The following is a 99807-nucleotide window of genomic DNA, read 5'->3' on the forward strand; positions in this document are numbered from 1 at the left end:
CGTGACCCTGGCACTTCCGGAAACCACGACCCAATGTTCCGAACGGTGGTGATGCATTTGCACGGAAAGCTTGGCGCCGGGCTTCACGGTAATGTGCTTTACCTGGTAGCGCGCACCATGATCTATCGAATCATAAACCCCCCAGGGACGATGAACCTCTCTATGGCTCTTGAACTCACTACGATCCTCAATCTTTAACTGCTCGACGATTTTCTTGACATCCTGAACGTGATCCTTGTGAGCGACGAGTACGGCGTCCTTGGTTTCGACGATGATCAGATCATCGACACCCACCGCGGCCACCAGGCGATGGTCGGCATGGACGAGAAGGTTTTTTGCATCGTGGTAGAGTGCATCGCCATGAGTGACATTACCCTGGCTATCCTGATTACCCACTTGCCACAGTGAAGACCAGGAGCCGACATCACTCCACCCCGCATCCAATGGAACCATACTGGCGTGCTGGGTACGTTCCATGACGGCATAATCGATGGAGTTCGCCGGGCAGCGCTTGAAGGCCTCCTGGTCCAGACGGATGAAGTCGAGATCCCGATGTGCACCTCTGATTGCCGCGCGGCAGGTGTGGGCAATCTCGGGCTCGAGCGTCTCCAGCTCATCGAGATAGCGTTGCGCCTGAAACATGAACATGCCGCTATTCCAGTAATAATCCCCCGTAGCCAGATAATCTTCGGCGGTTTCCCTGTCGGGCTTCTCCACGAACCGCTTGACGCCATATCCATATTCACCATTCGCGGCGCCCCGCTGTATATAGCCATAGCCGGTCTCGGCGTGTCCGGCGACGACGCCGAAGGTCACCAGGTCGCCTTCAGCGGCCAGCAGCCGTGCGCGCTCGATGCTCTTGTGGAACTCAGCAACATCCTCGATGACATGATCGGCAGCCAGCACCAGCAGGACAGAATCGGCGTTGTCTTCCAGAACGCGAAGGGCCGCCAGGGCAATCGCGGGTGCGGTGTTACGCCCCTCTTGTTCCAGAATGATGCAGGCGTTGTCGATGCCCAGTTGACGCAGCTGATCCGCGACCAGGAAGCGGTGTTCTTCGTTGCAGATGACGACAGGCGGGCGGCACCGCAAGGGAGCCAGACGTTTCAAGGACTCCTGCAGCATGCTCGCTTCGCCGAAAAGCGAGAGAAACTGCTTGGGGTGCCGTTGTCTGGACAGCGGCCATAGTCTCGAGCCGCTACCTCCAGCCAGAATAACAGGCGTGATCATGGTTTCACCTTGGTCGGAAAATCCTGCGTGAATGTCATCGTCATCGCTACTGGCTGACGTTACGTCCTATAACTACCTTGATTCTCGAGAAACCAGCGGTAAGTCATGTGCAGGCCATCCTCCAGCGTAACATTCGCCCGCCAGCCCATGGATTGTAAACGAGATACGTCCAGCAGTTTTCTGGGAGCGCCATCGGGTTTGTCATCATCGAAGATCAACTCACCTTCAAAACCCACCACTCGAGCAACGGTATAAGCCAGCTCCCTGATCGAGCAATCGACCCCACTTCCAATGTTGATATGCGACATCAAGGGCTGGGTATGCGCCTTGTAGATGGAGTGTTCCAGTTCCATGACATGCACACAGGCAGCGGCCATGTCCTCGACATACATAAACTCACGTCGTTGTTGACCACTCCCCCAAATAACAATTTCAGGATCGCCTTGTTGTTTGGCTTCATGGAAACGACGCAAAAGAGCGGGGATAACGTGTGAATTTTCGGGATGAAAATTATCGTTCGGCCCGTAGAGGCTGGTCGGCATGACACTTCGATAGTCCCTTCCATATTGCCGGGTATAGCTCTCGCATAATTTTATTCCGGCTATTTTCGCAACCGCATAGGGTTCATTCGTAGGTTCCAGGGAGCCGGTCAAGAGCGCTTCCTCAGCCATGGGCTGTTCTGCCATTTTGGGATAAATGCATGAAGATCCCAAAAACAGCAATCGTGAGACGTTAGCTGTGTGTGCGGCAGAAATAACATTCATTTCTATCATTAAATTATCATACAAGAACTCTACTGGATAGATACTATTGGCATGTATACCTCCTACCTTGGCCGCCGCCAAATATATTTGGTCTACTTGATGATCGCTCATGAACTCTTCGACCTGACTCTGCCGCGTCAAGTCAAGCTGCGAGCGATCGGCGGTTATTATATTTGCGTACCCACATTTCGCTAAGCAGTTTATAATCGCTCTCCCCACCATTCCTTGGTGGCCGGCAACAAACACCTTCTGTTCGAACATGTTCACCCCTCCATCGCCACAGGCATTTCAAAACCATATTTCTTGAGTAGAGCGAATTTTTGGGCCGTCTTGAGATCTTCAGCCACCATTTCGGCACACATGCTCTGTACCGTTATTTTCGGCTCCCAGTTCAATTTCAACTTGGCTTTTTCAGGATCGCCAAGTAGCGTTTCAACTTCTGTGGGCCTAAAATAGCGAGGGTCCACACGCACTATTATATCTCCCGGAGAAAGTGACGGAGCCTTGTCACCAACAACACAATCCACAACAGCCCTTTCATCGACACCCACCCCCTCAAAGCGTAAAACAATACCCAGCTCGACTGCACTCATATGAATAAAATCGCGAACCGAAATTTGCTTTCCGGTAGCAATTATAAAGTCATCGGGGGCCTCCTGCTGTAGCATCAACCACTGCATTTGAACATAATCCTTGGCATGCCCCCAGTCCCGCAAGGCATCCATATTACCCATATACAAGCAGAACTCGAGCCCTTGAGCTATATTGGCTAGACCACGAGTAATCTTGCGTGTAACGAATGTCTCCCCACGACGTGGCGATTCATGATTGAACAGAATCCCATTACAAGCATAGATACCATAGGACTCACGATAGTTGATCGTCATCCAGTAGGCATAAAGCTTGGCCACCGCGTAGGGCGAGCGCGGATAGAATGGTGTCGTTTCCCGCTGGGGTATCTCTTGAACCTGACCAAACAACTCTGATGTCGACGCCTGGTAGAAACGCGTTTTTTTCTCCAAGCCTAATAAACGTATCGCTTCCAGCAGTCGCAAAGTGCCCAAGGCATCGACATCAGCTGTATATTCAGGCGATTCAAAGCTGACCGCCACATGTGACTGGGCGCCAAGGTTATATATCTCATCGGGTTGTATTTTTTGGATAAGTCCTATCAGGTTTGACGAATCAGTGAGATCCCCATAGTGTAAGACGAATCTCTTGTGGCTGGCATGAGGGTCCTGGTATATATGATCGACACGTTGAGTGTTAAAAAGTGAGGCTCGGCGTTTTATACCGTGAACCTCGTAACCTTTTTCCAGCAGGAATTCTGCCAGATACGAGCCGTCCTGCCCCGTAACACCAGTAATCAACGCTTTCTTCGGTATCTTGTCCATTAAATCATATACCCGTCATTGGCAAATAGAAGATACGATTTCTTGGTAACGCATTCTGACCGCGTCTGGCGAGAACTTGGTGCTAACGTGATGACGACCGTTTAACCCCATTTCTTCCCGAGCAACACGCGGCATTAAAATCATTTCCTGCATACGTATAGCCAGCGAATCAGTGCTAAAGGGTTCTGCCAGAAGCCCGTTTTCTTTATTTATTACAATATCCTGCAATCCCGAACAGCGGAACGCTACTACCGGTGTCTGACATGAAAGAGCCTCGGCTGCCACCTGGCCAAAGGATTCGACGAACGAAGGTACAACGACAAAATCTGCTATCGCATAAATACGCCTGAGCTTTGATGCATCATTTATTTTCCCCAAATAGCGAATTCTAAAGCCACCAAACTCACCTTCCCCCACATGGTCACCGCCGAAGGAAATTATCTTCACACAAGATTTGATGGATGCTTTTTCCGAAAGCTTTTCCAAAGCCTTTTCCAACAAACCAAATCCCTTTATACGATTCCTATTGCCACCCACCGCCCCAATCGCAATAACCACTTCGCCCTCGTCAACGCCAAACTCTTGCCTGTTACCGAGCACATCTCCACTTGCGAGCGGTGAAAACACGCTTGTTTCAATTGGGTTGGGGAGCAATTCGATTCTAAGATTGCGTAGCATAAGACTCCTTTTGGCCCGTTCATACATCCATACAGAGGGCACTGTAATCACCAGATCATTGCGGAGTCTCAGCTTTCTATATTTTATTTTCCAGACCAGCCAGTTCCAGTTTATCCCTCTCACCCCCTTAGCCCAGTATGAATAGCCTGTACTGAACATTTCTGCGCTATCATTTAGTGGGTAGTAATGCTCCGCACCGCAATAAAGCCATTCATCATGAAGGGTGATTATCGTTCTAGGCGGTAATTCATCAAGCTTGAAAACACTAATACAGTCATTATTAACCCAGTGTAGATTGCAAACTGCATTTTCCTTAGACGCCTTGCGCATCTGCTTGACAAACAAGGAAGAAGAAAAAATATTCAGCGAATGCTTTGCCACATTGTCGTCTTTAAACAATTTAAGCGCCAGATATGAAACGATACGCTTTATGAAATGTACCTTGTTGGACAGCTTGCCTCCCACAATCTGCCAGCTGAATCCACCATCATCCATTTTTGCTACTGACGTGGGAGTCACACACGTAACCGTGGAAAACTCTTTGGCCAGATTGGCAAATTTTTTGGCGGCTATTGCGGCACCACCGCTTTCGAATGAAAAGGAGAAAATGTAGATACATTTCATGATGCCGCATTGCTCCTGAATATTTTAAACCTTTAAAATAACCATCCATGCATTAAACCAGCCACAGTCATCGTTTTTTATATACCAGTCACCCAAGATTAATATACTCCACATTATTCAGATCCATATATCTTTCAACACTACTATCATGATGATAAATAACAATGTGCATGTATAGCTTGGCAAGTTCCATTATCAACATCTCTGCCGGTATCGAAGCAGGTACTAGCCTTGTAAAACCTTGGGCAAAACTTGCATCAAATTCTCTTATGTGTGGATGCAGCTTGACATAGCAATCTTCCAGTTTTTCTTGCAATGATGCGATAGCTCTTCTATCGACTTCCCAACTGGAAAGATAAACAATACAATTTTCGCTACTTATATTCTCGGCGACATTCAGATTTTCTGCCAGGAATATTTTATTCAATACATCCGTGTTCTCTTTGATAAAACAGAGCAGTGACTGATCTATTTCTTCAATCAAGACTTTGGAACGCGGAAAAACACTCAAGTATTCATACTTTTCATATATCCACAGTTCATCCGTTAGTCGGCAACCTCCCAATCTTTCACCGATCCCCAACAATCTCAGCAAAGCTGCTTTGAGTGCCGGATAGTAATTATCCTGGTAGGTCCCGCAGCCCTCTTCATAAACTGACAGCGTCACATCAGGCTGGCTCCTCTTTATTTCATTCAAGCTTATATAGTTTCTAACGCCAACATCAGAATCTAAGAATATCTTGCTATAGCCTTTACCTGTACTTCCTGCTATTGCAGCTTGACGCGTTGGGAAATCAGTTACGCTTTTCCAGCCATCATCATGGCTTTTTATACGCTTAGAAATATCGTCGGCATTTAAAAAATCAAGCACAACATGGAGATGGCATTCAACTGGAGTTTTAAATCCATCTCTGATCACCATGGCCATCATTATTTGCAATGGCTTTGTCGCTATAAACAAAACTGATACTTTTTTTTCCATACACTGCCCATCTCGTACAATAGCGACTTCCTCCCTAGAGCGAGGGTGCAGCTTGAAGAGAGAATATTTCATCACGGCCTGAAAAATCTTCTTTCCGCGGTTTTCGTCAACAATGACAGTCATATATCACAACAGCCCCATCGAAATTTAACAGCATCTTTTCGGCACACTGCTTCAATATAGAAACAAGCTTGTCAGACGGACTCTACTGGAATACCGTTATGTACGAGTTACCGCACTGCCATAGGTATAGTTGTAGTATCCATATCCATAAGCGGTGGCGGCTTTTCGCTCCATCGCGTTGAGAACGGCCCCTTTAACGGTAACTCCGCCGGTTTCCAGGCGACGTACGGCGAGCTTTATCTCCTTGGGCGGATTTAGCTGGAAGCGAGCCACCATGAGTGAAGTTCCTACGTTTTTTCCAATGATAGTCGCGTCAGTAACCGCGAGCACAGGAGGAGAATCCACAATCACCAGGTCGTATCGCTCACTGGCTTCTTCAAGTAGTGCCTTGAATGTAGAAGTCACCAGCAGTTCAGAAGGATTAGGCGGGGCGACACCGCGTGACAGGTAATACAGGTTTTCTACATTCCCGACAGGGCGGACCGAGTCTTCCAGTAAAAGTCGGCCTGCCAATATTTCACTCAGCCCACCTTCAGACGTCTCTCCGAATAAAGTGTGTATATGCCCTTTGCGCATGTCACCGTCGATGATTAGTACACGCTGTCCGGCTTGAGCGCACACTGACGCCAGATTGACGCAAATGAAACTTTTCCCTATGGCGGGGCTTGGTCCGGTAATCATCAGGCGATTATCACTGCCTTCCAGCATGGCAAAATGCAGGCTCGTGCGTAGGCTACGTAGAGCCTCGACCGCTGTATCGGCCGGGTTACGCTCGGCTAGAAGCCCAATCGCAACGGAATGCGCATGCCCGTTGGTACGCTTGACGCGGCGATTGAGTTTTGCCTGCTCTTCGGAAAGCGGCACCGTGGCATATACTGGCAAACCCAGCTGCTCTAGTTGGTCCGGTGTTTCTACACCACGATTGAGCGCCGCACGCAGCAATACCAAGCCAACCGCCAGCATTCCACCAAGCAGAGCTGCCAAAATGACTATCAGCCCCTTGTCCGGTTTTACCGGATTGGGAAGTACTTTTGCTTCGTCCAGAATACGAACGTTACCAACTGTACTCGCTTCAGCAATCTGCATTTCCTGTACCTTGTTCCGCAGCTGCACGTAAATTTCCTGGTTGACAGCGACATCCCTCTGCAGGCGCAGCACCTCTTGCTGGGTCGCTGGCAAGCCATCTATTTTACTTTCCAGGTTTTCACGTTCGCTCTGCAGCTGCCTCTTCTTCTCAAGAAGCGCAGCATAGGTCGGATGACTCGGGGTAAAGCGCCGGGATATTTCGGCTTCGGAAAACTGCAGCTCGTTGAGTTGGGATTCGAGGTTGACCAGGCGTTCCAGTATCGACTGCGTTTCCAGGGACAGATCAACACTGTCTCTTTCCGTGCGATATGTATTCAGGCTATCTTCCGCGAGACGCAACTCATCCCGTACCGCAGGCACCTGACTATCCAGGAAATTCAAGCTGTTACGCGCTTCCTGTGACTGGCGTTGAATATTCTGCGAGACGTAAATATCAGCGATGGTGGCCAGTGTCTTTTCCGCCAGCATCGGATCCGGGCTGGTCAATCCCCAGTTGAGTATCCCTGTCTTCTGTCCTTGTTCATTGATACTTAAATTTCTTCTCAGATCATTAATCGCCATCAGGCGAGGTACGTGAGTAAGTTCGTAGGCAGCTCCAGGCGGTGCGCTTATCGACCCGATCAGAATGCTTATATCCCCACCAAGGAAATCGCTGGAAGTGCCAACCTGCCCCTCGCCCAGAACCTTATCGTCGTAACTGAGAGTGTAGCTATTTTCGTCGCGCACCGTGACGGTAAACGTTTCATTGAGATAAGCGTCCGTTACAGGCATCGACTTGACGTCGATCGTTTCCCCTGCCCAGGTATATTTCCATCCCTTCTGGCCTGGAGTGGACTGCTGCAGACCAATGCCATCCAGGAAACTGACGAACATCGAGTCTGGTCTTTCGATCCCTATGCGCGTCAGAAAATCGCCGATAACCGGAAAGCGTACGGGTTCAACCAGCAGATCGAGATTCAGTATATCCACCGCCCGCCCTAGCACCATACGCGAGCGAATGATCTCGATCTCTGATTCGGAGGGGGGTTCCTCGCCCAGCAGGCTGGTTACATCGGCCAACGGGTTCTTGGATGCCGCCTTTTCGACCTGGACCAGGGCATCCGCCTGATAGATGGGATCCGTCAGTAGTGCATAGCTCGCTCCCGCAATGGCAAACATGACTGTAATGCTGGCGATTGTCCCTTTATGGTCGATCAGCACTCCGTACAGACGCCCCAGGTCGATTTCGTCGTTGTCTTGTATTGCATGGGAATGAAGGTTCTGAGACATCGCTAGTTACCTGCTGCAGTGGCAAGCTTACCGTTAATTTTCAGCCTAGTTTCTTCTGCCAGGCATCGGCGGCACGTACCAGTTGGCCATGTACGTACTCGAAGACTTCGTGACTTTTACGATACGGGTCGGGGATCTCTTGTCCCTTGCCGTCTGTTGCCAACCAACGCCCCAGCAACAGGGTCTTGCCAATCGATGCGGGGTCCAGCTTGGCTATTGCAAGCCGCTGGTTCTCGCTCATGACCAGCACCAGGTCGGCTCGCTGGATCATCTCCTGAGTCACCTGTCGGGCTCGGTGCAAGTCGACGTCGAGCCCCTCCCTTTCGGCCAGCCCCCGAGCCGTCGGCTCGACACCGTGCCCCACGAGCGCCCCCAATCCTGCGGATTCGATGGCCAGGCTCGGTAGCCGAGCCCGGAGCAGCGCGGCTGCCACCGGGCTCCGGCAGGTATTGCCCGTACAGATCACGAGAAGCCGGGAAAATTGAATCATTCGAAGTTTTCTTGGATTTCCGTGGCTTGATAAAGCGTGGTGAGCGACGGAAGTATCTGGTTGAGGACGCGGTTCCAGAGCGAAACCGGCGCGGCCGTGACATAGACGACATCTGCAGGCTGGAGCATGAATTGTGCCCCGAGCACCAGCGCGGCCGCATTCTTGGCATTCAACTGATAGACGGTTGCGAAGGTGTCGCTAGGCTCCGGGTTGCCACGAATCACGAATATTCCCGAAGCATCCGCACTCTCTTCCCGGATACCCCCCGCCCTCGCGATGGCGTTGGTGAGCGAGAACTGGCCGTTGGCCATGGGGAAGGCGGCCGGTTCGTTGACCTCGCCCATGACATATATCTGCTGGTTGCCGATATCCGGCACATGGAGGACATCGCCATCTCTGAGCTGAACATTCTGGTCTATATCGCCATTCGACAGCATGTCGAACACTGAAATATGAGTGTCACTGCCATCCCGGCTCAGTATCACGTCATGCCAATTGGCCTCTGCGGTCAGGCCACCGGCTTCGCTGAGTACGTCGAGTACCCGCACAGGCACATTGGTCACGGGGAATACCCCCGGCTCGGTGACCTGGCCGGTTACATAGACTTTCTGGGCGTTGAACGCGGCCACCTTCACATCGACCTGCGGCTCGGCGATATAGCCAGACAACCGACGCTGTATCTCGGAACGCACCTCCTTTACGGTGCGGCCCGCAACCTTGATCTGACCGATATAGGGGTAAAAGATGGTCCCATCGGAATGGACGACGTTGCCCGACTCTTCGGCGCTACGCTCGCTGCCGGCGGGGATGGTCAGCTCCGGGTGATCGTAGACGATCACGTTCAGTACATCGCCGCGGCCGATACGGTAATCGTACTCGATGGGAACGCCAGGCATATCCTCGCCGGATGCCGTCAATGAAACGACACCGGGTCTGGCTGTCGGACGCATCGCCTTGACCAGATCGATGGTGATGGGTTCCACCTTGACGGCATCGTCGAGGGGATCCGCTTCCGTCTCGTAAGGGATCTGTCCACCGGGAGCCATGGCGCATGCCGAAAGCCACATTACGGCCGCTATGCCTAACAGCGGCAATCCCCACTGCCTTGGCAGGCGCTTTTTTGTCGAAACCATTTGTTTTTACTCCTGCTGTTTACCTGCAAGTCGAGACCTATCAGTCTGCGTTGGCTCATTGAAAGCTGTGGCCTGGCTTTCCAGTCCGGACATACGGCAACGTGGCACAACTGGACCCACGGGCCATGCTTCAAGAATCATCTCGAGGGCGTGGCACGGGCTTGATTCTTGGCCACGCTACCGCCCTGGCGGGTCGCACCACCCCCTCGCCATAAATTTTTTCGTTATCAACCAGTTACGAACAACATCTTGTGTTATTCAAGATTTCTGTCGTGTAACGAAACGTATATTCACGTTTTCAATGTAGGACATGCTAGTTTTTTTTAAAGGAAATTACAGGGTTATTTTTCTTATACGGAGCTTTTGCGAGCAACTTAATGCATGCCTTTTAAAATCCCTCAAGAGCGACATTGTTAAATAGTTATTAACCCCAGGGGATCATGATCAAGCAATTAATCCATCGCTTGAGATAGACATTAAACAAGTAACCCCGCCAAGGCGTACGCGATCTAATACTTCGCGGGAGGTCGCCAGATATTGGAATGGGGAGAGGATGTTACCGGGAATAGGACGAGACTTCGGGGAGGGACAAAAAAAGGGCGCCCGCCGGGCGCCCCTCTCATTGCGGGAAGACTTGCCTTACCAGCCAGTGGCTTCCTTGAGTGCGTCGCCGATCTCGGCCAACGAACGCACGGTCTTGACGCCGGCTGCCTCGAGCGCGGCGAATTTCTCGTCCGCCGTGCCCTTGCCGCCAGCAATGATCGCGCCGGCATGACCCATGCGCTTGCCCGGAGGCGCTGTTACACCGGCAATGTAGGCGACCACCGGCTTACTGACGTTGGCCTTGATATAGGCCGCCGCTTCTTCTTCCGCGGTGCCGCCGATTTCGCCGATCATGACGATCGCCTCGGTCTGCGGATCCTTCTCGAACAGCTCGAGGATGTCGATGAAGTTGGAGCCCGGAATCGGGTCGCCGCCGATCCCTACACAGCTGGACTGACCGAAACCATGATCTGTCGTCTGCTTGACCGCTTCGTAGGTCAGGGTGCCGGAACGCGACACGATACCCACCCGGCCCGGCTGGTGGATGTGGCCCGGCATGATGCCGATCTTGGTCTCGCCCGGCGTGATGACGCCCGGGCAGTTCGGCCCGATCAGACGCACGCCCAGTTCATCGCACTTGACCTTGACGTCGAGCATGTCGAGCGTGGGAATGCCCTCGGTGATGCACACGATCAGCTTGATGCCGGCATTGGCGGCTTCGAGAACCGAGTCCTTGCAGAAAGGTGCCGGGACGTAGATGACCGAGGCCTCGGCGCCGGTCTTGTCGACGGCTTCCTTGACGGTGTTGAACACCGGCAGGCCCAGATGCTCCTGGCCGCCCTTGCCCGGCGTCACGCCGCCGACCATCTGCGTGCCGTAGGCGATCGCCTGTTCGGAGTGGAAGGTCCCCTGGCCACCGGTAAAGCCCTGGCAGATGACCTTGGTGTTCTTGTCGATCAGAATACTCATTACTTGCCCTCCGCTGCTTTGACGACTTGCTGGGCCGCGTCGGTCAGGCTTTTAGCAGCGATGATGTTCAATCCACTGGAGGCCAGTTTCTCGGCACCCAGCTCGGCGTTGTTACCTTCGAGACGCACCACGACAGGCACGTTGACCCCGACCTGCTCGACGGCACCGATGATGCCCTCGGCAATCATGTCGCAGCGCACGATGCCACCGAAGATGTTGACCAGAACGGCCTTCACGGAGGTATCGGAGAGGATGATCTTGAACGCCTCGGCGACACGTTCCTTGGTCGCACCGCCACCCACATCGAGGAAGTTGGCCGGCTGACCGCCGTTCAACTTGATGATGTCCATGGTGCCCATGGCAAGCCCGGCGCCATTGACCATGCAGCCGATGTTGCCTTCCAGCGCCACGTAGTTGAGTTCCCACTTCTGGGCGTTAGCTTCGCGTTCGTCTTCCTGGGAAGGATCGCGCATCGCCTGCAGGTCGGGGTGACGATACAGGGCGTTGCTGTCCAGGTTGATCTTGGCGTCGAGGCAATGCAGGTTGCCTTCCTCGGTGATCACCAGCGGGTTGATCTCGAGCAGTGCCAGGTCCTTGTCGTGGAACAGCCTGGACAGGCCCAGGAAGATCTTGGTGAACTGCTTGATCTGGTCGCCCTTGAGGCCCAGCGCAAAGGCCAGTTCACGCGCCTGGTACGGCTGAGCGCCGACCAGCGGATCGATCTCGGCCTTGAGGATCTTCTCGGGGGTTTCCTCGGCGACCTTCTCGATCTCGACACCACCCTCGGTGGAAGCCATGAACACCACGCGCTGGGTGCCACGGTCGACCACGGCGCCCAGGTACAGCTCGGTGGCGATGTCGGTCAGGTTCTCGACCAGGATCTTGGCGACCGGCTGACCTTTCTCGTCGGTCTGGTAGGTCACCAGGTTCTTGCCCAACCACTGCTCGGCGAAGGCCTTTGCTTCTTCCGGGCTCTTGATCAGCTTGACGCCACCGGCCTTGCCGCGGCCGCCGGCATGGACCTGGGCCTTGACGACCCATTTGTCGCCGCCGATCTTCTTGCACGCTTCGGCAGCTTCCTTGGGGGTGTCCACGGCGAAGCCCTTGGACACCGGCAAACCGTAATCGGCAAACAGCTGTTTGCCCTGATATTCATGAAGGTTCATCGTGTCATGCCATTGGTTGCATGTGACTCGAACGGTGGCCCGGTCGTTCTCAGATAATCACCGGGCCACCCCTTTTCGCCCGGCAATGCCGGAGCGACGCGCCCGGGGATATTCGCCAGGCGCCTGCTGCAGTACGCGATCCGCTTACTTGCGCTTCTTGCGGTTGGCCATATGGATCGCATGGCCATCCACCGCCAGGGCGGCTTCGTGTATCGCTTCCGATGTCGTCGGGTGCGCATAGCAGGTCAACGCCAGATCTTCGGCGCTGGAGCCGAATTCCATGGCGATCACACCCTGAGCGATCAGCTCGCCGGCGTGCTGGCTGACGATGTGCACGCCGAGGATGCGGTCGGTTTCGGCATCCGCGATGACCTTGGCCATGCCTTCGGTGGCATTGTTGGCGAGCGCCCGACCATTGGCCGAGAACGGGAAGGAACCGGTCTTGACCTCGATCCCTTCGGCCTTGGCCTGCTGTTCGTTCATGCCGACCCAGGCCACCTCGGGCGCGGTGTAGATCACGCACGGGATCGCATCGTAGTTCATCTCCGCCTTGTGGCCGGCGATGACGTCGGCCACCATCACGCCCTCTTCGGAGGCCTTGTGAGCGAGCATCTGCCCACGCACGCAATCGCCGATGGCATAGACGCCCGGCACGCTGGTGCGGCACTGATCGTCGACGAAGATGAAGCCCCGCTCGTCGAGCTTGACTCCGGCATCGTCGTCGAGGATGCCCTGGGTGTAGGGGCGACGGCCGACACAGACGATCACCTTGTCGAAGGTCTGCTCCTGCTCGCCTTCGCTGTCGGTATACTTGACGACGACTTCGTCGTCCTTGACCTCGGAGCCGGTGACACGAGCCCCCAGCTTGATGTCCAGGCCCTGCTTGCCGAGCAGCTTCTGGGTCTCCTTGGCGATCGCCTGATCGACCATCGGCAGGAAGGAATCCATCGCCTCGAGCATGGTGACTTCACTTCCCATGCGACTCCACACGCTGCCCAGCTCGAGACCGATGACGCCGGCGCCGATCACGCCCAGACGCTTGGGCGCCTCGGTGAACTCCAGCGCGCCGGCGGAATCGACGATCAGCCCCTCGGTCAGCGGAGTCGGCGGGATCTCAACCGGCACCGAACCGGAAGCGATGACGATGTTCTCGGCCTCGTAGGTCGACTTCTCGCCATCGTGGCCGGTCACCTCGACCTTGCTGTTGGAAAGCACCTTGCCGGCACCTTCCAGCGCGGTCACGCCATTGGCCTTGAACAGCGCACTGATGCCGCCGACGTTCTTGGCGATGACGCTCTCCTTGAATTCGAGCATCTTGGCGATGTTGGCGGAAATGTCGCCCACTTCGATGCCGATCTCGGCGTAATGGTCGCGGGCCTCGACGAACTTGTGCGAAGTCTCGAGCAGCGCCTTGGAGGGAATGCAGCCCACGTTCAGGCAGGTACCGCCATGCACGGTCTTGCCTTCCTTGTTGACCCACTTCTCGACACAGGCGGTCTTGAGGCCCAACTGGGCGGCGCGGATGGCGGCCACATAGCCCCCGGGGCCCGCACCGATGACGATCACATCAAATTTATCGGCCATGTACTCTTCCTGTTCGGTCTACGGTTTTCTCTGAAATCTGGCTGAACAGCGCCCACCATCTCGTCAGATAAACCTGTTTGGCTTGGCGGCGAATCACACGTCCAGAAGCAGGCGTGCCGGATCCTCGAGCAGTTCCTTGATGGTCACCAGAAACTGCACCGCATCCTTGCCGTCGATCATACGGTGGTCGTAGGACACGGCCAGGTACATCATCGGACGTATCTCGACCTTGCCATTGACCGCCATGGGGCGCTCCTGAATCTTGTGCATACCCAGGATCGCAGTCTGCGGCGGATTGATGATCGGCGTCGACATCAATGAGCCGAAGATACCGCCGTTGGTGATGGTGAACGTACCACCCTGCATTTCGTCGATGCCGAGCTTGCCGGCCCGTGCACGCTTGCCGAAGTCGACGATGGTCTTCTCGACATCGGCGATCTTCATGCTGTCGGTATCACGCAGCACCGGCACCACCAGACCGCGGTCGGTGGATACCGCCACGCCAATGTCCTGATAACCGTGGTAGACGATGTCGGTACCGTCGATCGAGGCGTTGACGTCCGGGAAGCGCTTGAGCGCCTCGGAGGCCGCCTTGACGAAGAAGCCCATGAAGCCGAGCTTGGTGTCGTGGGCCTTGAGGAAGGTGTCCTTGTACTGAGCACGCAGCGCCATTACCGCGCTCATGTCCACCTCGTTGTAGGTGGTCAGCATGGCCGCCGTCTGCTGAGCCTGGACCAGACGCTTGGCGATGGTCTGCCGCAGACGACTCATCGGCACGCGCTTCTCGGGGCGCTCGCCTTCCACGGCCGGCGCCGCCGCGGTCGCGGCTGCCTTGGTGGTATCACTGCCGGCCGGCTTGTCGGCGGCTTTCTTGGCGCTGCCCTCCTTGACGGCCCGCTGGACGTCTTCCTTGAGGACGCGCCCCCCCTTGCCGGTGCCTTCGATCTTGTTGACGTCGAGATCGTGCTCGGCGACCAGCTTGCGCGCCGCCGGGGCGAGAATCTTGTCGCCGACCTTCTCGTCGCCGCCAGCGTCGTCCTTCGACTCGCTCGCCTCGGCCTCGCCATCGGCGCTGTCGCCCTCACCGCCGGCACCTTCGGCAAACACAGCCAGGACCTGCTCGGACTCGACCTGGCTGCCCTCCTCGACCTTGATTTCGGAGAGCGCACCATCGGCCGGAGCGACCACTTCGAGCACCACCTTGTCGGTCTCGATATCGGCCAGCACCTCGTCACGCTTGACCGCTTCACCGACCTTCTTGTGCCAGGTCGCCACGGTGCCTTCCTGCACGGATTCGGGGAAGGAGGGCGCCTTGACGTCGTGACTCTTGCCCGAGGCGGCAGGCTTTTCGGCCTTCTTCTCGGACTTGCCGGACTTGGCCTCGTCAGGCTGCTTCTCTGCCTTGGCGTCCGTCTGCTTGTCCTCGCTCTTGGCCTCTGCCTCGTCGTCGGCGGTTTTTTCCTGAGCCTCGCCGAGCATGCCCAGGACCTGCTCGGAATCGCAGGTCTCGCCCTCTTCGACCTTGATCTCCGACAGCGTGCCGGCTTCCGGCGCCACCACCTCGAGGACGACCTTGTCGGTCTCGATTTCGACGATCAGTTCGTCACGCTCGACACTGTCACCGGGCTTCTTGTGCCAGGTGCCAACCGTGCCTTCGGCAACGGATTCCGGAAAACTGGGCGCTTTGATCTCGGTAGCCATTTGGTTTCCTTAGTATGTTCTCTCTCGTCCCGGTGATGAGGCCTCAGGCATTGAAGGCGTCGTTCACCAGCTGGCGCTGTTGTTCAACGTGCACGGACATGTAGCCGGCTGCCGGTGCGGCGGATGCCGGACGCCCGGCAAACTTGAGCTCGCGCCCCAGGCCCTCGCTGACCATGTCGGCAACCACACGCATGTGGTGCTGGCTCTGATACCAGGCCCCCTGGTTGAGCGGCTCTTCCTGACACCAGACAACCTGCTCGAGATTGCCGTAGCCCTTGAGCGCCTCGTAGAGCTCCTCCTTGGGGAAGGGATAGAGCTGCTCGATTCGCACCACCGCGGTATCTTCGCGCTCGTTCTCGCTACGATAGGCGGCCAGGTCGTAGTAGACCTTGCCGGCACACAGCACCACCCGCTTGACCTTGTCGGCCTCGAGCTTGCCCTGATCGGCCAGCACCATGTTGAAGCGACCGCTGGCCAGTTCCTCCAGCGTAGAAGTCGCTTCCTTGTGGCGCAGCAAACTCTTCGGCGACATCACGATCAACGGCTTGCGCAGCGGACGAATCACCTGGCGACGCAGCAGATGATAGATCTGCGCCGGCGTGGTCGGCACGCAGACCTGCATGTTGTGTTCGGCACACAGCTGCAGGAAGCGTTCGAGACGCGCCGACGAGTGCTCGGGCCCCTGGCCTTCGTAGCCGTGGGGCAACAACATGGTCAACCCGCACAGACGGCCCCACTTGGATTCGCCCGACGAGATGAACTGATCGACCACGACCTGGGCGCCATTGAAGAAGTCACCGAACTGGGCTTCCCAGATCACCAGCGCATTGGGCATGGTGGTGGAATAGCCGTATTCGAAGGCCACCACCGCCTCTTCCGAGAGATAGGAATCACGGATGGTGAAACGTGGCTGCCCGTCACGAATATGCTCGAGCGGCACATAGGTGGAACCATCCTTCTGGTTATGCACCACCGCATGACGATGCGAGAACGTTCCCCGGCCGCTGTCCTGGCCGGTCAGGCGCACCGGATGGCCCTGGTCGAGCAGCGTGGCGTAGGCCAGCGTCTCGGCAAAGCCCCAGTTGAGCGCCATGCCGCCGGCCAGCATCTTGCGACGATCCTCGTAGATCTTGGCCACCTGGCGCTGCATCTGGATGCCATCGGGCACCTCGCACATGCGCGCCGCGAGTTGCTGCATGCGCTTCATGTCCATCGAGGTGTCGGCATCGCCCGTCCACTCGTGGCCCAGGTAGGGCGTCCAGTCGACGAACAGTTCCGTGTTGGGCTGCTTGACCAGCGCATTGGCCACATGATTGCCGGCCGCCAGATCCTCGCGATACTTCTCGGAGAGCGCCTTGGCCTGATCCTCGTCGAGCAGTCCCTCCTCGATCAGACGCTGCGCGTAGAGCGCCCGCGACGTCTTATGCGACTTGATCTTGTGGTACATCATCGGCTGGGTACCGGACGGTTCGTCGGCCTCGTTATGGCCGCGACGACGATAGCAGACCAGATCGATGACGACGTCCTTGTGGAACTGCTGACGGTAGTCCAGCGCCACCTGGGTGGCGTGAATGACCGCGTCGGCGTCATCGCCGTTGACGTGGAAGATCGGCGCCTGAACCATCTTGGCGATGTCGGTGCAGTATTCCGTCGAACGCGTGTCCTGAGGATGCGAGGTGGTAAAGCCCACCTGGTTGTTGATCACGATGTGCAGCGTGCCACCGGTCCTGTAGGCCCGGGTCTGCGACATCTGGAAGGTTTCCATGACCACGCCCTGCCCGGCCAGTGCCGCATCGCCGTGGACGTTGATCGGCAGAACCTTGTCGCCCTCGACATCGTCGCGGCGGTCCTGGCGGGCGCGTACCGAGCCTTCGACCACCGGTGCGACGATCTCCAGGTGCGACGGGTTGAAGGCCAGCGCCAGATGCACCTCGCCGCCCGGGGTCATCACGTTGGAACTGAAGCCCTGGTGATACTTGACGTCGCCGGAGCCCTTCTCGATCACCTTCTTGCCATCGAACTCGTCGATCAGCTCCGAGGGGCTCTTGCCGAGGATGTTGACCAGCAGGTTGAGGCGCCCACGGTGGGCCATGCCGATGACCATCTCCTTGGTGCCGTAACCACCGCCACGCTGGATGATCTCGTCCATCATCGGGATGAACGTCTCGCCGCCCTCCAGACCGAAGCGCTTGGTGCCCGGATACTTGGACGCCAGGTAGTTTTCCAGTCCTTCCGCGGCGGTCAACCGTTCGAGCATGTGCATGCGAACGTCGTCGCTGAATTTCGGCTTGGAGCGCACCGACTCGAAACGCTGCTGTAGCCAGCGCTTCTCTTCGGTGTCGACGATGTGCATGAATTCACAGCCGATACTGCGGCAGTAGGTCTTCTCCAGCGCCTCGACGATCTCCTTGAGCGGCGCCGTGTCCTTGCCCAGGAACAGCGAGCCGGTCTGGAACTCGGTGTCCATGTCGGCTTGCGACAGCTGGTGGAAGGACAGCTCGAGGTCCGGCACCGGCGTCGGGTTCCTCAGCCCGAGCGGATCGATATCGGCTTTCTGGTGACCCCGAAAGCGATAGGCGTTGATCAGTTGCAGGACCTTGACCTGCTTCTTGTTCTCGCCGCTGTCGACGGCGGCGACAGGCGCCGTGCCGCGGCGGCTTTGCGCCAACTGGTAGAACTGATCGCGGATGGGACTGAGGGGAACATCGTGAGAGGGGCTGCCTTCCGGGCGCGGTAACTTGTCGAAGTAGTTACGCCATTCATCCGGTACCGCATTGGGATCGACGAGGTACTGTTCGTAGAGCGCTTCGACATAGTGAGCGTTGCCGCCGCTCACATGGGAAGTGCGCCACATCAACTCCATTATGCCTTCTTGCATCTCTAGGTCACCCTGCGCTGATGGGGTGTTGTCGGCGCCGCATGCGATAACGCTCCGGCGTCACTCATGTCTACGGGTAGCCGGGGCGGCGCCCACGCAATTCGGTGGCCGTGACCGTCAAGAGCCGGTGCCCAGGGCACCGGCTCTTGACGCTTGGGCCGGCTCTGCCTGCGGCACGCGGCCGCAGGCAGGAGCGGGGACCAATGATAACAAGTCGCCCGCCCCGATTTAAGTGGCATTCGCCAACAGCAGTTCGCGAATCTTGCCGATCGCGCGGGTCGGGTTGAGCCCCTTGGGACACACGGCGACACAGTTCATGATGCCACGGCAGCGGAACACGCTGAACGGATCCTCGAGCTCGGAAAGCCGCTCGCGGGTCGCGGTGTCACGCGAATCGGCGAGGAACCGGTAAGCCTGCAACAGACCTGCCGGACCGACGAACTTGTCCGGATTCCACCAGAACGACGGGCACGCGGTCGAGCAGCAGGCGCACAGGATGCACTCGTAGAGACCGTCGAGCTTGTCGCGCTCCTCCGGCGACTGCAGGCGCTCGATGGCCGGCGCGGTCGTGTCGTTTTGCAGGTACGGCTGAATGCGCTCGTACTGCTTGTAGAAGATTCCCATGTCGACGACCAGATCGCGAACCACCGGCAGCCCGGGCAGCGGACGCAACACCAGCTTGCCGTTCTTGGTGACGTCGGAGATGGCCGTGACGCAGGCCAGGCCGTTGGTGCCGTTCATGTTCATCCCGTCGGAGCCGCACACGCCCTCGCGGCAGCTGCGACGATAGGCCATCGAGCTATCCTGCTGCTTGATGATCTCCAGGACGTTGAGGACCATCAGGTCTCGGCCCTGGGTGTCCACCTGGAATTCCTGCATGTACGGCGCAGAGTCGGTTTCCGGGTTGTAGCGGTAGACGGATACCTGAAGCATGGACATCGTGGTCCCCCTCAATAAGTACGGACTTTCGGTTCGAAGGTATCGAGCGTCTTCGGCTGGAAATTCACATCACGCTTGCCCAGTTTCTTGTCGAGCGGGTGGTAGATGGAATGCTTCAGCCAGTTGACGTCGTCCCGATCCGGATAGTCGTAACGGGAATGGGCGCCGCGGCTTTCCTTGCGCTCCAGCGCGGAAATGGCGGTGGCTTCGGCCACTTCCAGCAGGTTGTCGAGCTCCAGAGCTTCGACCCGCGCGGTGTTGAAGGCGTTGGACTTGTCGCCCAGGTGGGCGTTGGCGATCCGCTCGCGCAGGTCGGCCAGTTTCTTGACCCCTTCCTGCATGTGGTCTTCCTGGCGGAACACGCCGAACGACGTCTGCATCGTCTCCTGCAGCTCGGCGCGCAGGGCCGGTATCGCCTCGCCACCGCTGGATTCGTTCCAGCGATTCATGCGGGCCATTGCACTGTCGATGTCCGACTGCGCCGCGTCCAGGTAGTCGACACCCTCGTTGAGGGCGCTCTCGATGAAGATGCCAGCCGCGCGGCCGAACACCACCAGATCGAGCAGCGAGTTGCCGCCCAGGCGGTTGGCGCCGTGCACCGAGACGCAAGCCGCCTCGCCGCACGCGAACAGACCGTTGATGATCCGATCGTTGCCGTCGGCGTCCTGCATGAGCGCCTGGCCGTGCACGTTGGTGGGCAAGCCGCCCATCATGTAGTGGCAGGTCGGCACGACGGGGATCGGCTCCTTGGCCGGGTCCACCGCGGAGAATGTCTTGGCCAGCTCGACGATGCCCGGCAGGCGCTTGTGCAGCACTTCCTCGCCCAGATGGTCGAGCTTGAGCATCACATGGTCGCCGTTCTCGCCACAGCCGCGCCCTTCGAGGATCTCCATGACCATCGAGCGGGCGACGACGTCGCGACCCGCCAGGTCCTTGGCGTTGGGGGCGTAACGTTCCATGAAACGCTCGCCATCCTTGTTGATCAGGTAGCCGCCCTCGCCACGACAGCCTTCGGTCACCAGTACCCCGGCGCCGTAGATGCCGGTCGGGTGGAACTGCCACATCTCGATGTCCTGGACCGGGAAGCCGGCACGCAGCGCCATGCCGATGCCGTCGCCGGTATTGATCAGGGCGTTGGTGGTCGACGAGAAGATGCGCCCGGCCCCGCCGGTCGCCAGCACGGTGGCCTTGGACTTGATATGCACCACTTCCCCGGTCTCGATGCACAGCGCGATGCAGCCGACAACGTCGCCGCTGGCGTTCTTGACCAGATCCACCGCGTACCACTCGTTGAGGAACACCGTGTCGTTCTTCAGGTTGTTCTGGTACAGCGTATGCAGCAGGGCGTGACCGGTACGGTCTGCCGCCGCGCAGGTGCGCGCCGCCTGGCCACCCTTGCCGAAATCCTTGGACTGGCCGCCGAACGGACGCTGATAGATGCGCCCATTGTCGAAACGCGAAAACGGCAGGCCCATGTGCTCGAGCTCGAAGACCGCCTTGGGCCCCTCGGAACACATGTATTCGATCGCCTCCTGATCGCCGATATAGTCCGACCCCTTGACTGTGTCGTACATGTGCCAGCGCCAGTCGTCATTGGGGTCGGCGGAAGCGATGGCGCAGGTAATGCCACCCTGCGCGGACACGGTATGCGAGCGGGTCGGAAAGACCTTCGAGAGTACCGCGGTCTTCTTGCCGGACTTGGCCAGCTCGAGTGCGGCACGCAGGCCGGAGCCGCCACCGCCGATGATGATTGCGTCGAACGTCAGGCTACGCATAGTGGACATGGATCAGGCTCCCCAGAGAACTTGTACGCCCCACACCAGAAAGATGAAGATGGCGAGAATGATGGCGATTTGGACGACAAAGCGGATGCCGGTCGGCTTGATGTAATCGGTAATCACGATCCACAGGCCGATCCAGGCATGAGCCGCCAGCGACACGAAAGCCAGCAGGGAGAAGATCCGCATCCAGGTCTGCGCGAACAGACCGTTCCAGGTCGCGTAGTCGAGCCCCGGATGGAGCAGCAGGTAGCCGACCATGAACAGGGCGTACAGGGCGAGAACGACCGCCGACACGCGCTGCACGAGCCAGTCCGACAGGCCACTGCGACCGAAATTGGTGATGTTGGTTACCATACCCATACTCCCGCCAGGACCACGAGCACCGCGCTAGCCACGACGGTGATTTGCGCCTTCCGATTGGCCTTTTCCAGCTCCAGGCCGTAGCCCAGATCCATGAACAGGTGGTTGACGCCGGCGACGAAGTGAACGGCGAGCGCCGACAGCAGGCCCCAGGCCACCAGCTTGGCCAGGAAGTTGTGCTCGAGGACATCACGCACGGCTTCGAACCCCTCGGGGGACGACAACGAGGCATCGAGCGCCCAGAAGCCGAAGATCAGGCCAATGAACAGAATGACGCCGGTAATGCGATGGGTGATCGAGGTTAATGCAGGAAGTGGAAAGGATATGGTCGATAGATCTAGGTTTACGGGTCTTTTGCTATTCACGGCTCGCTACACACTCTCTTGGCCCGCTCATGCTCCGGTCAGGCTCGGCGGAACGGGCGGTGGTTTGAGGATCAGGCAAATGGCGGCCGGCAAGACCACGCTCGTCGCCTGCTCCCGCCAATCGCGCGGGTTAAGATTATAGGGATTGGCCACAGGCATGACAAATCGTTACCGCCGAACTGCGACCTTGGTGTTACCCTTGGTAACAGGTGACACTAGGTCGCGAATACCTCCCAGGCAGGCGCAGCGCGGCCTGCGGCGCTCTTGAGCCGCTCCAGACCCGCCGCATGGCCACCATCGGCGAATTGACATCGGCTTGGACATTTCTATAGTGGGCAAACCTTTTTTGCCCGCCCGCCAAGCAGGACAATGAGTTACGTCACGTACCGAGAAACTTGAAGAGGAGGCCGTCATGGCTGACAGGAAAGCGCAGTTGACAGTGGATGGGCTGGACAAGCCCCTCGAACTCCCGGTCTATTCAGGCACTGCCGGACCCGATGTCGTCGACGTCCGCAGCCTCACCGCCGAAGGCCTCTTCACCTACGACCCGGGCTTCGTCGCAACCGCCGCCACCGAATCCGGCATCACCTACATCGACGGCGCCGAGGGCGTGCTGCTGCACCGCGGCTACCCGATCGGCGAACTGGCCAAGCATTCGAATCACGTCGAGATGTGCTACTTGCTGCTGTTCGGCGAGCTGCCCAGCGACGAGGAATACGAGAACTTCTCGAAGACCATCCGCAACCACACGATGGTTCACGAGCAGCTGGCCAACTTCTACAAGGGCTTTCGGCGTGACGCCCACCCGATGGCCATCCTCTGCGGCGTGGTCGGCGGCCTCGCGGCCTTCTATCACGACAACCTGGACATCACCAAGGAAGAGGAGCGCCGCGTCAGTGCCGTGCGCCTGATCGCCAAGATGCCGACGCTGGCGGCGATGTGCTACAAGTACAACATCGGCCAGCCGTTCAATTATCCGCGCAACGATCTCGACTACGCCGAGAACTTCCTCTACATGATGTTCGGCAATCCCTGCGAGACCTACGAAACCAACCCGGTATTCGCCAAGGCCATGGATCGCATCTTCATGCTGCATGCCGACCATGAGCAGAACGCCTCGACGTCCACGGTGCGCCTGGCCGGCTCGACCGGCGCCAATCCGTTCGCCTGCATCAGCGCCGGTATCGCCGCACTCTGGGGCCCGGCTCACGGCGGCGCCAACGAGGCGGTACTCAGCATGCTCGACGAGATCGGCGACGAGTCCGAGGAAAACATCCAGCGCTTCATCGATCGCGCCAAGGACAAGGACGACCCGTTCAAGCTGATGGGCTTCGGTCATCGCGTCTACCGCAACTTCGACCCGCGCGCCAAGGTCATGAAGGAAACCTGTGACGAGGTACTCGCCGAACTGGGCATGGCCGACGATCCCAAGCTCAGGATCGCCAAGCGCCTCGAGCAGATCGCCCTGGAAGACGAATACTTCATCGAGCGCAAGCTCTACCCCAATGTCGACTTCTATTCCGGCATCATCCTCAAGGCCATCGGCATCCCCACCAACATGTTCACGGTGATCTTCGCCGTCTCGCGGACCATCGGCTGGATCTCGCACTGGAACGAGATGATCACCAACGGCTACCGCATCGGCCGCCCGCGCCAGCTCTACACCGGCTACACGCAACGCGACTACCCCGCCAAATGACCGAAGGCCGCCGCAAGGCGGCCTTTTCCGTTCAGCACCCGACGAATCACTGGAGCGACGCTCGACTTGACCTAGGCTGGAAGCTGTCGCCCCATGACCATCGAGACCGCTCACCTGCCCGAGGAACCTATCATGAGCCAGCAGATTCGTACCGCCGCATTCATCGGCCTGGGCGTCATGGGCTACCCCATGGCCGGGCACCTGGCCCGCGCCGGCATCGACGTACGCGTCTACAACCGCACCGCCGCCAGGGCCGAGGCCTGGGTCGCCGAATACGGCGGCAGTCATTACCCGACCCCTGGCGAGGCCGCCCAGGGCGCCGACCTGGTGCTGGTCTGCGTGGGCAACGACGACGACGTGCGCGAGGTCGTCACCGGCCCCGAGGGGGTCATGACCGGAATAGACGAGGCGGCCGTGCTGGTCGACCACACCACCGCCTCCGCCGACCTGGCTCACGAGCTCGCCCTGGCCTGCCGCGAGCATGGCTGTCAGTTCATCGACGCCCCCGTCTCGGGTGGCCAGCAGGGCGCCGAGAACGGCGCCCTGACCATCATGTGCGGCGGCGAGGAAGCCGCGTTCCAGCGCGTACACCCCGCTCTCGCCCATTACGGGCGCGCAGTCACCCTGATGGGCGAGGCCGGGTCCGGCCAGATGACCAAGATGGTCAACCAGATCTGCATCGCCGGACTCGTGCAGGGGCTCGCCGAGGGCCTGCACTTCGCCGAGCGAGCCGGTCTCGACCGCGAACGCGTCGTCGAGGTGATTTCCCAGGGCGCAGCCGGTTCCTGGCAGATGACCAACCGTCACCGGACGATGATCGCCGGCGAGTACGAACACGGCTTTGCGGTCGACTGGATGCGCAAGGACCTGGACATCTGCTTGAGCGAGGCCCGCAAGCTCAGCGCCCGCCTTCCGGTCACCGCGCTGGTCGACCAGTTCTATGGCGATGTACAGGCGATGGGCGGCGGACGCTGGGACACTTCGTCCTTGCTCAAGCGGCTCGAACAGGACGGATAGCCGACCCCTTCACCCCTTTGCTCCCGGTGTGCCGAGCACGCCGGGAGCACCCTTGCACCCCCCTTGATTCCCAACTCTTGCACAGGCTTCGCTTTTCCACACTTTCTGTGGATAAGCTTGTTTATAAGCTCTCGAAAAGGCCTCGCAATCGCCATGACATGCGGGCTGGCTACAAATCGGCTATTTTTTGACCAGAAGTAAGCATCTGTTTCTAAAGGACTTTTATGAAGATAAGCACAACCATGGGCCTGAGCGACAAGCTGTGCACAGGGTCATCATGGAGCAACATGCGGTGGGGAAAACCCGCTCGGCTTGTCAAGACTTGACGCGTTAAAAGTCAGTCGTCGGGGTGAACGCGTTCATCTTGACATGCGCAAGGGACCAGCCCTTTTCAGAGCTCGCCAGCAGGCGGATGCTGTACAACGGACGTTGCTAGAAGAAGTGGCGTCCCATAGGGGGTTCGAACCCCTGTTACCGCCGTGAAAGGGCGGTGTCCTGGACCACTAGACGAATGGGACGCAAGGAGGATGTTCCGCGAGAATGGTGGAGCCTAGCGGGATCGAACCGCTGACCTCGACACTGCCAGTGTCGCGCTCTCCCAGCTGAGCTAAGGCCCCTGAACCGAATAATTAGTTCGCGAGAACGGGGCGTATGATACTGATACGCCCCGGGTTCGTCAATAATAAATCGAGCTGCGAGCTACGGGCTATAGCCTGCGCCGTAATAAGCTGAATACTCAACTGCTCGAAGCTCGCGGCCCGTGGCTGGGCTCAAAGCGCCCGATACTCCTTCTCGAGTTTCTTGGCCTGCTTCTTGGAGACACCGCCCAGCACCTCGATGGCATGGCGCAAGCGGGCCCGGGTCATGTCGGATCCCAGGATCGCCATGGCATCCATGACCGATGTCGAGGTCGCGGAGCCGGTCACCGCGATGAACACCGGCGCCAGGAAGACCTTCATCTTGAGGTCGAAGTGTTCACACAGGCGCTTGACCTCGGCCAGCAGGCTCTCCTTGTCCCAGCGCGCGACCCCCTCGAGACGCCACACCAACAGCTGCAGCAGGCGCAGGAGCTCATCCCGCTCAAGCTTGACCCCGTCGAAGCTTCGCGCGTCGATGGCTGGCAGCCCGGCGAAGAAATGACCGGCCAAGGGCATGACATCCGAGAGCGTCTCGATGCGTGGACGCACCTGCGGCAATATCTGACCGACGTATGCCTCGTTGAAGGCCCATTCGCGCAACGCCTGCAACAGTGCCGCGTCGTCGAGATCCTCGCGGATGTAGACGCCGTTCAGCCAGGTCAGTTTCTGCAGATCGAAGACCGGCCCGCCCAGCGATACACGCTGGATGTCGAAGTGCGCCATCATCTCGTCAAGCGTGAACTTCTCGCGATCGTCGGGCATCGACCAGCCCATCCGCCCCAGGTAGTTGGTCACCGCCTGGGCGAGAAAGCCCATCCGCCGGTAGTAATTGATCGAGGTGGGGTTCTTGCGCTTGGAAAGCTTCGACTTGTCCGGGTTGCGCAGCAGTGGCATATGGCAGAGCCGCGGCATTTCCCAGCCGAAGTAATCGTAGAGTAACTGATGCTTGGGCGCCGAGTTGATCCACTCCTCGCCGCGCAGCACATGGGTGATCCCCATCAGATGGTCATCGACGACATTGGCCAGATGGTAGGTCGGCATGCCGTCGGACTTGAGCAGGATCTGCGCGTCGACCTGCGCCCAATCGACTTCGATACGCCCGCGCAGCATGTCCTCGACGACGCAGGTACCCGAATCGGGCACCTGCATGCGCACCACGTAAGGCCAGCCCTCGGCCTCGCGCCGCCGCACCTCCTCTTCGGCAAGGGCCAGGTCGGCGGGCTTGAGCGCGAGTTGCAGCCCCTGCGCCTTGCGCGTCTCGCGCAGCTCATCGAGCTCTTCGCTGGTCCGGTAACACTTGAAGGCGTGGCCGTTGTCCAGCAGCTGACGGGCCATTTCGGCATAGATGTCGCCCCGCTCGCTCTGGCGATAGGGGCCGTGCGGCCCGCCGACGTCCGGTCCTTCATCCCATTCCAGGCCCAGCCAGCGCAGCGAGTCGAGGATCATCCGTTCCGACTCCGGGGTCGAGCGCTGTCGATCGGTATCCTCGATGCGCAGTATGAACTGCCCCCCGTGCTGACGGGCGAAGCACAAGTTGAATAGCGCGATATAGGCGGTGCCCACGTGCGGGTCGCCGGTGGGAGACGGGGCAATGCGTGTACGTACGGTGGTCATCTGGTCCGTTCCGTTGGCTCGGGTTGATGTGGGGCATTATACGCACCTGACATGCCCCCATCAGCCACGGCCGAAGCGGCGACGGCAAGAAACGCGCGAGGCGCGCCGAATCCGTCGAAACCGCATGGGCCTCGACTAGAGCGCCAGGTGTTCGCGAAACCAGTCGGTAATGAAGTCGAGATAAGCACGGGTCTTGTCGGGCAGGTACTTGCGCGAACGAAACAGTACCAGCATGCTGCCATGCTCGTTCCAGTAGGGTTGCAGCAACGGTATCAGTTCGCCGTCGGCCACCGCCGCGCGTGCCGCGAAAGTGGGCAGATAGGCGAGTCCGAACCCCGCCTTGGCCGCTTCCACGACCCCCAGCAGATTGTTGATCACCAGCCGCGAGCTGGGCTCGATATCGAGCGGCTGGCCATTGAGCGAAAATCGCCAGTGCGCGCCGAGATCGTAGTTGCCGTAGAAGATGCTGTCGTGCTGCTCGATGTCGCGCGGATGGAGCGGCCGCTCGGCCCGCGCCAGGTACTCCGGCGCGGCGTACAGCCCGTAGACCACCTTGCACAAGGGGCGCGAAACCAGGCTCGACGGCGGCACCGGCCCCATGCGAATAGCCAGATCGACGGAGTCGTCGATCGGCTCGAAGCGCTGGTCCTCGAGCAGGATCTCTACGGCCACATCGGGATAACGGCGCATGAAAGCCGTCGTCGGTGGCGCCAGATACATGAAGCCGAAACTGACCTGGGCGCTGACCTTGAGTTGACCGCGCGGGCGCGCCGTCACCGATTGAACCTGGGCTTCGGCCGCGGCCAGTTCCTCGCGAATCCGCAGGCCATGTTCGAAATAGATCCGACCGGCCTCGGTCAGGTGCAGCGAGCGCGTCGAGCGGTTCAACAGGCTGACGCCCAGTTCCTCTTCCAGCGCCGCTATCCGCTTGGAAGCCAGCGACTTGGAAATGCCCAGCCGCCGCGCCGCCGCCGTGAAACTTCCGGCTCGCACGACTTCGACGAAGACTTTCAACGCATCCAGAGTGGCCAAACCGAGTCCTTGCAAAGCACGTGGTATCAGGAGTTTCCATTTCGGAAACACTGGATTTCGATTGTAACCACTTATTCCGCAAACGACGACTCCGTATACTGCCCTCTCCGGTCGTTGCTGCGATCGGAGCGCCAGCCGCTCGCCCAGGCCTGTGGCTGGAGCCTTCAGTGCGTTACTCTTCTGCGCCACCGGGCTGCTCGATCGAGCAGCCGGCGCATTTTTCTCATCCCCGCCTCCGCTAGCCGCGTGGTTGACGCCGTTTGAGCCTGCCCTCGGCATGCCTCGCCGGAACCCTGTCACAGACTGCGGATCCGAAGTATCAAAGACCGGAATGCACCTCGGCCGGGTGCCCGCTTCCGGGACTGAACCGATAAATTACCAATTGTTTATAGACGTGTTTAACCCGAAACATACTTCGGTAACGACTGGCTATGCTAGACGTTCACGTCACAGCGAGATGCATTCGATGGTTGACCTGGGGTCCCGTATAAAAGCGCTAAGAATGAAGGCCAGCTTGAGCAAGGCCGCCCTGGCCCGGCGGGTGGGCGTCTCGGATGTCACGATCTCCTACTGGGAGTCCGGCACCATCAAGCAGATCGGTCATGAGCGGCTGGTGGCCCTGGCCGAAGCCCTGGACTGCAACTTGAGCGACCTGCTGCAAGGCACGCCATCGGCCCATCTGCCACATGGCATTCTTCTCCTCCGCGTCTCCCAGCCACCGCCGTGGCAGTCCAGCTGCGGCCACCCGGCGCCCTCCCTGGCCGGGCTGCCCAATACCGCCCTGACTGACGGATGCCACCTGGTCACACCGGCCCCGGGCGAACGATTCGATTTCCTCACCGAAGGGGACCTGATCGCGTTACGTCCGCTCGACGCTTTCGGCGATGATGGCCTGTATCTGCTGGAAAGCGATGATGAACTGCAAGTGCGTCACCTGTCGCGCAATGCGCAAGGCAAGCTGCGCATTCGCGGCGAGCGAAGCGAACTCGACGATGTACTGATCGGCGCGCTGCCCTTTCGGGTCCTCGCCCATGTATGTATCCACTGGCGCCCCTTGCCGGCCGCTGAATAGGCAAGTGGGGATTCAGCCCGGCCCAGTGCCGTTGCACGATGTCGGTGCGCCATCTATGTTGCAGCAAAAGGCCAGACAAGGAGTCACCGATGGCACGGCTTTTCGACAGCTACGAAGCGGCCAGCGAATGGTATTCCACCAGCGATTACAAGGACATGGCGTGGTATGACGGGTTCGAGGAGGAGCAACTGATAGAGTTCGCCTACGCTCACGGCTCGGAGCATGACGGGGAAGACGACCTGGTGGCGGCCTTCCTGCGCGAGCAGGGCGAAGACCCCGACGAATACGGGCTCTAGCATTCGGCATCGGCACGCGTGAACACGCCGAGCGAGGGTCTGGGCGGAAGCTGACCACGGCCGGCACGCGCCGGCCGTGGCTTGCCTTGACCGGCGTGGGTCACGCGTCGGCCTTGAGGACGCCGCGGCGAATCTGGTCTTCTTCGATGGACTCGAAAAGCGCCTTGAAGTTGCCTTCGCCAAAGCCCTTGTTGCCCTTGCGCTGGATGATCTCAAAGAAGATCGGCCCGATTACCGTGTCGGTGAAGATCTGCAGCAGAATCCCCTCTTCCGGTGCGCCATCGATCAACAGGTTGAGCGCCTCAAGCTCCGCGACCGATTCGTCATGATCGGGTACCCGCTCGGCGATCTTTTCGTAGTAGGTGGCCGGCGTGGTCATGAAGGTCACGCCGTTGTCGCGCAGCGCTCTGACCGTGGCGTAGATATCGTCGGTGGCCAGCGCCAGATGCTGGATCCCCTCGCCATTGTATTCGCGCAGGAATTCGGCGATCTGCGAGGTATCGTCGGCCGACTCGTTGATCGGAATATGCATCTTGCCACAGGGTGCCGTCATCGCCTGGGAATGCAGGCCGGTCATCTTGCCCTCGATGTCGAAGTAACGGATTTCCCGAAAGTTGGCGATCCGCGTATAGAAATCGGCCCAGACGCTCATCTGGCCACGATCGACGTTATGCGTCAGGTGATCGAGGACCTTGAGTCCGACACTCGCCGCGTTGCGATCGGCACCGGGGATCGGTTCGAAATCGATATCGTACAGCGTACGCCCCTGCTCATCGGCGTGCCCGTCGACGAAGTACAGCAATGAGCCACCGATCCCGCGTACCGCCGGGATACCTACCTCCCCCGGCCCGACCGGGTTGTCCACCGCTTCGGCGCCATTCGCCACGGCATGCTCGAGCGCCTGCCGCGCGTCGGCCACCCGCCAGGCCATGGCACAGGCGCTGGGGCCGTGCCGACGGGCGAATTCCGCCGCATGGCCCCCCGGTTCGCCATTGATCACGAAATTGATGCCCTCCTGCTGGTAGAGCGTCACGTTCTTCGAGCGGTGCTTGCGCGTCCGGGTAAAGCCCATCCTCTCGAACAGGCGCGCCATGGCCTCGCACTGCTCGACATCGGGTGCGGTGAATTCGACGAACTCGAAACCATCGGTGCCCAGCGGGTTGGTCTCGGCATTGGAAACTGTCGCGGTTGCTGGTGCGGTCATGTCCCTCTCCTGCTACGGCTAACGGTGATCGTCAAGGCGATGCTTGTTCACAGCCTATAGCGCCGCAGCGGCTCCCGGGGCGACTCGAGAGGCGACATCGGGCACCTCGGTTGCCGATTCACCCCGTCATCGTGGCAAACAATCCTTACACCGAACCGGCCGCGGCATGCCATCGCCCGGACGCGGTGCAATAGCCTGACGCTCCGTAAAGCTGGCTTTACGGCCATTCAAGCCCCGCAACCAATCCCGCGGCAACCATCAGCAGCACCGCGCCAATAACGCCATCGATGCTGCGCCAGGCCCAGCGACTCGCCAACCGTGGCGACAGCCAGCCGGCGGCGGCGACCAGCGAAAAGAACCACAGACAGGAAGCCGCCACGGCGCCCGCGTAGAAAGCCACCGGCTCGGCCTGCACGGCACCGATCGCACCGAGCATGATCAGCGTATCCAGGTAGACCTGCGGGTTGAGCAGGGTCACCGCCAGCGTCGCGGCTATCACGCCGCGGCGCGACGTACCGCCATGCCCGGCCTGCAAGGTCCCGGGTGACAAGGCCCGGCGCCAGGCCAGCCCGGCCTGCCACATCAGGAACAGGGCACCACCGAGCCTGGCCAGCACCATCAACGTCGGCTGGGAGGCGATCAACTGCCCTACGCCCACCCCGCCCAGGACGATCAGCAGGGCGTCACAGGTCGTGCAGATGAGCGCCACCAGCCAGGGGTGCTCGCGTCGCAGCCCCTGGCCGAGGACAAACGCGTTCTGGGCACCGATCGCAATGATCAGTCCCGCACCGGTTACCAGCCCCTGGGCGGCGGAACCCCACATGGCACTCTCCTGACATTTACATGAGAAACGGCAGGTTATACTCGGGGCGAAAATAAGTTAAATTAATTGAAAGAATGGATGATTAACCTGGCTGATGCTTGATTACAAACTTCTCCAGGCACTGGCCGCTGTGGTCGACCAATCGGGCTTCGAGCGGGGTGCCAAACATCTGGGACTGACCCAATCCGCGGTTTCCCAGCGTATCAAGCTGCTCGAGGCCCGGCTCGGACAGCCGGTGCTGGTACGCGCGCCCAAGCTGGCGCCGACCCCGCTGGGCCGGCGTCTGCTCAATCACGTCCAGCAGGTGCGCTTGCTCGAACATGACCTGCTCGACCAGATTCCCGCCCTGGGCGAACGCGAACAACGCCTGCGCCTGGCGATCAATGCCGATAGCCTGGCCACCTGGTGGACGCCGGTCACCGGCAGCTTCTGCCGCGAACATGACGTGCTGCTCGATCTGGTGGTGGAAGATCAGGACGTCGCCCTCAAGCGCATGCGCGACGGCGAGGTCGCCGGCTGCATATGCGCCACGTCGCGTCCGGTGCAGGGAGCGCGGACCCACCCCCTGGGCAGCATGCGCTATCGCGCCCTGGCGAGTCCCGATTACGTGGCCCGTCATTTTCCCCGGGGGCTGAATCACGCTGCCCTGCGCGAAGCGCCGGCGATCGTCTTCGGCCCCGACGACCGCCTGCAACACCGCTACCTGGAAATGCGCGGCTACCTGGAGCCCTTTCCACACCACCTGTGCCCCTCTTCCGAAGGTTTCATCCAGCTGGCGCAGTCGGGCATGGGCTATGGCCTGATACCCGAACGCCAGGTTGCCCGGGAATTGCAGGAAGGCAGCCTGGTGGATCTGGATAGCGACAGCTTCATCGACGTGCCGCTCTACTGGCATCACTGGCGCCATGGCGGCAGTACCCTCGACGCCTTGACCGCACATCTGCTGGCCCAGTGCAATCACTGGCTGATGCCGTTCGATGGCGCGCAGGAATTTCTCTGAAGCGCCGCAACCGGGCACCATGACCGGCTACACTGCAAGCGGATACGCCCTTCGGGAAGCCCCTTGCACTCGCCACACGCAGGAGCCCGCAATGTCACTCAAACGGCGATCGCTCGATCTCGTGGTCCTGGCAATGGTGCTGGGGGTGGGGGGCTGCGCCGGATCGCCGCCCGCGTCCCAGCAAGCCTTCCTGCGCCTGGAAGCGCACGGCGATTCGCTCCCGGCGGCCCGCCGGGCCGCGCTCCAGCATGCCGAGGAGCAATGCCAGGGAACCGACCCCGTGGTCATCGACAGCCGTCGGTACAACACGGCGCCACGCTTGCGTAGCGAATCCGCGCTGCCTCTGGCACAAAGCGAACTCGGCGAATATGCCGCCGCCACCCATGAAGGCGAGGCGCCCTCGATCGTGTGGCGCTATCACTGTCGCTGAGGCAGAGTTCAGCGCCGCAAGTGCGTGGCGACGCTGGCCACCTTGTCGTCCATGCTCTGTTCGCGGTCGGTACGGGTACCGACCTTGAGCGTGGTGGTGATGCGCGGCGCGCCCATCTCATGGACACGCTCATGACACCGTCTGACCGTGTCGAAGACCGTTTCCCACGGGCCTTCGATATTGGTGCCGTAGGCGTGCATGCGATAGCTCAGGCCGGCCTCTTCGATCACGTCCTGACACGCGGCCACGTACCGCGAAACCGAAACCCCGACGCCCAACGGCACGATGCAAAAATCGACGATAACCCGCATGGCGCTTCCCCTCTGCTGGAATTGTCTCACCATGACGACGATAGACTATGCTGGGTACACAGTCTTCCCAGTGCTCTTTTCAGCACTATCAATGCCATAGCCTGACACTGTTGCATTCGATGGTTATAGTTAGCAAACTAAATAGAAATTGGTAGTGGCAAGGGACTGCCTTGCCCGGACCGTATCGCATTAGCAACCTGCATACCGGAGTTCGGCATGACCAGTGATACACGCATCGGCCCCGTCGCTCTGCCCGACACGCGTTCCCGACGCGTCGTCGAGGACTTGCTAGAAGGTTCAGGAGTCGCTCTCAACGGCTCCGCCCCGTGGGATATCCAGGTCCTGCATCCCGATTTCTTCTCGCGTGTCCTGCGTCAGGGAACCCTGGGCCTCGGCGAGGCTTACATGGACGGCTGGTGGGATTGCGAACGGATCGACGAGATGGCCCATCGCCTGCTTCGCCACGGCCTCGGTGAACGCGCTCATACTGCTTCCGAACGGCTGATGTATCGACTCCAGGCGGGTTTCTTCAATCTGCAGAGCAAGACGCGGGCCTATATCGTCGGCGAGGCGCACTACGACCTCGGCAACGACCTCTTCGAGCGCATGCTCGATCCGACCATGTGCTACTCCTGCGGCTACTGGAAGGAAGCCGAAACCCTCCATCAGGCACAGGTGGCCAAGCTCGACCTGGCGGCACGCAAGCTGGGTATCGAGCCCGGCATGAAGGTTCTCGACATCGGCTGCGGCTGGGGCAGCTTCGCCGAACATGCCGCCCGCCACTATGGCGCGGAAGTGACCGGCATCACCATCTCCAGGGAGCAGGCGGCATTGGCGCGTCAACGCTGCGAGGGGCTGCCGGTGGAGATCCTGCTCGAGGACTATCGCGACCTCGAGGGTCGCTTCGATCGCATCGTCTCGATCGGCATGTTCGAACATGTCGGCCATCGCAACTACCGTACCTATTTCGATACCGTCGAGCGCTTGCTCGCCGAGGACGGCCTGTTCGTACTGCACACCATCGGCTCCAACAACTCCGAGATCAGTGCCGACCCCTGGATCAACAAATATATCTTTCCCAACGGCATCCTGCCCTCCGTCAAGCACATCGCCCAGGCCAGCGAAGGCAGGCTGCTCATGGAAGACTGGCAGAACTTCGGTGCCGACTACGACCGGACCCTGATGGCCTGGCACGAGAACTTCGACGCCCATTGGCACGAGGTCGCCGACAACTACAATGAACGCACCCGACGCATGTTCCGCTATTATCTAGGCATCTGTGCCGGGGCCTTCCGCGCCCGAGACATCCAGCTGTGGCAGGTGGTCTACTCCAAGGGGCGTAGCGGCCGTTACGACAGTCCACGCTGAAACCGCGACGGCGGTTCGCCGGCAGCACAGCCGCGTGGCTTGTAGGAAAACGGCTATCGCCATTGTCGTCGATCGCCTACGACCATACTTTTGTGACATTTCGTTACTTTTGTTCGTATAGTGTTGCGCTCAGCTGGTCGTCGTTCCAAGCGACGCATCCCTATCGAATGCCGGGAGCCAACGGATGTCACTGCCTTCTGCCACGCCGCCCGCCGGCGTACCGAACGGTACGCCGGAAAGCCCCTCGGATGGTTCCCGCAATAGCGATGACAAGCGCCTGGCGCTACTCGGCGAGCGTATCCCCGGCCTGGTGTTCCAGCTACTCCGCGATACCCGCGGTCAACTGAGCTTCCCGCTGCTGGCCGGCGACGAACGCATGCTCCAGGGCGCCGACCGCCAGAGGCTGGCCCAAAGCGCCACCCCCGTACTCGAACGCATCGCTCGCAGTGATCACATCAAGCTGATGAGCGCTCTCGAACAGTCGGCGCAGGCACTGACCACCCTGGCCATCCAGCTGCGGATCCTGCGCCTCGACGGTGCCACGCGCTGGGTCATGGTACGCGCACGCCCGGAGCGGACCAGCAACGGCGGTACCCTATGGCATGGCATATTGATCGACGTCAGCGAGCAGGTCGTGCAGCAACGTCGTCTGAGAAGACTCTCGGACACCGATGGGCTCACAGGCCTGGCCAATCGCCGCCGGCTGATGCAGCGGCTCAGGGAGGAGATGGCGGGTGCCAGACGCCATGAACGGCCTCTGTCCCTGCTGCTGCTCGATCTCGATCACTTCAAGCGCATCAATGACACCTGGGGCCACCTCAAGGGCGACCAGGTGCTCAAACAGCTGGCCGAACTCTGCTGCAACGCCCTGCGCGGTGAGGACTTGGTGGCGCGCCTGGGTGGCGAGGAACTGGCCATCCTGCTGCCATGCACGCCGATCGATGCCGCCATGCAACTTGCCGAGCGGCTGCGCGCCGCGATTGCCGGCCACGATTTCGGCATCACCCAAGGGCGGGTCACCGCCAGCCTCGGGGTCGCCGAGCATCGGGAGAACGACAGTATCGATGCATTCATCGAACGCGCCGATCGCGGTCTCTATGCTGCCAAGCACGCCGGCCGCAACCGGGTGTTGCGCGTCTAGCCCTGCGTGGCGCGCGTTGCCTGCCAGCGATTGAGCAGGCGGTCGAGCAGTGCCATCAACACCAGCGTCGCCACCAGCGCCACGCACATCGACGAGAACCGGTACAACGCGCTATAGATCAGGTCCTGCCCCGGCGCCAGCGACTGGCCAAACAGGATACCCAGCGTCGTCAGCCCACCGAAGCCCACTCCCGATCCCCCGCCCTCCAGGACATGCGCCCGCGCGAAGACCATCAGCCCCACCCAGTAGAGCGTGACGACCAATAACAGATGCCGATCCTGGGTGTACAAAAGCAGTTGCATGACCAACGCCAGGTTACAGCCCAGCAGCGTGCCCACGGCGCGCTTGCGGGCCGACACTCGCGCCCCCGGGTAGCCCAGCGCGAACAGCACCAGCACCGTCGCCATCTGTGCCGACAGCGAATCGCGCAGGTCGAACGTCTGGAACACCATGAACGAGGCCGTGGCGGTGACCGCGCCGATCAGCGTCTCGTGGCGGATCCGTGAGGCCGACTTGACGACGCCCGGCGGCGGCTGGCGCGGCTGTCGATCGGGAAACGCGGTATGCATCAGGGCCGCGATCATGACCGCCAGCACGCTGGCCACCAGATTACTGGCCAGCAGATCGGCCAGGTCCAGGTCGGTATAGCTGGCAAAGTGGAACAGGATGCTCAGCGTCAGCACGCCGTTCGCCCCGAACAGGAACAGCGGTCCCCGCGCCATCAACCGGAAGCGGGTGTAGAACAGCGCGAAGACCAGCCCGGTCATGACCAGCGGCATGTGCTGGGTCAGCCCCAGCACCAGGCTCACCTCGACGCAGTTGATCAGCGCGTTGCCGAGAAACTGGCGTACCACATGGCCATTGAGCACCGGGATCAGGCCCAGCAGGAACATCGGGAAGACGGTGAAGAAGACCCCGTAATTCCAGCCCATCAACTGGCTCACGATAAACCCCAGGGTGCCGCCAGCGGCGACGCGCAGACATTGCCTGAGCCCATTGGCATCCAGTTCGATAGCCCCTGCGCCGCGCGCTGCGCCCCCCGGCAGCAACAGTGCCATGGCCGCACGCAGGCCGGGCCACCCTCCACGCCGGGTGCGTGCCTCGCCGGCGCCACGCTCAGTAGACATGGTGCAACCCGCTGAACAAAGCGATCTGGGCTCGCGCCAGCCCCGCGGCCAGCGGGTTTTCGACCGGGCGCAACTGCACCGTGGCGCGCGCGCCGCTCGGCGGCATATCGGGCAGTTGCCGCCCCGACTCGAGGTCGAGCCGCAAGTGCAGGCGCAGGCGCTGTGCGTCGCGGACCCAGCGATCGGTCGTCGGGATGTCGGCAAGATTGCCGTCGGCCGCTATCTGGCCGGCCAGCACCCCCGCGTCAAGCGAGGTCACCCGAGCCGGCAGCACCGTGCCCGGCCAGGCATCGAAGGCGACCCAGGCCCTGTCGCCGGGCTCGACGTGCCGCAGGCTCTTTTCGCGAAAATCGGCGATCACGTCCACCCGATCGCCGACGTTGGCCATGACCGGCGAGCCCGCCGTGACGTAATCGCCAGGCTGGAGCTGAAGATTGCTGATACGGCCACTCTGCTCGGCGCGCACCGTCGTCCGCCGCAGGTCGAGTTCGGCCGACGCCAGCGCATTGCGCGCCTGGCGTACGCGCAGATTGGTCGCGCCCTCGGCACCGCGTTGAACCTCCAGCGAACGGACCCGGGCCTGGGCCGCCTCGACGGCCGCCCGAGCGGAACGTCCGCTGGCCACCACTTCGTCGTGGCGCTGCCGGGAGATACTGCCCTGTTCGATCAGCGTGCGCACGCGCCGACTCTCGCGGGCCGCTTCCTCGGCATCGCTGCGTGCCGCGGCGAGGTCGGCACGGGCGGCGGCAAGCTCGGCGGCCAGTTCGGCATTTTCGCGCCGCGCCTGTTCCACGGCGAGCCTGGCCTTGGCGACGGCCAGGCGAAACGGCTCGGGATCGATGCGAAACAGCACGTCGCCGGCGGCGACCCGCTGATTGTTGTCGACGTTGACCGCCGCCACCCGACCGCCGACCTCGGGTGCGACACGGGTGACCTGACGCAAGGCACGCGCCTGCGGCGTCGCCGGCATGAACGTGTCAGCGACGATGAAATACACGAAAAGCAGGATGAATAGGATGATCGCCACCCGTACCCAACGGGCAAAGCGCTGTTCCGGCGTCATAGTGGGCTCTCTGTTGTTCACGCGGAGGGGGACTAGCGGCCGGTGGGATCCAGCCAATGATCGGCGTTGATCTCGATACGCCGCAAGGCACGTTGCAACGTCTCGCGTTCGGCGTCGTCGAGACCGGCGAGGAGCAGCGCACGCGCTTCGTCGGCGTGCGCATCCAGCGAGGCCAGTGTTCGCGCTCCTGCGGCGGTGAACGACACTTGGCGCACCCGGCGATCGTCGGCTTGGATGCGGCGTTCGATCAGCCCCTGGCGCTCGAGTTGCCCGAGCGTACGCGTCAGCGAAGGCAGTTCGATACCCAGCGTTTCGGCCAGTTGCTTCTGCGTGGCGCCGTCACCCAGGTGGCGCAGCGCCACCAGTGCCGTCCAGCGCGGCTGGGTCAGCCCCAGCGGGGCCACGGTACGCCCCACCACCGTGCGCCACAGGCGATGGACATGACCGAGCCGCATGCCGAGCGCGGCATCATCTTTCGACAAGCAATCTGTTAGCATGCGAACAATCCTAGCATTAATTTAGCAAGCAAACAAACTATGTCGAACAGCCGTTCCAGGGGAGCGCACGCGGGCACGCGGCTTGCCGTGTCAGACCGCCCCGCCAGGCATCGCATCGAGATCGCTGTCGGCAAGCAACCCCAGCCAATGGTCTTCGCGCTCGGCTTCCAGGGCGTCCCCGGCGAGTGCCGCCACTTCGGCATCGCCGAGCGCTTCCTGATCGAGTCCCCGCGACCAGCCGGGGGCCGGGCGCTGTCCCCCCTTTCCGGTCAGCCGGTGCAACGGGTGGCCGCCTTCGCGCTCCAGACGCTCGATCATCGGCGCGTAGAGCGCCGACAGGCGTAATGTCGCTACGCTCTGGCGCAGCCAACGAAAGATCCTCAAGCCCTCGGGATCGAGATCACCCCAGTAGGTCACATTCTCGAGTGCCAGCAGGCCGTCCAGCGTCTGCAGCGGATCGATCTCGCCGATCAGCCGCACCCGCTCGGGTGCCCTGAGCGCCTCGCTCAGCGACAGTCCGTAACCGAAACTGCAGAGCAGAGCCAACCGGCCGGCGACACCCGCGCGACAGGCCTGCTCGAAACTCTGCGGATTCTCGATCAGCAGCACCCCCTGCGGCTCGGCGGGCACCGCCGCCAGAACCCAGGCGCCGGGACCCCGGAAAGCCGCACGCTCGATACCGAAGGCGCGCACCAGCTCTCGCGGCAAGGCATCCAGGAGCTTGCTGCTGCCCAGCAGATAGCGCGCGCTGGCCTCGTACGAACTCAGCACATGGGCGCCCGGCAGAGCCGCGGCCAGGTCATTGAGACCCTCGGCGAGACGCCGCTGGTCGGCCAGATCCCAGCCATCGAGCACACTCTCCAGCGCATGGCGCCAGAGGGCGGCCTGGCCGGCGTCCAGCGGCAACGAGGCATCGACCCGGGCGAATTCGGATGCCAGCCGATGGCGCAAGGCCTCGGAAAGCTGCACGCGGACATTGAGCCGCTGACGTGCCGAAACCGGCTGCGAGGTCTCGACGAGCCCGGCCTCGGTCAGCTCGCGCAGCGCTTCCCAACCATCCAGCTCGGTGCCGCAAAGCGTCGGCTGGCGCAGTCTGTTCACCAGCGGCCGACTGTGCCAGCGCTTGTAACGCCCCTTCAGGTGATGCTTGCCCCACTCGCCTTCCAGGAATTGCCGCGCCGCCTCGGCGCGCTCGCTGAGCAGTGTCATGGCGTCGGCTCGCTGACGTGGATCCCGAACAGACTGGCCTCGCCCCGGCCGCGGCCGATCGCTTCCGGCTCGACCACCCGGCCGTCGCGGACCACCACGTGGCCGCCCTGGCCCTGGGCGCCGCCGATCACGCTGCCCACCAGATAGGTGGGGAAGATCGCCGCATCGTTCTCGTAGTTGGGATTATGGATCAGCCCGATCATCTGGAAGCGCCCGCGGGTGTTGCGCAGCGAGTCCAGCGAATCCTGAATCAAGCGCCGGTGCGAGAGCTTGGAAAACAGGCCATCGAGCAGGATCACGCTCTCGCGGCCGGCCCGCGCGCGACGCTTGTGGCTACCCGGCAACTCGCGCAGCTCGCGTTCGATGGCGAACTCCGAGAGCTTGACCAGCCACATCAGCGACACCGCCTCACGCTGTCCTTCGGACATGTCCTCGTTGAGCGAGAATAACCGGCCATGCGGGCGAATCGCGTCGTGCTTGAGGCGAATGGCCGCGTCGCGGAACAGCCCGCGGTAGATGCGGCGGCGGATCTGGCGGGTCAACTCGTCGTCACGGCGACGCTGCTCGCCCTGCGGCGCCGCTCCCTCCTGGGCGAGCCGGCGTCGCTGGGCGAGCTGATGCTCATCGATATCGGCAAGCAATTGCTGGATCAGTTCGCGCACCGCCTCGTCACCGATCAACGCCGCCTTGACCTCGAAGTAGGCCCCGCCCTCGCTGCCACGCCGGGCGACACGCTTCAGGCTTTCCAGGTTGCCGGCGGCATCGGTGATGATAGAACCCAGCCGCTCGACCAGATTGCCCTCGATGTGCTCGCGCGAGGCGTTGAGCGTGGCGACCCGCTGACGATGCTCGTCGAGCTGGCCGGTCAACTGGCCATAAAGCGCGCGAAGATCGTCGAGCGAGGCCTGGGAGGCGCCGTCCAGGTTCGCCAGCCGGGCACGCTCGGTCTCGTTGAACAGGCGACTCTCGACGGACTCGCGCAACGCCTGGCCCAGCCTCTGCGCCAACCGCTCCGCCTCGCGGGCCTGACGCTCCCGGTCCCGCGAGCGCTCGCCGAGGTTGAGATCGCCCAGCGCCTCGAGCAACGCCTGCTGGCAGCCCTGGAGCGCCTGCTGAAAGTGCTGATGCGCCGCCTCCGAGGTATTGTCCGCACGCTCTTCCCCGGCCAGGCGTCGCCACTCGACGAGCGTGGCGTCCAGCGCTTCGGCCCGCGGGTGATCGAGCGGCCAGCGACTGGCCTCGCGCAGATCCGCGAGCACCGCCAGGCGATCCAGCCAACCGCTCGACAGGCCGCGAAGGCGCTCCAGCCAGGCGATGGCCAGTTGATCGGTATCGAGCATCGCCTGATGGTTACAGGCCAGACGCGCCTCGACGCTGTCCTGCTCGCGGCGCTTGGCCTTGCCCGCGGCATGCGCCGCATCGCGCTCGCGCTTGAGACGAGCGATCTCGCGCTCGAGCTTCTGGCCCCCGCCGCTGTCGTCACGCACCTCGAGAAAGGCGCGAATGCGTGCGAAATCGAAATCCGCGCGGCGACTGGCGCTGGCCAGCGCCGCCTCGAGCTCGCTCTCGCGGGCTGCGGCACTGGCCATGAAAGCGACCCCGCCCTCACGTTCGAAGGCATCGAGGGTGCGCAGCCGTTCGCGCTCGCCATCGGCAAACAACGCCCGCGAACGGCTCGCCAGATCATCGCGTTGACGGCTCAGCGACTCGAGACATTCGGTGTTCTCCGCCAGACGCTCATCGGTCAATTCCTGAGTCTCGACCAACTCGCCGAGACGTGTCTCCAGTGCTTCGAGCCGCTCGACGCCGCCGGCCGCGGCGAACTTCTCCGCGGCCAGCCAGGTCGCGCCGTGGGTCTCCAGCGCCCGTTCGGCGGCCTCGGTCTGCGGCCCCAGTTCCGCCAGGCGACGCTCGGCGGCGTCGAGCGTCGCCGCAGCCTCCTCCAGCGCCTTGTCGCCGCCTTCGAGCAGATAGCGCTGAAAGTCGTCGATGCAGGCCAGTGCCGCATCGCTCAGCCTCGGCGCGAGCTCCTCGCGGCGCAGCGTGAGTCCACGCTGGTCGCGCGCCAGCTCGTCGAGCGCCTCCTCGACCTTAGCCTCGCGCGCCTCATGAGCCCGCAGCGCCAGGGCGAAACGCTCGCCATGCGGGTCGAGCCGGGCGATCTCGGCAGCCAGCGCGTCGCGCCGCTGGCGATCGGCGGCCAGGCGTTGCTGGGTCTCCTCGCGCAGCGCGGTCAGGTATTGCGGGTCGAGCGCCGCCTTCACCGCCAGGGTTTCGACGCCGCACACCGCACCCAGCGGCGGCCGGTTCTCGGCCAGGCAAGCCGCGAGCCGGTCGGCCTCGAACACCGGCACGCCCAGGCCACGCTCGATCAACAGCGTGGCGGCTTCGCCGGCCCGGGCCTCGCCGGCAACCACCGGGGCGAACAGCTGGCCGGCGGCCTGCGACAGCCACTCGCGACGCCGGTCGGGAGCGTGCTCACCGGCATTGAGCACGTCGTGCAGCGCGCACCAGGCGATCCCCGCCCCATCGAGCAGACGGTGCGCCTCGCTTTCTGCGACCTGCCGCGCCAGCGGATCGCCGGCCAGGCTCTCGAGATAGCGCTCGCGGGCTGCGATCCGCTCATCCAGGCCCTCGGCCTCGCTGAGCAGGCGCGGGTAGCGGAACTTGGCATCCTTGAGCCACTCCGCCGGCGACTGCTCGCTGACGTCACGAAAGCGCAGCCAGGCCTGATGCAACTCGCGCAGGTGCTGCTCCTGCCGGTCCAGCCGATGCGCCTCATCCTCGAGCTCGCGTGAACGCCGGTAGAGTCGGTCGCGAAGATGCACCGGGTCGTCGTCGCCGTGCAGTTCAGCATAACGCCGCGCCGACTCGGCCAGCGGCGTCAGCCGGTCACGACGCACCAGCGCCTCTTCCCGGCGCTGGCGCTGCACGCGCTGTTCCTGCTGCCAGTCGGCCAGCTCGGCCTTGCGCCGCGCCCAGAACTCCTCGACGGCGGCGTCGGGCCAGCCCTCGACGAAGGCCTGCCAGGCCTCCCGGCCATGCTTGAGCGGGCCGCGCTCGCCTTCCAGACGAGCGCGTTCGGCGGCCAGGCGATCACGCTCGTCGCGGGCGGCGTCGCGCTGGGCGCCGACCGCCTCCAGTTCGGCCTCGACGGCTTCGCGTTCGTCATCGAGCGCTTGCTGCTGCTCGCGCTTCAACTCGAGCAGTTCGCCGGGCGAGGTATCCGGATGAGCCGCCTGGAAGTCGGCATGCCAGCGCGCGCTGTCCTCGAGCTTGGCGGCCCGCCCGATGTGCGCGTTGAGTGCCTGGCGCGCCGTGTCGGCGGCCGCGATGGCGGCCTCGCGGGTCGCCTCGGGGGCCTCCAGCTCCGCTTCGCTGAACAACCCGTCACCGAGCGCCTGGGTATAGAAACTCTGATTGTCGGTGAATTCGCGCTGACGCGATTCGAGCTGCTCACGCTCGCGCTCGAGGCGCTCCCATTGCGTCTCGAATTCCCGGGCGTCCGCCTTGAGTTCCTTGAGGTACTGCCGGTCGGCGATCACCTCTTCGCGGAAGCGGTTGCCATCGAGTGCCTCGAAGGCGTCGGCGGCTTCGTCGAGCTGCGCCAGCGCCCGATAGCGTGCACTGTCGTCGGCGAAACCGTGGCTGTCGACCAGCCAGTCGCGGGCCGGCGCGAAGGCCACATGCTGGGCCTCGCGGGCGGCCGGCCAGGACGCCTCGGGCAGGTGGATCAGTTGACGGTGCGAGTCGATTCGCGCCCCTCGCTCGGCCAGCGACTCGCGCACCGTGCGCTCGGCCTGGCCGCTGAGCCGGGCCAGCAGCCAGACCGAAACCCGCGGCCGCTCGCTGTCGCCCTTGCTCCAGGCCAGCCCGGCGATATCGTCGGCGTCGGTCGCGGGCCGGCGCGGCACGCCCGGCAGCGCCAGCAATGCCTGGCCGCCCAGCAGCCGCTCGCTGGCGGCCAGGCCCTCGTCGAGTTCGGCGAGACGCGCTCGCGCATCGAGCAGCGCCTCGCCCTGCGCGTTGAGGTCGGCGAGCCGGGCGACCTTGTCGTCGGCACGCTTCTGGTCGGCTTCGGCTTCACTCAGGCGATGACGCAGCTCGGTGACCTTGCTGCCCGAGTTGAGGATCACGTCCTCGATCAGTTCCTCGCCTTCATCGGTCTCGCCACGGGTCGCACCGGACAGGATCTGCGGCGCCAGCACCTCGAAGAAGAACGCCTGGTCGGCCTTCTCGCCGGCGCGCGGCTTGATGGCATTGAATATCTGACTCTTGTCGGCGCCGCCCTCCTTCTGGAAGGCAGCCATCTGCGCCAGCTCGCGGCGCGAGATGTGAGCGCCCACCGCATCCAGCCATTCCTCGCGGTTGGCGCTGCGGGTTACGCCGTGGGCGCGCATGGCCGCCTGGACATCGCTGTTGGCGTACAGCGCCAGCTTGGCGTCGCGGGTCAGGTGGTGGACGGGGATATCCTCGAGCCGCCCGGCATAGTGGTAGAAGGACAGCCCGCTGCCGTCACTGTAGCCATGGAGGCCGAACACGAAGGTTTCGCCGGCGACCTCCTCGCCGGCGGCGGCGAACATGTCGGACTGCCCCGTCGCGCCGCCGCTGCGGAACTCCACCCGCAGGTGCGTCCAGCTGCGCCCCTGGCCGGCGACACTGGCCGGAGAGCACTTGCGCCGGGTGCGCGCCAGCAACGTGCGATCCCGCGACAACAGCCCGATCAACGCCTCGGCGAGGGTCGTCTTGCCGAAGCCGTTCTCCATGCTGATGGCGCTCGACTGGCCGCGCAGGTCGAGCAGCAGGTGGCGCATCTTGGCGTCCCAGGGCGAGGCGATGTCGCCATGCTTGTTGAGCAGGTTGGCGACTTCGATGCGATTGATCACGCTCATGAACGGTCTCCACGCCCTTGACGGGCCTCATCATCCAGCATCTGGCCGGCCGGCGCCCCGGCATCCGGTGCGGCGAACAGGTCGTCGGCCCCCGCCGACGGGTCATCGTCGTCGCGCTCGGCGATGGGCGTTGCCTCGGCCGACTCGCCGGCCACGTGGGCTGACGTTGCGGCCTGCTCCCCCAGGTCGTCGCGCGCCTGGCCGGAGATCAACTCGACCAGGTGCGAGAGGTGATGCACGCCGACCTGTTCGGCCTCCAGCGCGCCGAGCAGGGTCTGCTGCCAGATATCGCCACCCTCCTCGGTGGTCTCTCGGGCCGCCTCGAGCTGGCCGCCGCGCACCTGGAGATCGATGAACGCCTTGGCCCGACGGGTCAGGTCCTCGCCGCGCTCATCGAGCAAGGCGCGGCTGGTTTCCGGAGCGCTATCGCCCAGCGCACGCAGCTCCTCGAGCCGTTCGCGCAGCAGCTCGATCAACTCGGCGCTGGCGAAGGTCGCCTCCTGATAGCGGCTGACATCCGACAGCGCGCGATTGAGCCGGGTATACAGCAGCGCGTGCAGCAGCAGCCACAGTTGCAGATACCACTGAGCCAGCTCGGCACGGCTCTCCTGACGCAGGCGCAGGGCATCGAAGACCGGATCGCGGGTATAGAGCGGCGGCTGTTCGAGCTCGGGATCCGGCACCAGCGCGTAGAGCCGCGATCCGGGAGCGATCCCCGGATAGTCGCCGGGCTCGAAGACCCGCAGGCGCAGGCCCTGGCCGGCCAGGAAGTCACGCAGCGCCTCGCGCTCGGTATCCAGCGCATCGTCGATCAGCGCGCAGACGTCGCGCTCGGCGAGTTGCCCCTCGCGGGCGGCACGGCGCTTGCGTCCGCCACTCGGCTGGCGCTCGGCGGTGCGATAACGCAGCAGGTAGGCGACCACCTCGCCCATCTCGGTCATGTTCATAAATGCGTATCCTGAGCGGCGACATCGTCTGCCGTATCTGAAGAATCGAACGCGTTGGGCGGCTCAGCCCCGGGCGCCTGAGCCGGCGCGTCACCGGGCGCCTGAGAAAGCGACGCCCCGGACAGCCGCAGCGAGGGCGTGACTGCGCCTTCGACCCGGCGTCCGTCGGCCAGGTGAATGGCGAACGGCTCGGCCTCGATGCCCACCGTCAGCCGGGTGTCGAGCAGTTGGGTGTCGACGAAGGTATTGAGCAACTGAGCCAGGCAGTCGCCATCCTCGAAGCGATGCCAGCCCTCGTCCAGCGCCGCGGGCAGCGACAGCGGCGCTTCGCGCAGGCGTTCGCGCAGCGCCGGGCCGCGCGCCTGGAGAAAACGCGCCAGCAGCGGGTCCTCCGGCGCCGCGTCGTGCTGCTCGTCGAACACCAGCGCCGTGGCGCTGTGTTCGGCGCGGCGCGTCTCGAGCAGCGGAATCAGCGGCTCGACCCGCGGCATGGCGGCAGCCAGGGCGAACGGCATCATGCGCTTGACCAGCGCATCGCGCAGCGTATCGGGCAACGGCTCGCTGAGCGTGCGCCGCGACAGATCGGCGAAATCGATCACCCCCATCGACTGGATGCGCCCCTCGGCGATATCCGACAGCAGTTCCGACAAGCGCCGCGAAAGGTTCTCGATGGCGTTGAGCACGCGACCGATGGCGCCGGTCAGCATGCGCAGATCCCACTCCTGCTGAACCTGCAGACGATTGTCGCGCCAGGCCTCGAAGCGCTGCATGAGCTCCGGCGTGGCCAACTGCGAGCGGGCGCTGAGCAGGGTATCCTGGATCGTCGACAGGGCGTTGTGGTAATGGCGCTCGTTGTCGAGAAAGGCGCTGAGCTTGCCCTCGCGGGTGGGGTTCTCGCGCACCCGCCGCAACTCCTGGGTCAGCGCGCGGATCGCCATCAGGATCTGGTTGGTGATATCGGGTATCCGCGCGAAATCGCTGCGCGCCAGGGCCGCCAGCACCTTGGCGGCGTCGTATTCCGAGTACAGCAGGTCCTCGACCTGGCTGGCCAGGGTCACCGCCTGGCGGCCGCTCGGCGTCAGTCGCACCTGGCCGGTCTGGCCCTGCTTCTCGATCAGCGCGGTGCGTTTGGTGCTGGCGATGCCCCGCTCCTCGCCGGCCTCCAGCGCTGCCGGCAGGGTGCGAAAATGCAACTCGCTGGGCGTGGACAGCAGATTGATGACGAAGGCCAGGTCGTCGTGCGGCAGGTCCGGATAGTCCTCGCGCAACTGCGCCAGGCAGCGCCGCTGCGAGACGAAGGCGCTGTTGGTGGCGAAATCCAGCTCGAGCAGGTAGTCGAGCAGCAGGCAGCCAAGGTCCAGCCAGTAGCCGTCACGCAGGCCGCGACGCTGTTCCTGACTGACCTGCACGAACGGCGAGCCCGGCTCGTGGGCGCTGTCGTGCAGATCGATCAGCCGGGTGGTGGCGACGAGCAGCTTGCTCCAGGCGGTCATGGGTCATCCCCGGTGGGCAAAACCGCCATTATGCCAACACGGACGCAACGGGGCATAGCCGGGAGCGTGAAACGCAGACCGCCAGGCCCGTCCTGTCGCGCAACCGGGATCGTTCGCCCGCGTCCCCGCGCGCATGACGCTTCACCGCCCGGCTTCTAGAGCTCGTCGGCCCGCGGCGGTTTGCCGACGGTGACCTCGCTGAGGTTCTCGTGGGACAAGCCCCGCAGCAACGCGAACATCATCGCGAACACCAGGATGAACATCGGCAGGCCGACGACGGTGATGACCTGCTGCAGGGCGGTCAACCCGGCGTCACCGGCGAGCACGATGAGCATGGCGGCCAGCGCCCCTTCGGACACGCCCCAGAAGACCCGCTGGTGCCAGGGGCCCGGGTCGGGCGTGCCGGTACACAGCATGTCGACGACCAGCGAGGCCGAATCCGACGAGGTGGCGAAGAAGATCGCCACGATGACCACCGCCAGGCCCTGGATCAGCGTCGCGGCCGGGAAGTGCTCGAAGAAGGCGAACATCGCCAGCGGAATGCTCTGCTCAACCGCCGCGGACAGCGATCCGGCCTGGGCGCCGAGTGCCGCGCGAGCGTCCTCGCCGATACCGTCGATCTGCATCGCCGACCAGCCGAAGATCGCGAACCACACCAGGGTGAAGATCGACGGGGCGAACAGTACCCCGAGCACGAACTCCCGGATCGTGCGCCCGCGGGAGATGCGCGCCACGAAGATGCCGATGAACGGCGACCAGGTCACCGTCCACGCCCAATAGAAGACGGTCCAGCCGCCCTGCCACCCCCAGCCGCCCTCCTCGTGGGTATATTCCGCCAGCGCGTCGTTCCAGAACGCCATCGGCACGATGTTGGAGACATAGATGCCGACGGTCTCGATGATCGAGCGCAGCAGGAATACGGTCGATCCGGTAAAGAGTATGAACAGCATCAGACCGACGGCCATGCCGATATTGATGTTGGAAAGTACCTTCACGCCCTTGTCCAGGCCGGCGACGATCGAACACACCGCCACGCTGGTGAGGATGACGATGATGGCGACCTTCGCCGCTACGCCATCCGGAATACCGAACAGCTCCGTCAAACCGGCGTTGATCTGCTGGGTGCCCAGGCCGATCGAGACGGCCACCCCGAACAGGGTGCCGAGAATCGCGAAGACATCCAGCGTCTTGCCGAGCGGCCCGTAGATCCGGTCGCCAATCAACGAGTAGAACACCGAGGAAAAGCGCATCGGCAGGTCATAACGGTAGATGAAATAGGCGAACGCCAGCCCCGGCAGCGTGAAGATCGCCCAGGTGTGCAGCCCCAGGTGATAGATCGCGAAGCCCATCGCGTCGTCGGCGGCCTCCACCGAGAAGGCCTCGACATCCGGCCGCGGCGGGTTGGCAAAGTGGGACATGGGCTCGGCCACCCCCCAGAACATCAGCACCGTGCCGATGCCCCCGGCGAACAGCATGGTGAACCAGGAGACATTGCCATAGGCCGGCTTGGCGTCGTTACCGCCGAGACGGATCGCCCCGAAACGGCTGATGGCCACCCACAACAGGAATATCACCCAACTGGTCACCCCGAAGATGAAGAACCAGCCGAGGTTGGTGACGATCCAGGCCCGTCCGGCGCCGAAGGCAGCCCCGATGGGTTCGGGCGCCACCAGCAGGGCTATCAGGAACACGACCATGATGCCGGCCGACACGAAGAAGATGGTGGGGTCGGTTTGCAGACCGAATCTACGGGCCAGTTTTTCCATCGGTCATGTTCCTATGGTTATTGTCCTTCTAGAAATACCGTAGATGTAGATGGGCAAGGCGTCGAATGGCACGCACCAGCGGCACCGACGATATGCGAGAATCGGCCCGACTGTCGGATGCCATCGGCTGACCGCCTCCCGAGGAGAGTCTCGGCGGGCGTCAAAAGCCACGCTCACCTCCATTCCGGCCATACCCAGTTCTGCAGTGAGAGCGACCGATGATTCAGGAAACCTTGCAACGGGTATTCGGTTACCCCGAGTTCCGCGCCGGCCAGCGCCCGGTGATCGAGGCGCTGGTCGAGGGCCGCTCGGCGGCGGCGATCTTCCCCACCGGTTCCGGCAAGTCGCTGTGCTACCAGCTGCCGGCCTTGCACCTGCCGCACCTGACGCTGGTGGTCTCGCCACTGCTGGCGCTGATGCAGGACCAGCTCGACTTCCTGGCCCGCCATGGCATTGCCGCGGCGAGCATCGACTCGCGCCAGAGCCGCGAGGAGGCCAGCGCGGTGATGGACGGCGTGCGCCGCGGCGAGATCCGCATCCTGATGATCTCGGTGGAGCGGCTCAAGAACGAGCGCTTTCGCGCCTTCCTGCGCCAGGTGCCGGTGTCGCTGCTGGTGGTCGACGAGGCCCACTGCCTCTCGGAATGGGGGCACAACTTCCGCCCCGATTATCTCAAGCTGCCCGACTACCAGCGCGAGTTCGCCATCCCCCAGTCGCTGCTGCTCACCGCCACCGCCACGCCCCGGGTGATCGAGGACATGCGCGAAAGCTTCGCCATAGAGCCCCGCGACGTCGCGCTGACCGGCTTCTACCGGGCCAACCTCAACCTGCTGGTGGAACCCGTCGAGGCCGAGCAGCGCGTCCGGGCGCTGCGCGACTGGCTACGCCCGCGCCTGTCCGGCGCGACGCCGCAACCCAGCATCGTCTATGTCACCCTGCAAAAGCGCGCCGAGCAGCTCGCCGCCTATCTCGACAAGGCGGGCATTCCCGCCCGCGCCTATCATGCCGGGCTCAAGAACGAGACGCGCGATGCCCTGCAGCGCGCCTTCATGAATGGCGAGGTCAACTGCATCGTCGCCACCATCGCCTTCGGCATGGGCATCGACAAGGCCGACATTCGCAACGTCGTCCACCTCGACCTGCCCAAGTCGATCGAGAACTACAGCCAGGAGATCGGTCGCGCCGGGCGCGACGGCCAGCCCGCCGACTGCCTGATGCTGGGTGGCCGCGACACCCTGGCCGCGCTGGAAAACTTCGTCTATGGCGACACCCCCGAGCGCGACGGCATCGAACGAGTACTGCAGGCGATCCGCGAGGCGGCGCCGCAGGGCCAGTGGGAGCTGACCCTCAATGCGCTCTCCCAGCACAGCAACATCCGCCCGCTGCCGCTCAAGACGCTGCTGGTTCAGCTCGAGCTGCGCGGCGTAATCGCGCCGCGTTACGCCTATTTCGCCGAGTACCGTTTCCAGTACCTGATCGAACCCGAGGCGCTGATCGCGCGCTTCGCCGGCGAGCGCGGCGATTTCGTCGCCGCCATCGTCGCGGCCTCGCCACGCGCCAAGACCTGGTGCACGCTGGATCTGGACGCGCTGGCGCGGCTGGGCGCCGAGCGCGGCCTCGACGTCTCCCGCACGCGGGTGATTCGCGCCCTGGAATACTTCAGCGACCAGGGCCTGATCGCGCTGGAAAGCAAGCAGATGACCGAGGTCTACGCGATCCAGCAGCCGGACTTCGATGTCGCGGCCCTCGCCGACGACCTGCACGGCTACTTCCAGAGCAAGGAACGCGCCGAGATCGATCGACTCGAGGCGATGCTCACACTGTTCGAGTCCGAGACGTGCCTCAGCCGCCGGCTGGCCGAGTACTTCGGCGACGCCAACGCCCCGCGACGCTGCGGCCACTGTTCGGTGTGCCGGGGCCAGGTGGCGCGACTGCCCCCCGGCGAATCGCTGCCCCGCCTGGACAGTCAGCGTGTCGGCCCGCTCTGCGCGCCGCTGCTCGCCCGGTTGAGCGAGATCGACGACGCCCCGCCGCCCAGCGCCGACCTGCTGACGCGCTTCCTGACCGGGCTGGCCACGCCGCTGTTGACCCGCCTCAAGGCCCGTCAGCTCGACGGCCATGCCGCCCTGGAAGCCTGGCCCTACGCCGAGGTGCGCGACGCGGTCGAAGCTCACCTGGGCTAGTCATCGCCAGGAGGATCCGCGGGCCGCTCACGCCGTACCGATGCCGTGGCGCTTGAGCTTGTTGGCGATGGTGGTGTGCGATACGCCGAGCCGGCGCGCCAGCAACCGGCTGGAGGGGTGCTCGTCGTAGAGCGCGGTCAGCACGCGCTTTTCGACCTCGCCGAGGATATCGCCCAGCGAGCCCTCGAGAGCGACCCCGCCAAGTCCCGGCGCTGCGCCGACATCCGGCATGCGCAGATGGCCGGCCTGAAGCTCGCCGCCCTCGCACAGCGAGACCGCCTGGAACAGCACGTTCTCGAGCTGGCGCACGTTGCCCGGCCAGTGGTAGTTGACCAGACGCGTCCGCGCCGGCTCGGAGAGCACCGGCAGCGAGCAGCCGATCTGGCGCGCGGCGCGGTCGATGAAATGCTCGGCGAGCTCGCCGATGCCGTCCAGGCATTCGCGCAGCGGCGGGATGTGCACCGCCAGCACGTTGAGGCGATGGTAGAGATCCTGACGGAACTGGCCCTCGGCGCACAGCCGCGGCAGGTCCTGCTGGGTGGCGCAGATCACCCGTACGTCGAGGTAGGTTTCCTCGTCGCTGCCCACGCGGCGAAACCCGCCGTCCTGCAGAAAGCGCAGCAGCTTGACCTGCAGCCGCGGGCTCATCTCGCCGACCTCGTCGAGGAAGATGGTGCCGCCGGCGGTCAGTTCGAGCAGCCCCAGCTTGCCCTCGGGGCGCGCGCCTTCGAAGGCCCCGGGCGCATAGCCGAACAGTTCGGTCTCGGCCATCGACTCGGGCAGCCCGGCGCAGCTCAGCGCCATGAACGGCGCCTGCCCGCGCGGGCTGGCCAGGTGGCAGGCGCGCGCCAGCAACTCCTTGCCGGTGCCGGTCTCGCCCTCGATCAGCAGCGGCGCGTCGAGCGGCGCCATGCGTCGCGCTTCGCGCACCACCCCGGCGAGCCGCGGACTGGCCTGGAAGATCGCCTCGAAACCGCGCAGCTCCTGGCGCTGAACGTGATAGATGCGCTCGCCGACGCGATCGGCGCGGTGCAGCGTCACCACTGCGCCGGCCAGCGAGGCGACATCGTCCTTCTCGCTGTGCAGCGGCGCGATATCGGCCAGGTAGATCGCCTCATCGAGCTTGAGCCGCAAGCCGTTGACCCGCGCGTTGTTGCGGCGCACCAGCTCGGGCAGGTCGAGATCATGGATGTAACGATCGAGCGACAATCCCGGCACCTCGTCGACGCGCACCCCGAGCATCTGCCCGGCGGCACGGTTGGCGGCGACGATGCGCCCTTCCATGTCGATCGACATCACCGGGTCGGACAACGACGACAGCAGGGCATCGAGCTCGAGATGACGCCGCTCGCTGGGCATCAGGCTGACCCGCTTGACGCTGAACACCCCGGGCACCGCCTCGAGTGCCGGGCGCAGCGTGGCGAGCTGGGCGTACAGCAGGTTGGGCACGTGCAGATAGATGGCGTTGCCCTGGTCGCCGCCCACCTCGCCCCGGGCGACATTGAGGCCGTAGTCGGCGAACGGCGAGACGATGTCGCGCAGTATGCCGATGCGGTTCTGGCAGTGGAGCTTGAGACGCATGGAGGCGAATCCCGAACGGACGATGAGCGATTCTCGTCACGGCGACGTGACTCGGCTGTAACGCTAGCCTGACAGCCCGAGCGCGCTCAATGCGCCCGACAGGGTCCATTGGTCGAGAACGATGCGCTTCACCGGGCATTCGTAAAGAAAACCTGACAGCACGACGCTCGCGGCCCCACCGACCTGCCCTCGAAAAGCGCTCGCCGTCGCTGCCCCGCGCCCTATGCTGGAAGCACAACCATGACAACGACAACCCCCGACGGGAGCCCGCCATGGCCAAGCAAACCCAGTATCAGGCCCACCAGCCGAATGCCGACGGCTTCATCGACTACAGCGCAACCGAGCATCGCACCTGGCAGGCGCTGATGGAGCGCCAGCTGGCGATCATCGAGGGCCGCGTCTGCCGGGAATATCTCGTGGGCCTCGAGCGCCTGGCATTGCCCAGCGACCGAATCCCCCAGCTCGGCGACATCGATCGCGTGCTGCAGGCGACCACCGGCTGGCAGACCGCCGCGGTGCCCGCGCTGATTCCGTTCGACACCTTCTTCGAGCTGCTCGCCAACCGGCGTTTCCCGGTCGCCACCTTCATCCGCGCCCCCGAGGAGATGGACTACCTGCAGGAGCCGGACATCTTCCACGAGATCTTCGGCCACTGCCCGATGCTCACCAATCCCGATTTCGCCGAGTTCACCGAGACCTACGGCAAGCTCGGCCTGGCCGCCAGCAAGCAGGAGCGCGTCTACCTCGCCCGGCTGTACTGGATGACCGTCGAGTTCGGCCTGGTCGACACCCCCGAAGGACGGCGCATCTATGGCGGCGGCATCATCTCCTCGCCCAGGGAAACCTGCCATGCGCTCTCGGACGCTCCGGCCCATCATCCCTTCGACCCGGTCGATGCCCTGCGCACGCCCTACCGGATCGATATCCTGCAACCGCTGTACTACGTGATTGACGATCTCGCCACGCTGCACGACCTTGCGGGACAGGACATCATGGCGCTGGTCCGCGAAGCCATGCGGCTGGGCCTCTACGCGCCGACCTTCGAACCCAAGCCCAGGGCCGCCGAGGCCTGACAGGCGAGCCGAGACGCCCCCTGCCAAGAGGAGCCGCAATGAACGAACTCTCCCAACAACAGTGCGAAGCCTGCAGCTTCGACGCGCCGCGCGTCACCGACAGCGAGATCGAGCGCTTCAAGGCCGCCATCCCCGACTGGCAGATCGTCGAGCGCGATGGCATCATGCAACTGGAACGTCCTTTCACGTTCCGCAACTTCAAGCAGGCCCTGGCGTTCACCAACCGTATCGGTGAGCTGGCCGAGGAAGCCGGCCATCACCCGGCGCTGCTCACCGAATGGGGCAAGGTCACCGTGACCTGGTGGTCCCATGCGATCAAGGGTCTGCACAAGAACGACTTCATTCTGGCCGCCAGAACCGACGAGGTAGCAGAGTCCAATGTTCGAGCAGATTGAGCGGGTACCCGGGGACGCCATCCTCGGGCTGATCGAGGCCTTCAACAAGGACCCCAATCCGCAGAAGGTCGACCTGGGTGTCGGCGTCTACCGTGATGCCCAGGGCGTGACCCCGATCATGCGCGCGGTCAAGGAGGCCGAGGCGCTGCTGCTGAAGAACGAGACCACCAAGAGCTACATCGGCTCGCACGGCGATCCGCGCTACGCCAGGGTGGTGCTGCCGCTGGTGCTCGGCGCCGAATCGCCGGTGCTCGACGCCGACCGCGCCAGCGCCACCCAGTCGCCGGGCGGCACCGGGGCGCTGCGCCTGGCCGCCGACTTCATCAAGACCAACCTGCCCGGCAAGGGCATCTGGGTGTCGGATCCGACCTGGCCCAATCACCTGGGGATCTTCCAAGCCGCCGGCATCGAGCTGCACAAGTACCCCTACGTCGACGCCGACAACCGTCTCGACTTCGACGGCATGCTGAGTGCCCTCAAGCAGATTCCCCATGGCGACGTGGTCGTGCTGCACGCCTGCTGCCACAACCCGTCGGGCTTCGACCTGAGCCGCGAGCAGTGGCAGCAGGTTCTGGAAACGGTGCGCGAACGCAGCCTGCTGCCGCTGGTCGACTTCGCCTACCAGGGCTTCGGCGACGGCCTCGACGAGGACGCCTACGGTGCCCGGCTGATGGCCGAGAACCTCGACGAGGTGCTGATCACCAGTTCCTGCTCGAAGAACTTCGGCATCTACCGCGAGCGTACCGGCTGTTTGATCGCCATCGCCAGGAACCACGAGCAGATGCAGAACGTCCGCTCGCAGCTGGCCATCGTCGCCCGCGAGAACTACTCCAACCCGCCGGCGCATGGCGGCTCGATCGTCTACGAGATCCTCGAATCCGCCGAGCTGGCCGCCGTGTGGCGCGAGGAACTGACCGAGATGCGCAATCGCATCAACGGATTGCGTCGCGAGTTCGTCGATTCGCTCGCGCCCTACGGACTCGACGAACGGTTCGCCCACGTCGCCGAGCAGCGTGGAATGTTCTCGTATACCGGTCTCCAGCCCGAGCATGTCGATCGACTGCGCGACGAGTACGGCATCTACATGGTCCGTTCGGGGCGCGCCAACGTTGCCGGGCTGGCCAGCGAGAACCTGCCCTATGTCGCCAAGGCGATCGCCGCCGTCGTCAAGTAACGTGCCACGTAGCGCACTCGTCCATCGACGCCCGGGCCCGCCCGGGCGTTTGCCGTTCAGGGAAGCGATCCATGAGCCGAGCCCCCGTCACCGTCGTCGGTGCCGGCGTCACCGGGCTTACCACCGCGCTGGCGCTGCATGAAGCCGGCTACCCGGTCCTAATCGTCGACCCGGCCGCGCCCGGCAGCGGCACCAGCGCCGCCAACGGGGCGCAACTCTCGTGGGCATTCGTCGCCCCGCTCGCCGACCCTGCGGTACTGCCCAAGTTGCCCGGCTGGCTGCTCGGCTCGGACAGCCCGATCCGCTGGATGCCTCGCCCCGACCCCGCCCTGCCCGGCTGGGGGCTCAAGTTCCTGCGCGCCTGCACGCATCGACGCGTCCGCGCCACCACCGCGGCACTGCTCGAACTGGCCGCGCTGGGCAGGCCACAGCTCGACGACTGGCGCACGCGCCTCGGGCTCGACTTCGACTGGCGGGCCAACGGCAAGCTGTTGGTCCACCGGGACGCCGAGGCTCTGGCGAAAGCCGGCCGGCAGGCCGACTTCCAGCGCCAGCGGGGCATCGACCAGCGACTCATCGAGCGTGACGCCCTGCTCGAACGCGAGCCGACACTCGAGCATTTGCGCGACCAGCTCGCCGGCGCGCTGTGGACGCCCGGCGAAGCGCTCGGCGACTGCCGGCGCTTCTGCGAGGCCGTCGCCGGCCACCTCGCCGACCAGGGCGTCGCTTTCGTGAAGCGTCGCGTCGAACGCCTGGAAACTCGCCATGGCCGGCTCATCGCCTGGCACGACGACCGGGGCGAGCGCCATGCACAGGACCCGGGCGAGACGTTGATCGTGGCCGCCGGCCTTGCCAGTCGTCGTCTGCTGGCCACGTCGGGCATCCGGTTGCCACTCTACCCGCTCAAGGGCTACAGCCTGACGCTGCCGCTGGGCGTCGAAGATCCGGCGCCCGAGGCCAGCGTCACCGATGTCGCCTACAAGGTAGTCTATGCCCGCCTCGGCCAGGGCGAGCGACGCCGGCTGCGCATCGCCGGGATCGCCGATCTCGACGGCTGGCAGGCACGGCCGCGCGACTCGCGAGTCGCTCTGCTCAAGCGCCGGGCGCGCGAGTTCCTGCCGGCATTGGCCGAACGCATCGATGCCGCCGAGGCCTGGACCGGCCTGCGCCCAGCCACGCCGGACGGGCGCCCGCGGCTCGGCCCCACAGGCATCGAGGGCTTGTGGGTCAACGCAGGCCAGGGTGCGCTCGGCTGGACCCTCGCCCCGGGCTCGGCGCTGGCCCTGCGTGCGGCACTCGACGGAGACGACACCGCCATTGCGCCCTTTCGCAACAGGCCGCTGCGCTGATCGACGTTCGACCACGCTCCACCCGCTGTGCACGTGACACCATCGGGCTGGTTCCGGGCCGCCGGCGCAACGAGCTTGGCTACACTCGTCACTAGATGCGTTCGTTAGCACAGGTTAGATACGTACCCTCCCCCGACACCCTACGCTGCCAGGCTCAGGAAGAGGTTTCTGGAGCGCCTCGCTCGCGCAGGCGCTTCGCTACGAGACGAAGGAGGTAAGGGCAATGGAATGGCTCGAAAGTGTCAGCCGCTACTTGATCGACCATGAACTCAAGATGGCCACGGCGGAATCCTGCACGGCCGGGCTGATCGTCTCCGAACTCACCCGCATCCCGGGCAACGGCCAGTCGGTCGATTGCGGCCTGGCGGTCTATTCGCCAGAGGCCAAGAATCGCTATCTCGGCGTCAGCTTCGAACTGATCGAACGGCACGGCCTGACCAGCGAAGCGACCTCGCGCGCCATGGCGCTGGGCGCGCTCGACAACAACAACGCCGACGTGGCGGTCGCCAATACCGGCATCGCCGGCCCCGAATCGCACGATGGCATCCCGGTGGGCACGGTCTGTTTCGCCTGGGCCTTTCGCCATGAAGGCAAGGTCTATCTCTTCACCGCGACCCGGCGTTTCTCGGGCGACCGCGACCAGGTCCGTCTGGCCGCCGCGCATCACGCCCTCGAACGCATCCCCGCGCATCACCGCGCCGTGCGCGCGGGCAAGGCCCCCCCGGCGTGACCGGGCTTGCGTTCGCCAAAGGCGCCCCAAGGGCACCTGCCACAAAGCAAGGAGGCAACCATGACCAAGCCGAATCTGGATGATAACCAGCAACGCATCGCCGCGGCGCTCGAGGTACGGGCCGAGATCGACCCCCGGCGGGAAATCGACCGACGTGTCGACTTTCTTTGCGACCAGCTGCATGAAACCGGGCAACGGGCACTGGTGCTGGGCATCAGCGGCGGCGTCGATTCCACCGTCGCCGGACGCTTGTCGCAACTGGCCGTCGAGAGGGCTCGCGAGCAGGGCGCCGAGGCGCGCTTCTACGCCATGCGCCTGCCCTACGGAACCCAGAAGGACGAGGACGAGGCGCAGAGCGCCATTCGCTTCATCGCCCCCGACGAGACTCTGACCACCGACGTCAAGCCGGCCAGCGATGCCATGCTGGACGCGCTCGAACGGGGCGGGCTGGCGTTCGACGACGCCGGCCACCGCGACTTCGTGCTGGGCAACATCAAGGCACGCCAGCGAATGATCGCGCAATACGCCGTGGCCGGTGCCAGGCGCGGATTGGTGGTGGGCACCGACCAGGCCGCGGAAGCGCTGATGGGCTTCTTCACCAAATATGGCGACGGTGCCTGCGATCTCGCCCCGTTGACCGGGCTGACCAAGGAGCAGGTGCGCCAGCTCGGACGCGCCCTGGAGGCGCCGGGCCAGCTCATCGAGAAAGCACCCACGGCGGATCTGGAATCCCTCAAGCCACAGCTCTCCGACGAGGATGCGCTGGGCGTGAGTTATCGGCAGATCGATGCCTTCCTGACCGGTGAGTCGATTGACGAACAAGCGCGCACGACCATCACCGCTACTTACAGGCGCACCGCGCACAAGCGTCAGCTACCCAAGACGCCATAACCCCGAACGCCATGCAAAATCGACGAGGCGCCCTACTGGGGCGCCTCGCTGGCTTCATGACCCGAAAAATTCAAGCGCTGGCTAGGCCGCCGCATAACGGCGAATGTCCAGCCCATGCGGGTCGATCGCCGGCGAACGACCGCTCATCAGGTCGGCGAGCAGATGGGCACTGCCGCAGCTCATCGTCCAGCCCAGCGTGCCGTGCCCGGTGTTGAGCCACAGGTTGGCGTAGCGGGTGGCGCCGATGATCGGCGTCGAGTCCGGGGTCATCGGGCGTAGCCCGGTCCAGAACTCGCCACGCTCGGCATCGCCGCCCTCGGGGAACACATCGCGCACCACCATGCTTGCCCGGAATGCCCGGGGCCGCCCAGGGCGACGAGAATCCGAACGACACCTGCCCGGCGTTGGCATAGCTGGTCTCCATCGCCGGCGACGCCTGGCGATCGACGACCGTCACCTCGTGGCCTTGCCGGGCCAGGTAGTAAGCGCTGGTGACCCCGACCACGCCGCAGCCCATGACCAGTATTTTCATTGTTCCCCCGAGTCGCGCCTGTGCGCTTGAGCGTGAAAACGGGAGTCTATCGAACATCGCCTAGACGATTATTTCGTATTTCATTCTTTTAAGATAAGCAATATTCGAATAACGACTGACATATGGAAATATCGCAAATAAAATCACTGAATTTGAGTCGATATCACTGGACGATCTTGCCGCGATCGCCGATTGAGCGCCGGAACGACAGATAGGCCAGCCCGCCGGCCAGAACGTTGCCGCTGGCCGCACCCAGCGCCGTCCCGGCGATACCGCCCCATTGGGTGCCCAGCCATAGACACGGCAGATAGCAGACGAACAGCCGCGCACAGGAGAGCAGCATGGCTCGCAGCGGCCAGCCCAGCGCATTCGAAGCCGAGACCACCAGCATGCACAATCCGAGTAGCGCATAGCTCGGCAGCAGGCCGCGTATCAACAGGCTCAACTCTCCCCGCACCTCGGGGTTGCCCGAGAGCACGCTCGCCACCCAGGGGGCGAGCAACGCCAACGCACAGCCCAGCGCCAGTTGCCAGCACACGGCCACCTTGAAGGCCAGCGTCGTCAGGCGGCGAATCTGCTGCCAATCGCCGGCGCCGTAACAACGCCCCAACCAGGGTGGCAACGACATGGTCAACGCCAGCACCACCATCAGCGAGACGGTTTCCAGGCGGCTCGCCATGCCCCAGGCGGCCACGCTGGTTTCGCCCAGCGAGGCGACGATCGCCGTTGCCAGCATCGCCGCCAGCGGCGGCATCAACTGGCTGATCATGGCCGGCCCGGCAATCGCCGTGAAGGGCCCCACGGAGCGGCCGGCCTCCGCGACCAGCCCCTCGCTCGCGAGCCAGTCGGTACGTCCCAGGCGGCGGCCCAGGATCACCAGGCCGGCACCGAAGGCCAGTGTCGTGGCCCAGGCCGCGCCGGGCAGACCCAGCCCCGGCCAACCGCCGACGCCGAAGATCAACAGCGGGTCGAGTACCAGGTTGAGCAGACTGGTGATCACCATCAACTTGCCGGGCAGGCGGGTATCGCCATGGGCACGGAACAGGCTGTAGCCGAAATACAGCGCCGCCCCCAGCCAGGCGGCCAGCAGCTGAGGCGCCCAGTAGCTGCGGATCAGCGGCAGCAGCTCCGCCCTGGCGCCGAGCAGACGAAACAACGGCTCCTGAACGATCAACAGCGCCAACGCCAACAGCGCGATGACCGCGCCGCCGCCCAGCAGCACCAGACTGCCCAGCCGTCTTGCCCGGGAGCGCTCTTCGGCACCCAGCGCGCGCGAGATCAGTGCGGCGATGGCGATGCCCAGCCCCACCTGCACGCCAATGATCAGAAACGACAAGGGAAAGGTGAACGACTGCGCAGCCAGCGGCGCGGTACCCAACCGGGCGATGAAGGCGCTGTCGACCAGTTGAAAGCCGAGCAGCGACAACACCCCCAGCGCCATGGGCCAGGTCTGTTGCCAGAGTCGTCGAGGCAGAGTCGCGGCCACTTGAGCTCCTTGCGGGTGTCCTTGCGATGCGGGTTGAGGGGGGACGCATTCTGGCATGCGAAAGGCGCGCTATCGATCTCCCGCCGCACGGCCAGACTAACGAAGTGCAAGAAAGAAGCCGGCCGACAACAGCGCGAGCGTCGCCAGCAACGTCGCGACATTGACGCCCATCACGCGCATCAGGGCCCGGCGGTCGTCCAGCGCTCGTGGCAGACGCAGAGCCACCCATAGCGCGGCGGGAAGCGTGAGCCAGGCCAGCCAGGCTCCCGCCGGCAACAGTTGGGCTGCCCGACCCATCGCGATCATCGCATAGGCCCCCAGCAGCAGCACCGCGACCCACAGCGAGGCACGCGGCAGGCCCAGCACGATGGGCAGATGACGACGACCGATGCGTCGGTCGGCCTCCACGTCGGGAAACTGGTTGATCAGCAACAGTTCACTGACCAACAGCAGCGCGACCCCCGAGCCCAGCAGCGCCATCCCGTCGACATGGCCACCCAGCGCGACCAGCGAGCCCAGCACCATGCCGGGACCGAAGCCCAATCCCGGCGCCAGCAGGCACGCCAGGGGCGAGCGGGTGAGCCAGCGCGTGTAGGCCACCATGAGGATCAAGCCCCCCAGGCCGGGAATCAGCATCGGCCAGCCACGCAGCCAGAGGAAGTAGACGCCAATCACCAAGACGGTGGCCAGCATGACCAGGGCCGTGATCAGCACGCCGGTCGCCGCCGAGGGGCTTGCGGGCAGTGCGCCGCTGCCACCGGAAAAGGGGGTCCGCTGCGTGATTGCATCGAGACCCGAGCGAAAATCCTCGTACTCGTTGAGCAGATTGACGACCGCATGGGCCAGTAGCCCGCCGATCAGCACCAGCGCCACCTCCAGGGGGTCGAGGGCGACCGGCTGACGAGCGGCAATGCTCACCCCCAGCAGTATGCAAAGCGGTGCCAATACCAGGAAGTCGGGACGGGCGGCCCGTACCACCGTGACGATCGACATGCGGATCCCCTGCCGGACAACGACCCCCGCGGGCGCATGCCCGGGGACCTGGCTTGCGGACTTCAACCGGTCAGAGCTGACGCGCCTTCCACCGGACTCGCTCATCGGCCGCAGGCGCGCCACCGGACATCATCCGGCGATGGCCCAGGGGCCCGCTGGCCCATCATCGACGCCCGCTCAAGTGTCCCACCGGGGCGCGAAGTCCGGGTTGGCGATCCGCTCGCCCACGTCCAGATGCTCGATACGCGCCATGTCGTCTTCGCTCAGGGTCAGTTCGAGCGCCGCCAGGTTGGCTCGTTGATGCTCGGGCTTGGTGGACGAGGGAATGACAGCGATGCCCTGCGCCGCGACCCAGGCCAGCGCGATCTGGGCCGGCGTGGCATCATGATCGTCGGCGATCTGCTGCAGAACCGGCTCGTTCATCACCTTGCCGACGGCGAGCGGCATGTAGCCGGTGACTTCAAGCCCCCTGGCCTGGCTGTGCGCGACCAGCCTGCGATTGGCCAGAAAGGGATGAACCTCGATCTGGTTGGTGATCAGATGCTCGCCGCCCGGCACCGATACGGCCTCGTCGAGATGCGCCATGGTGAAGTTCGAGACACCGATGTGTCGGGTAAGCCCCTTCTCGCGCGCCGCGTCGAGCGCGCCGATATATTCCGCCATGGGCACTTCGTCGTCGGGCGAAGGCCAATGGATCAACGCCAGGTCGAGCCGGTCGACGCCGAGCTTGCGACAGCTCTCCTCGAGACTGGCGATCAGATCGTCATGGCGAAAGCGATCCCACCACACCTTGGTGGTCAGGAATATCTCGTCGCGGGGCACGCCGCTCTGCCTGATGCCCTCGCCGACCGGCTGCTCGTTGTCGTAGACCTGAGCGGTATCGATATGCCGATAGCCGAGCTCGAGGGCCGACTTGACCGAATCGATGACCTGCTGGTCCTTGAGACGATAGGTACCGAAACCGATGCGCGGAATGATGCTTGACTGGGCCATGCGTAGCCTCCTTGCCTGGTCAGCTGGAGCATTTGCCGGCCAGCGGGGCCGGCAACGTATCCAGAACCTTAGGCCAGCCGCCGGGCATTTCAAGGCCGTTAGGGCTCTAACGGCAGCGAGGCCGACCCGGCCAGCCACTGCCAACTCGCGCCCGGGGGCATTAGACTAGGGCCTCTTGTCTGGCGGGGATGACGATGACGGAAACCGCGAATGTCGTGCTGGTGGGGGCCGGGCATGCCCACTTGCACGTCGCCGCCCATGCCCGGCGCCTGATCGCGCGCGGCGCGCACGTGACGCTGGTCTCACCCGGGTCGTTCTGGTATTCGGGGATGGCCACCGGCATGCTCGGCGGCGACTACCAGGCCGGCCAGGACCGGCTCGATCCGGCCGCGTTGATCGAAGCCCAGGGCGGCGAATGCGTCGCCGACCGGGTAATCGCCATCGACCGCCACCAACGCCTGGTGCAGCTTGCCGACTCGCCGCCGCTCGCCTACGACCTGTTGTCGCTGAACCTGGGCAGTCGCGTCGACCCTTCGCCGATCTTCGGCCTGTCGAGCGCCGACAATGTCTGGCCGGCAAAACCCATCTCGAACCTGTGGCGACTGCGCCAGCATCTGGAAACGGCACTCGCCGGCGACGCCGAGGCACCGCGTCTGGCCGTCATCGGCGGCGGGCCCACCGGGGTCGAGCTGGCCGCCAACCTGGTGGCGCTCCATGCACGCTATGGCCGCACACCGCACATCACCCTGGTCAGCGCCAGCGAGCGACTGTTGTCCAGCGCGCCGCGCGCTGCCAGTGCCTGGATCGAGCGACGCCTGGAACGGCGCGGGGTGAGGCTCGAGCTGGCAGTCTCGGTCGTGGGCCATCAGGACGGCGAGCTGCGCCTCGACGACGGCATGCGCCTGAACGTCGAGCATGTCGTGCTCGCCAACGGTCTGGTCGCCCCGGAACTCACCGGCGAGCTGGGCCTGAGCTGCGACTCGCGGCAGGGCCTGACCATTACCCCGGCGTTGCACAGTCCCGACGATTCGCGCATCTTCGCCGTCGGCGACTGCGCCTGGCTGCGGCAGGCCCCCTACCCCAAGCTCGGTGTGTTCGGCGTACGCCAGGCCCCGGTGCTGCTCGACAACCTCTGCGCCTGGCTCGCGGGCGAGCCGCTGCGCGACTACCGGCCCCAGCGGCGCTACCTGTCGGTACTCAACCTCGGCGACGGGCGCGGCCTGGCACTCTGGGACCGCTGGTGGTGGAAAGGACGCCTGGCGCTGAAGCTCAAGCGGCGCCTCGACCGGCGCTTCATGGCCCAGTACGGCGCTTGAAGACGGCGGGCCCGGCACATGCCGGCAGGGCCCGAGCGCATCGCTACCCCGGCGTCATGCCGCGCAGCCGCTCGCTGCGCCGGCGCAGCAACTCCAGCGTGGTCAGCAGCAGCATCGACAGCAGCACCAGCATCGTCGCCACCGCGAGGATGGTCGGGCTGATCTGCTCGCGGATCCCCGACCACATCTGTATCGGCATGGTGCGCTGCTCGGGGCCGGCGATGAACAGCACCACCACCACCTCGTCGAACGAGGTGATGAAGGCGAACAGCGCCCCCGACACCACGCCCGGCGTCACCAGCGGCAGGACCACCTTGAAGAAGGTCCGGGTAGGATTGGCGCCCAGGCTGTGGGCGGCTCGGATCAGGGTGGTGTCGAAGCTCGACAGCGTCGCGGTCACCGTGATCACCACGAAGGGGATGCCCAGGGCGGTGTGCGCGAGGATCACCCCCAGGTAGGTCTGCGCCAGATGGATCTTGGAGAAGAAGAAGAACATCGCCGCCGCCGAGATGATCAGCGGCACGATCATCGGCGAGATCAGCAGTGCCATCACCGCGCCACGCGCCGGCATGTGCCGGCTGGACAGGCCCAGCGCGGCGATCGTGCCGAGTACCGTGGCCAGAAACGTCGCGGCGATGCCGACGATGAAGCTGTTCTTGATCGAGTTGAGCCACTCGCTGGAGGTGAAGAAGTCCTGATACCAGCGCAGCGAATAGCCCTCCGGATCCAGCTGCAGCATCGCCTTGGTGAAGGTGAAATAGGGTTCGGTATTGAACGACAGGGGGATGATTATCAACAGCGGACCGATCAGGAACAGAAAGACCAACCCGCACAGCCCCAGAAAGATGTAATGCCAGATGCGTTCGCCACGCGTGGCGTAGGATGGAAGTGCCATTGCGTCACCCCAGTTTGACTTTGTCGACGCCGATAAGGCGATTGAAGACCAGGTAGCAGACCACCACGACGAACAGCAGGATCGAGGCTATCGCCGCCGCCAGCCCCCAGTTGAGCGAGGTCTGCATGTGGTAGGCGATGTAGTTGGTGATGAAACGCCCCGACTGCCCGCCGACCAGCGCCGGGGTGATGTAGTAGCCGATCGACAGGATGAACACCAGAATCCCGCCGGCGGCGATACCGGGGATCGTCAACGGGAAATACACCCGCCGAAAACACAGGAAGGGCTTGCCGCCCAGCGACCGTGCGGCATGCATGTAGCTCGGCGGGATGGTCTTCATCACCGAGTACAGCGGCAGGATCATGAACGGCAGCAGAATATGGGTCATGGCGACGATCGTGCCCAGCTTGTTGTGGATCATCTGCCATCGCGCCTCGTCGGCGATGATGCCCAGCGCCACCATCATGTCGTTGAGCACCCCCTGCGACTGCAGGATGGCGATCCAGGTTGTGGTGCGCACCAGCAACGACGTCCAGAACGGCAGCAGCACCAGGATCATCAGCAGGTTGGAGTGGCGCAGCGGCAGGTTGGCGAGCAGGAAGGCGACCGGGTAACCGAGCACCAGGGTCATCACCATGATCACCGCGCTCATCCAGAAGGTTCGCCAGAACAGCGTCACGTAGACCTGCATGTAATCGGGTACCGCGACGATCTCGCCGTCGGGGGAGTACTGACGGTCGACGGCCGCCAGGTAGTAGGACAAGGTGTAGGGCGACGACTCGCGCTTGATCACTCGCCAGGTCGCGAGTTCGCCCCAGTCGTCGTTGATGTCGATCAAGGCGGTCTTGTAGGGCGCCTCGAGCGTGTCGACACGCCGCGCGGTACCCATGATCGCCGAACGCATGCCGGATTTCTCGTAGTTGAGACGACTCGATACCAGGCCCAGGTTGCGCGCCTCGGCGCCTGCCTCGAGGTCGGCGGCCAGCGCGGCGAAGACCGGCTCGTCGGGCAGCGACGCGCCATCCCAGTCGGCCAGCGCCTGGCTGGTCTGCGGCAGGGCGGTGGAGACTTCGGGGTTGTCGACGCTGCGCCACAGCATGTCGAACAGCGGCATGAGGAAGGCGATCAGCAAAAACGCCAGTAGCGGCGACACCAGCAGCAGCGCCTTGAGTTTCGAGCGCCGCACGGCACGACGCAGGCTGGTCTTCAGCGATACGCCGTCGGCGGTCTTAAGGGGAGCGGTGGGAGATTCGGACACGCGGGCCTCTCCGGAAAGGATTCGAGCCTACCAACGAGACACGCCACCCCGGCTGGGGTGGCGTGGCGGGACTTACTGGGCCAGCCAGGCGTTGAAGCGCTGGGTCAGTTCGTCGTTGTTGTCGGCCCAGAACTCGTTGTCCTTGGGGATGGCTGTCGCGAAGTTGGGGCCGTAGGTGGGCATGTGCGGCTTCATCTCGATATCGGTGCCGGCCAGGGTGGTCACCATCTTGGCCGACGATTTGCGCGCCGGGCCATAGGAGATGTACTTGGCCTGGTCGGCCAGCCGCTGAGTATCGGTGGCGAAGTACAGGTAGTCCTTGACCTTGTCGAGCTTGCCGGTGGGCACCACCCAGCCATCGAGCTCGAACACCTGGGCGTCCCAGATGATCTCGAACGGCTGATCCTCGTTGGCCGCGGCGTTGAATATCCGGCCGTTGTACGCCGAACCGAAGGCGACTTCCTGATCGGCCAGCAGTTGCGGCGGCTGGGCGCCCTCTTCCCACCAGATCACCTGATCCTTGATGGTGTCGAGCTTGGCGAATGCCCGTGCCACGCCCTCTTCGGTCTCGAGCACATCGTAGACGTCTTCCGGCGCCACCCCGTCGGCGACCAGGGCCCACTCGAGATTGTTGATCGGCTTGCGCATCAGCGTGCGCTTGCCCGGGTAGTTCTCGAGATCGAAGACGTCGGCGATGGTGCTCGGCTGCTTGTCTTCGGGGAACATCTCGGTATTGAAGGCGACGATGTTGGAATAGACGATCGAGGGCACGAAACACTCGTCCAGCGAATCCTCGATGAAGTCTTCGCTGGGCGGCGTGCCGTCGGGCGCGTCGGCCAGCAGCGCATCGTGGTCGAGCGGTTCGATCAGCCCCTCGGCGCAGGCGATCAGGGCGTCCGCCGGCAGCATGTCGACCAGGTCCCAGGTCACGTTGCCCGCCTGCGACTGGGCGCGCAGCCCGGCCAGGGCGTTGCCGCTGCGGTCGATGTTGACGATCTCGTCGCCGGATTTTTCCATCCACGGCTCGTTATAGGCCTTCTGTTGGCTCATGCTGTAGGCTCCGCCCCAGGAGACGATGTTCAGCGTCTCGGCCTGCGCGGATACCGCCAGCGCCAGGGTGGACAGCCCGCATGCTCCCGCCACGGCGCCCTTGATCAGCGTTGCCTTGAAGAGTTTCGTGTTGTTCATGTGGTGTTTCTCCGGTTGTTGTTATCACGCGATCCTGCAATGTCCGACGAGCGGCAGCGCCACGGCGCCTGGCGACATCGCTTTGAGGTGCCCCGATTCGACGAAGGATTCGCCTCAGGCATCCAGAGCCCGGCAATCGGCGCTCGACCAGCCGATCTCGACCGTTTCCCCGGGACGCAACACGGTATGACCGTCGGCGTTGGGAGTCTTGATGATGAACTCGTCGTTGCCGCAGACCGCAAGCCGTGTGCGCAGATGATCGCCGAGGTAGATCACTTCCTGGACCTTGGCCGGGAAGCGGTTCTCGAAATCGTGGCTGCCTTCGCGTACCAGGCTGACCCGCTCGGGACGTAGCGACAACGTGGTCCGGGCGCCGGCCTCGGCGACCGCGACCGGCTTGGCGAACACCGTCTCGCCACTGTCCAGGCGTACCTTGCAGCGTTCGCCGGAAAGCTCGGTCACCTCGCCGCGCAGGCGGTTGTTCTCGCCGATGAAATAGGCGACGAAGGCATTCTCGGGCTGCTCGTAGAGGGTATCGGGCGAGGCCAGCTGCTGAACCACGCCATCGTTGAAGACAGCGATGCGATCGGACATCGTCAACGCTTCGGTCTGATCGTGGGTGACGTAGATCATGGTCACCCCCAGCTCGGCATGGATGCGCTTGATCTCGTACTGCATCTCCTCGCGCAGGTTCTTGTCCAGCGCGCCGAGCGGCTCGTCCATCAGCACCAGTTCGGGCTCGAAGACCAGCGCGCGCGCCAGTGCGACACGCTGCTGCTGGCCACCGGACAGCTGCGCCGGCCGGCGATCTCCGAACTCCTCGAGGCGGACCATCGACAGGGCGCGCTGGACCTTCTGCTTGATCTCGGCCTTGCTCAGATGGCGCACCTCGAGGGGAAAGGCCAGATTCTCGGCCACCGTCATGTGCGGGAACAGCGCATAGTTCTGAAAGACCATGCCGATACCGCGCTTGTGCGGCGGCAGGCCATTGATCGGTTCGTCCTTGAGCAGGATCTCGCCATGGGTCGGGGTTTCGAACCCCGCCATCATCATCAGGCAAGTGGTCTTGCCCGAGCCGGACGGCCCCAGCAGGGTGACGAATTCGCCCTGCCGAACGTCCAGGTTGAAGTCCTTGACCACCAGCTCGACGCCGTCGTAGCTCTTCTGGACGTTACGGAAGCGGGCAAAACACGCGCTGTCGGTCGCCGCCTGCGTCTGCGGCGCAGCTTCGAGGGTCTGGGTCATGCAGCATTACCTGTGGGTAGCCATTGTTATGGTTATCGTTTGCGTCGCTTGGCGTGCGACCCGGGGCGGGTATCGTTTTGTTACTGTTGTTGTTTTGATTTCGACATTAGAGACATGCCACGGCTTCCACAACCCCTCTAGAGGACAATAAGCGTTGAAACTCTGGCTGGCGACTGCGGAAACGAAAAGGGCGCCCGTAGGCGCCCCGCTCATGGCCGATGGCAGGCCGTCACTGGCGAATACCCTCGAAGGTGACGTACAGCTCGAGCCGATGCATCGGCTCGGGGAACTTGCTCATGTCGATGCCGTAATCGGCCAGCTCCAGCATGGTGGAGCCCTCGAAGCCTTGACGATAACCGCCCCAGGGGTCCTCGCCGCCGCCGATGTGCTCGACCTCCATGGTGATCGGCTGGGTCTGCCCGTGCAGGGTCAGGTCCCCGTTCAACTCGCCGGTACCCTCGCCGGTGGACTCGAAGCCGGTGGATTCGAAGGTCGCCTGCGGATACTCAGAGGCATTGAGGAAATCGCCGCTCAGGATGTGCTTGTCACGCTCGGCATGGGCAGTATCCAGGCTGGTCACGTCGACCGTGACATTGGCGCTCGACTCGCCGGGATTTTCCGGGTCATAGCTGAACGAACCGGTGAAGTCATCGAAGGTACCCAGGATGTAGGAATACCCCAGGTGGCTGATCTTGAACTGGATGAAAGCGTGCTGGTTCTCGCTGTCGATCTGGTAGTCCGCAGCCTGGGCCGCGGCCAGCGGCAACAGGGAGGCGGCGCCGGCCAGGGCAATGGCAGTCTTGCTCAACATGGTCGAATACTCCTGCAGTTGGACGATCGGCACCGAAGATGCCGTTACTCGGGGGGACGTTGCGCGAATCGCGGACTGAGCATGCGCACCAGGGTATCCTGGCGGTCCACGAAATGATGCTTGAAAGCCGCCAGGGTATGTCCCAGCACCAGGACCATCAGCGTCCAGGCGGCATACCAGTGAATATCGCCGGCCACGGTGGCCTGGTTGGGCAGGCCGGTTACCAGCGCCGGCACGCCGAACCAGCCGAAGACGCTGATCGCCTGCCCGTCGGCGGTGGAAATCAGATAACCGCTGATGAAGATCACCAGCATCACGGCATAGATCAATCCATGGCCGAGATGAGCGGCCAACCGCTCGAGGCGATGACCGTGAGCGCTCGGCGTGGCAGGCACGAGACGCCATAGCAGCCGCAGGATGGATACGCCCAGCACCAGCATGCCGAGCGACTTGTGGATCCAGGGGGCTCGATTATACCAGTCGTCGTAATAGCCCAACCCGGTCATCCACCAGCCGAGCGCAAACAGTCCGAGGATGGCCAGCGCGCTCAGCCAATGGACGAGGATGCTGACCAGCCCCCACCCCGATCGGGTATTACGCCACATGGACCGTCTCCGTGATGATCGCGTTCGATCAGCATAGAGACTATGACGATGCGTGGCAGCCGGCAAAGGGTTAAAGCATCATTTCCCCTGAGGAAACAATCCGCGAGAAAATCGCCCGGGCACCACTGCAGCGGTGGTCATTTCGAGAGCACCTGCAACAGCAGGCGGGCGGCCGGTGCACTGGAAGCCGGATTCTGGCCGGTAATCAACAGCCCATCGCGCAACTCGAAGGGGGCGAAGTCGTCTTCGCTGCGCTCGTAGGTCGCGCCGCGCTTGACCAGCTCATCCTGCAGCAGGTGCGGCACCACCTCGCTCAGGCCGACCGCCTCCTCCTCGCTGTTGGCAAACCCGGTGACCCGGCGTCCATCGACGATCGGCCTGCCGTCATCGCCGACCACGTTGAGCAGTACCGTCGGCGCATGGCAGACCGCGGCCACCGGCTTGTCGGCGGCAAGAAATGCCTGGATCAAGCGCTTGGAATCGGCGTTGTCGGTCAGGTCCCACAAGGGGCCATGGCCGCCGGGGTAGAAGACCGCATCGAAATCCTCGCTATTGACGGTCGATAGCGCCACGGTGTTGGCCAACTGCTGCTTGGCCGCGGGATCGTCGTCGAAACGCCGGGTGGCCTCGGTCAACGCATCCGGCTGGGTGGAAGCGGGGTCGACGGGCGGTTGCCCACCGGCCGGCGAGGCCAGCGTCAGCTCGGCGCCGGCATCCTTGAAGGCATAGTAGGGCGCGGCGAACTCCTCGAGCCAGAAACCGGTCTTGTTGCCGGTATCGCCCAGGGCATGGTGCGAGGTCAGCACCATCAGTATCTTCATGATTCCACTCCTTGGCGGGAAAACTCACTCATGCAGCATAGATGGCGATGATGCGAGCGGCTTCAAGGGCAACGCCGCGCGGACACGAAAACGCTCCGCGGGGCGGAGCGCTCATGGCAAGCGGACGGCGGCCCCCCGGCTAGACGAGCCGATCGAGGCCCCGCGCCAGGTCCCTTTCGAGGTCGACCCGCCCCTCCAGCCCCACGGCGATGCGAATCAGCCCCTCGCTGATCCCCGCGGCGGCCTTCTGCTCGTCGGAAAGACGTCCGTGGGTGGTGGTCGCGGGATGCGTGATGGTGGACTTGGCATCACCCAGGTTGCCGGTGATCGACATCAGCTGCGTGGCGTCGATCACCGACCAGGCGCCCTCACGACCGCCGACGACCTCGACCCCGAGCACCGCGCCGAAGCCCGCCTGCTGCGACCGGGCCAGGGCGTGCTGGGGATGGCTCTCCAGGCCGCTGTAGTGCACCCGGGCGACCGCCGGGTGAGCCTCGAGCCAGCGCGCCAGTGCCAGGGCGCTCTCGCAGTGGGCGCGCATGCGCAGGCCCAGCGTCTCCAGCCCCTTGAGGAAGATCCAGGCATTGAACGGGCTCATGCAGGGCCCGCAGGTGCGCACCACCCCGAACAGCTCCTCGAGCTCCTTGTCACGCCCCACCACGGCGCCGCCGATCGCCCGGCCCTGGCCATCGAGGTACTTGGTGGCGGAGTGGATCACCAGGTCCGCGCCGAGATCCAGCGGGCGCTGCAGGGCCGGGGTCAGAAAGCAGTTGTCGATCGCCAGCCAGGCGCCGTGCCGGTGAGCGATCTCGGCCAGCGCGGCGATATCGACCACTTCGGAGAGCGGATTGGACGGCGTCTCGGCGAACAGCAGCTTGGTGTCGGGAGTGATCGCCGCTTGCCACTCGTCGAGGTTGCCCAGTTCAACGTAGCGCGTGGTGATGCCGAACTTGCCCAGGTACTTGCTGAACAGACTCACCGTGGAGCCGAACAGCGAACGCGAGGCGACGATCTCGTCGCCGGCCTCGAGCAGCGCCAGCGCGGTCGAGAGAATCGCCGCCATGCCCGAGCTGGTCGCCACGCAGCGCTCGCCGCCTTCCAATGCCGCCAGGCGCTGCTCGAAGACGCGCACGGTGGGGTTGGTGAAGCGCGAGTAGATGTTGCCCGGCTCCTCGCCGCCGAACTTGCGCGCCGCCTCGGCGGCGCTGCCGTAGACGAAGCTCGAGGTCGCGAAGATCGGCTCGCTGTGCTCCTGCTCGGCACTGCGTACATGACCGGCGCGTACCGCCAGGGTGTCCAGCGACCAGGCGTCGCCGTCGAAGTCGTGTTCGTGCATCAGGCCCCCGTTAGTCGTAGTCCTCGACATCGTTGTGCAGATCGACCACCGCGTGACCGGTGCCGTCCTGGGTCTTGGCGGCATCGTTGCGCGAGGCCTCCAGCGCGGCCAGATAGTCCGCGTCGATATCCCCGGTGACGTACTCGCCGTCGAATACCGAGCAGTCGAACCGCTCGATCTGCGGATTGACCTCGCGACAGGCTGCCTTGAGGTCCTCGAGATCCTGATAGAAGATCCGGTCGGCGCCGATCAGCTCGCCGACTTCCGCCTCGCTGCGGCCGTGGGCGATCAGCTCGCTGGCCGCCGGCATGTCGATGCCGTAGACGTTGGGATAGCGCACCGGCGGCGCCGCCGAGGCGAAATAGACCTTGTTGGCCCCGGCCTCGCGGGCCATCTGGATGATCTGCTTGCAGGTCGTGCCGCGCACGATGGAGTCGTCGACCAGCAGCACGTTCTTGCCGGCGAACTCGACATCGATGGCGTTGAGCTTCTGGCGCACCGACTTCTTGCGCTGGGTCTGCCCCGGCATGATGAAGGTACGCCCGATGTAGCGGTTCTTCATGAAGCCTTCGCGGTACGTCACGCCCAGATGCTGGGCCAGCTCCAGCGCCGAGGTCCGCGACGTGTCGGGAATCGGGATCACCACGTCGATGTCGTGCTCCGGCCACTCCCGGAGAAGGCGATCGCCGAGCTTGCGCCCCATCTGCATGCGCGTGCCGTAGACATAGGCGCCGTCGAGGATCGAGTCGGGCCGCGCCAGGTAGACATGCTCGAAGATGCACGGCGCCAATAGCGGCCGGTCGGCACACAACTGGGTGTGCACCGCGCCCTGCAGGTCGACGAAGATCGCCTCGCCCGGCGCCAGGTCTCGCGCCAGTTCGAAGCCGCCGACGTCCAGCGCCACCGATTCGGAGGCGATCATCACGTCCTGGCCCTGCGGCGTCTGGCGCGAGCCGAACACCACCGGCCGGATGCCCTGCGGATCGCGGAACGCCACCATGCCGAAGCCGTTGATCATCGCCACCGCGGCATAGCCGCCCCGGCAACGGCGATGCACGCGACGCACCGCGTCGAAGATGTCCTCGGGGTTCAGGTGGTGCCCCTGCTTGCCCAGTTCGTGGGCGAAGACGTTGAGCAGCACCTCGGAGTCCGAACTGGTATTGATGTGACGCAGGTCGGTGGTATAGAGCTCCTGCTTGAGCTGGTCCGAGTTGGTCAGGTTGCCGTTGTGCGCCAACGCCAGGCCGTAGGGCGAGTTGACGTAGAACGGCTGCGACTCGGCCTCACTCGACGAGCCCGCGGTCGGGTAGCGCACATGGCCGATGCCCAGGTGGCCCTTGAGACGCGTCATGTGCCGGGTGTGGAATACGTCGCGCACCAGTCCATTGCTCTTGCGCAGCAGGAAGCGTCCTTCATGCCAGGTCATCATTCCGGCGGCGTCCTGCCCCCGGTGCTGAAGCACCGTCAGTGCATCATAAAGCGCCTGATTGACCGGCTGGGTGGCCATGAGGCCCACGATACCGCACATTCCGCCTTACCTCGTTTGCAATGGACCCGCAGCGCCCGAGGCCTCGGACGCCCGTGAAAGACCGCCGGTATCCGGCAGGCCCGTGTTATGCCGATCGACCGGCAGCGACAAGGCACGAATCTCGTCGAGCTTTTCCGGGTTGCGCTGCTGCCAGTCGACGAAACGCGCCACCGCCCAGTCGCGCAGCTCTTCGAACGTCGGTCGCAGCTGCGCCTGCTGCCAGGACTGCAGCTGCATCAATGGCGTCAGGCTGATCAATACCGTCGCCAGCACCAGGATCGCACCGCCGCGCAGCACGCCGAACCCGGCCCCGGCCAGGCGATTGAAGAAGCCCATGCCAACCCACTCGATGGCCGCCTGAACACCGCGAATCACCAGCCCGCAGAGCAGGATCACCACGAAGATCACCGCCACGAACGCCACCACCAGGCGCACGTCGGGGCTGTCGATCCAGCCACCGAGCCGCTCGGCCAGCGGCGGCGCCAGCCACCGCGAGGCCAGCAGCGCGACGATCCAGGCCCCCAGGCCCAGCGCCTCGCGGACCAGCCCGCGCATGAAGCCCGCCAGCATCGATGCGGCCAGGACGGCCAGAAACAGCCAGTCCAGCCAGGTGAAGGTCATTCGCCCTCCTGCACCCGGATCAGCAGCCCCTGGATGTTGGCCCGCTCCTTGAGCGCGGTGCGCGCCTGCTCGCCGTCGTCCGAACTGGCGAACGGCCCCACGTAGACCGTCGTCAGGTTATTGTCCCGCGGCCGGCTGTAAGCCTCGAAGCCCTGCTCGTCGAGCTGCTTCTCGAGGCGCGCCGCGTTGTCCGGTTGACCGAAGCTACCCACCTGCACCGCCCAGTTGCCGTTCTCGGCGACCGCCGGGGCGCTGGTCCGTGCGTCATCGGCGCTCGCCGGCGCGCCGGACTCGCCCTGCTGACCGCCCTGCCCGGCACGCTGGGCCAGTTCGGCGATCGGATCGGGGCGCGGCGCATCCGGCTCGGCAGGCGAGTCGCGATTTTCCGGGGGTGGGCCCGAAGCGACCTGCCCGGCCTCATTCGCCTCGGGCCGGGTATCGCTGGCCTGGCCAGCATCGGGCTGGGCATCGTCCGCCGGCGACTGGCGCGGCGCCTGCGGCGACTGGATTTCACCCAGGCTCGCGGGGCGCTCGGGCGCCTCGACGGGAGTCTGCTCGACATCGATCGGCTGCTCGATGGTGAGCACCGGCTCCGGGCGGTCTTCGCGCGCCGGCGGATCGTCGAACAGCATGGGAATGAAGATCACCCCCAGGGCCAGAAGAATCACGGCGCCGCTGACGCGTTCGCGCATTCCGTACTTCATGTCACTCTCCTAGCGAATCCTCTAACGGCCATGCCGAGCGCTTCCGGCCTCGATTCCGGCTTCGCCACGGCTTTCCCGGGCGGCGTGCCAGCCGAGCACCTCGGCCACGGTATAGAAGGAACCACAGACCAACACTTCGTCGTCGGCCGCGAGCCTCGCCGCCAGCCAGGTGGCACCGGCCGCCGGCGAATCGGCGCGCTGCAGCACCGTCGCGCCATGCGCCGTGAGCTGCTCGGCCAGTTCCCCGGCGCTGCGCGCGCGCGGACCCTCGAGGCTGACCGTGACCCAGGCGTCCACCTGCGAGGATAGCGCCTCCAGCACGCCCTGCGCATCCTTGTCGCGCAGCATGCCAAGCAGCGCGATCCGCCGCGCCGGACGCCGCCGTTCGGCGAGCCGGGCCGCCAGGTAGCCCGCCGCATGGGGATTGTGGGCGACGTCCAGGCACCAGTTGCCGAGCCACTGCATGCGCCCGGCCAGCGTGACCTCGGCCAGGGCCCGACGACAGGCGGAAGGCTCCAGCGCGACACCCGCCAGCGCCAGCGCCTGGAGCGCCAGCGCCGCGTTGTCCAGCGGCAGGTCCGGAACCGGCAGTCGATCCAGCCGGCATGCCCGGGCTTGGTGATCGACGCCCCGCCACTGCCATACTTCGCCATCGGGCGCAGGGGCAGGCGTCGTGCGCTTGAAGTCCCGCCCCAGGCGCCACGCCAGAGCTCCACAGGCCTCGGCGGCGGCGAACACGCTCGCCGGCAGGTCGTGCCCGAGCACCGCCGGCCGAGAGCCACGCAGGATACCCGCCTTCTCGCGGCCGATGGCGCTCAGGTCGGTGCCCAGGTAGTCGGCGTGATCGAGCGCCACGCTGGTGATCACGGCGACATCCGGATCGACGACGTTGACCGCGTCGAGCCGCCCCCCCAGACCGACCTCGAGGATCGCCACGTCGGGGCGATGCCTGGCGATCGCCCACAACGCGGCCAGCGTGCCGACCTCGAAATAGGTCAAACTGACCGGCTCGGGAGCCAGGCGGGCGGCCTCGACGCGTTCGAAGCCGGCGACCAGCAAGGCATCGTCGGCCTCGCGGCCGTCGAGGCGCAGGCGTTCGTTGTAGCGCAGCAGATGGGGCGAGGTGTAGGCCGCCGTCGAGCGCCCGTGAGCGCCGGCCAGTGACTCGAGCATGGCCACCGTCGAGCCCTTGCCGTTGGTCCCGGCGACGCTGATCAGCGCTCCGGCGATCGGCGATCCGGTCAAGCCCAGCCGCTCGGCGACGAGGGCCACGCGCTCGAGCCCCAGGTCGATAGCCACCGGGTGCTGGCGCTCGAGCCGCGCCAACCAGGCCTCGAGGGAACGCTCTCGAGCGGACGCGCTGGCGGGGTCAGGCACGGTCCGGCTCATTCAGCGACGGTCATCCAGCGATTCGTCGTCGACCAGCGGACCGGCCTCGCCATCGGCCGCGTGTTCGCCATCCAGGGGCTCGTCCTCGCGCGGCGGCAGGGCGTGGTGGGTCAGCTTGCGCAGCACCCCGAGGAGCCGCTCGCGCATCTCCGTACGGTGCACGATCATGTCGACGGTACCGTGCTCGAGCAGGAACTCGCTGCGCTGGAAGCCTTCCGGCAACTGTTCGCGCACGGTCTGCTCGATGACCCGCGGGCCGGCAAAGCCGATCAGCGCATTGGGCTCGGCCACGTTGAGATCGCCGAGCATCGCCAGCGACGCCGAGACGCCGCCGAACACCGGATCGGTGAGCACCGAGATGTAGGGCACCCCGGCCTGCTTCAAGCGTTCGAGCGCGGCCGAGGTCTTGGCCATCTGCATCAGCGAGAAAAGCGCTTCCTGCATGCGCGCCCCGCCGGAGGCGGCGAAGCACACCAGCGGCACGCCCTCTTCAAGCGCGACGGTCGCGGCGCGCACGAACTTCTCGCCGACCACCGCGCCCATCGAGCCGCCCATGAAGGTGAACTCGAAGGCCACGGCCACCACCGGCAGGCCGTCGAGCGAGCCACGCATGGCGATCAGCGCATCGTTCTCGTCGGTCTCCTTCTGGGCGGCCGCCAGGCGGTCCTTGTACTTCTTGGAGTCGCGGAACTTGAGGCGATCGACGGGCTGCAGCTCGGCGGCGATCTCCTCGCGGCCCTCGCTGTCGAGGAACCAGTCGAGGCGCTTGCGGGCCGTCAGGCGCAAGTGATGGTCGCACTTGGGGCAGACGTTGTGATGTTTCTCAAGCTCGGGGAGGTAGAGCACCCCGTCGCACTTGGGACACTTGCGCCACAGGCCGTCGGGCACGCTGGTGCGACGATCCTTGCGCTGAACGCGTCCCATGGACGGCACGATCTTGTCTAGCCAGCTCATGGTCGGGAGGTATCCATTCTGCTGCGGTCACTGGGCCCGGCGCTAGGCCGGGCCCGACGAATGCGCGTGAAGGGCCACTGGGGCTCAGTCATCGAGCGCCTGACGCATCTCGCCGAGCACTTCCTCGAGCGCCTCGGCGATGGTCTCGGGCCGCTCGGCACGCTCGGCGATACGCGATACCAGGGCACTGCCGACGATCACGCCGTCGGCGATGCGCCCCACGGCGGCGGCCGAAGCACCGTCGCGAATGCCGAAGCCGACGCACAGCGGCAGTTCGGTCAACTCGCGCAGGCCGCGCAACTGACGCTCGACGCCCTCGACGTCGAGCGTGGCGGCACCGGTCACCCCCTTGAGGGAAACGTAGTACAGGTAGCCCTCGCCGTGGGCGCATATTGTAGCGGCACGCGAGCGCGAGGTGGTAGGGGCGACCAGAAAGATCGACTGCAGGCCGTGCGTCCTGAACAGCGGCGCGAGCTCGTCGCTCTCTTCCGGCGGCATGTCGACGACCAGCACGCCATCGACGCCGGCGGCGGCGGCCTGTTCGGCGAAGGCGGCGTGGCCGAGGCGCTCGATGGGATTGAGATAGCCCATCAGCACCACCGGCGTCTCGGCGTCGTCGCGGCGGAACTCGGCGACCATCGAGAAGATGTCGGTCAGCCGGGTCCGCGCCCTGAGCGCGCGCTCGCAGGCCTTCTGGATCACCGGCCCGTCGGCCATCGGGTCCGAGAACGGCATCCCCAGCTCGATGACGTCGGCACCCGCCGCCACCAGCGCGTGCATGAAGCCCACCGTGTGCTGCGGCCCCGGATCGCCGGCGGTGATGTAGGGAATCAGCGCGGTGCGGCCCTGCTCCTTGAGGGCGGCGAAACGTTGGTCGATACGGTTCATTATCTTCTTTCCCTCAAAGGCGGAAGTTCAAAGCAGCGAACGAAGGATTTGAACGCCGCCTTCAGAATTCGACGCCATCGATCTTGGCCACGGTCAGAATATCCTTGTCGCCGCGCCCGGACAGGTTGACCACGATGTGCTGGTCGGGCGCCATGGTCGGCGCCAGGACCTTGGCGTAGGCCAGCGCATGCGCCGACTCCAGCGCCGGCATAATGCCTTCCATGTGGGTGAGCTCGCGAAACGCCTCGAGCACCTTGTCGTCGTTGGCGGCCACGTACTGGACGCGGCCGACATCCTTCCACAGCGCGTGCTCCGGACCCACGCCCGGGTAGTCGAGCCCTGCCGAGATCGAATGCGTCTCGAGCACCTGGCCGCTGTCGTCCGACATCAGGTAGGTGCGGTTGCCGTGCAGCACGCCGGCCGGCGCGTTGGCGGTCAGCGGCGCCGCGTGACGCCCGGTATCGACACCGTCGCCGCCGGCCTCGACGCCGTACATCGCCACCTCGGCGTCCTCCACGAACGGATAGAACAGCCCCATGGCGTTGGAACCGCCGCCGACGCAGGCGATCAGCGCGTCGGGCAACCGGCCGATCTGCTCGAGCGACTGCCTGCGCGCCTCGCGACCGACCACCGCGTTGAAGTCGCGCACCAGCATCGGGTACGGGTGCGGCCCGGCCACGGTGCCGATGATGTAGAAGGTGTCGTCGACGTTGGTCACCCAGTCGCGCAATGCCTCGTTCATGGCGTCCTTGAGGGTCCGCGAGCCGGACTCGACCGGGATCACGTTGGCGCCGAGCAGGTGCATGCGGTAGACGTTGAGCTTCTGGCGCTGAACGTCCTCGGCGCCCATGTAGACGTCGCACTGCAGGCCCAGCCGCGCGGCGACCGTGGCCGTGGCGACGCCGTGCTGACCGGCGCCGGTCTCGGCGATCACCCGCGGCTTGCCACTCTTCTTGGCGAGCAGCGCCTGGCCGATGGTGTTGTTCACCTTGTGCGCGCCGGTGTGGTTGAGATCCTCGCGCTTGAGCCAGATCTGTGCGCCGCCGAGCTGGCGGGACCACCGCTGCGCGTGATACAGCGGCGACGGACGACCTACGTAGGTCGCCAGGTCACGATCGAATTCCGCCTGGAAATCGGCATCGTCGCGAAGGCTCGCATAGGCCTTCTCGAGATCCTCCAGCGCGAAGCTCAGGGTCTCCGAAACGAACCGGCCGCCGTACGGGCCGAAATGGCCGCGGGCATCGGGCAGCCGGGTCAGGTCGCTGAACGTGGTCACGAAAGACACCTCACAGGGTCGCTTGGCTTAGGATTCTGGGATCAGGTTCACGTGTTCGGTGAAGGCATGCAGCTTGGCGGGGTCCTTGATGCCACGGGCGGCCTCGACGCCACCGGAAACGTCGACGGCAAAGGGCCGGACACGGCGCACCGCCTCGCCGACATTGTCGGGCGTCAAGCCTCCAGCGAGGATAACAGGTTTTGCCAGGTTTGCGGGGATCCGCGACCAGTCGAAAACCTCGCCGGTGCCGCCCGGCACGCCCGGCCGATAGGCATCGAGCAGCAGCGCACGGGCCTCGCGATAGGCTTCGGCGGCGGCGTGCAGGTCGATACCCTCGCGCATGCGCAGTGCCTTGACCCAGGCGAGGGGCGCCCGGCGGCACGCCTCGGGCGACTCGTCGCCGTGAAACTGGATCAGATCCAGGTACGGGGTGCAGCGGCGGATGAACTCGTCATCCTGGTCGACGAACAGCCCGACCCGGGTGACGAAGGCCGGCACCCGCGCCGCCAGCCGGGCGAGGTGCCCGGGATCGAGCGCCCGCGCGCTGCCCGGCCAGAGCACGAAGCCCAGCGCATCGGCACCCGCCGCCACGGCGGCGTCGATATCCTCTTCCCGCGTCAAGCCGCAGATTTTTACCCGTGTGCGCATGGTGGGTCTCCTGGATCCCCGGGCCAGCCTGCTCGGTGCCGGCCGGGCCTGGTTACAAGGTCAGCCGCTGGCGGCATCGAGGCTGGCCGGATGCCGCGCCCCCGGCAGGCCACGCCGATAGCGCACCATCGGCGAATCCGGCAGCCCGCGCTCGCCGCTCCACTCGCCGAGAAAACCCAGCATGCTGGGCCCCAGCGGTTCTCGAGGCAGCTCGAAGCGCTCGTCGTAGATCGAGTCGACGAAGTGCAGACCACACCCCGGGGCGGTGACATTGCCCAGGGTCCGGTCGCGCAGCGTCAGCAGGTGCCCCAGATAGCCGACCTGTTCATCGCCACGCCCGACGGCGACCAGCGCCCCGGCGATGTTGCGGATCATGTGATGCAGAAAGGCATTGGCCTGGATATCGATGACCACCAGCGTGCCGTAACGCTTGACCTCGATGAAATGCACGTGGCGGGTCGCCGACTTCGACTGGCAGCCGGCGGCGCGAAAGCTCGAGAAGTCATGCTCGCCGACCAGCTCCTGGGCGGCGGCGTGCATGCGCTCGGCGTCCAGTGGCTCGCGACACCAGGTGGCGTTGGCACGCTCTAGCACCGGGCGGCTGGGCTGGTTGAGTATCACGTAGCGATAGCGCCGCGCCAGCGCCAGGAACCGGGCATGGAAGTCATCGGCCACCGGCGCCACCCAGCGCACCGCGATATCGCGCGGCAGATTGGCGTTGGCGCCATAGACCCAGGCCTTGGTCGAACGCGGTGCCGGCGCATCGAAGTGCACGATCTGGCGCGTGGCGTGAACGCCGCTGTCGGTACGCCCGCTGCAGTGCACCTGGACCGGTGCCGCCGCGACCCGACCGAGCGCCGCTTCGAGCGATTCCTGTACCGACGGCGCCTGCTTCAGGCGCTGCCAGCCGCAGTAATGCGTGCCGTCGTATTCGACCGCCATGGCCAGGCGGCCTTCGAGGCGCTGATGATCATCGAGAAACTCGAAAAGAGGCATCGACTTCCGTCAGGTTGAACCACCTGGACCGCGAGTCTACGGGTCTACAGGCGGTGGCGTTCGATCAACACCCGCGCTTCAGCGGCAACCGGCGTCCCTTCCTCTTCCAGCAGTGGATCGAGCAGCTCGCGAGCCGCCTCGCGCTCGCCGCGGTCGAGACGCTGGCGGGCATGATCCAGTTGTGCTGCGGCGTTGGCGGACGCCGGACCCGCCGGCGAAGCGTGGTTCGTGGAGCGCTCATTATCCAGATCGAGTGGATCGAACGCCACCTCTTCGACGATCCAGCCGCTCGCATCATCGGTCGATGGCGACTCGCCACGGGCCGCGGGCCGCTCATCGGCGAGCGTGGCATGATCGTCATCGATCTCGGACGGGGCATCGTCGAACCCCAGCGGGTCGTCGGGAAAGTCGACCACCGGCTGGGCCAGTTCCGCCGCGCGCGGTTCGGGCTCGGCGTCGAGACTCGGCGGCCGGTAATCGATGACGCGCCCCGCCTCCGGGTCCTCGGCCAAGGTCGCATCGGCCAGCGCCGATGGCGCAACCTCATCATCGGCCTCCCCTGAGAGCGGCTCGGGGTGCCCCTCGGCGGACGGTGACTCGTCGGGGCCGGGAGCCGACGCATCCGGCTCGGCGACGTCGCGCGACTCGGCGGCCGGCACCTGGCCAGTCGTGGGCACAGCGCGTTCCGACCCAGGTACCGTCGGGCTGGCGGGCATCAGCCGCGCGAGGGTTTCACGCGCCTCGGCGCGCTGCTGTTCGTCGCCGTGCGCATCGAGATAGGCGGCCTCCTGCTCGGCGGCGTCATGATCGCCCAGCGCCACGCAGGCGGTGAGCAGCTTGACCCGCAAGTCGTGACGCCCGGGATCAGCGGCGAGACTCTGCACCAGTCGTTCGCGGGCCTGGTCGTAACGACCGTAGGCGAGATAAATTTCGGCCTCGCTGACGGTTTCCGCCTCGGGGGCCGAATCGGACGGCGACTGGCTCGAGGCGGTCGCGGCGGCCGGCGACTCTGGCGAGACCGCAGGCGACGCCGGGATGGGGCCGGCCGAGGTTTCGCGCCCGGCCATCGCCGGCTCGTTGCGTCCCGGCATGGCTCCACCCATGGCAGTATAGCGCGACGCCGGGGCGGCATCCTCCTCGGCATGCCGCGCACGCCGCCGCACGACCAGCCACAGGGCCAGCAGCAGCGCCAGCGCCGCGGCGGCGAGCGGCACCGCGTTATCGCCGAACCAGCGCCAGGCAGCCTGACCCAACGTCTCGACGGGCGGCCGAGCCCGTTCCGGCGTGCCCTCCTCCGCCTGAGCCCCGACCGGCCGCGAGTCACCAGCCGCCGCCTGCCGGGCCGCCGACAGGCCCTCCAGCTGCTCGCGCAGGGCGTCGACCTCTTCGCTCAGGGTGCCGACCTGACCGGCCAGCTGGTCGCGTTGCTCATGCGCCCGCTCCAGGGCCCGGCGGGTGTCGGCGAGCTGCGCCTCGAGCCCGGCCAGCCGTTCGCGGGCCTCGGTCGGGAGCGACGCCGCGCCCGCGTCGGCCCCGTCCGCGGCCTGAGGCGCGTCGAGGGGCCTGTCGTTGAGCAGCGTCAACCGCGACGGGTCCTGCCCCTGGTCGGTTCGGGCGCCGCTCGCGTTCTCCACGCCACCCTCCGCTCCCATGCGGGTAGCGACAGTTCCATCGGCAGCCTCGCTGTCGCCGGCTTCGCCGTCGCGCTGCGCCTGCCACAGGCGATTCTGTTGCTCGACACGCCGGCCGGCATCGTCGTCGCTGGCGAGTATCGCCTGCCGATCGGGCACGTCGAGCGTCGCACCGGCGCGCAAGCGGTTGATGTTGCCGCCGGGAAACGCCTCGGGGTTGGCCTGCTGCAGGGCCAGCATCATGCGTTCGATGCCAACCCCCTCGGGGCGCACGCGATCGGCCAGCACCCATAGCGTATCGCCACTGGCGACACGGATCCGCCCCGCCGCGGCGGACTCGCGGCGCGCGATCGTCGGCCCGGGCGACGGTTCCGCCGTTTCGGCCCGCGCTGGCCGATCCAGCGACCGAGCCGATTCCGATTGCAACGCCGGCATCTGCGCATAGCCCGGCGGATCGAGCAACAGGGTGACTTCCTGACGCTGCCGGCCGCCCGGCCACTCGAGGGTCAACAGCAGGTTGAGATAGGGTTCGTGCACCGCCTGCGAGGTGCTCAGCATCACCGTCAGGCCGCCGGGCCCGCGGGAGATTGCGGCGTTCACGCTTTCCACCAGGGTGGTCCGCGGGATGCCTGCCTCGGCAAAGGCATCGGCCGAGGCAAGGCGTGCCTTGATCAGCGAGGGATCGAGCCCGCCGATATCGGTGAGCGGCAAGCTGGCCTGCAACGGCGCGTCGAGCGTGGATTCGACCCGTGGAGCCGCCATCCCCAGGGCCAGCGCCATGGGGCTGGCCACCAGCAACGACAATAGCGTGCCCCAGGATAGTGTGCGTCTCATCGATGTTCCCCGCGTCGGGCGCCGCGCCACCCCCGCATGAGTGATGACGTCATTTGTTTGGCTCACTTACCGCTCATTCCTACTTACCATAAATCTGCTCACCGAGGCAGGGCATGGGACAAGCGACGACAGATTCTCTCGCCGCCAACGCAACGACGCCTCCCGAAGGAGGCGTCGCGGTACGATTCGCCATGCTGTGGGCACCTAGCGTTCGCGCAGAATCGCCAGCATCCGCTTGAGCGGTTCGGCGGCACCCCACAGGAGCTGGTCGCCGACCGAGAAGGCGGTCAGGTACTCACCGCCCATCGCCAGCTTGCGCAGGCGCCCCACCGGCACGTTCATGGTGCCGGTGACCGCCGCCGGCGTCAGCTCGCGCAGGGTGGCTTCCTTCTCGTTGGGAACCACCTTGACCCAGTCGTTGTGCCTGGCGATGCGATCCTCTATCTCATCCATCGGCACATCGCGCTTCAACTTGATGGTGAACGCCTGGCTGTGCGAGCGCATCGCGCCGATTCGCACGCACAGACCGTCGATGGGGATCGGATTGGCGCCGTGGCCGAGGATCTTGTTGCTCTCGACACCGCCCTTCCACTCTTCCTTGCTCTGGCCGTTGTCCATCGCCTTGTCGATCCACGGCAACAGGCCGCCGGCCAGCGGCGCGCCGAAGTTCTCGACCGGAAAGCCCTCGCCGCGCATCGCCTCGGAGACCTTGCGATCGATATCGAGGATCGCGCTGGCGGGATCCTCGAGCTCGTGCTGCACGCTGTCGCGCAGCGAGCCCATCTGGCTGAGCAGCTCGCGCATGTGCTTGGCGCCGGAACCGGAAGCCGCCTGGTAGGTCATCGAGGTCATCCACTCGATCAGGTCGGCGTCGAACAGCCCGCCCAGCCCCATCAGCATCAGGCTGACGGTACAGTTGCCGCCGACGAAGGTACGGGTGCCGCGGTCGAGCTGGGCATCGATCACGTGACGGTTGACCGGATCGAGGACGATGGTCGCATCGTCGCTCATGCGCAGCGTGCTGGCGGCGTCCAGCCAGTAGCCCTTCCAGCCGGACTCGCGCAGCGGCTGGTAGACCTCGCCGGTGTAGTCGCCGCCCTGGCAGGTGACCACGACGTCGAGCGCCTTGAGCGCCTCGAGGTCGAAGGCATCCTTGAGCGGCGGCACCTCGACGCCGACATCGGGGCCCGGCTTGCCGACCTGCGACGTGGTGAAGAACACCGGCTCGATACCGGTGAAGTCATCGGTCTCGCGCATGCGGTGCATGAGCACGGAGCCGACCATGCCTCGCCAACCCACAAATCCGACTTTCAACATGAAAACGGTCCTCCTCGTGTTCGGTAACCTATGTGCTGTGACTTACCCGGGATTCCGGACAAAACGGCTGGTGAATAAACGCCATTCTAACAAATCAGCCCCAGGCCTGCCTCGCCGCCCCGCTCGGGCCCTGGCTAGCCTTCGTGAAAAGCCGTCACCACGGCGTCGCCCATCTCGGCGGTGGTCACCTGCCGCGTGCCCGGGTAGGCGATGTCGGCGGTGCGCAGGCCCTGGTCGAGCACCCGGCCCACGGCGCGCTCGATGCGCAGCGCCAGGGCGTTCTCGTCGAGGCTGTAGCGCAGCATCATGGCCACCGAGAGGATCGTCGCCAGTGGGTTGGCCAGGCCTTGTCCGGCGATGTCCGGCGCGCTGCCGTGGCAGGGTTCGTACATGCCCTGGCCGTGTTCGTTGAGCGACGCCGAGGGCAGCATGCCGATCGAGCCGGTGAGCATCGCCGCGGCATCGGAGAGGATGTCGCCGAACATGTTGCCGGTGACGATCACGTCGAACTGCTTGGGCGCGCGCACCAGCTGCATGGCGGCGTTGTCGACGTACATGTGCGACAGCTCGACGTCGGGGTACTCCGGCGCCAGGCGGTTGATCACCTCGCGCCACAGCATGGTGACCTCGAGCACGTTGGCCTTGTCGACGCTGCACAGCCGCTTGCCGCGCTTTTGTGCCATCTCGAAGGCCACCCGGCCGATGCGCTCGATCTCGGCCTCGGAATAGACGTAGGTGTTGAAGCCCACGCGCTGGCCGTCGCGCTGTTCGATGCCGCGCGGCTGGCCGAAGTAGATGCCGCCGGTGAGTTCGCGGACGATCATGATGTCGAGCCCGGAGACGATCTCGGGCTTGAGGCTCGAGGCCTCGGCGAGCTGCGGGTAGAGAATCGCCGGGCGCAGGTTGCCGAACAGGTTGAGCTCCTTGCGCAGGCCCAGCAGGCCCTTCTCGGGGCGCTTGGCGATATCCTCCAGGGCGTCCCACCTGGGGCCGCCGACGGCGCCCAGCAGCACCGCGTCGGCCGCCCTGGCCTTGCTCAGCGTATCGGCCGGCAGCGGCTCACCGGTGGCATCGTAGCCGGCACCGCCGACCAGCCCCTCCTCGAGGGTCACGTCGAGGCCCTGCGCGCGGCAGACATCGAGCACCTTGACCGCCTCGGCGGTGATTTCCGGGCCGATGCCATCGCCCGGCAGAACGAGAATCTTGCGACTCATGAGCGTTTCCTAGCGTACCCGGCCTCCTGCGAGGCCGCGGATTCGTGAACAAGGGCTATCGTGGATGACAGTCGAACGCGAGGCTGCCCGGCGACAGGTCTTCGAGGAGGCGCTGTGAACCCATCCGTGGGCGCTACATTTGCCATCCATGGCAAATGACCTCCTCTTCGACCTGTCCCCAGCGCCTCTCGCTCACGTCGATAATTGCAACCCTCCTAATTCGTATAGAGGCGCTTTCCCTGCGCGCCCGCCCGTTGGCGGTATCCCTTTTTGCGTCCAGCGTTGTGGTTGTCTGGGAGCTGACGAGATTCCGATCAGCCGGCCTGGCGGAACAGCCAGGGCCGCGCCTGACGATGACGCTGCTCGAACTCGCGGATCGCGTCCTCGTGCTCGAGTGTCAGGCCGATGTCGTCGAGGCCGTTGAGCAGGCAATGCTTGCGGAAGGCATCGACGTCGAAGTGCAGCACCTCGCCTTCCGGGGTGGTGACGGTCTGCGCCTCGAGGTCGACGTCCAGCCGATAGCCTTCATTGGCCTCGACGGCCTGGAACAGCCGCTCGACCGTGGCCTCGTCGAGGGCGATAAGCAGGATGCCGTTCTTGAAGGCGTTGTTGTAGAAGATGTCGGCGAAGCTCGGCGCGATGATCACCCGGAAGCCGAAGTCCTCGAGCGCCCAGGGCGCGTGCTCGCGGGAGCTGCCGCAACCGAAGTTGCGCCGTCCGAGCAGTACGCTGGCGCCCTGGTAACGCGGCTGGTTGAGCACGAAGTCCGGGTTGAGCGGGCGCTTCGCGACATCCTGGCCCGGGTAGCCCTCGTCCAGATAGCGCAACTCGTCGAACAGGTTGGGACCGAAGCCGGTACGCTTGATCGACTTGAGAAACTGCTTGGGAATGATCAGGTCGGTATCGACGTTGGCGCGGTCGAGCGGCGCCACCAGGCCCCGGTGCGTCTTCAATGCATGCATGGTTCAGGCCTCCTGGGGCTGGGCATGGAATTCACGAACGTCGACGAAGTGACCGGCCAGCGCGGCGGCCGCGGCCATCGCCGGGCTGACCAGGTGGGTGCGACCGCCGTAGCCCTGGCGACCCTCGAAGTTGCGGTTCGAGGTCGAGGCGCAATGCTCGCCGGGCTCGAGCTTGTCGGCGTTCATCGCCAGGCACATCGAGCAACCCGGCTCGCGCCACTCGAAGCCGGCCTCGATGAATACCCTGTCGAGCCCCTCGGCCTCGGCCTGGCGCTTGACCAGGCCGGAGCCCGGCACCACCATCGCCAGCTTGATCGAGTCGGCGATGCGCCCGCCGCGGGCGACCTTGGCCGCCTCGCGCAGGTCCTCGATGCGCGAGTTGGTGCACGAGCCGATGAACACCTTGTCGAGCCGGATGTCGGCGATCTTCTGCTGCGGCGCCAGACCCATGTAGGCGAGCGCGCGGCGGATGCCGCCCTGCACGGTCTCGTCGGCCTCGGCATCCGGGTCGGGTACCGAGCCGGTGACCGGCGCGACCATCTCGGGGCTGGTCCCCCAGGTGACCTGCGGGGCGATCTCGGCGGCGTCGAACACCACCTCCTTGTCGAACACGGCATCGTCGTCCGAGACCAACGCGCGCCAGTCGGCCACCGCGGCGTCCCAGAGATCGGCCGCCGGCGCGTAGGGGCGCTCGCGGAGATAGTCGATGGTAGTGTCGTCGACCCCCACCAGGCCGACCCGGGCGCCGGCCTCGATGGCCATGTTGCAGATGGTCATGCGGCCTTCCATCGACAGCTCGCGGATCGCGCTGCCGGCGAATTCGATGGCGTAGCCGGTGCCGCCGGCGGTGCCGATGCGCCCAATCACCGCGAGCACGATGTCCTTGGCGGTGACGCCGACGCCCAACCGGCCCTCGACACGCACGCGCAGGTTCTTCATCTTCTGCGCCAGCAGGCACTGGGTCGCCAGCACGTGCTCGACCTCGGAGGTCCCGATGCCGTGGGCCAGCGCCGCGAAGGCGCCGTGGGTGGCGGTGTGCGAATCGCCGCAGACCACGGTCATCCCCGGCAGGGTGGCGCCCTGCTCGGGGCCGACCACGTGGACGATACCCTGGCGGGCGTCGTTGATGCGAAACTCCTCGATGCCGAACGACTGGCAGTTGTCGTCGAGTGTCTGCACCTGGATCAGCGACACCGGATCCTTGATGCCGGCATTGCCTTCGGCGCGCTCGAGCAGCGTGGTGGGCACGTTGTGATCCGGCGTCGCCAGATTGGCGTCCAGCCGCCACGGCTTGCGCTTGGCCAGACGCAGCCCCTCGAAGGCCTGCGGTGAAGTCACTTCGTGCAGCAGGTGACGGTCGATGTAGATCAGCGCGCTGCCATCGTCGCGCTGCTTGACCAGATGCTGCGACCACAACTTGTCGTAAAGGGTCTGGCCTGCCATGGGTCTCCTCCAGCGTGCTCGTTCGAGCGTCCGGCGCCGCGGCGCCATTAGTCGGTCTTGATCCGGTCGGTCCGGTCAGGAGTAGCGGCACTCTTGATGTGTGAGGTGCCTTGTCATGTGCAAGGTTAATGGCCCCTTACCCATGAAAGCAATTCATGTTATTTATTCTTTGAATTCCGAAACGGAATACCAAGAGAGGGATCATGGATACCCAGAGCCTGCAGGCGTTCGTCGCGGTGGCCGATCATGGCTCATTTTCGCTGGCCGCCGAGGCGCTCTACCTGACCCAGCCGGCGGTCAGCAAGCGCATCGCCACCCTCGAGGACCAGCTCGGCGTACGCCTGTTCGACCGTATCGCTCGCCGCGTCTCGCTGACCGAAGCCGGTCGATTGCTGCTGCCGCGGGCCCGCGAGATCCTGGTGATGGTCGACGACAGCCGACGCGCCCTGGCCAACCTGGCCGGCGACGTCGGCGGCAGCCTGACCATGGCCACCAGCCACCACATCGGCCTGCACCGCCTGCCGCCGCTGCTCAAGACTTACACCCAGGCGCACCCCGACGTGCGCATGGACATGCGCTTTCTCGACTCGGAGCAGGCTTATCAGGGGGTCCTGGACGGCGAACTGGAGATCGCCGTGGTGACACTGGCCCCGTCGCCGGACCCGCAGCTCACGGTGGTGCCGGTGTGGGTCGACCAGCTGCGCTTCGTGTGCGGCAACGATCACCCGCTGGCCGGTCACCGCACGCTCTCGCTGTCGGCCCTGACCGGCTTCGATGCGGTGCTGCCGGGTCACCTGACCTTCACCCGGGGGATCGTGGTCGAGACCTTCGCCCGCGAGGGGCTGAGGGTCGACGTGGCGCTATCGACCAATTACCTCGAGACGCTCAAGATGATGGTGGCCATCGGGCTGGGCTGGAGCCTACTGCCGGAATCGCTGATCGACGACGAGGTCACGATCCTGCCGATCGATCATCGTCCGATCGAGCGCCCGCTGGGTTATATCGTGCACAAGAGCCGCACGCTTTCCAACGCCGCCCGCTCGATGCTGGCCCTGCTCGACGCGGCGGCGGGCGCCTGATCAAGCTTTCACACGCCCCCGCGGATCACTGCCTTTCCTGGCCGACGCCATCGCCCCGGGACTCGCCGTCCGCTGCCGTCTCGTCATGCGCTTCGGCACCCGCGAGCAGCCCCAGCACCTGCGGAATCGACTGGCGCACGTAGCGCCCCGGTGCCGGCTCGATCGGCTTCAGTTCGCCCTCGCCCGGCTGTCGGGCGGGAACCCGCCTGGCCATGTCGACGTAGCCGTTATCGATCATCCACGCCTGCCAGTGCGGCCACCATGAGCCCTCGTTGTGGGTCGCGCCGGCGAACCACTCCTCGGGCGTCGGCGGCAGCTCGGCGTTGGTCCAGTAGCCGTACTTGTTCTTGCTCGGCGGATTGACGATGCCGGCAATGTGCCCCGAGCCGCCCAGCACGAAGGTCACAGGCCCCTTGGGGTATTGGGTGCCGTAGTAGGTGGAGTTCCACCTGGCGATATGATCGTCGCGCGCCGAGACGAAATAGCTCGGCGTGGAGATCTTGCGCAGGTCGATCTTGACGCCGTCGAGCTCGATGCCGCCCGGCTCGACCAGCCGGTTCTCCAGGTACATGTTGCGCAGGTACCAGCCGTGGGTCGCCGCGGGCAGGTTGGTGCCGTCGGTGTTCCAGTACAGCAGGTCGAACGCCGCCGGCGTCTCGCCCTTGAGGTAATTGTTGACGAAGAACGACCAGAACAGATCGTTCTCGCGCAACAGGTTGAAGGAAAACGCCATGACCCGGCCGTCGAGATAACCATCGGCCGCGAGCTGGCGTTCGATGCCCTGAAGGATCGGCTCGTTGACGAACACGCCGATCTCGCCAGGATCGCTGAAATCCTGCAGCGTCGCCAGATAGGTGACCGAGCGCACCTTGCGTGCGCGCCGGGTGCTGGTCAGGTAGGCCACCGTCGAGGCGGCGAGGGTACCGCCGACGCAGTAACTGAAGAGGTTGACCGATTTTTCGCCGCAGGCCTGCTCGATCGCCCCCATCGCGGCGATCGGTCCCAGTTGCATGTAGTCGGCCCAGGTCAGGTCGCGCTGCTCGGGCCCGGGGTTGCGCCACGAGATCAAGAATACCGTGTGGCCCTGCTCGACCAGCCAGCGCATCAGCGAGTTGTCCGGGCGCAGGTCGAGAATGTAGTACTTGTTGATCCACGGCGGAACCACCAGCAGCGGCGTCTTGAACACCTTCTCGGTGGTCGGGGCGTACTGGATCAACTGGATCAGTTCATTCTCGTAGATCACCTCGCCGGGCGTCACGGCGATATTCTCGCCGATATGGAAAGCCTCTCGGTCGGTCATCGACACGTTGAGGCCTTCGGCGGAATTGGCCAGGTCCTCGCGCAGCCGCGCCAGGCCATCGAGCAGGTTCTGGCCCCGAGTCTCGCGAGTGATGCGCATCACTTCGGGATTGGTGGTGACGAAGTTGCTCGGCGCCATGGCGCTGACATACTGCCGGGCATAGAACGCCAGGTTGTGCTTCTGCTTGTCGTCCAGGCCCTCGACGCTGTCGACCAGCGCCTCGACCCACTGCGCGAACACCAGATACTGCTGAAGCACGAAGCGATAGAAGGGATCCTGTCGCCAGGCGTCATCCTTGAACCGGCGATCCTTGGGGTCGGGCTCGACGATCAGCTCGCCGACATCGCCGGCCACATCACGCATCGCCTGCTGCCATATCTGCCACTGACGCTCGGCGGCGTGCAACTGGGCCCGGTAGAGTGCGTCGGGCCGGCTGGCGAGCACCTCGGCGGCGGCGCGAATGCTCTGCTGCATGTCCTCGTAAACGGCGGAGGCGGCCTCGCTCGGCCAGATTCGCTCGACCATCTCCCCCATCAGCGTCTGGTACTCCAGACCGATCGCTTCCAACTGCGCGGTCAGTTCCGGATCGACCAGCGCCTGCCACTCACCCGACCACTCTCTCGGCCACTCTGACGCCATGCGTCCTCCTCGGGATCCCCGTACCGCATTCGATGACGATCATCGCTGTATAGCCATGGCTGGCAGCAATGAGACGCGCGTTACTGTCGATGACAGGGGGACGCCGCCGCCGTAATGGCGGCGGCGTCCGATGTGTTCGTTCGAACGGGCGGGCCGGGCGCGAACCCGGCCTCGCCAACGACATCAGCTGGACTTGCGTGACGAACTGCTGCTGGAGCTGCTATTACCGCCGCCGCTCGACTTGGCCGAGGCCGATTCGGTAGCCGACTTGGCCGACTCGCTTGCTGCCTTGGCGGTCTGATTCGCCTGATCGGCGGCCTTCTGGCTGGCTTCGCTGAGGCCCTGCTCCAGTTCATTCCTGAAGGACATGCTCAGCTCGGTCATGGCTCGCGCGTCTTCGATCATCTGCTGGGAGAGCTCGTTCATCAGCTCGGCCTGGCGCGTCGTGAAGTCGCGCAGGTCATCGGCACTCTGGATCTCCGAGGCGGCGCGCATGCGCTCGGTACCCATCTGGGTGTAGCGCTTCATCGATTCGAGCTGGTACTGGGTCATCTTTTCCATGTTGTCCAGCATCAGACCGTTGATCTTGCGCATCGGCTCGAAGAAGCTCTTGGCCTGGTCGGCGAAGCTATTGAACATCTTGTCTTGCTGCATCTCGAATCCCTCCTGGAGGAACGGCGTAGACAGGTCGGCAATGCGATGCAGCACAGACTGCATGCTGCACCGCACAAAGCGTAGCCGGCCACTTGCGACCTTGCAATAGACGCTTGGTCACGACTTGCGGTTCTGCCGCGAGGTCGCCGATGCGCCTGCGGTGGAGCGACTGGCCGCGCCGCCCGTCTTTTCGTCCTTTTCCGGTTGCTCGGTGGAAGAGGAACTGCCCGCCTTGCGCAACATGTCCAGCATCATCTGCTGGTAATTACCGAACTGGGTCATGCCCTGGGTCATGCCCTGCTGCAAGAAAGGCTGCATCAGATTCCAGGGATCATACCCCTCGACGCCGGCATCCATCTGCTGCTGGATACGCGACATCATCTCGCGCTGGAAGGCATCGACATCGGGCAGCCCCAGCGCCTGGCGAAATTCTGCCGGGGTCATGTCGAACTCGACGTTTATTTTCATGGCAGGACTCAAGTCGGTACGTGTCGACTTGAGTGTAGCAGGCAATACGGCGTAACCGGTCGGCGAAAAGCGACGCTCGGGGAAGCGCTACAGGAAAGGATGCGAACGGCCCCGCGCCGGCCGGAACCGGCGCGGCGAATCAGCGCAGTCGCGGCGTCGACACCGCGACGTCGGCGTTCTGGGCGCGATGGCGCAACAGGTGATCGATCAGCGTCAGCGCCATCATCGCCTCGGCGATGGGCGTCGCGCGAATGCCCACGCAGGGATCGTGGCGCCCCTTGGTGACCACCTCGACGGGGTTGCCATGCGTGTCGATGGAGCGCCCGGGCCGGGTAATGCTCGAGGTCGGCTTGAGCGCCAGGTGGGCGATCAATGCCTGCCCCGAGCTGATCCCGCCGAGCACACCGCCGGCGTGATTGGAAACAAACCCCTGGGGGGTCATCTCGTCGCGGTGCTCGCTGCCGCGCTGGGCGATGGCGGCGAAACCATCGCCGATCTCCACGCCCTTGACCGCGTTGATGCTCATCAGGCCATGCGCCAGGTCGGCGTCCAGGCGATCGAAGACCGGCTCGCCCAGCCCTACCGGCACGCCTTCGGCGATCACGCTGATCCTGGCACCGACCGAGTCCTGGTCGCGGCGAAGCTGATCCATGAACGCCTCGAGCTCGGGCAGTCTGGCCGGATCGGGGCAGAAGAAGGGGTTGTCGTCGACGCCGTCCCACGACTTGAAGTCGATGGCGATCGGGCCGAGCTGGCTCATGTAGCCGCGCACCGTGATGCCCTGGCTGGCCAGGTACTTCTTGGCGATCGCTCCGGCGGCGACCCGCATCGCGGTCTCGCGGGCGCTCGAGCGGCCGCCGCCGCGATAGTCGCGACGGCCGTACTTGTGGTGGTAGGTGTAATCGGCATGCGCCGGGCGGAACTGGTCCTTGATGTTCGAGTAGTCCTTGGAGCGCTGATCGGTATTCTCGATCATCAGGCCGATCGGGGTGCCGGTGGTCTCGCCTTCGAAGACCCCGGAGAGGATGCGCACCTCATCGGGCTCGCGGCGCTGGGTGGTATGCCGCGACGAGCCCGGGCGCCGACGGTCCAGGTCGCGCTGCAGGTCGGCTTCGCTCAAGGCCAGCCCCGGCGGGCAGCCGTCGACGATGGCGCCCAGCGCCGGACCGTGGCTCTCGCCGAAGGTGGTTACGGTGAACAGCTTGCCGAAGGTATTGCCGGACATGCAGCGATCCTCGAATGGAGTCGGACGAAACGGGAATCAGGCGAAACGGGCGGCATACGCGTCGAGCTCGCCGGCGGTCAGCGCGAACACGCCGTGGCCGCCGCGCTCGAATTCCAGCCACAGGAACGGCACTTCGGGGTAGGCGGCTTCCAGGTGGCGATCGGAATTGCCGACCTCGACGATCAATACGCCGTCGTCGTTGAGGTGAGCGCGCGCCTCGCGCAGCAGACGGCGCACGATATCCAGGCCGTCGGCTCCGGCACCCAGCGCCAGGGCCGGCTCGTGGCGGAACTCGGCGGGCATCCCCGCCAGGTCGCGGGCATCGACATAGGGGGGATTGACGACGATCAGGTCGTAGCGCTGCCCGTCGAGGCCGTCGAACAGGTCGGCGAGTACCGCGCGCACGCGATCGCCGACCTCGTGGCGAGTGATGTTGATCTTGGCCACCGCCAGCGCCTCGGGGCTGACATCGGCCAGATCGACTTCGGCGGTAGGCATGTGCAGCGCGCTGGCGATGCCGATGCAGCCCGACCCCGTGCACAGATCGAGGATGCGTGCCGGCGGCGCCGCGGGGAACCAGGCGGCGAAGTGGTGCTCGATCAGCTCGGCGATCGGCGAACGCGGAATCAGCACCCGCTCGTCGACCGAGAATGGCTGGCCGGCGAAGAACGCCTCGCCGAGCAGGTAGGGCAAGGGCTTGCGCGTCTCGATTCGCGCCCGTACCAGCGCGACGATGCGCTCGCGCTCGATATCGAGCAGCCGCGCGTCGAGCACTGCCGGGTCGACGTCCCAGGGCAGATGCAGCGCGCCGAGCACCAGCGCCACCGCCTCGTCCCAGGCGCTCGCCGTGCCGTGCCCGAAGTGCAGGCGCTGCACGTGGAATTCGCTGGTCGTCCAGCGCAGGCAGTCGCGCAGCGTATGAAGCTGCGCGGCGAGCTGCGCATCGTCGAGGGCCAGTGTGCTGTCGGCCGAGTGGATGGCGGCCGATGGGCCTGCGCCAGAGGTATGGGGAGCGGTCACGCGTCGTCCTGTGCAGATACGGGGTAAGGCTGAATTGACGGCGATTGTACCTGCCCCGCGCCACGCTTCACAGTCGCGCCTCAGTCGCTATACTGGGGCGCTTTCGCGCCCCCATTCCCCGTTACCTGAAGAGAGTGCCGCATGAGCCGACGGCGCAGCCCGCCCGACGAGGAGATCTCGCTGTTTCGCCAGGCCCTGAAGGAAGCCGGCGTACAGCGTCTGATCAGCGATCGCGCCGACCCGGGCAAGCCGCGTCGCGACGACACTCAGCGCCTGGCGGCAAGGCGCGAAGCGGCCGCCTCGGCGGCGGCCGACGCGCCGCGCAGCCGCACCAGCGACGGGCGTGTCGAGCCGGTGCGCCCCAGCACGCCGCTGGACTTCGCCGTCGCCGACCTCCCCTACCGCACCCATAGCGCGCTCAAGCGCGGTCAGATCGACTGGCAGGCCGGGCTCGACCTGCACGGCTATACCCTCGACGAGGCCCGCGACCATCTCGAGCGGTTCCTGCACGACGCGCGCGCCGAGCGGCTGCGCTGCGTGCTGGTGGTGCATGGCAAGGCCTGGACAGGCATGGCCGACTATCCGGTGATCAAGAGCCACGTCAACGCCTGGCTGCGCGAATGGCCGAGCGTACTGGCGTTTAGTTCGGCGCGCGACGCCGATGGAGGTACCGGCGCGGTTTACGTGCTGCTGCGCCGACGTGGCAGGGACGCCTGACAGCCCGTCGCGGGGTGTGTGCTATTTCGTTTTCCTGGCCTTCGCGACGTCCTTGGGCCCCGGCCCCTCGTTCGTCGAGGACGGTGGCGCTTGCGTCACGCTCGGGTGACGCTGCGTATCCGGCGGCTCGCCGGCCGCCGTGGTCAGGTCGCGCTTGCCCTCGTAGCGATCCAGGGCCTGCGCCCCCAGATGACGGCCCAGGCAGATCAACGCCTCGGCGCGATGGAACTCGTAGGCGCCGCATACCGTCTTGGGGATCTCCACCAGTACATCCGGCGGGTAACCGGCGATCTTGTACATGGCCAGCGCCGCCTGGGTGATCTCGAACGAAGTCAGCATGATGTCGAGCTTGCCCCAGGCGCGCTCGGCGGCGCGTGAGTCGCCCGCGTTCCCGTGGGTGCCCGGATCCTCGTCGCCGCCGTTGGCAAACATTCGCTGGGCGCGGCTGCGCATCCCATCGAACCAGACCGACAGCCCGTGCCCGGAGGCGTCCTGCATGGCCTCGCGCCGCTGTTCCTCGGCCGCTTCGTCGGCCGGCAAGAGCTCTTTCAGGGTCACCGGCTTGTGGGTCTGGGCAGTGGCGTTGACCGCCAGGATCAGATCGGCTTGGGCGGAAACCGTGGGAATGATCGGCAACGGATTCAGCAGGCCGCCGTCGACCAGCACCTGATCGCCGATATGCACCGGGGTGATAAGTCCGGGCACGGCGATGGATGCCCGGATCGCGCGCAGCAGCGGCCCGCTCTGGAACCATACCTCGCGCTGGCGGCCGATGTCGGTGGCCACGGTAGTCAGCGGAATCGGCAGATCCTCGATCCGGGTATCGCCGACCAGTTTCGAGATACGCGACATCACCTTGCTGGCGCGCATCGCGCCCATCGGGCTCCAGGTCACGTCGACCAGCCGCAGGACATCGAAGTAATCGAGCCGGGTGACCCAGTCGCGGTAGCCCTGAAGCTCGCCGGCCGCATAGACGCCGCCGATCACCGCACCCATCGAACAGCCGGCGATCGCCACCACCTCGTAGCCACGCGCCTCGAGCTCGTCGATGACACCGATATGCGCATAGCCCCGGGCACCACCGCTGCCCAGTACCAGCGCAACCCGCTTGCTCATGCCGCCTCCCTCACTTGTCTTGCACACCCTGCATGGCCGTCACGCCCTCGGCGCTGCCGGCCGACTCCGCGACGTATTCGCCGATCGCCGCCGCCACCGCCGCCACGGCGTCCGGCTCCAGATGCAGATGATGCCCGCCGGGCAGCACGCGCCGCTCGAGCGTCACCAGCGCCTGGCGGGCACGATGGGCGAAGCCGTGCCCGCCGAGAATGCCCTGCTCGCCCTCGACCAGCAGCGACGGCGCCTGAATGGCGCCGAGTATCGCCAGGGCCTGCTCGGGGCAGAAACGCACCAGCGAGGGCCGCAGCAGGCGGCCATCGGTACGCAGCCGCCAGCCGCCCTCGGCGTCCCGCGCCACGTTGCGCGTCACCAGCGGCTCGGCGGTCGCCGCATCGATGGGCGTCACGCCGCCGCCGACACGTGCGGCGATGGCACTCTCGATATCGGCATAGCGGGGTGACGGGGATATCCGCCTGCGTTGGGCGATCAACCCCTTGCGCAGCTGGGCCGCACTGTCCTCGCTGGGCGTGGTCAGCGTGCCCAGGCCGTCGATGAGCACCAGCCGCGCGACCCGCTCGGGCATGGCCGCGGCCACCAGACAGGCGACCCCGGCGCCCATCGAGTGGCCGAGCAGCGTGGCCCGCTCCAGGCCCAGCGATGCCAGTGCGTCGAGCACATCGTGCGTGTAATCCCAGATGGCGTAATAGACGCCCGCCGGGTGACACCGGGACAACCCGTGTCCGGCGAAGTCGATCGCCACCAGGCGAATGCCCAGGGCGTCGGCAAGGCGCGGTGCCAGGCGCGAAAAACTCGCCGCGTTGTCCAGCCAGCCGTGCAGCGCCAGCCAGGTCGGCGCGCCGACCTCGCCCCAGGCCAGTCCGGCCAGCCGGCCATCGGCCAGTGATATCTCCTCGGCTGTTCTCATCCTTCCCTCCCCAGCAGTTGATCGATGGTGGCGACGAGCGCCTCGCGCGCGGCCTGTGGCGCCTCCATGGGAAACATGTGGCCGCCCGGGACCTCGCGCACGTCGATGCCATGGCGGCGCAAGCGTTGCCGACGCGCCGGCGTCATCAGGTCGGATTGCCGACCGGCAATCAGTGCCGCAGGCACGTCGAGGCGCCGGGACAGCCCATGCAGGCGGTCCGGCAGATGGCGAAATATCGCCACCTCGGTGGTCGATTCGAAGACCAGTTCGACACTGCCGTCGTCCAGCTGACGCGTCGCGCCGTTGATGTAATCTTCCAGCGCCTCGGGCGTGAAGCGCGAGAACAGCGCGCGGCGGCGCAGATAATGCCCCATCGCGTCGCGATCGGGCCAGGTCGTGCGTCGCCCCCGGCTGCGCCCGGCCGGGGTGACACGCTCCGCCAGCCCCAGACGCTTGGCTAGACGGAGTGCCAACGCATCACGGCCCACCATCAACGGCGGGTCGAGCATCACCACGCAGCGAAAAGCCTGCGGCGCGGCCGCGGCAGCCATCAGCATCAGCACGCCGCCCATCGAGTGGCCGACGCCGACGACCGGCTCGTCGAAACGCCGAACCTGAGCGAGCAGCTCGTCACGCAGCGCCGGCCAGTTGTCGCTGACCGGGAACGCCGGGTCGTGGCCCAGGCGGTCCAGCGGAAACAGCTCGAAGCGCTCCGCCAGCGGTGCGAGAAAGCGACGATAGCTGGCGCCGGTAAATCCGTTGGCGTGTGCGAAAACCAGGCGCGGTCGTGTCATGGAACGGCTTTCCTCGAGGTGGTGCAGCGGCCGGCGGCTGGGCCTAGCAGGCTAACGGGTTTATCATGCCACAATTGTCGCGGCCAACGCCGCCGTCCCGGCCACTTTGCCGGCAACCCCGCTTGCCGGCATGGCCATAGCTGCCAGGAGCCTCCGTGTCCCGATCCCCCCGCCCCCGCAACACCCGTCTGCGCAACAATCTGTTCTTCGCCACCGTAATCGCCGCGCTGATCGTCGGCTTCTGGCTGATTCGCTGAGGTTGGCAGTCAAGCCGGCGGGCGAAGGCCGGACGCGGCAGGAATCAACGAATAGGCGGACTGGGCTCGCACACGAGTTTACGGGGAGTCAATGAGTATATTGAGAAGATTTCTAACGCAATATCGGCGAGCACAGACGGTTTTCTTACAGAGCCTCGGGAGATACCGGCTACCATGAACCTGCTGGATGTCTTCCTCCACACCCTGAACGTCACCCTGCCCGTCTTCGCGATGGTCTTTCTGGGCATTCTCTTCAAGCGCATCGGCTGGATCGACGCGCACTTCATCACCACCGCCTCGATGCTGGTGTTCCGGGCGACCATGCCCACCCTGATCTTTCTCAGCATCATCCGCGCCGACCTCGGCGTCGCCCTGCAGCCCGCGCTGATCGGCTACTTCCTGGGCTTTTCCGTACTCAGCTTCTTCCTCGTCTGGGCCTGGGCCCATTGGCGTTGCCGGTTCGAGGATCGCGGCGTCTTCGCCCAGGGTGCGTTTCGCGGCAACTGCGGCATCGTCGGGCTGGCATTGGCAGCCAGCCAATATGGCGATTACGGATTGTCGCTCGGCGGGATCATGGTCGGGGGGATCATCATCATCTACAACGTGCTGTCGGCGGCGGTGCTGGCCTACCACAGCGCCAGCGCCAAATCCGGAGTGCTGACGATCATCGGCCATGTCGCCAAGAACCCGCTGATCCTCAGCGTGCTGCTGGCCATCCCCTTCGCCTACTTCGCGATCGACCTGCCGGAATGGCTGATGACCTCGGGCAACTATTTCGGCGCCATGTCGTTGCCGCTGGCACTGGTCTGCATCGGCGGCACGCTGTCGTTCAAGTCGGTCAAGCGCAGCAGCAGGCTGGCCCTCGACGCCAGCCTGTGGAAGATCGTCTGGTTGCCGATGCTCGGCGTGCTCGGTGCCCTGGCGCTGGGCTTTCGCGGCGCGGAACTCGGCATCCTGTTCCTGTTTCTCGGCAGCCCCGGTGCCGCCGCCAGTTTCGTCATGACCAAGGCGGTCAACGGCAACGCCCAGCTATCCGCCAACGTCATCGTGATCACCACCTTCGCCTCGCTGTTAACGCTCAGTGCCGGGGTCTTCATCCTCACCGCATTCGGCTTGATCTGAGCGGCTCTTCGAATCAGTCACCACCGGGCCGATATCGAGTCACCCGTTCACACACAGGGCGGCCCTCGGGCCGCCCTTTGTGCGTGGCGCTTGTAGCATGCGTGGCTTTTCCGCTCAGCCCTCGCGCTTTCCGTCATACAACCGCTTCAGGCCCAGCGGATTGCTCTCCTTGAGTGCCTCGGGGCGCAGCGCGTCGGGCAGGTTCTGATAGCACACCGGCCGCAGGAAGCGATGGATCGCCGCGCTGCCCACCGAGGTGGTGCGCACGTCCGAGGTGGCCGGGAAAGGCCCGCCGTGGACCATCGCGTGGCACACCTCGACGCCGGTCGGCCAGCCGTTGACCAGCAGGCGCCCGGCCTTGCGCTCGAGCGTCGGCAGCAGGTCGCGGGCCGCGTCGTGGTCGGCGTCGTCCATCTGCAGGGTGATGGTGAGCTGGCCCTCGAGTCGATCGGCGACCTGCTTCACCTCGGCCCGGTCGCGGCACTCGATCACCAGCGAGGTGGAGCCGAACACCTCTTCCTGCAGCGCCGCGT

The 99807-nt window shown here is 64.5% G+C and carries 84 protein-coding genes, 2 tRNA genes and 2 pseudogenes (1 of these 88 cut by a window edge); 19 read left to right on the forward strand and 69 right to left on the reverse strand.

Annotation, left to right across the window (positions count from 1 at the left end; all coding sequences use genetic code 11):
* From HR9077_RS11950 to sdhC, 17 genes are all read right to left on the reverse strand, one after another.
* Window positions 1-1230: the 5' portion of a mannose-1-phosphate guanylyltransferase/mannose-6-phosphate isomerase gene (locus HR9077_RS11950; RefSeq protein ID WP_136067213.1), read on the reverse strand. Its footprint begins 180 nt before the window's first position; only the first 1230 of its 1410 coding nucleotides appear in the window; it begins with the start codon at window positions 1228-1230; the stop codon falls past the left edge of the window.
* A 59-nt stretch (window positions 1231-1289) separates the two neighbouring features.
* A complete protein-coding gene (gene fcl / locus HR9077_RS11955) occupies window positions 1290-2255 on the reverse strand; it encodes a GDP-L-fucose synthase (RefSeq protein ID WP_136067214.1) in 966 nt (321 codons plus the stop codon).
* A gap of 2 nt (window positions 2256-2257) precedes the next feature.
* Window positions 2258-3388, reverse strand: a complete 1131-nt coding sequence (gene gmd, locus HR9077_RS11960) for a GDP-mannose 4,6-dehydratase (protein WP_136067215.1) — start codon at window positions 3386-3388, stop codon at window positions 2258-2260.
* A gap of 15 nt (window positions 3389-3403) precedes the next feature.
* Window positions 3404-4690, reverse strand: coding sequence for a glycosyltransferase (locus tag HR9077_RS11965; protein WP_136067216.1), 1287 nt, complete (start codon window positions 4688-4690; stop codon window positions 3404-3406).
* 88 nt (window positions 4691-4778) lie between these two features.
* Entirely contained in the window at window positions 4779-5672 is an 894-nt protein-coding gene (locus tag HR9077_RS11970; RefSeq protein WP_168380938.1) for a polysialyltransferase family glycosyltransferase, read from the reverse strand.
* A 219-nt stretch (window positions 5673-5891) separates the two neighbouring features.
* Window positions 5892-8150 (reverse strand): polysaccharide biosynthesis tyrosine autokinase, encoded by a 2259-nt coding sequence (locus tag HR9077_RS11975; protein ID WP_136067218.1) that lies wholly within the window; start codon window positions 8148-8150, stop codon window positions 5892-5894.
* A gap of 40 nt (window positions 8151-8190) precedes the next feature.
* On the reverse strand, window positions 8191-8640 hold the full coding sequence (locus tag HR9077_RS11980; RefSeq protein WP_136067219.1) for a low molecular weight protein-tyrosine-phosphatase: 450 nt from the start codon (window positions 8638-8640) through the stop codon (window positions 8191-8193).
* On the reverse strand, window positions 8637-9773 hold the full coding sequence (locus tag HR9077_RS11985) for a polysaccharide export protein (protein WP_136067220.1): 1137 nt from the start codon (window positions 9771-9773) through the stop codon (window positions 8637-8639). Before HR9077_RS11985 ends, HR9077_RS11980 begins: the two co-directional genes overlap by 4 nt.
* 639 nt (window positions 9774-10412) lie before the next feature.
* Window positions 10413-11285: a succinate--CoA ligase subunit alpha gene (gene sucD, locus HR9077_RS11990; RefSeq protein WP_136067221.1), complete on the reverse strand. Its 873-nt coding sequence runs from the start codon at window positions 11283-11285 to the stop codon at window positions 10413-10415.
* Window positions 11285-12451, reverse strand: coding sequence for an ADP-forming succinate--CoA ligase subunit beta (gene sucC, locus HR9077_RS11995; protein ID WP_136067222.1), 1167 nt, complete (start codon window positions 12449-12451; stop codon window positions 11285-11287). The genes sucD and sucC overlap by 1 nt, the downstream gene beginning before the upstream one ends.
* A gap of 144 nt (window positions 12452-12595) precedes the next feature.
* Window positions 12596-14035 carry a dihydrolipoyl dehydrogenase gene (lpdA, locus tag HR9077_RS12000; RefSeq protein WP_136067223.1) on the reverse strand — a complete coding sequence of 480 codons (1440 nt, stop codon included), beginning with the start codon at window positions 14033-14035 and terminating at the stop codon, window positions 12596-12598.
* 93 nt (window positions 14036-14128) lie between these two features.
* Window positions 14129-15736, reverse strand: coding sequence for a 2-oxoglutarate dehydrogenase complex dihydrolipoyllysine-residue succinyltransferase (odhB, locus tag HR9077_RS12005; protein WP_136067224.1), 1608 nt, complete (start codon window positions 15734-15736; stop codon window positions 14129-14131).
* Between the two features lie 43 nt (window positions 15737-15779).
* Window positions 15780-18614 carry a 2-oxoglutarate dehydrogenase E1 component gene (locus HR9077_RS12010; RefSeq protein ID WP_136067225.1) on the reverse strand — a complete coding sequence of 945 codons (2835 nt, stop codon included), beginning with the start codon at window positions 18612-18614 and terminating at the stop codon, window positions 15780-15782.
* Between the two features lie 228 nt (window positions 18615-18842).
* On the reverse strand, window positions 18843-19553 hold the full coding sequence (locus tag HR9077_RS12015) for a succinate dehydrogenase iron-sulfur subunit (RefSeq protein WP_136067226.1): 711 nt from the start codon (window positions 19551-19553) through the stop codon (window positions 18843-18845).
* 11 nt (window positions 19554-19564) lie between these two features.
* Window positions 19565-21337, reverse strand: coding sequence for a succinate dehydrogenase flavoprotein subunit (gene sdhA, locus HR9077_RS12020; RefSeq protein WP_136067227.1), 1773 nt, complete (start codon window positions 21335-21337; stop codon window positions 19565-19567).
* Between the two features lie 3 nt (window positions 21338-21340).
* The gene (gene sdhD / locus HR9077_RS12025; protein WP_136067228.1) at window positions 21341-21688 is read right to left on the reverse strand and encodes a succinate dehydrogenase, hydrophobic membrane anchor protein; all 348 of its coding nucleotides are present in this window, start codon (window positions 21686-21688) and stop codon (window positions 21341-21343) included.
* Window positions 21682-22059: a succinate dehydrogenase, cytochrome b556 subunit gene (gene sdhC, locus HR9077_RS12030; RefSeq protein WP_136067229.1), complete on the reverse strand. Its 378-nt coding sequence runs from the start codon at window positions 22057-22059 to the stop codon at window positions 21682-21684. The genes sdhD and sdhC overlap by 7 nt, the downstream gene beginning before the upstream one ends.
* A 412-nt stretch (window positions 22060-22471) precedes the next feature.
* Between sdhC and gltA the strand changes: the two genes are divergently transcribed.
* The gene (gene gltA / locus HR9077_RS12035; protein ID WP_136067230.1) at window positions 22472-23758 is read left to right on the forward strand and encodes a citrate synthase; all 1287 of its coding nucleotides are present in this window, start codon (window positions 22472-22474) and stop codon (window positions 23756-23758) included.
* 132 nt (window positions 23759-23890) lie between these two features.
* Entirely contained in the window at window positions 23891-24775 is an 885-nt protein-coding gene (locus HR9077_RS12040; protein WP_136067231.1) for an NAD(P)-dependent oxidoreductase, read from the forward strand.
* A 442-nt stretch (window positions 24776-25217) separates the two neighbouring features.
* Here the strand turns inward: HR9077_RS12040 and HR9077_RS12045 are convergent.
* From HR9077_RS12045 to HR9077_RS12060, 4 genes are all read right to left on the reverse strand, one after another.
* Window positions 25218-25293, reverse strand: a tRNA-Glu gene (locus HR9077_RS12045).
* A gap of 23 nt (window positions 25294-25316) precedes the next feature.
* A tRNA-Ala gene (locus HR9077_RS12050) sits at window positions 25317-25392 on the reverse strand.
* Window positions 25393-25545: 153 nt separating this feature from the next.
* Window positions 25546-27027, reverse strand: a complete 1482-nt coding sequence (gene gltX, locus HR9077_RS12055; protein WP_136067232.1) for a glutamate--tRNA ligase — start codon at window positions 27025-27027, stop codon at window positions 25546-25548.
* A gap of 135 nt (window positions 27028-27162) precedes the next feature.
* On the reverse strand, window positions 27163-28059 hold the full coding sequence (locus tag HR9077_RS12060; RefSeq protein WP_136067233.1) for a LysR family transcriptional regulator: 897 nt from the start codon (window positions 28057-28059) through the stop codon (window positions 27163-27165).
* Between the two features lie 514 nt (window positions 28060-28573).
* Between HR9077_RS12060 and HR9077_RS12065 the strand changes: the two genes are divergently transcribed.
* On the forward strand, window positions 28574-29131 hold the full coding sequence (locus HR9077_RS12065) for a helix-turn-helix domain-containing protein (RefSeq protein ID WP_244613170.1): 558 nt from the start codon (window positions 28574-28576) through the stop codon (window positions 29129-29131).
* Window positions 29132-29220: 89 nt separating this feature from the next.
* Window positions 29221-29427, forward strand: a complete 207-nt coding sequence (locus HR9077_RS12070; RefSeq protein ID WP_136067235.1) for a hypothetical protein — start codon at window positions 29221-29223, stop codon at window positions 29425-29427.
* Window positions 29428-29527: 100 nt separating this feature from the next.
* Here the strand turns inward: HR9077_RS12070 and hppD are convergent, their stop codons facing one another.
* Both hppD and HR9077_RS12080 read right to left on the reverse strand, forming a co-directional pair.
* Window positions 29528-30631 (reverse strand): 4-hydroxyphenylpyruvate dioxygenase, encoded by a 1104-nt coding sequence (hppD, locus tag HR9077_RS12075; RefSeq protein ID WP_136067236.1) that lies wholly within the window; start codon window positions 30629-30631, stop codon window positions 29528-29530.
* A 217-nt stretch (window positions 30632-30848) separates the two neighbouring features.
* Entirely contained in the window at window positions 30849-31454 is a 606-nt protein-coding gene (locus HR9077_RS12080; protein WP_136067237.1) for a LysE/ArgO family amino acid transporter, read from the reverse strand.
* Window positions 31455-31548: 94 nt separating this feature from the next.
* Between HR9077_RS12080 and HR9077_RS12085 the strand changes: the two genes are divergently transcribed.
* A complete protein-coding gene (locus tag HR9077_RS12085) occupies window positions 31549-32454 on the forward strand; it encodes a LysR family transcriptional regulator ArgP (RefSeq protein ID WP_136067238.1) in 906 nt (301 codons plus the stop codon).
* A 91-nt stretch (window positions 32455-32545) separates the two neighbouring features.
* On the forward strand, window positions 32546-32884 hold the full coding sequence (locus tag HR9077_RS12090) for a hypothetical protein (protein WP_136067239.1): 339 nt from the start codon (window positions 32546-32548) through the stop codon (window positions 32882-32884).
* Between the two features lie 8 nt (window positions 32885-32892).
* Here HR9077_RS12090 and HR9077_RS12095 read toward each other — a convergent pair whose 3' ends face one another.
* Window positions 32893-33195 carry an MTH1187 family thiamine-binding protein gene (locus HR9077_RS12095; protein WP_136067240.1) on the reverse strand — a complete coding sequence of 101 codons (303 nt, stop codon included), beginning with the start codon at window positions 33193-33195 and terminating at the stop codon, window positions 32893-32895.
* A 216-nt stretch (window positions 33196-33411) separates the two neighbouring features.
* Here HR9077_RS12095 and cfa point away from each other — a divergent pair, with 216 nt between their 5' ends.
* Both cfa and HR9077_RS12105 read left to right on the forward strand, forming a co-directional pair.
* Window positions 33412-34563: a cyclopropane fatty acyl phospholipid synthase gene (cfa, locus tag HR9077_RS12100; protein ID WP_136067241.1), complete on the forward strand. Its 1152-nt coding sequence runs from the start codon at window positions 33412-33414 to the stop codon at window positions 34561-34563.
* A 184-nt stretch (window positions 34564-34747) separates the two neighbouring features.
* Window positions 34748-35704 (forward strand): GGDEF domain-containing protein, encoded by a 957-nt coding sequence (locus HR9077_RS12105; RefSeq protein WP_136067242.1) that lies wholly within the window; start codon window positions 34748-34750, stop codon window positions 35702-35704.
* Here HR9077_RS12105 and HR9077_RS12110 read toward each other — a convergent pair.
* The 8 genes from HR9077_RS12110 to HR9077_RS12145 form a co-directional block, all read right to left on the reverse strand.
* Complete coding sequence (locus HR9077_RS12110) at window positions 35701-36762, reverse strand: DUF2955 domain-containing protein (protein ID WP_136067308.1); 1062 nt, start codon at window positions 36760-36762, stop codon at window positions 35701-35703. The two genes, HR9077_RS12105 and HR9077_RS12110, sit on opposite strands and share 4 nt — an antisense overlap.
* Before the next feature lie 58 nt (window positions 36763-36820).
* A complete protein-coding gene (locus tag HR9077_RS12115) occupies window positions 36821-37894 on the reverse strand; it encodes an HlyD family secretion protein (protein ID WP_136067243.1) in 1074 nt (357 codons plus the stop codon).
* 32 nt (window positions 37895-37926) lie between these two features.
* A complete protein-coding gene (locus HR9077_RS12120) occupies window positions 37927-38391 on the reverse strand; it encodes a MarR family transcriptional regulator (protein WP_168380939.1) in 465 nt (154 codons plus the stop codon).
* A 90-nt stretch (window positions 38392-38481) separates the two neighbouring features.
* Window positions 38482-39600, reverse strand: a complete 1119-nt coding sequence (locus HR9077_RS12125) for a Wadjet anti-phage system protein JetD domain-containing protein (RefSeq protein ID WP_136067244.1) — start codon at window positions 39598-39600, stop codon at window positions 38482-38484.
* Window positions 39597-44492, reverse strand: a complete 4896-nt coding sequence (locus tag HR9077_RS12130) for a coiled-coil domain-containing protein (RefSeq protein ID WP_136067245.1) — start codon at window positions 44490-44492, stop codon at window positions 39597-39599. Before HR9077_RS12130 ends, HR9077_RS12125 begins: the two co-directional genes overlap by 4 nt.
* A complete protein-coding gene (locus HR9077_RS12135; RefSeq protein WP_244613171.1) occupies window positions 44489-45439 on the reverse strand; it encodes a hypothetical protein in 951 nt (316 codons plus the stop codon). The genes HR9077_RS12130 and HR9077_RS12135 overlap by 4 nt, the downstream gene beginning before the upstream one ends.
* A complete protein-coding gene (locus tag HR9077_RS12140; RefSeq protein WP_244613173.1) occupies window positions 45436-46932 on the reverse strand; it encodes a hypothetical protein in 1497 nt (498 codons plus the stop codon). Before HR9077_RS12140 ends, HR9077_RS12135 begins: the two co-directional genes overlap by 4 nt.
* Window positions 46933-47087: 155 nt before the next feature.
* On the reverse strand, window positions 47088-48698 hold the full coding sequence (locus HR9077_RS12145) for a BCCT family transporter (RefSeq protein ID WP_136067246.1): 1611 nt from the start codon (window positions 48696-48698) through the stop codon (window positions 47088-47090).
* A gap of 218 nt (window positions 48699-48916) precedes the next feature.
* On the opposite strand from HR9077_RS12145, the gene HR9077_RS12150 reads away from it, so the two are divergent.
* Window positions 48917-50881 carry a RecQ family ATP-dependent DNA helicase gene (locus HR9077_RS12150; RefSeq protein WP_210725915.1) on the forward strand — a complete coding sequence of 655 codons (1965 nt, stop codon included), beginning with the start codon at window positions 48917-48919 and terminating at the stop codon, window positions 50879-50881.
* Window positions 50882-50908: 27 nt separating this feature from the next.
* Here HR9077_RS12150 and HR9077_RS12155 read toward each other — a convergent pair whose 3' ends face one another.
* The gene (locus HR9077_RS12155) at window positions 50909-52462 is read right to left on the reverse strand and encodes a sigma-54-dependent transcriptional regulator (protein WP_136067247.1); all 1554 of its coding nucleotides are present in this window, start codon (window positions 52460-52462) and stop codon (window positions 50909-50911) included.
* Window positions 52463-52551: 89 nt separating this feature from the next.
* Here HR9077_RS12155 and phhA point away from each other — a divergent pair, with 89 nt between their 5' ends.
* The 6 genes from phhA (at window position 52552) to nadE (ending at window position 58074) form a co-directional block, all read left to right on the forward strand.
* Window positions 52552-53535: a phenylalanine 4-monooxygenase gene (gene phhA / locus HR9077_RS12160; RefSeq protein ID WP_280178432.1), complete on the forward strand. Its 984-nt coding sequence runs from the start codon at window positions 52552-52554 to the stop codon at window positions 53533-53535.
* Window positions 53536-53573: 38 nt separating this feature from the next.
* Window positions 53574-53930, forward strand: coding sequence for a 4a-hydroxytetrahydrobiopterin dehydratase (locus HR9077_RS12165; RefSeq protein ID WP_136067249.1), 357 nt, complete (start codon window positions 53574-53576; stop codon window positions 53928-53930).
* Window positions 53914-55104 (forward strand): amino acid aminotransferase, encoded by a 1191-nt coding sequence (locus HR9077_RS12170; RefSeq protein WP_136067250.1) that lies wholly within the window; start codon window positions 53914-53916, stop codon window positions 55102-55104. Before HR9077_RS12165 ends, HR9077_RS12170 begins: the two co-directional genes overlap by 17 nt.
* 71 nt (window positions 55105-55175) lie before the next feature.
* Window positions 55176-56453, forward strand: a complete 1278-nt coding sequence (locus HR9077_RS12175; RefSeq protein ID WP_136067251.1) for an FAD-dependent oxidoreductase — start codon at window positions 55176-55178, stop codon at window positions 56451-56453.
* Window positions 56454-56676: 223 nt separating this feature from the next.
* On the forward strand, window positions 56677-57183 hold the full coding sequence (locus HR9077_RS12180) for a CinA family protein (protein WP_136067252.1): 507 nt from the start codon (window positions 56677-56679) through the stop codon (window positions 57181-57183).
* 60 nt (window positions 57184-57243) lie between these two features.
* Window positions 57244-58074: an ammonia-dependent NAD(+) synthetase gene (gene nadE, locus HR9077_RS12185; protein WP_136067253.1), complete on the forward strand. Its 831-nt coding sequence runs from the start codon at window positions 57244-57246 to the stop codon at window positions 58072-58074.
* An 81-nt stretch (window positions 58075-58155) separates the two neighbouring features.
* Here nadE and HR9077_RS22160 read toward each other — a convergent pair whose 3' ends face one another.
* The 5 genes and pseudogenes from HR9077_RS22160 to dkgB all read right to left on the reverse strand — a co-directional run bounded on the left by HR9077_RS22160 (window position 58156) and on the right by dkgB (window position 62078).
* On the reverse strand, window positions 58156-58416 hold the full coding sequence (locus tag HR9077_RS22160; RefSeq protein WP_280178433.1) for an FAD-dependent oxidoreductase: 261 nt from the start codon (window positions 58414-58416) through the stop codon (window positions 58156-58158).
* Window positions 58304-58606, reverse strand: a pseudogene (locus HR9077_RS22475) (FAD-dependent oxidoreductase); the annotation flags it as partial. The pseudogene HR9077_RS22475 and the gene HR9077_RS22160, both read right to left, overlap by 113 nt.
* A 163-nt stretch (window positions 58607-58769) precedes the next feature.
* Window positions 58770-60047, reverse strand: coding sequence for an MATE family efflux transporter (locus tag HR9077_RS12195; protein WP_244613183.1), 1278 nt, complete (start codon window positions 60045-60047; stop codon window positions 58770-58772).
* Between the two features lie 141 nt (window positions 60048-60188).
* Window positions 60189-61085 carry a prenyltransferase gene (locus HR9077_RS12200; protein ID WP_136067255.1) on the reverse strand — a complete coding sequence of 299 codons (897 nt, stop codon included), beginning with the start codon at window positions 61083-61085 and terminating at the stop codon, window positions 60189-60191.
* Between the two features lie 177 nt (window positions 61086-61262).
* The gene (gene dkgB, locus HR9077_RS12205) at window positions 61263-62078 is read right to left on the reverse strand and encodes a 2,5-didehydrogluconate reductase DkgB (protein WP_136067256.1); all 816 of its coding nucleotides are present in this window, start codon (window positions 62076-62078) and stop codon (window positions 61263-61265) included.
* A gap of 194 nt (window positions 62079-62272) precedes the next feature.
* Between dkgB and HR9077_RS12210 the strand changes: the two genes are divergently transcribed.
* Window positions 62273-63394, forward strand: coding sequence for an NAD(P)/FAD-dependent oxidoreductase (locus HR9077_RS12210; protein WP_168380940.1), 1122 nt, complete (start codon window positions 62273-62275; stop codon window positions 63392-63394).
* A gap of 43 nt (window positions 63395-63437) precedes the next feature.
* Here HR9077_RS12210 and HR9077_RS12215 read toward each other — a convergent pair whose 3' ends face one another.
* The 22 genes from HR9077_RS12215 to leuC form a co-directional block, all read right to left on the reverse strand.
* Complete coding sequence (locus HR9077_RS12215) at window positions 63438-64289, reverse strand: ABC transporter permease (protein WP_136067258.1); 852 nt, start codon at window positions 64287-64289, stop codon at window positions 63438-63440.
* A 4-nt stretch (window positions 64290-64293) separates the two neighbouring features.
* A complete protein-coding gene (locus tag HR9077_RS12220; RefSeq protein WP_136067259.1) occupies window positions 64294-65547 on the reverse strand; it encodes an ABC transporter permease in 1254 nt (417 codons plus the stop codon).
* Between the two features lie 72 nt (window positions 65548-65619).
* Window positions 65620-66735: an extracellular solute-binding protein gene (locus HR9077_RS12225; protein WP_136067260.1), complete on the reverse strand. Its 1116-nt coding sequence runs from the start codon at window positions 66733-66735 to the stop codon at window positions 65620-65622.
* A 114-nt stretch (window positions 66736-66849) separates the two neighbouring features.
* The gene (locus HR9077_RS12230) at window positions 66850-67980 is read right to left on the reverse strand and encodes an ABC transporter ATP-binding protein (protein WP_136067261.1); all 1131 of its coding nucleotides are present in this window, start codon (window positions 67978-67980) and stop codon (window positions 66850-66852) included.
* 229 nt (window positions 67981-68209) lie between these two features.
* The gene (locus HR9077_RS12235) at window positions 68210-68791 is read right to left on the reverse strand and encodes a YceI family protein (protein ID WP_136067262.1); all 582 of its coding nucleotides are present in this window, start codon (window positions 68789-68791) and stop codon (window positions 68210-68212) included.
* Window positions 68792-68835: 44 nt separating this feature from the next.
* Entirely contained in the window at window positions 68836-69396 is a 561-nt protein-coding gene (locus HR9077_RS12240) for a cytochrome b (protein WP_136067263.1), read from the reverse strand.
* Window positions 69397-69533: 137 nt separating this feature from the next.
* Window positions 69534-70217 (reverse strand): type 1 glutamine amidotransferase domain-containing protein, encoded by a 684-nt coding sequence (locus HR9077_RS12245; protein ID WP_136067264.1) that lies wholly within the window; start codon window positions 70215-70217, stop codon window positions 69534-69536.
* Window positions 70218-70356: 139 nt separating this feature from the next.
* Window positions 70357-71553 (reverse strand): O-succinylhomoserine sulfhydrylase, encoded by a 1197-nt coding sequence (locus tag HR9077_RS12250; RefSeq protein ID WP_136067265.1) that lies wholly within the window; start codon window positions 71551-71553, stop codon window positions 70357-70359.
* Window positions 71554-71563: 10 nt separating this feature from the next.
* Entirely contained in the window at window positions 71564-73081 is a 1518-nt protein-coding gene (gene purF / locus HR9077_RS12255) for an amidophosphoribosyltransferase (protein ID WP_136067266.1), read from the reverse strand.
* A gap of 6 nt (window positions 73082-73087) precedes the next feature.
* Window positions 73088-73702, reverse strand: a complete 615-nt coding sequence (locus HR9077_RS12260; RefSeq protein WP_136067267.1) for a CvpA family protein — start codon at window positions 73700-73702, stop codon at window positions 73088-73090.
* Entirely contained in the window at window positions 73699-74406 is a 708-nt protein-coding gene (locus HR9077_RS12265; protein WP_136067268.1) for an SPOR domain-containing protein, read from the reverse strand. Before HR9077_RS12265 ends, HR9077_RS12260 begins: the two co-directional genes overlap by 4 nt.
* Before the next feature lie 21 nt (window positions 74407-74427).
* Complete coding sequence (gene folC / locus HR9077_RS12270; protein WP_244613175.1) at window positions 74428-75783, reverse strand: bifunctional tetrahydrofolate synthase/dihydrofolate synthase; 1356 nt, start codon at window positions 75781-75783, stop codon at window positions 74428-74430.
* A gap of 12 nt (window positions 75784-75795) precedes the next feature.
* The gene (accD, locus tag HR9077_RS12275) at window positions 75796-76749 is read right to left on the reverse strand and encodes an acetyl-CoA carboxylase, carboxyltransferase subunit beta (protein WP_136067270.1); all 954 of its coding nucleotides are present in this window, start codon (window positions 76747-76749) and stop codon (window positions 75796-75798) included.
* Between the two features lie 84 nt (window positions 76750-76833).
* A complete protein-coding gene (gene trpA / locus HR9077_RS12280) occupies window positions 76834-77637 on the reverse strand; it encodes a tryptophan synthase subunit alpha (protein WP_136067271.1) in 804 nt (267 codons plus the stop codon).
* 61 nt (window positions 77638-77698) lie between these two features.
* Complete coding sequence (gene trpB, locus HR9077_RS12285; RefSeq protein ID WP_136067272.1) at window positions 77699-78913, reverse strand: tryptophan synthase subunit beta; 1215 nt, start codon at window positions 78911-78913, stop codon at window positions 77699-77701.
* 27 nt (window positions 78914-78940) lie between these two features.
* Window positions 78941-79561 carry a phosphoribosylanthranilate isomerase gene (locus tag HR9077_RS12290; RefSeq protein WP_136067273.1) on the reverse strand — a complete coding sequence of 207 codons (621 nt, stop codon included), beginning with the start codon at window positions 79559-79561 and terminating at the stop codon, window positions 78941-78943.
* 60 nt (window positions 79562-79621) lie between these two features.
* Entirely contained in the window at window positions 79622-80557 is a 936-nt protein-coding gene (gene truA, locus HR9077_RS12295; protein WP_136067274.1) for a tRNA pseudouridine(38-40) synthase TruA, read from the reverse strand.
* A 44-nt stretch (window positions 80558-80601) separates the two neighbouring features.
* On the reverse strand, window positions 80602-83022 hold the full coding sequence (locus HR9077_RS12300) for a type IV pilus assembly protein FimV (protein ID WP_136067275.1): 2421 nt from the start codon (window positions 83020-83022) through the stop codon (window positions 80602-80604).
* Between the two features lie 204 nt (window positions 83023-83226).
* The gene (asd, locus tag HR9077_RS12305) at window positions 83227-84339 is read right to left on the reverse strand and encodes an aspartate-semialdehyde dehydrogenase (protein WP_136067276.1); all 1113 of its coding nucleotides are present in this window, start codon (window positions 84337-84339) and stop codon (window positions 83227-83229) included.
* Between the two features lie 134 nt (window positions 84340-84473).
* On the reverse strand, window positions 84474-85553 hold the full coding sequence (gene leuB, locus HR9077_RS12310; protein WP_136067277.1) for a 3-isopropylmalate dehydrogenase: 1080 nt from the start codon (window positions 85551-85553) through the stop codon (window positions 84474-84476).
* 314 nt (window positions 85554-85867) lie between these two features.
* A complete protein-coding gene (gene leuD, locus HR9077_RS12315) occupies window positions 85868-86515 on the reverse strand; it encodes a 3-isopropylmalate dehydratase small subunit (protein ID WP_136067278.1) in 648 nt (215 codons plus the stop codon).
* Between the two features lie 3 nt (window positions 86516-86518).
* Entirely contained in the window at window positions 86519-87958 is a 1440-nt protein-coding gene (gene leuC, locus HR9077_RS12320; RefSeq protein WP_136067279.1) for a 3-isopropylmalate dehydratase large subunit, read from the reverse strand.
* Between the two features lie 203 nt (window positions 87959-88161).
* On the opposite strand from leuC, the gene HR9077_RS12325 reads away from it, so the two are divergent.
* Entirely contained in the window at window positions 88162-89037 is an 876-nt protein-coding gene (locus tag HR9077_RS12325) for a LysR family transcriptional regulator (protein WP_136067280.1), read from the forward strand.
* Window positions 89038-89062: 25 nt separating this feature from the next.
* Here the strand turns inward: HR9077_RS12325 and phaC are convergent, their stop codons facing one another.
* The 5 genes from phaC to prmB form a co-directional block, all read right to left on the reverse strand.
* The gene (gene phaC, locus HR9077_RS12330; protein WP_136067281.1) at window positions 89063-90976 is read right to left on the reverse strand and encodes a class I poly(R)-hydroxyalkanoic acid synthase; all 1914 of its coding nucleotides are present in this window, start codon (window positions 90974-90976) and stop codon (window positions 89063-89065) included.
* Window positions 90977-91159: 183 nt separating this feature from the next.
* Window positions 91160-91630, reverse strand: a complete 471-nt coding sequence (locus tag HR9077_RS12335) for a phasin family protein (protein ID WP_136067282.1) — start codon at window positions 91628-91630, stop codon at window positions 91160-91162.
* Window positions 91631-91747: 117 nt separating this feature from the next.
* A complete protein-coding gene (locus HR9077_RS12340) occupies window positions 91748-92098 on the reverse strand; it encodes a hypothetical protein (RefSeq protein ID WP_136067283.1) in 351 nt (116 codons plus the stop codon).
* Between the two features lie 139 nt (window positions 92099-92237).
* A complete protein-coding gene (gene aroC, locus HR9077_RS12345; protein WP_136067284.1) occupies window positions 92238-93323 on the reverse strand; it encodes a chorismate synthase in 1086 nt (361 codons plus the stop codon).
* A 36-nt stretch (window positions 93324-93359) separates the two neighbouring features.
* The gene (gene prmB / locus HR9077_RS12350; RefSeq protein ID WP_244613177.1) at window positions 93360-94343 is read right to left on the reverse strand and encodes a 50S ribosomal protein L3 N(5)-glutamine methyltransferase; all 984 of its coding nucleotides are present in this window, start codon (window positions 94341-94343) and stop codon (window positions 93360-93362) included.
* Window positions 94344-94484: 141 nt separating this feature from the next.
* Between prmB and HR9077_RS12355 the strand changes: the two genes are divergently transcribed.
* A complete protein-coding gene (locus tag HR9077_RS12355; protein WP_136067285.1) occupies window positions 94485-95060 on the forward strand; it encodes a Smr/MutS family protein in 576 nt (191 codons plus the stop codon).
* 21 nt (window positions 95061-95081) lie between these two features.
* On the opposite strand, the gene HR9077_RS12360 is transcribed toward HR9077_RS12355, so the two are convergent.
* Genes HR9077_RS12360 through HR9077_RS12370 form a run of 3 tightly spaced genes read right to left on the reverse strand, consistent with a single transcriptional unit; the run spans window position 95082 to window position 97895 of the window.
* The gene (locus HR9077_RS12360; protein WP_136067286.1) at window positions 95082-96176 is read right to left on the reverse strand and encodes a patatin-like phospholipase family protein; all 1095 of its coding nucleotides are present in this window, start codon (window positions 96174-96176) and stop codon (window positions 95082-95084) included.
* A 10-nt stretch (window positions 96177-96186) separates the two neighbouring features.
* Entirely contained in the window at window positions 96187-97101 is a 915-nt protein-coding gene (locus tag HR9077_RS12365; RefSeq protein ID WP_136067287.1) for an alpha/beta fold hydrolase, read from the reverse strand.
* Complete coding sequence (locus HR9077_RS12370) at window positions 97098-97895, reverse strand: alpha/beta fold hydrolase (protein ID WP_136067288.1); 798 nt, start codon at window positions 97893-97895, stop codon at window positions 97098-97100. Before HR9077_RS12370 ends, HR9077_RS12365 begins: the two co-directional genes overlap by 4 nt.
* 431 nt (window positions 97896-98326) lie before the next feature.
* Here HR9077_RS12370 and HR9077_RS12375 point away from each other — a divergent pair, with 431 nt between their 5' ends.
* Window positions 98327-99274: an AEC family transporter gene (locus HR9077_RS12375; protein WP_210725916.1), complete on the forward strand. Its 948-nt coding sequence runs from the start codon at window positions 98327-98329 to the stop codon at window positions 99272-99274.
* Between the two features lie 114 nt (window positions 99275-99388).
* Here HR9077_RS12375 and HR9077_RS12380 read toward each other — a convergent pair.
* A pseudogene (locus tag HR9077_RS12380) lies at window positions 99389-99807 on the reverse strand (aldehyde dehydrogenase (NADP(+))); the annotation flags it as partial.

The organism is Modicisalibacter radicis (assembly GCF_900961225.1).
Taxonomy (GTDB): domain Bacteria; phylum Pseudomonadota; class Gammaproteobacteria; order Pseudomonadales; family Halomonadaceae; genus Modicisalibacter.

Bases quoted from the DNA above. Each gene is read 5' to 3' on its own strand.
- fcl (WP_136067214.1), bottom strand. From the start codon at position 2,255: ATGTTCGAACAGAAGGTGTTTGTTGCCGGCCACCAAGGAATGGTGGGG.
- gmd (WP_136067215.1), bottom strand. From the start codon at position 3,388: ATGGACAAGATACCGAAGAAAGCGTTGATTACTGGTGTTACGGGGCAG.
- HR9077_RS11965 (WP_136067216.1), bottom strand. From the start codon at position 4,690: ATGAAATGTATCTACATTTTCTCCTTTTCATTCGAAAGCGGTGGTGCC.
- HR9077_RS11970 (WP_168380938.1), bottom strand. From the start codon at position 5,672: ATGGAAAAAAAAGTATCAGTTTTGTTTATAGCGACAAAGCCATTGCAA.
- HR9077_RS11975 (WP_136067218.1), bottom strand. From the start codon at position 8,150: ATGTCTCAGAACCTTCATTCCCATGCAATACAAGACAACGACGAAATC.
- HR9077_RS11980 (WP_136067219.1), bottom strand. From the start codon at position 8,640: ATGATTCAATTTTCCCGGCTTCTCGTGATCTGTACGGGCAATACCTGC.
- HR9077_RS11985 (WP_136067220.1), bottom strand. From the start codon at position 9,773: ATGGTTTCGACAAAAAAGCGCCTGCCAAGGCAGTGGGGATTGCCGCTG.
- sucD (WP_136067221.1), bottom strand. From the start codon at position 11,285: ATGAGTATTCTGATCGACAAGAACACCAAGGTCATCTGCCAGGGCTTT.
- sucC (WP_136067222.1), bottom strand. From the start codon at position 12,451: ATGAACCTTCATGAATATCAGGGCAAACAGCTGTTTGCCGATTACGGT.
- lpdA (WP_136067223.1), bottom strand. From the start codon at position 14,035: ATGGCCGATAAATTTGATGTGATCGTCATCGGTGCGGGCCCCGGGGGC.
- odhB (WP_136067224.1), bottom strand. From the start codon at position 15,736: ATGGCTACCGAGATCAAAGCGCCCAGTTTTCCGGAATCCGTTGCCGAA.
- HR9077_RS12010 (WP_136067225.1), bottom strand. From the start codon at position 18,614: ATGCAAGAAGGCATAATGGAGTTGATGTGGCGCACTTCCCATGTGAGC.
- HR9077_RS12015 (WP_136067226.1), bottom strand. From the start codon at position 19,553: ATGTCCATGCTTCAGGTATCCGTCTACCGCTACAACCCGGAAACCGAC.
- sdhA (WP_136067227.1), bottom strand. From the start codon at position 21,337: ATGTCCACTATGCGTAGCCTGACGTTCGACGCAATCATCATCGGCGGT.
- sdhD (WP_136067228.1), bottom strand. From the start codon at position 21,688: ATGGTAACCAACATCACCAATTTCGGTCGCAGTGGCCTGTCGGACTGG.
- gltA (WP_136067230.1), top strand. From the start codon at position 22,472: ATGGCTGACAGGAAAGCGCAGTTGACAGTGGATGGGCTGGACAAGCCC.
- HR9077_RS12040 (WP_136067231.1), top strand. From the start codon at position 23,891: ATGAGCCAGCAGATTCGTACCGCCGCATTCATCGGCCTGGGCGTCATG.
- gltX (WP_136067232.1), bottom strand. From the start codon at position 27,027: ATGACCACCGTACGTACACGCATTGCCCCGTCTCCCACCGGCGACCCG.
- HR9077_RS12070 (WP_136067235.1), top strand. From the start codon at position 29,221: ATGGCACGGCTTTTCGACAGCTACGAAGCGGCCAGCGAATGGTATTCC.
- hppD (WP_136067236.1), bottom strand. From the start codon at position 30,631: ATGACCGCACCAGCAACCGCGACAGTTTCCAATGCCGAGACCAACCCG.
- HR9077_RS12080 (WP_136067237.1), bottom strand. From the start codon at position 31,454: ATGTGGGGTTCCGCCGCCCAGGGGCTGGTAACCGGTGCGGGACTGATC.
- HR9077_RS12085 (WP_136067238.1), top strand. From the start codon at position 31,549: ATGCTTGATTACAAACTTCTCCAGGCACTGGCCGCTGTGGTCGACCAA.
- HR9077_RS12090 (WP_136067239.1), top strand. From the start codon at position 32,546: ATGTCACTCAAACGGCGATCGCTCGATCTCGTGGTCCTGGCAATGGTG.
- HR9077_RS12095 (WP_136067240.1), bottom strand. From the start codon at position 33,195: ATGCGGGTTATCGTCGATTTTTGCATCGTGCCGTTGGGCGTCGGGGTT.
- cfa (WP_136067241.1), top strand. From the start codon at position 33,412: ATGACCAGTGATACACGCATCGGCCCCGTCGCTCTGCCCGACACGCGT.
- HR9077_RS12105 (WP_136067242.1), top strand. From the start codon at position 34,748: ATGTCACTGCCTTCTGCCACGCCGCCCGCCGGCGTACCGAACGGTACG.
- HR9077_RS12110 (WP_136067308.1), bottom strand. From the start codon at position 36,762: ATGGCACTGTTGCTGCCGGGGGGCGCAGCGCGCGGCGCAGGGGCTATC.
- HR9077_RS12115 (WP_136067243.1), bottom strand. From the start codon at position 37,894: ATGACGCCGGAACAGCGCTTTGCCCGTTGGGTACGGGTGGCGATCATC.
- HR9077_RS12120 (WP_168380939.1), bottom strand. From the start codon at position 38,391: ATGCTAACAGATTGCTTGTCGAAAGATGATGCCGCGCTCGGCATGCGG.
- HR9077_RS12125 (WP_136067244.1), bottom strand. From the start codon at position 39,600: ATGACACTGCTCAGCGAGCGCGCCGAGGCGGCGCGGCAATTCCTGGAA.
- HR9077_RS12130 (WP_136067245.1), bottom strand. From the start codon at position 44,492: ATGAGCGTGATCAATCGCATCGAAGTCGCCAACCTGCTCAACAAGCAT.
- HR9077_RS12135 (WP_244613171.1), bottom strand. From the start codon at position 45,439: ATGAACATGACCGAGATGGGCGAGGTGGTCGCCTACCTGCTGCGTTAT.
- HR9077_RS12140 (WP_244613173.1), bottom strand. From the start codon at position 46,932: ATGACCGCCTGGAGCAAGCTGCTCGTCGCCACCACCCGGCTGATCGAT.
- HR9077_RS12145 (WP_136067246.1), bottom strand. From the start codon at position 48,698: ATGGAAAAACTGGCCCGTAGATTCGGTCTGCAAACCGACCCCACCATC.
- HR9077_RS12150 (WP_210725915.1), top strand. From the start codon at position 48,917: ATGATTCAGGAAACCTTGCAACGGGTATTCGGTTACCCCGAGTTCCGC.
- HR9077_RS12155 (WP_136067247.1), bottom strand. From the start codon at position 52,462: ATGCGTCTCAAGCTCCACTGCCAGAACCGCATCGGCATACTGCGCGAC.
- phhA (WP_280178432.1), top strand. From the start codon at position 52,552: ATGCGCCCGACAGGGTCCATTGGTCGAGAACGATGCGCTTCACCGGGC.
- HR9077_RS12165 (WP_136067249.1), top strand. From the start codon at position 53,574: ATGAACGAACTCTCCCAACAACAGTGCGAAGCCTGCAGCTTCGACGCG.
- HR9077_RS12170 (WP_136067250.1), top strand. From the start codon at position 53,914: ATGTTCGAGCAGATTGAGCGGGTACCCGGGGACGCCATCCTCGGGCTG.
- HR9077_RS12175 (WP_136067251.1), top strand. From the start codon at position 55,176: ATGAGCCGAGCCCCCGTCACCGTCGTCGGTGCCGGCGTCACCGGGCTT.
- HR9077_RS12180 (WP_136067252.1), top strand. From the start codon at position 56,677: ATGGAATGGCTCGAAAGTGTCAGCCGCTACTTGATCGACCATGAACTC.
- nadE (WP_136067253.1), top strand. From the start codon at position 57,244: ATGACCAAGCCGAATCTGGATGATAACCAGCAACGCATCGCCGCGGCG.
- HR9077_RS22160 (WP_280178433.1), bottom strand. From the start codon at position 58,416: ATGGTGGTGCGCGATGTGTTCCCCGAGGGCGGCGATGCCGAGCGTGGC.
- HR9077_RS12195 (WP_244613183.1), bottom strand. From the start codon at position 60,047: ATGGCGCTGGGGGTGTTGTCGCTGCTCGGCTTTCAACTGGTCGACAGC.
- HR9077_RS12200 (WP_136067255.1), bottom strand. From the start codon at position 61,085: ATGTCGATCGTCACGGTGGTACGGGCCGCCCGTCCCGACTTCCTGGTA.
- dkgB (WP_136067256.1), bottom strand. From the start codon at position 62,078: ATGGCCCAGTCAAGCATCATTCCGCGCATCGGTTTCGGTACCTATCGT.
- HR9077_RS12210 (WP_168380940.1), top strand. From the start codon at position 62,273: ATGACGGAAACCGCGAATGTCGTGCTGGTGGGGGCCGGGCATGCCCAC.
- HR9077_RS12215 (WP_136067258.1), bottom strand. From the start codon at position 64,289: ATGGCACTTCCATCCTACGCCACGCGTGGCGAACGCATCTGGCATTAC.
- HR9077_RS12225 (WP_136067260.1), bottom strand. From the start codon at position 66,735: ATGAACAACACGAAACTCTTCAAGGCAACGCTGATCAAGGGCGCCGTG.
- HR9077_RS12230 (WP_136067261.1), bottom strand. From the start codon at position 67,980: ATGACCCAGACCCTCGAAGCTGCGCCGCAGACGCAGGCGGCGACCGAC.
- HR9077_RS12235 (WP_136067262.1), bottom strand. From the start codon at position 68,791: ATGTTGAGCAAGACTGCCATTGCCCTGGCCGGCGCCGCCTCCCTGTTG.
- HR9077_RS12240 (WP_136067263.1), bottom strand. From the start codon at position 69,396: ATGTGGCGTAATACCCGATCGGGGTGGGGGCTGGTCAGCATCCTCGTC.
- HR9077_RS12245 (WP_136067264.1), bottom strand. From the start codon at position 70,217: ATGAAGATACTGATGGTGCTGACCTCGCACCATGCCCTGGGCGATACC.
- HR9077_RS12250 (WP_136067265.1), bottom strand. From the start codon at position 71,553: ATGCACGAACACGACTTCGACGGCGACGCCTGGTCGCTGGACACCCTG.
- purF (WP_136067266.1), bottom strand. From the start codon at position 73,081: ATGTGCGGTATCGTGGGCCTCATGGCCACCCAGCCGGTCAATCAGGCG.
- HR9077_RS12260 (WP_136067267.1), bottom strand. From the start codon at position 73,702: ATGACCTTCACCTGGCTGGACTGGCTGTTTCTGGCCGTCCTGGCCGCA.
- HR9077_RS12265 (WP_136067268.1), bottom strand. From the start codon at position 74,406: ATGAAGTACGGAATGCGCGAACGCGTCAGCGGCGCCGTGATTCTTCTG.
- accD (WP_136067270.1), bottom strand. From the start codon at position 76,749: ATGAGCTGGCTAGACAAGATCGTGCCGTCCATGGGACGCGTTCAGCGC.
- trpA (WP_136067271.1), bottom strand. From the start codon at position 77,637: ATGAACCGTATCGACCAACGTTTCGCCGCCCTCAAGGAGCAGGGCCGC.
- HR9077_RS12290 (WP_136067273.1), bottom strand. From the start codon at position 79,561: ATGCGCACACGGGTAAAAATCTGCGGCTTGACGCGGGAAGAGGATATC.
- truA (WP_136067274.1), bottom strand. From the start codon at position 80,557: ATGCCTCTTTTCGAGTTTCTCGATGATCATCAGCGCCTCGAAGGCCGC.
- HR9077_RS12300 (WP_136067275.1), bottom strand. From the start codon at position 83,022: ATGAGACGCACACTATCCTGGGGCACGCTATTGTCGTTGCTGGTGGCC.
- asd (WP_136067276.1), bottom strand. From the start codon at position 84,339: ATGTTGAAAGTCGGATTTGTGGGTTGGCGAGGCATGGTCGGCTCCGTG.
- leuB (WP_136067277.1), bottom strand. From the start codon at position 85,553: ATGAGTCGCAAGATTCTCGTTCTGCCGGGCGATGGCATCGGCCCGGAA.
- leuD (WP_136067278.1), bottom strand. From the start codon at position 86,515: ATGCATGCATTGAAGACGCACCGGGGCCTGGTGGCGCCGCTCGACCGC.
- leuC (WP_136067279.1), bottom strand. From the start codon at position 87,958: ATGGCAGGCCAGACCCTTTACGACAAGTTGTGGTCGCAGCATCTGGTC.
- HR9077_RS12325 (WP_136067280.1), top strand. From the start codon at position 88,162: ATGGATACCCAGAGCCTGCAGGCGTTCGTCGCGGTGGCCGATCATGGC.
- phaC (WP_136067281.1), bottom strand. From the start codon at position 90,976: ATGGCGTCAGAGTGGCCGAGAGAGTGGTCGGGTGAGTGGCAGGCGCTG.
- HR9077_RS12335 (WP_136067282.1), bottom strand. From the start codon at position 91,630: ATGCAGCAAGACAAGATGTTCAATAGCTTCGCCGACCAGGCCAAGAGC.
- HR9077_RS12340 (WP_136067283.1), bottom strand. From the start codon at position 92,098: ATGAAAATAAACGTCGAGTTCGACATGACCCCGGCAGAATTTCGCCAG.
- aroC (WP_136067284.1), bottom strand. From the start codon at position 93,323: ATGTCCGGCAATACCTTCGGCAAGCTGTTCACCGTAACCACCTTCGGC.
- HR9077_RS12355 (WP_136067285.1), top strand. From the start codon at position 94,485: ATGAGCCGACGGCGCAGCCCGCCCGACGAGGAGATCTCGCTGTTTCGC.
- HR9077_RS12360 (WP_136067286.1), bottom strand. From the start codon at position 96,176: ATGAGCAAGCGGGTTGCGCTGGTACTGGGCAGCGGTGGTGCCCGGGGC.
- HR9077_RS12365 (WP_136067287.1), bottom strand. From the start codon at position 97,101: ATGAGAACAGCCGAGGAGATATCACTGGCCGATGGCCGGCTGGCCGGA.
- HR9077_RS12370 (WP_136067288.1), bottom strand. From the start codon at position 97,895: ATGACACGACCGCGCCTGGTTTTCGCACACGCCAACGGATTTACCGGC.
- HR9077_RS12375 (WP_210725916.1), top strand. From the start codon at position 98,327: ATGAACCTGCTGGATGTCTTCCTCCACACCCTGAACGTCACCCTGCCC.